The organism is Acidobacteriota bacterium (assembly GCA_016715115.1).
In the GTDB taxonomy this organism is placed as follows: domain Bacteria; phylum Acidobacteriota; class Blastocatellia; order Pyrinomonadales; family Pyrinomonadaceae; genus JAFDVJ01.
Genome location: JADKBM010000004.1, coordinates 980,418 through 1,095,760 on the forward strand (window position 1 = coordinate 980,418; position 115,343 = coordinate 1,095,760).

The following is a 115,343-nucleotide window of genomic DNA, read 5'->3' on the forward strand; positions in this document are numbered from 1 at the left end:
ATGATGCTGAATGAAGAACTCGTCGACGAACTTCCAGCCGTTATCGCGATACATTGGGAAATACCAAGCACCGGCGACGATGACGCATAGGAGAGTTCCCCAAAACAGACTGATGATGAGTGACCGCGACGGCATCCGGCGGCTCAAAACAAAATAAAACGCTACGATCGCGTATGGAAATACGATACCGACGAGTCCTTTCGCGATCAGCGAGACGCCGGTGAAGACGTAGAAGAGCGCCAGATATTTCCCGCCGCCCGATTCTTCGCAGCGAGTTCGCTCGTCCCAGATGAAGAAACTAACCAACGCTGCGGCGATCGGAAATGTCAGGATGATATCAAAACTGGCGCCGCGCGAAAACACCATCAATCCAAGCGACGAGGCTGAGATCAGCGCCAGCCATTTCGCGAAGTCTCGACCTTCGGCGGCACCGACCGACCGGCCGAAAAGCCACAAGAAAAAGACCGTTCCCAGTCCGAAAAGCGCCGAACCGAAGCGCGCGCCGAATTCCGAAACGCCGAAGATATGGAACGACGCGATCTGCAGCCAATAGAGCAGCGCCGGTTTCTCGAACCAATCGAAACCACCGAGTTTCGGCGTTACCCAATCGCCGCGTTCGAACATTTCCCGAGCGACCTGCGTGTAGCGCGGTTCGTCGGGACCGAGCAACGGAATTGACAGTCCGGTCAGGTAAACGGCAACGATCAGCACCGTGAAACCGAGCGCGAAATATAGGGTTTTGCGATTCGGAGTATCTTTTGTCATTTCGCTAAAGTTAATAGAGAATGTATTTACTACTGAAATAGATTTTGAATTCAAATGCAAGCTTCAGACGCAGAATCGAAAATTCGCACGATCAGGACCGCCGTCATCGGCGTTGGTTCGCTCGGTCAGCATCACGCTCGCAACTATGCCGAACTCGCGCGTGAGGGAATCGGAACTTTCGTCGGAGTTTGCGATCCCGATGAGGAAAAAGCACGTTTGATCGGCGAAACGAACGACTGCGATTATTTCACCGACTGGCGAGAGATTCTGGACAGGGTCGATGCGGTTTCGATCGTCACGCCGACGGAAACGCATTGCGATATCGCTTGTGCGTTCCTCGAAAAAGGCGTCGATGTATTGGTCGAAAAACCGATCGCGAGGACTCTCGATGAGGCCGACAAGATGATCGCAGCGGCCGGAAGATCGGGCGCGAAACTGATGGTCGGACATCTCGAGAGATTCAATCCGGCGATGGTCGCGCTCCGTCCGCACGTGACGAATCCGCTCTATTTCGAGATCCACCGTGTTTCGCCGTTCCCTAACCGCTCGCTCGACGTCGACGTCGTGCTCGACGTGATGATCCACGACCTCGACGCGATTCAATGGCTCGTCGAATCCGAGGTCTCCGAGATTCGTGCAGTCGGTATTCCCGTGATATCCGACAAAGTCGACGCCGCGAATGCTCGGATCGAATTCAAGAACGGCGCGGTCGCGAACATTACCGCGTCACGGGTTGGAACGGAGAAGATCCGCAAAACCCGATTTTATCAATCGAATTCTTACGTTGTTCTCGATTACGGGACGAAGTTTGCGTCGCTAACGAGTCTCGCGCCGAACGAGTTGCATCCACTGCTCGGCATTTCGATAAACCGGCTCGCGATCGAAGACGTCGAACCGCTTCGCGCCGAAATCTCGGCATTTCTCGATTGCGTTGCAAACAACGCGCCGCCGCCGATCACGGCCGAGGACGGCCGCCGTGCTCTGAGCCTCGCGCTCGGAGTTCTGGATAAGATCGATGCGCATCGAAACCGACTGAACGTTTGAGAAAACTGCCTGAAATTTCAGCGTTTCTTGAAACGCGCATCGAAGCCGGCGACTTTCCGTCGGCAGTCTATCTGGTTGCCGAGAAAGGAGAGATCGTTTTCGAAGACGCGATTGGAAAGGCGGTCGTTGAACCTGTTTCAATTCCGGCCCGCGTCGATACGATCTATGACGTCGCAAGCCTCACCAAAGTCTTGGTGACGACTATCTTGACCGCAAAGCTGATCGAAAATGGCACGATCGGCTTGAACGACCCGCTGGCGAAGTTTCTTCCGGAATTCGATTCCGGAGACAAACGCGACGTCACTTTTAAGAATCTTCTGGTTCACGATTCCGGTTTTCGCGCCTGGCTTCCGTTTTACTTGCTGACGGATGACCGATCCGAAGTTCTGAAGATCATCGCTGCCGAGCCGCGCGAGAATCCGGTCGGGACGAAAATCGTTTACAGCGACCTGAACTTTCTTGCCCTGACATTTGTGATCGAGAGGATATACGGAAGACGAATCGACGAGGTTGCGAAGTCGGAGATCTTCGAACCGCTCGGTTTGCGCGACACGTTCTACAACCCTCCGGCCGAAATTAAAAACCGAATCGCGGCGAGCGAAATCGGCAACGAATACGAGCGAAAAACGTGCATCGACCTCGGCTACGAGATCTCAGATCACCTCTCGCCATTCCGGGAACAGATTATTTGGGGAGAGGTCCACGACGGCAATTGCTGGTTTATGGGTGGAGTTTCTGGTCACGCGGGACTGTTTTCCACAGCTGTGGAAATCCGCGAGATCGCGAAGCAGTTTCTCGCGAAAGAATCCGTTCTGCTCCAACCCGGCACTTGCGGGCTTTTCCGGACAAACCTAACACCCGGTTTGAACGAAGCGCGCGCGGTCGGTTTTCAGCTCGCCGAAACGCCTGAATCGACGGCTTCGCGATCGCTGTCGGCGGACAGTTTCGGACACCTCGGATTCACCGGAACATCGCTTTGGATCGAACCTGAAACCGCACGCATCTTCATTCTCCTGACCAACCGGACGCACGCGCACGCACTGCCGTTCGTTCTTCTCAATTCGGTCCGGCGCAGATTTCACGAACTTGCCGTTGCAGATCTTGGCCGTTAGGCCGATTCCGAAAGTCCCACACCGGGTTCGAACAGAAAATTCAGGACATCTAAAATTCAATCAATACAATCAAAAATTCGCGATTCCGCAAAAGGGTCACAGAATTGGAGTTCGAAAAGCGATGAAAAGAATTGGATTGATTTTGGTTGGAATCTGTTTGTTCGGTCTGACGGTCGCGGCCCAGTCCGGCACGGTTTCACGCCCACGCGTCGTGACATCCGCGACGCCGCCGGTCCTGAAGGGCGGCACGACGGCGCAAAACGACAAAAAGGCGCCGGTTTTGATCGGACAAACCACATCGACGCCGACGCCGAGTGAAACGACGACGGTCGTTGAAGACGACAATGAGGTGATCAAGGTCGAAACCAATCTCGTAACGATGCCGGTTTCGGTCCTGGACCGCGACGGCCGTTTCATTTCCGGACTCCAGCAGCGCGATTTTCAGGTTTTTGAAAATGGGATACAGCAGCGTGTCGAGTATTTTCAGTCGGTCGAGCAACCGTTCACGGTGATCTTGATGATCGACGTCAGTCCGTCGACGCAGTTCAAGATCGAAGAGATCCAGGATGCGGCGATCGCGTTTGTGAACCAGTTGCGGCGTGACGACAAAGTGATGGTCATCTCTTTTGACGACAAGGTTAACGTGCTGAGTCCGGTCACCGGAGACCGGCGCGTTTTGCAGAATGCGATCCGGCAGTCGCGCTTCGGTGACGGCACGAGTCTTTATGAGGCAGTCGATTTCGTTCTCAAACAACAGCTTCGCTTGATCGACGGACGAAAGGCAGTGGTCCTGTTCACCGACGGCGTTGATACGACTTCGCGGCGGGCGAATTATCAGACCACGATCCGCGAATCGGAAGAGTCGGATGCACTTTTCTATCCGATCCGTTATGACACGATGAGCGATATGAACGGAGGCTACGGCGGAGGCGGAACGAATTATCCGCGGCGGCAACCGTCGGGCGGCGGGATCGGAAGCATCATCGGCGTCATTCTCGGCGGCGGAAACGTCCGGGTCGGACGCGGCGGCGGAAGCGCCGGATCAAGCTCGGCGGAGTACGAAACCGGAAAACGTTATCTCGAAGACCTCGCACGCAACTCGGGCGGGCGGAGCTTTGAAGCGCGCAACAATCTCGACGCCGCGTTTCTCGGGATCTCCGAAGAGCTTCGCCGGCAGTATTCGATCGGTTACTATCCCGAAAAAGCCGGCCAGCCCGGCGAACGCCGCCAGATCCGGGTCCGCGTGATGCGCCCGAACGTCGTCGTCAAGGCGAAGACAAGTTACGTTATCGGCAGAAAGTAACAGATTTCGGATTTGGAATTCCTAGAATTTCGAATTCTCGGAATTTGGAATTCGTGGAATTTGGAATTCGTGGAATTTGGAATTCGTGGAATTTGGAATTCCTGGAATTTGGAATTCCTGGAATCTCAGTTTCGGAATTCCTGGAATCTCGGACGTGGAATTCCGAGCTGGAATTTGGAATTCTTGATATCTCGGCTTGGATTCGGCGGCAATCTTCTCACTTCTTCGCTTTCTCGTTGTTCTTGACCGAATAGCTGCTCCGGGCTTTGACGGCGAAGCCGGGTTTGTCGATCTTTACCTTGATCTTGTGTTTTGTGCCCGGGACCGCGCCTTCTTTCGGATAGAAACCCAAACTGTAGTAAGCACGGAGTTCACTGGCGATATTCGTGAATGCCGCCGTCAGGTTGGCGGTGGTCGCGGCCGGATAAAGACGTCCGCCGGTCCGGTTCGCGAGTTCGTTCAGATACTCGTCGGCGCGTTGATATTCCTCCCTCGTCGTCCCTTTGTCCCCGAAGGTCCCGCTACCGCCGCCGCCGATTCCACCGCTTGTCGGAAACGGAAACGGAAACGGATTCTTGTCGTCGCGTCCCGGGACCGGACTCTTTCCGGGCGGCACCGTGACCTTCTGATTTTTCATCGCCTGAACTTCGTAATACGTGTCGTACTGGATCGGGTAGATGAGCGAATCGAGTTCGAGCGCGTCGCGCAGATTTGAGAAATCGGCCGACTTCTTGCTTGTCGTGTCGACGCCGTCAGAAAAAAGGACGATCGCTTTGCGTCCGTCGATCTTCTTGAATTTCTCAAACACCAGACTCATCGCATCATACAAACTTGTTCCGGTCGAGATCTTCGTCTGCTTGATCGCGCTCTGAAGCCGCCGACGGTCGTTTGTCGGCTCTGAATTGACGAAAACCTCCTCGTCGAAAGAGACGATCATAACCCGATCATTCGGCCGCAACTGGTTGATGAACGAGAGCGCCGCCGCCTGAATCTCTTCGGCCTTGAATTTCGCCGAATAACTCATATCTAGAACCAGCGCGACGGTGAAAGGCTGCTGCTCGTTGGAAAAATAAGCGATCTCCTGCGGCACGTTGTCCTCGAGAACGGTGAAACTCTCTTTCGTCAGGCCGCCGACGAAACGCCCGCTGCGATCGAGCACCTTGACGGGAATCGTGACGAGTTCGGTTGCAACGGTGATGACGTCGGAATCGTCTGTTACAGCGTTTTCGTCGGCTTCTTCCGGGGTCGGCGTCGGTGTCGGAAGCTGTGTAAGCGAGGGCTTTCGTTCGTTGACCTTTTTCGTTTGTTCACCACTGACGGGCGTAACCCGTCGCGACTGAGCGGGGCTCAGAACGGAAAAAATGGAACAGATCGTCGCGCAAATGAGTATCGTCGATTTCATCGGGTACCTCGTGATAAGACTATAAGATGCTTCGACGGAGTTGAAAAGATGCAATGTTCACTTAGGGCGAATGATTAAAAAAGGCGCCGGTCCCTGCAAGATCGGCGCCTGTCGTTTGATTCAAATCGTGATCAGTATTTCTTGTCTGGTGACGACGCAAGATTTTCCTCGATCGCCGCCTTGTCCGGCATCATTTCCCAGTCTTCGATCAACTGGTTGTCGACGACCGATTCGATCTGCGCTTCGACCGCGTCCGGAACGTTCGAGAAGAAATCGTAACCGGTCAACGATTCGACATAATCGACGCTGACGCGATATGTGCGCCAATCGCTGACGACGCTGTTAGTATTCGGCATCCAAACGGCGATCAGTCGAGTTCCGCTGGTAACACGCGAAACATCGTTCGTTCCCGCCGGCAGGACCATTATGACTTTCCAGGTAAATGAAGGAACGGCGACCTTGCCGTTGGCGATGAAACCGCTAGTTCCCTGGCCGCCCGAAATAATGTAAAGTTCGTTGCCGCCATTGGCGAGCGTGCGACTGTAGCTCTCAAGATTGGCCCAAGTCTGCTGATTGTTCGTCGGCGCTTGCGCGATCATATTCGTCATCAGAAACGTCGATGAGTTGTCTGCGACCGTCTTGGTGCGGTCGGCGGACGGGCACATATGGCCGCGGTCGTAACCCGATCCCGAAAAATCGGTTCCCTGAACCTGATACCAACCGGCCGGCAAAGTCGTATCGGCACGAAAGTCGTCCTGCCTCGGAGTCGAGCCGAGCCAACTCGTGTCGAGATGCCACGAAACCCAGTTCGGACGGCCGTTGTCGCGATGATACGACATTGCGTATTGCGATTTTTCCATCAAATAGTTGGTCGGTTGGAGAGCATCCGTCGTAGCATTCGACGGATTTCCCATCGTCAGATGAACGCTGTTCGAAGTCGGAGGCGTCGGCGTCGGTGTTATGGTCGGTGTCGGAGTTGGAGTTGCCGCGACATAATCGGTGATCGAAATGTTGTCGATGTTTATCCGATTGGTCCCGCCCGAGATCTTCCGAATTTCGAAACGGATCGCCGTCGCGTTGTTGACCGTGAAACTCGCCGTCGCGATCGTCGTCGAGCTTGTCGTTACGGTCGCGCCGACCTTGGTCCACGTCGAGCCATTATTGGTCGAACGCCAAAGTTCCCAGGTACTGTTCCCGTCGGTTCCATACTTTGCGTGCTGAACCGAAACCGTTCCCGCGCTTGCGGCGTTAAAGTTCATTCGGACCTTGCCGATGTTTCTGACCCGCGCCGAGTAAGACCCCGTTTTCCGGTCACTCACGGTATTGCCGGTCAGCGCATCGTCGAGATACCAACTTCCGCTGCCGAGCGCGATGTTCCCGGCGGCATAGGCGGTTTTTCCGCCGGCCTCGAATCCTTCGGTAAAAAGCGTAGCGGCAGCCGATCCGAAGCTCAAAAAGCCGGCGCCAACCCAAATTACGACCAACGCGGCGGTCGCCGCGAACATTCGTTTTTTCACAATTATCTCCTGTTCGATTTGAAATCCAAAAGAACTACTCTGTCTTAATTAACTGACCTTTTTGTTACAAGTTGGGGAAATCCGTGTGAATTGTAATCTGAATTGACGCGAAATCAAAAAACGGCCGCTTCTACACGACCGTTCCATCTTTCACATATGCGTTTTTCGGCACGATGACGATGCCCTCGCGGATAAAGTAGCTCCCGCCGACTCCGTCCTCGGTCTCGACGTTATTCCTGTTTATCAACTGGACGTTGTCACCGATTCTCGCGTTTTTGTCGACGATCGCGCGGACGATTGTGGTGTTCTTCCCGATCCCGATATGGGGAATCTGACGGTCGACGTTCCGCGTCAGATCCTCGAGCGACTCGAAGTAGTCCGAGCCCATTATTATCGAATTCTCGATGCGTGTGCCGTGATCGATTCTCGACCTGAGTCCGATGATCGATCTTCGCGCATACACACCGCTCAGGATGCAGCCCTCGCTGACCATCGAGTTGTCTATGTCGCAGTTGTGAATCTTGGATGGCGGAAGATAGCGCGTACGCGTGTAGATCGGATCTTCGGTATTGAAGAAATTGAACTTCGGAAGCGGCGAGGCAAGGTCGAGATTGGCGTCGTAAAAGGCGCGGATCGTTCCGATGTCTTCCCAGTAGCCCTTGAAGAAATGCGCTTGAACGTTGAGCCGCTTGATCGATTCCGGAATGATCTCCTTGCCAAAATCGACTCGTCCGTCGTCCTCGCTCAAAAGCTCGATGAGACGCTCGTAATTGAAAATGTAGATCCCCATCGACGCCAGATATGGACGTGCCGCAGCTTGTTCGCCGGTCAAACCAAAATTCGTCGTATCGACGCGCATCGATTCGAGTTCATCGCCTTTCGGTTTCTCCTTGAATTCGACGATCTTGCCCTTGGCGTTCGTCTTCAGCAGTCCAAAGCCTTCGGCCTCGTCCGGACGGCAGGGAATCACCGAGATCGTGACATCTGCGTTCGTCTCGTAATGGCGTTCGAGGAACTTGCGGTAGTCCATTCGATACAGATGATCGCCCGAAAGGATCAAAACCGTATCGACCTTGAAGTCGCGAATGTGCGGGATCATCTGCCTGACGGCATCGGCGGTTCCCTGAAACCAGTCGGGGCTATCCTTGCGTTGTTCGGCCGCCAAAACTTCGACGAATCCGGTCGAGAACGACGAGAATCGATACGTCCGTGAAATGTGCCGATTGAGCGAAGCGGAGTTGAACTGCGTGAGTACGAAAATCTGCGTGATTCCCGAATTTATGCAATTTGATACCGGAACATCGATCAGACGGTACTTCCCACCAAGCGGAACCGCCGGCTTGGCACGGTCTTTTGTCAACGGAAAGAGCCTCGTTCCGGCTCCGCCGCCGAGAATCACCGACACGACATTTTCGTATTGCGACATAAGGTTATTGCTATCGAACGCTTCAGAATAACTGTCAATTTCTGTCTTTACAATAGCCGTTCTCGATGAACAATTTCAAGCGTTTCGAACCAACTTTGACTTTTTCCGGCAAAGCGTGATAATTTGCCTTTCACCTGTCGTGGGACAGGCCGGTTCTTTCAAGACTAAAACGCTTTTGATCAGGGTAAGTCGAGTGAAATGCTCGCACGGTCGCGCCACTGTGAACGAATTTGGGAATGGCGATTTGTGATTGCGGATTTGAACTAAAATCCGAAATCACAATTCACAAATCCGAAATATCGAAGTCAGAAAACCTGTCACAAGTATTTTAGCCGAAACAGTCTCGCGCAAAGACGGTTGGCTCAAGAAACGCATCGATTTTCAGTTCCATTTTTGAACGAAGAACCCTGCCCGGATTTTGTCATTCGCGTCGTCGCGAGTTAACGAAACCGGACAGGGTTTTTGTTTATGAAAATTGCATTGAAGATCGTTGCATTGGTCGCGATCGCGTTTGCAGCAGCCTGCGGGTCGGCACCGACTCCGATTGCGGAAACTAAACCGGGAAATGCCGGTCGCGCGGTTCGTGACGACCTCGACAACCTCGTCGTTTTGCCCGATACAGTGACGCGCGCGGTCTCGCTTGCCCCGAATCTGACCGAGATCGTTTTCGCGGTTGGTGCGGGCGACCGGCTTGTCGGCGTGACGAGTTACTGCAATTTCCCGGCCGAAACCGCAAGTATTCAGAAGGTCGGGGATACTCTCAAGCCGAACATCGAATCGATCATCGCGCTCAAACCCGACGTTGTCTTCGTCTCCACCGCTTCACAACTAGAGACCTTCACAAAGACGCTGAACGAGCAAAAGATAGCCGTTTTTGTGACAAATCCAAACTCCCTCGAAGGAATCTACAAGAGCATCGAAAAGATCGGCGCAGTTTTCAAGTCGCAGTCTGCCGGAAAGTTGATCGCCGATCTGAAGGCGCGTGTCGAGGCGGTCGAATCAAAAACCGCGAAGGCGACTAAACCGAAGGTGCTCGTCCAACTCGACAAGTCTCTATTCACGATCGGGCGAGACTCGTATCTGACCGATCTCGTCGCACGCGCGGGCGGAATTTCGGCGACGGCGAACATTGAAAAGGCTTACGCGCAGCTCAGCAAAGAATCGGCTTTGGCGCTCGACCCTGAGGTGATCATCCTGTCCGACAGCAGCGATAACAAAGAGCCGTCCGACGTGTTTCGAAACTCGCGCGCGTTGAAGGGCGGGCGTGTTTACCGGATCGACGCCGACGTGATGTCGCGCCCGGGACCGCGCGCGGTCGATGCGCTTGAACAGATCGCGGCCGCGCTCCATCCGGAGATCTTTAAGAAGTGAGAGTTGACGCCGCGCAAAATTTCGCAAGACCGCGCCGATTCGGCGGTGTGCTGATCTTGCTGCTCGTCGGCGCCTTGGCGCTGGCCGCCTTTTTCGGCAGCGAACGACTGAACTTTTCCGATCTAAGCGCAACCGATTCGACCATCCTTTTCGATATCAGACTGCCGCGAGTTTTGCTTGGCGCAACGGTCGGCGCGAGTCTTGCGGTCGCGGGCGCGAGTTTGCAGGCGCTGCTCCGAAACCCTTTGGCGGAACCGTATTTGCTCGGTGTTTCGAACGGCGCGGCGTTGGGCACGATGCTCGCGTTCGTGCTTTTTGCGGATATCGAATTCGTCCGGCCGTTGATGGCGTTCGGCGGAGCCGCGCTGGCGACGTTCGCGGTCTATCAAATGGCGCAGTCGCGCGCCGGAATGAATGTCGAACGGCTCGTTCTTTCGGGCGTCATCGTGACGACCTTTTTGTCGTCGATCATAGTCTTGCTGACGTCGATGCTGGATGCGACGCGGCTGCGCTCATTCACGTTCTGGCTGCTCGGCGATCTTTCGCAGGCGACGAAAGGCGGGTTCTATGTGACCCTTGTCGTCGTTGTAATCGGAACGATCGTCCTGACCTCGCAGGCGCGCGCCTTGAACCTGATGATGATCGGTGAGCGCGACGCGTTCGATTTCGGGGTCGAGGTAAAACGCGTTCGGCTGATCGTTTTTTCGACGGCAGCGGCGCTCGTCGGAGTGTCGGTTGCGGCGAGCGGATCCGTCGGATACGTCGGACTGATCGTCCCGCATCTGATCCGTTTGACCGTCGGGAGTGACAATCGTTTTGTGATTCCGTATTCGGCGGTCGCCGGCGCCGTTTTCGTACTTTGCGCGGACACGTTCGCACGCACGGTGATTGCGCCGCGCGAACTTCCGGTCGGCGCGATCACGGCGCTCATCGGAGCACCGTTGTTCATATATCTTTTGCGCAAGACGTGAAAGGAATTGGGATGTTGGATTTGTGATTTGCGATTGCGGTCCAGGGAATCTGGAATCTGGAATCTGGAATCTGGAATTCTGAAGTATCCGGAATCTGCGGCAATCCCAAATCCAAAATCGCAAATCCGAAATTCATCGATGCTATCAGTTGAGAACATTTCCGTAGCCTACGCTGAAACGCCGATCGTCTCGGGCGTTTCGCTGGAGCTCGTTCCCGGAAAGACCATCGCGCTCGTGGGCGCGAACGGCGCCGGAAAGACCACGTTGCTGAAAGCGCTTAACGGTACGCTTCCGCTCGCGGCGGGAACGATCTTGCTCGGAGATCGCCGACTGGCCGATTATTCCCGCCGCGAGATCGCGCGGATGGTTGCCGTGGTGGCGCAAGAAACCGAGACCAGTTTCCCGGTTTCGGCGCTTGAGTTCGTACTCGCCGGAAGATTCGCGCACGGTGCCGCTTTTGGCTGGGAATCCGTAGCCGATCACAGCGTTGCGCGAACCGCTCTTGAACTCTGCGATCTCAAGGGTTACGAAAGCCGCTTGATGAATAAATTGTCGGGAGGTGAACGCCAACGCGTCGTGCTCGCCCGCGCGCTCGCGACCGAGGCGCGGATCTTGCTGCTCGACGAACCGACGGCGAATCTCGATCTGGCGCATCAGGCGATGATGTTCCGGCTTGTCCGCGAACGCTGCCGAACGTGTGAGTCTTCGGCGATCATCATCACGCACGATTTGAATCTGGCGTCCGAGTTCGCCGACGAAGTGATCCTGCTCGAACGCGGTCGGATCGTCGCAAAAGGCGCACCGCGCGAGGTTTTGACGCGTGAAAATATTCAGAGGGTTTTCGACGTAAACGTCTTGCTGGACGAGAATCCGGTGAGCCGCAACGTCAGAGTGACGACCGTTTATTAGTTCTGAGTTATGGTTACAGCCGGCCCGTCCCGCTGTAACCGGAACTCCGAACATTGGAAGCAGACGATGCAAAGGAAGTTCGGTGAAATTCCGACACTGCCCACGCAACAGTGATCCGATTTGGTGTATTCGGGACCTTGGATTGTTCGAACAATCCAAAATCCCCAATCTAAGTTCCAAAATCGGTTGAGTCTGGAACTTTGTTTCGTTTGCCTGGCCATTTACCGATTTCCGCGTTGGGCGGAAAGGGAGAAACAGTGAAATTATTATTTTCAGCATTGCTCGCTTTGATATTTTGCGCCGGAATTTCGGCGCAAACCGGCGCGACCGTCACGGGAACGGTCTTTCTTGACGGCCAACCGGCCGGCGACGCGGTCGTGCAACTCACCACATCATCCAATCCGACTCGAACTATCACTACCCGTACCGACAGCAACGGCGTCTATCGGTTCGAGAATCTGGAACCGGGAACCTATCAGCTCTGGGCGGAAAAGCGCGGGCCGGAGGATCGACCGGGTCTCGTCGGAGCGGCGCTCGGCGGAGCGTTTGGCACGGTGACCGTAAAAGTCGGCCAACTCAAAACGATCGATCTTAAGTTAACTTTGGCGGTTTACGAGAGTTCATTCCGCATCCGGGAGTTCGTGACGATCGCGGCCGATTCCGCTCAAGTCGCGGAACAGGTTTCGAAATCGATCAGCGTCATCGGCGCCCAGGAAATGCGTGACCGCGCGGACTTCGCTTTGGTTGAGACCTTGCGCTCGGTTCCGGGATTCCGGGTCCAGCAACTCGGCGGATTCGGACGAACGGCAAGCATCAAATCGCGCGGATTGAGGAATCAGGACACGGCGGTTCTGATCGACGGCATTCGCTTTCGCGACGCATCCTCGATCTCAGGTGATGCGTCGGCGTTCCTGAGCGATTTTACACTCACGAGCGTCAGCAAGATCGAGGTCCTGCGCGGTTCAGGATCGTCGCTTTACGGCACGAACGCGATCGGAGGAACGATCGATTTCCAGACTCCGAGGCCGCAGAAAGATTGGCACGGAAGTCTTTCCGGCGCATTCGGCGGTTTGGGTCTCGGACGTTTTCGCGGAAATATTTCGAAAGGAATGATCGGCGGCAAATTCGGATTCACGGCGGGATTGTCCCGAACCGCTTACACCAAAGGGATCGACGGCGACGATCGCGCCGACAACACGAATTTTCAGACACGCGTCGAATTCAATCCTTTTTCGAAAACGAGCATTTCGGCGCGGCTGTTTGCTTCCGACGCTTACGTGAAACTCAATAACGGCCCCGACACTTTCGGGACACCGCCGAATTCGAATGCCGGAATCTTGTTCGCAAATCCGGGAATCAACTTTCTCGCGGACGCGAACGATCCGGATAACCGGCAGCGCTCGAATTTCTACAATGGCCAAGTGGTGCTGACGCAGGCATTTACGAGCGATTTCATTTTTGAAGCTTTCTATTCGGGTTTGTCAACCGAGCGAAGGAACGAGAACGGACCGCTCGGAACCGGTTTTCAATCGGCGTCGAAATCGGTTTTCGAGGGCGCGGTTCAGACGGCCGGCGCGAAATTCAAATGGACGCCGACGAGATCCAACACCTTGAGCTTCGGCTATGAGTTCGAATCGGAAAGATTCCGAAACGATGGCTTTACGCCGGGCGGAACCGGGAATTTCTCGACGACGGCGAAACAGTCGGGCAGCGCCGTTTTCGTCCAGGATCTCGCAAGTTTTTTTGACGGTCGTTTGCAGCTTGCCGGAGGTTTTCGGACTCAGTTCTTCGATCTCGACGTGCCGAGTTTCAGCCGCGCCAACGGGCCCTATCAACGGATCGAGCTTCAGCGGCCGCCGACGGCTTACACGGTCGACGGATCTGTCTCCTACTATTTCGAAACATCGAAAACCAAGTTGCGGGCGCATATCGGGAACGGCTATCGCGTTCCAAGTCTTTATGAGCGATTCGGGACGTTCTTCAGTTCGTTCTCGTCGGCGTTCGTCGCGCTTGGCGATCCTGGCTTGGAACCCGAAAAGACGCTCGCGTTTGACGTCGGCATAGAACAGCGGGCGATTAAAGACCGTGCCGTTTTTTCCGCCGTTTACTTCTATACGCGACTGGACCGGACGATTGGCTTTGGAAACGAAGTTCCGAATATCGGAACGACGACTCGACCGTTCGGCGGCTACGTCAACACGAAAGGCGGAATCGCTCGCGGCGGCGAATTCAGCGCCGACATCAAAGCGACGAGGTCCACCGATATTGCGGCTTCGTACACTTTCACGAACAGCGATCAGCGCGTCCCGCAGGTAACGGGAAATCCGTCCATTGAGACGCTCGGGATTCCAGCGCATCAGTTCACCGTCGTCGCGACGCAACGATATAAGGACTTTTGGGTTAACTTCGATCTGCTCGCGACGAGCAACTACCTCGCGCCGATCTTCAGCAACTCGACATTCCGGACCTACGTCTTTCAATTCAAAGGCAACCGGCGCGCCGATCTGACCGCCGGCTACACGTTCAAGGTCCGGAACGACAAAATGAGTCTGCGGTTGTTCGGAACGGCGGAAAACCTGTTCGATCACGAGTATTATGAGAATGGGTTTCGGACCGCCGGCCGAAACGGGCGGATCGGTTTGAGTTTCGGGTTTTAGACTGGAGCGCAGGTCCAGTCACGCTTGCGCACGTGCCGGCGATTTTTTGCATCATAACGAACGATGAAGACTTTGATCCTGATTCTTATTGCAGTTATCGCGGCCGGAGCGCAAACGCGGACCGTGACGAATTCGGATCTCGAAAAGTTTCGCCGGGAACGCATCAAGGCCGAAGATGAGTATCGGCAGAACTATGCGAGACGCGGAATGCCTTCGCCGGAAGAGTTGGCGAGGATCCGAGAACTAAAACAACGCGAATTGGTGGAGTTTTCGGAGCGACTCCGCGAACAGCGCCTGGCAAACGAGGCCGAGATAATCGATCGGGCAAATCTCGTTCGTACTCAGCTCGCGTCTGTAGATTCGCAGATCAATTACTTGCGCGGAATCCGCGGAAGTTCGATGAGCCAGCCGGTTAGTTACTGGAGTTATGCTTATCAGGATTTCGGCTATCGGCGTTCCGTTTATGCGTCGCAACGCTCGCCGCAACTTCCGGCCAATCTTCAAACGGTCACCGATATCTCGCGGATGTATCCGAATTCTACCGACGTTTACAATCGCTCGATCGGCAACTATGCGTTCCAGAATCAGCGTCCACGCGGGCGATTTTACGGCGGCGGTTTTCTCGTTCCGGTGGTTGTCACCGTCAGCAATTCAAACGAGATCGATTCCCAGCTTGTCTATCTTGAACAGATTCGCGCGGGATTGATCGCCGAGTGGCGCATCATCGAAGAAGAAGCGCGGCGCGCCGAGATCAGGATCGACTAATCTCCGAAAACCAGTTTCTTTATCTCATCCATCTTCGCGAGCGCGGCCTCTTCGCCGAGCGTGATGAATTCGTCCATCTTGGCGATCTCATCGGGTCTGAGGTGCGCGATTTGGGGAATTATAACGACGTCGGCGCGGTAATGCTGGCTCTTTCCGGCGGTTCGAAGCAGGAGCATCGCCGATTGAAAAAGTACGCCGAGGAACGTCGAAGGCGAGTTCCAGTACGTCGCACCGCAGGCATTGACGTCGACCGCGATGACGACCTCCGCACCCAACTGTTTGACGGTTTTCGCCGGGACCAGTGAAACGACGCCGCCGTCGATCAGGTTCTTGCCATCGTATTCGACCGGAACGAAAACTCCGGGAATCGCGCAACTCGCACGAACCGCCGTGATCAGATCGCCCTTGTCTCTGAAGATGACCTTTTCTCCCGTCTCAAGCGCGCAGGCGACCGCCGCGAACGGGATCGGCAGATCTTCGATCCGTTTGAACGGCAAGCTCTTTTCCAGGATCTCGCCCATCGGCGCGTTCGAGAGCAGTCCTTTGGTTGAATACGGAAACCCCGAAACTTTGTACCAGCTTATCTTTTTGCCGATCTCAATGACTTCATCGACCGACAGTCCGCTGGCGATCGCCGCGCCGACTATCGATCCGGCGCTGGTTCCGGCGATGTAATCGATCGGGATCCCTTGGTCCGCAAATGCCTTGACGACACCGAGATGCGCGAATCCGCGCGCGGCGCCGCCGGATAACGCGAGCCCGACTTTTTTTCTTGAAATCACAATAATTACGACCGTAAATCGGGTAGAATAAAGTTGTCACCGGTGACGGTTGCCGTTTTTGATTTTACCCCTTGTTTATGGAAAACTTAAACCTCCGAAAATGACGCCGCAGGAATCCTTACAACTTTCAAGACATCTGACAACGGCCGATATCGCCGCCGGCGAACAGGTTTGTCCGGTTTGCGCGCGTGAGGCTCGCGAGGAATACGTTCCGCTCCTTGCTCTGGATGAAGAGGTCGCACAACTGATTCGCGCCAATGCGCCCGACACGCAGGATTTCGAGGCGGTTTGTGCGCGTTGCGTACAGCTTTTCGAACGAGCGAAAGATCAGATCCTGACCGACGCGGCGCTTCAGAAAGACGGCTCGCGAGTGCTCTCGACGCCCCTTCGGCTTGACGCTGACGAGCGTTTCACGGGCAAAGGCGTGACGATCGCATTTCTTGATTCCGGGTTTTATCCGCACGTCGATCTGACGACGCCGAACAACCGCATCGTCGGATACAGAAATATGATGCAGGCCGACGGCGACCTGACTTCGTTGTTTCAGGCCGACGTCGCCAGCTGGCACGGAATGATGACGAGCGTCGTCGCGGCCGGCAACGGCTCGCTGTCCAACGGTTTTTATCGCGGCATCGCGCCGGAATCGGACGTCGTTCTCGTGAAACTCGCGCGAACCGGTCGGATCACCGAGCAGAACATCCAGGACGGGTTGGAGTGGATTCTGTCGAACCGCACGAAATACAAAATCAGGATCGTCAATATTTCGGCAGGAGGCGATTTTGAACAAAGCTATCTTCACGATTCGCTTTCGCAAATGGTCGAGGAGTGCGCTGCGATCGGTCTGACTATCGTCTGCGCGGTGGGTAACGCCGGGCATTTGCCCAATCATCCTGTCTTTCCGCCGGCCTCCGCGCCATCCTGCATTGCCGTCGGCGGACTGGACGACAACAATTCAATCAATCGCGCCAAGCGCGGAATGTACCGCTCGAGTTACGGTCCGACGCTCGACGGATTCCAAAAACCCGAGATAATCGCGCCGTCGATCTGGGTGCCGGCGCCGATCCTGCCGAACACGCCAACGGCGCAGCAAGCAGAACTGCTCGAGCAGTTGGACCAGGCGGAGGACGGAGAACTTCACCGAATAATCCGAAAAAACCCGAAGGTCGATGCCGAACTCGACGCCGCGATCGATCGTGAAGTTCACTCCATCCGTCAGATAATCGCGCTCAAGCGCCGGCGCCAGAGCGTCATCACCGCGCATTACAAATACGTCGACGGAACCTCGTTCGCCGCGCCGATCGTTTCAAGCGTGATCGCCCAAATGCTCGAGGCGAACTCCGAGTTGACGCCGCAACAGGTTAAGCGAATTCTCATTTCGACCGCCGAACGGCTTCCCCATTACGAGGTCGACCGTCAAGGCTGGGGTGTGCTCGACCCGCGCGGTGCGGTCGCGAAAGCCGAGGAAATGCGCGGCGCATAAAAAAAGGCCGCTCTTTCGGGCGACCGTTTTATCCAAGTTCAAAAATCTCAGTGGTTGTTGTTTCCCGATGGCTTACTGGCCGTGGGCGACGGACGCGGAGCCGCGGGCGTCGAGGTTGCGGTCGCAGTCGGGCGCGGCGTGACCGGAGTGGCGTTTACCGGCGGCGTCGTATTTGTGTTGAGATTCGATGTCGGAGACGGACTCGGCTTGGGGGTCGGAGACGGTGTCCGGTTGGCGTTGGTGTTCATATTCAACGCCAGATTCATATTGATTGGCGTACTTGCGTTGACGTTGAAGTTGTAATTGCCGACATTGAGATTCGTGTTCAGATTCACGTTCATATTCGGCGGATTCGTATTGATGTTGAGGTTCGTATTCGACGGTTCATTGTCGGCTCGCAAGAGATAAAAGAGCGCGAATCCGAAAACCAAAACACCGATCGTCCCGAGGATCGTCAATATCACGACCTTCGGAGTATTCGACCGCGGCGGAAGCTGTTGGTATGGCGGAATGACACGTGCGCGAACGCGTTGTTCCTGCGGCTCATCGGTCATCGGTATGACGATTCGCGGCGCTTCGCTGCGGTGGACTTCCGTGTCCGGCGGCGGTTTGGGAACGTTCGGCTTCTCGAACCTGATGACGGTTTCCTCGCCAAAATCGACTTCCTCGGCTTCCACGACAGCGTTTGACGAATCGACAAAATTCGGCTGATCTTCATCTATCAGCGGTGTGCCGTCCTTCGTACAAAAACGCAAGATCTCCTCGTCATAACGAGTTTCGCAAGTAGGGCAGAATTTCATATTTCGGTATTTCGACGCACCGTCGAAGATCGGGAGTTTCCGAACAAATCATAGCACAGCTTGATGTTACGGGAAATTAAAGAGATCACAGAAGTCCGATCTCCTGAAGGTCGGAGATCGGTTCGTCGAACGAACAACTTCCGAACGAGCCGATATATTTTGAACGAATGTGGGCGATCTGCGCAGTGCTCAGATAATAATCGCCGTGCCAGGCGACGCCTTCGTCCGTGAAATCGAAGCTCTCTTCAAATTCGTCCTCGAGGATCTCTTCGAGAATCGTCGGCTGGTAACCGGCGTACGCGTATCCGGTCGCGAGAAAGAGATTCAGAAAACCGTTCATCGTTCCTTGCGGCGCGTCGGCCTCGTACGTTAGCGGACGGAAGCAGCGCAGCGGATGATGAAGGCCGGCCGTTGCCTTGAACGGAACATTTGCCGCGAGACAGATCCGTATGAACTGTATGATCGTTCGGATCGACGGAAAATCATCCGCGGTAACCCCGCCCGTACGAATTTTCGCTCGCTGACCGTGAACGGCGATGGCCGTGATCAGATCGGCCAAACGCCCGTCGGTCGGAATCTCAAAATAGGCCGTGAGAAAATCCGGAAGTTCTGCGACCGTATTATGGATCTTCGATTCGGTGCTCGCCCGAACTTCGAGTGTATCGATTACGGCGTGCGGGGAGTTTTTGATATTGAAATCTTCGATCTGCCGGATCGTTTTGTAAAGATCTTCGCCAGCCAGAACGGCGAGCCGCCAGGGATCATATGTGACCCGCGAGATGAAGTCGCCGGCGGACTCACGAAACTCGTCGAGTCGGGCGACCGGAACAACGAATCGGCCAAGCATCCATTTGTAGTTGCTTGAACGATATGTCGCGTAATTCAAAACCGCCTCGGGCATCGACACCTGCGAAGGCGGAAAGAGTCCCGCATAGTCGACAATTTCGGAAAGTAGCGCTCGAACCGATTCTTTGGGATTTTCGATCATTTTGGGCGTAGATCTTTTTAAAAACGTTTGATTCCGATATATCTTAAGCGTTTTTTGTGAGGTTGCCAATTTACTACGGTAACCGTGCCATTTTCATCGCTCCAAGGCCCACGAGCCGGAAGTCGAACCTGAAGCCCCAACGAATTCGGCATTGTTGAGTGGATCTACAGCTAATTGCCCGGTTCGCCGTTCAAGAACCAAAGTACTTCCTTAAGCCCTGCCAGCACTCGTAATAATCGGCCTGAAGCGTCTCGCTTTCCAAGGCGAATTTTGTCGGCCGGATTAGGTAACGCGACTCGAACATAAACGCCATCGTTCCGCCGAGTTTCTGGGGCTGCAGGTCGGCGTTCGAAGCCTTCTCGAAAGCCTCGACGTCCGGTCCGTGGGCCGACATACAATTGTGTAGCGAACCGCCGCCGGGAACGAAGCCTTCTTCCTTCGCATCGTATTGGCCGTAGCAGAGCCCCATATATTCCGACATAAAGTTGCGGTGATACCACGGCGGACGGAATGTGTTTTCGGCAACAAGCCAGCGCTCGGGGAAGATCGCGAAATCGCAGTTCGCGACGCCGGGTTCGCCCGACGGAGCCGTCAGCACGGTGAAGATCGACGGATCCGGATGATCGTACGAGATGGATCCAATCGTGTTGAACCGGCGCAGGTCGTACTTGTACGGCGCGAAGTTGCCGTGCCAGCCGACAACGTCGAGCGGCGAACTCGGAATCGCGCAGCGCCACAGATTGCCCGCGAATTTCGCAACCAGTTCAAAGTCGCCTTCGCGGTCTTCATACCAAGCGACGGGAGTTTCGAAATCGCGCGGATTTGCGAGACCGTTGGCGCCGATCGGTCCGAGGTCGGGAAGCCGGAACTGCGATCCGTAATTCTCGCAGATATAGCCGCGCGCCGATCCGTCCGGAAGTTCGACGCGGAATTTGAGACCGCGCGGAATGACGGCGATCTCGCCGGATCCGATCTCAAGAATTCCGAGTTCGGTAAGAAACCGGACACGGTTCTTTTCAGCGACCACGAGCATTTCGCCATCGGCATTGTAAAAGAACCTGTCGGTCATCGGCTTGTTGCAGGAATAGACGTGGATCCCGATCCCGGCCTGCGAGAAGAGGTCGCCGTTTCCGGCGATCGTGACGACGCCGTCGATAAAGTCGGTCGCGGTTTCGGGAATCGGAACGGGATTCCAGCGCAACTGATTCGGCGTCACGTTTTCGACGTCGAACCGACTTTCCCAAAGGCCGTTCCCGATTCGTTCGAACGGTTTGTGCAAAACGGAAGGTCTGATCCGATATTCCCACGTCCGTTTGTTCCACGCACGCGGAACGGTGAACGCAGTGCCCGAGAATTGTTCGGCGTAAAGCCCGAGCGGCGCCTTTTGCGGTGAGTTCATCCCGATTGGCAGTGCGCCTTTCACAGCCTCAGTCGCGAATTCGTTCCCGAAGCCTGATTGGTATTTGAGTCTTTCTTCGCTGGTTGTCGGTGTCATAACGTTGGTTTTGCGACGAATTGCACGCTCCCCGGAAAACAAATGGGATTCGTGCAATTCGTGAAATTGGTGGCCAAAAAAGTCTCACAGATTGCCACGCCGCCGCTGCTCTTCTTCGATCGAAACGAACAGCGCTTTGAAATTGCCTTTGCCGAAGCCCTTGCAGCCCTTGCGCTGGAGGATCTCGTAGAAAACCGTCGGGCGATCCTCGACCGGTTTGGTGAAAACCTGGAGCAGATATCCTTCATCGTCGCGGTCGACGAGCAGTCCGAGCCTTTTCAGATCTTCGATGCTCTCGTCGATTTCGCCGACGCGTGCCGGAATCTCGTCGTAATACTCGTCGGGAACGCGAAGAAACTCGATGCCGTTTTCCTGGAGCTTGGCGACCGTGTGCAAGATGTCCTTGCAAAGCAGCGCAACGTGCTGCGCGCCGGCGGATCCGTAAAAGTCGATGTATTCCTGAATTTGCGATTTTCCGCCTTTGCCTTCGGCGGGTTCGTTGATCGGGAATTTGATGTTGTGTCCGCCGTCGGACATCACGATCGACATCAACGCCGTGTATTCGGTCGAGATGTCGTTGTCGTCGAAAGTGATGTAACGGAAAAATCCGAGCACGTCGCGATAGAAATCACACCAGTAGTTCATCTTACCGAGTTCGACGTTGCCGACGATGTGATCTACAAGCTGAAGCCCGACATCCTCGCCGGCGACTTCCTGTTTCGCAAAACCGGGAAGAAACGGCCCGGAGTAGTTATGGCCGTTATCGTTGTTGTACGAGATCAGAGAGTGGATCGTGTCGCCGTAGGTGTGTATCGCGGCCTTGCGCACCGATCCGTTCTCGTCGGTCCAGTCGTGCGGCTCGATGAAGGCGCGCGCCCCGCGCCGAACGGCTTCGTTGAAAGCGTGATCCGCGTCTTCGACGAGAAACGCAATGTCGCGGACGCCGTCACCGTGCAGCTTGATATGCTCGGCGGCCGGATGATCCGGCGTGAGCGGAGTCGTCAGAACAAAGTTGATGCGATTCTGCCGCATCGCGTAGCTCGTCGTCACGCGGTTTCCGGTTTCGAGTCCCGAATACGCGATGCGCGAAAATCCGAACGCCTTGCGGTAATAGAACTCCGCCTGTTTGGCGTTTCCAACATAGAATTCAACGTGATGTATCCTTTTCAGTCCTAATGGATTTTGTGTAGTCATGATTCTATTTTTGTTTTGTAATATCTTCTTGAATCAATTGCCAAGAAATGTAACAGGAGATTTGGGTTTGAGCATATTAAGTTTCTCCTGAGCGGGAACAAACAACACAGTCGACAAGACCATCGGACAAACTGCAAGAATAATTGTTCGTGTCAGGTAACGCATAAAATACCGATTCAGAACTTGATTCCAAGCTCCAACTCACCACCCAGCCCTGATTCGATGATCTTTCGCAGCGTGGAAAGCCGAACGTCCTTGATATCGTTCTCGATTCGCGAAATATACGCCTTGTTCGTGCCGCATTTATCAGCGAGTTCCTGTTGGGTCATCCCTTTCTTTTTGCGGGCTTCCTGAATCATAAAGCCGAGCTTAAATTCCTCAAATCCTTGCTCAACCGAGTCTCGTCCTTCTGTTCCAACCTCTCCGAATTTCTCATCGGCAAATTCGTCGATTGTTCTAATGTCACCCTTTTTCGGCATAGTATTCCTCTCTGATCCTCAATGCGCGGTCGATCTCATTTTGCGGGATCTTTTCAGTTTTCTTCTGAAAACCATTCATCAGTACAACAATTTTCCCTTCGTCGAAGAAACAAAACACGCGATAGATATTGCCGCCAAACTGCGTGCGCATTTCCATCAATCCGTCGGTGCCTGCTAGTGCTTACAAATGATTTCGCGGTATCTCTTCGACAGTTCGCAGGATCTTGATCGACCAGTAGAGCTTCTCCTGAACCTTTCGTGGTTGTTTGTCAAAAAACTAATCAAAATATCGCTTGAATAGAATGACATCTCTTACATTCTCATCCATAACGATTCTACGGTAAGTTGTCCAATGAGACAACTATTTTCCGAAACTCTCAATATACTTCCTTGTCACTTCCTTCAGTTCCGCGTACGACGGAATAACGTACAGAGTCTTTTGCATATCCGAATAGTTAAAATCGTGATTGATCACTTCGTCCAAGACGAACGGCCGGCGTTCGACCTTGTCGGAAAAAGCGTGCTCGATCTCGCCAAAGCTTGAAAGAAGCCCCGCGCCGTAGGCTTTGATGTCGCCTTCGTGTTCGACCAGGCCGAATTCAACGGTGAACCAGTAAAGGCGGCCCAACTGCTCCAGTTGTTCGTCCGTCGCAATACGCGCGCCGTGGCCGATGAACTGCGAAAAGTCCGCGAAGTTCGGATTCGTGAACATTGGAATATGACCGATCGCTTCGTGGACGATGTCCGGCTCGGGCGTGTAAGCGGGATGCGAATGATGGCGAATATACTGTGTACAGAGCATCGTCCGGTAAGAAAGCCACGAAAGAAAGCCGCGCGTTTCGACCAAGCCTTCGATCGGCGCCAGACGGAATCCGGTAAGTTCTTTCAGGCACCGGTTCATTTCCGTCAATTGGGGAATTCGCTCCGTCGTGATGAAGAGATCTTTCTTTGCCCGAAGATAGAACGGCGACGCATACTTCTGCTGCAGCTCCTCAAGCTCTTCGGCGACATAACGCCAGACACGCTGTTCGCGCGGCGTGTATTCAACGTCGGTGATAATGCCGGTCTCACGAAAGTTCTTCGCCAGCGAAGCGATATAGTCGCGCCGCTTGCGATAGTCGACATCGTTCGCGCCCGGATGATCAAGTTGGAGTTCGTTAATATGTTCAAACTCGAGGTCTGTGAACGCCGGAAGATCTTCGTCACGAACCTTGTAGTTCGAGATCTCAGGTACAGCGTCCGCGGCGACGCTTGCGAAACTTGTGTCTGTCAGCATTGTGATTAAAATCCTCTACCGATTTTGACGTACGAAATGGAAAGTTATCTCTAAATAACCAATTGTAATGGAAAGCGTAACGAAACTGAATAGCTTTCGTTTGTTTATCGCGAACTGCGGATTTATTTTGTAAGGAAAATAAAGCGCTATACCTTATTTTATGAAGCAATCGATTCGACCTCAGCGCCAATTACCGATCAAGACAAACGGCGACCAGTACGCCGGATGGGAAAAATTCCGCGTTTTCGCATTGGCCGGCACTTCGGTCTTTTCGCCGGTGAGCAGCAGTTTCTGCGCATACTGCATCGCGTCGGCTTTCGACGCCTTCGGATTCGCTTTCAAGTATCCGTAGAAACTGCTCATCAACTTTGCGGTGCTCTTATCCTCGACTTCCCAAAGGGTCGCGAGAACCGCCTTTCCGTTCCGAGTTTGGATCAGACTTGCGAAACTCTCGACCTCGGCGCCGTTCGAATCGTCTTCGGATGCCGTATTGCACGCCGAAAGGGTGATCAGTTCGACATTCGAAAAATCGAGTAGCGGCGAGTTTCCGAATTCTTCCAGCGTAAGAATTCGGCCGTTTCCCATCAGCAAGAACGAGGTCGACCAATTTTCGGCGAGTCGAAAATGACTCGCGAAATGAACGACCGTATATTCCGTTTTGCCGTCGCGGGATCGCCGCGCGAGCGAATCGGTCAGGTTTTTCAGCGTGAAGTCGTCGTTCAAGAAGCGTCGTCCCGCCAGAATCCCTTTCTCGGTCGGATCGCCGGACTCGCGAATCAGCGTTTTTAGCTCGTCTTCTACAGCCGGAAGCGCCTCAAGTCTTATCGGTTCGTCGGGATAATCCGGATAAAAAACGCTCTGTTCGGTCGAAACTCCCATTCCGAGTCCCTTCCATTCAACGTTCGAATCGCCAATATCGTCGCGAGTCTGCCGGGTAACAACGACGTTTTGGTATTTTTCGACCAAATAGGTCTTTCCGTCAGACGAAAGCGCGGCGAGCGGAATGTAGCGCAAAGTTCCGTCGAGCGACCAAACCAGCGTCTTTGCCTTTGAATCAGTGAGCACAGTTTCGACCGGTTTGATCAGGATGTCGTAAAGCTCCTTGGCCAATGGTCGCGGATCCGATTTCGGATCCTGCAAGGACTTTCGAAAAGCGAAGATCTTCTTGTTCAGTTCGGACGCCTTGATGTCTGTCTTTCCGGCGATCTGAACGGTCGGCGTCGTGACGACGACGCGATAGCGTTCATCCGTAACCACCGTCGAGAGCGCTACCGTTCCGTTCCCGAAACTCCGGAGCCTCGACTGCAAATCGCGATCGGCCTGAACCGTTTTGGCCTTTTCAGACCCGATCTCTTTGATCAGCTCCTTCTCGAGAAACAGTTTGAACGCCGCGTTCGCATCTGTAAGTTCGGCTGAGAGCCGCAGATACTCCTTTTCCTCATCGGCTGAAAGAGCGCCGTCCTGCCGCGATAGCAGTCGCTTCTTGTCGTCCAGCTTCTGGAACTTCTCGCCGGCCTGCGAGACCTGGTCCGCGAGTTTCGAATATCGTTCGATCAGCGTCTTTTCCTTTTCAGTGAGGTTTGCACGCTGCGCCAGAGTCTTGACCTCATCGCCGTCCCGGCGCACGAAGCCGGAAAACTCCTCTTCCTTGAGCATCCGAAGAATGTTCTCGGCATCGGCAAACTGACCGACACTGATGAGGATATCGGCAAGAAATCGATATTGGTCCTCGATCGAGGTCAGATACGATTTTTGACTCGCCGCGTCCAGGCCTTTGATCGCCGAGCGGAGTTCCTGATACCTGTTGACACATTGCTTGCCGAAAAAGATCGCCACCGGCAATTGCGACGATCGATGATATGCGCGCATCAGATTGCTGAGAACGATCGCTTCGAGATCCCGGTCCTGCGTTTCCCTGGCAAGCAAAAGGGACTGATTGAAGCTATCGAGATGCGGAGCGCCCAGTTCGAAGTTCGCCAGACCGATGTTGTTAAGCACGGTTGCGAGACCGGGACGGTCTTGATTCTTTGTGTGGGCCTCCAGCGCGAGTTGAAAATACTCAAGCGCCTTGCGCCGGTCCTTGAGTCCGAGGTAGGCGTTCCCAAAATTGTTGAAAAGCGTTGCCTTCTGATTCTCGAACCCGAGTTCTGAAAAGATCTTGAGAGCGTTTTCATAATGAACGATCGCCGCTTGCGGTTCGGTGTCGGAAACGGCCATTCCCAAGTTGTTCAGCGTTATGGCCTCGCCGCCGCGGTCCCCGGTTCGCCGGCGAAGGGCCAGAGACCCTTCAAGATATCCGATCGCTCTTTCGTTGTCGCCAAGCGCATTGTAAAGCAGACCGATATTGCTCAGAACGATCGCTTCGTCACGCAGTTCGCCGCGTTCGTGCCGAATCCGCAACGCCTTCTTGAATGAGTCCAGGGCGAGTTGCCGTTCGCCGAGCCCGGCATACGCGAAACCGAGGCTGTTCAAAGTCTGCGCTTCGCCGCTTATGTCGGTGGTCAGCCTGCGAAATACCAGTGCGTCGGAATGGTACTCAATCGCTTTCAGGTAGTTCCCGCGTTCGCTGTAGAGATTGCCCAAATTGTTGAGTGTCCGCGCTTGCAAGCTAACTTGTCCAACCTCGCGAAAGATCTCAAGAACATCGAGATAGATCTTGAGTGCCGCGTCGCTCTCGCCGAGCAAGTCCTTGATCAACCCGACCCCAAGCATCGAACTGCCGTAATTTGCCCGGTCGCCGATCTCGCCGTAGAGTCGCGCCGACTCCTCGAACTTCAAAAGCGCCGCTTGATAGGACTGAAACGTCCTCTTTGTTCGGAGTTCGATCGCTTCGTCGAACGCAGCCTTTGCGGCGGTTCTTTTTTGCGAGTCGCCTGGTTGGGCATTCGCAGAAATCGAGGCAAGCGAGATCATCACAAGGACTGAAAGCAACAACCATTTTGAAAAGGCAATCTTCATACGCGAAAGAATCTAGGAACAGAACGGAACTCCTGACCGGAATTGCACAAAAATTATGGTATCAAATCGCAAGACAGTTCTGTCCCGGAATGCTAAAATTCGGACGAGTGGGGAGCGTGCGTTAGTTTGGAACCTCAAATCGACAAGATCAATTGGAAGATTTTATCCGAGCTTCAGGATGACGCCCGAATTTCGTATGCCGAACTGGGCCGGCGCGTCGGTCTGACAACGCCGGCCGTCATTGAACGCGTCCGCAAACTCGAAGACCTTGGCGTAATCACGGGTTATCGGGCGGAAATTGATCCCGCGAAGATCGGTTTGCCGATCACCGCGTTCATCAGGATGAGCATCACCGGCATCGATTACTCGCACATCATTGAAACCGTGAACACATCAAAAGAAGTTCTCGAATGTCATCGCGGCACGGGCGGCGATTCGTTCATTATGAAGGTTTCGGTCGCCGACGTCGGACACTTGCAGATGTTGATCGACAAGCTTACTCCTTACGGAATAACAACAACTTCCATCGTTCTTTCATCACCCATCAAACGCCGGAGCATTGAACCGAATTCCTGACCGACGCAAAATCTTTTCAGAATCCCGTCGTTGTTACATTGGTTCGCTGTCAAACCTGATCATTTGTGAGATTCATTTATGGCTGATACTTCTTGGGTTGCGAAAAAGACCGTGACCGGCGATCTTCGGGATTCCGACGTTCAAAAGATCAAATCGTTTTCTTTCGGCGGAATCGGTTTCGATCCGAAGACATTTCCGCTCCTCGCGGATTTCATCGATCGCGGTCAGATCAAAGTCGAATACGATTCCGAAAAAGGCGGAATGGCGGAATATGACTACAAGACGAACACGATCGTTCTCGGATTTACGTGGTGTCTCGATTCGGTCAAAGACGCGCTGATAATTCACGAATGTACGCACGCCGTTTACGATGTCGCAAAAACAAAAATGTCGACGGCGATCTCGGAATCGATCGCCTACATCGTGCAGTGCCAGTATCTGCTTGTTAAACGCGGAGACGGAAAACGTCTGACCAGCCCGAACAAGGCCAAAGACCTGGTTTTCGAACTCGCCTGGAAGATCGCCGCGAAACTCCAGAACGGGCAATCGGTCGACTTGACGGACAAAAGCAATCTGCAGGAGGCCGTTTCGAAACACCCGTTCTATATGGGCAAATCGGCCGGCGACGCCGGCTTCGACGGAGTGTAGATTCCAAGTTCCAGGATTCCGGTCTTCTTGGAGCCAGTCGGAAAGAACCGTTTGAGTGCTTGGCCGACGCGTGGGTTCCGCTCTCATTGAGTCGCCTTCCTTTCGGAAAGATAAAAATGCCAAAGAAGCCTGGCGGCCGACGCGCGGTGCGGTTTCCAGCGTTCGGCAATGACCTGAAACTCTTCCGAGTTCGGCGCCTGCTCCAGATTTTTGAGTTTCCGGTACGCGACGTGGAGCGCGAGGTCGCCTTTCGGCATCACGTCCGGACGACGCATCGCCATCAAAAGAAAGATGTCAGCCGTCCAATCGCCGATTCCCTTCACTTTCTTCAGTTCGTTTTTGGCGTCGGCATCGGACAATTCGTGCACTGTTTCCAAATCGAGAGTTCCTTCATCGATCGATTTGGCAAGTTCACGGACGTAGCCGGCTTTCTGACGCGAAAAGTAACAGGACCGCAGTTCTTCATCGGTCATCCTGAGCAAATACTCAGGCGTCACCTCGTTGATTCGTTCCTTCAACTTGTTGAAAGCCGCGAGCGCGGAGGCAAGCGAAACCTGTTGTTCAAGAATGATATGAACCAGTGTCGCAAACGTCGCCTCGCGCGCCCATAGCGGCGGCGTCCCGAATCGCTCGAGAATCCATCCGAATTCCGGTTCGATCTCCGCCAATTCACGGCAAGCCGATGCGAGAGCCTGTTCGTTCAACTGCGCGATTCCCATTCGGATCAGCGTACAGCGGACAGCTGAAAACTGAAAGCCGACACCCCAAACTATCAACTGTCCACTATGCACTATCAACTATTCCGAAGTCCGTCTTCGAATTTCTGCGTCTTCGGATTACAATTGCGTCGATGTCTGAAAAACACTTCCGGACCTGTAACCTTTGCGAGGCTATCTGCGGAATCGAGATCGAGTATGAAGGCGGCAGTATTCTGTCGATAAAGGGCGACAAGCTGGATCCGTTCTCGCGCGGACACATCTGCCCGAAGGCGCTGGCTCTCAAAGAGATCTACGAGTCAAAGGATCGCTTGCGAATGCCCGTCAAGCGCATCGGAAACGAGTTTCACGAGATCGGTTGGGAAGAAGCGTTCGACGAGACGGTCGGGCGTTTGACCGCGATCCAGAGGGAATTCGGACGCGACGCGGTCGGCGTTTTTCAGGGAAATCCGTCGGTTCACAATCTTGGAACGATGCTTTCAAGCGGCGGACTTCTGAAGGCGCTGAAGACGCGAAACAATTATTCGGCAACATCGGTCGATCAACTGCCGCATCATTTTGCCGCGTGGGCGATGTTCGGGCATCCGCTTTTGATTCCGATTCCCGACATCGATCGGACGGGCTATTTTCTTATCTTCGGCGCGAATCCGATCGCCTCGAACGGAAGTTTGATGACCGCTCCGGACATCGTCAACCGGCTGGATTCAATTACAAAACGCGGCGGCAAGGTCGTCTTGATCGATCCGCGGCGAACGGAATCAGCGCGGGTCGCTTCTGAACACCACTTCATTCAGCCGGGTTCCGACGTCTACTTTCTGCTCGCGATCGTCAACGCTTTGTTCGCCGAGAATCTGATCAAGCCGGGCCGATTGGTCGATTTCACCGACGGAATCGACCGGCTTCGCGAGGCAACCGGGGAATTTACCGCTGACCTCGCCGAGTCAAAGGCAGGAATTCCGGCCGCCGAAATCAAACGCATCGCGCGGGAGTTCGCCGCCGCGGATTCGGCGGTTTGTTATGGGCGAATGGGAGTTTCGGTTCAGGAGTTCGGCGGATTGTGTCATTGGCTGATCAATGCCATCAACGTCCTGACCGGAAACTGCGACCGCGCGGGCGGCGCGATGTTCACCTCGCCCGCATTCGATCTGCTGCAAACCGCAAAGCCGGGAGAGAACATTTACGGGCGATGGCATTCGCGCGTGCGAAAGCTGCCCGAGTTTATGGGCGAACTTCCGGTCGCCGCGCTCGCCGAGGAGATCTCGACCGAAGGCGAAGGCCAAATCCGGGCGTTGGTCACGAACTGCGGTAATCCGGTGCTTTCGACGCCGAACGGCACACAACTCGAACGAGGCCTGTCGGCTCTCGATTTTATGGTTTCGATCGACATCGCGATCAACGAAACCACGCGCCACGCGTCGATCATTTTGCCGCCGGCGACCGGTCTTGAGGTCTCGCATTACGATGCGGTCTTCAATCTGCTCGCGGTGCGAAACGTCGCCAAATACTCGGCGCCGATGTTTGAAAAGGCCGATGGCGCGAAGTTTGACTGGGAGATCATTCAGGAACTCACGCATCGTTTTAGCAATTCCGGTGAACCTTTGACACTCATCCCGCCGGAGACGCGGCTCGATCTCGGCCTGAGATTCGGGCGTTACGGGCTTTCGATCGGATCGCTTGCCGAAAATCCGCACGGCCTCGATCTCGGTCCGCTCGAACCGGCTTTGCCCGAAAGGCTTCTGACATCCGACAAGCGAATTCAGATCGCGCCGGAAATGATGATCGCCGATCTGGAGCGGGTTGGGACGCAACAAGACGAAACCGACAGTTCAACTTTTGCACTGATCGGCCGGCGCAATCTGCGCGACAACAATTCGTGGCTGCATTCGAGCGAGATCTTGATGAAAGGCAGGAATCGCTGCACGTTGATGATCAATTCGAACGACGCCGGGAATCTTGATCTGGCAAACGGCGGTCGGGTTCGCGTCACGTCGCGAGTTGGGAGCATCGAACTCGAATGCGAGATCACCGACGACATCGCGCCCCGCGTCGTTTCGATCCCGCACGGTTACGGCCACGCGCGGGACGGGTTTTCGTCGGTCGCACTGAACGCCGGCGTTTCGGTCAACGATTTGACGGATGAGTTGAAAATCGACCAATTGACCGGAAATGCGGCTTTGACCGGCGTTCGTGTTCGGATTTCAGCGATTTAGTTGCCGATCAGTTTCTCGAGTCTCGTGATAAAACCTTTGCGTTGCCAGTTTCGCCAAAGCTCGAACGCGCTGCGATGGTAACCTGTCCGTGCCTTGAAATGTTCCAAGAACAACCACCGATTGAGTTCATCGTGAGGTTCGCGATCGAGCTTTTCGATCCAGACGTCTGCGTCGTGAAGTTCTCCGAGAAACGTTTGCATCTCGGCGACTTCCTTGGCGAACCGCTTGAGCTTCTTGCCCCAACAAACACCGAAAAACTCGATCGCGTAACGAAGTCGCTTGGCGGCGATCCGCAGTTGATGAAGCCGATCGACTTGTGTCGGTTTGTAAAGACTGTCGCTTAGGCCGTTGAACTCGCGAATCGCCCGTTCTATCGCCCGTCGGCCCGCTTTTTCAAAGCTCGCGCGACAGGGCTTTTCGGCCGGATCAAGAAACACACCGTTGAAACTCAGAAGCAGATTCGTGAGCGAAACTTCGGAAACGCATTCGACAAGCGTTGGCTGAATCTCTTCCCGACGGTGCACGCGATCGGCGATCATCTGCTCAATTCCGTGGCGAATCGCCGGATCGTCCGATTTCTCGTTCAACGACCGGAGTCCGACGATCGCGACATCGAGATCGCGCGCGGTCCCGAGCGTGTTCGCAAGGGACTTCAAATTATCGACTAATTTTCTTAGGGATTCGGGGTCGGCGAACGGCTTGAGGTCGCGCAAAGCGCTTCGCATTCTGCGGGTCGCGACGCGCATATCGTGAACGGCTTCGATGTCTTCCGATTCAATGACCGCCTCGCGGAGATCGAAGATCTGAGAGATCCGTCCGCGAAGGATCTTCCCCGCGGCTTCGAGCGCATCGTCGGCGCAACTGATCTCAGGTACGAAGGTCATTCCTTTAGTTTGCGAATCTCATCCACCGTCGCCGGATTCTCGAGCGCCGAAAGATCGCCGGGATCATCGCCGAGATACGCGGAGCGGATGACGCGGCGCATTACCTTTGCGTTGCGCGTCTTTGGCAGCGCCGATACGAAATGGATCCTCGACGGCGCGAGCGGTTTGCCCATATCCTTGGCAACCAGGTTCTTGAGTTCCGCTCTGAGCACTTCGTTGCCCTCTCCGCTCAAGACGCAAAACGCAACCATCGCGGTGCCTTTAACCTCATCGGGAACGCCGATCACAGCCGCTTCGGTCACCAACGCGTGGGCGACGAGCAGACTCTCCACCTCGGCCGGACCGACACGTTTTCCCGCCACTTTCAGCGTATCATCAGAGCGTCCGAGAATATACCAATGCCCGTCCTCGTCCTGTAGGGACCAATCGCCGTGAACCCAGATTTTCTCAAAACGCGACCAGTAGGTTTCGATGTATCGCTCCGGTTCCTTCCAGAATCCGCGCGCCATTCCGATCCACGGTTTGCGGATCGCGAGTTCGCCGACCTTTCCGCGCATCACCGGTTCACCGTCTTCACCGAGCAACACGGCGTCGATGCCCGGACACGGCGCGGGAAACGAACAAGGTTTGATCGGGAGCAGCGGATTTCCCATCAGGATTCCGCCCGAGATCTCGGTCCCGCCCGAATAATTGATGATTGGCAGCTTCGAGTCGCCGACCTTTTCGAACAGCCACCACCACGGTGCGGGATTCCAAGGCTCGCCGGTCGATGCAAATGCCCGAAGATGCGAAAGATCGTGCTTCTTCGGCAGATCGTCGCCTTTGGTCGCGAGCGCCCGCACGAGTGTCGGCGAGATCCCGAGAATCTCAACCTTATGATTCGCGCAGAATTCCCACATCCGGTCTGCTTCGGGATAATCCGGCGCGCCGTCGTAAATAACGATCGTCGCACCATTTATCAAACCGCCGTAGATCAGCCACGGGCCCATCATCCAGCCGAGATCGGTCACCCACGAGATTCTGGTTCCGCGCCCGACATCAGTTCCGAATGCCATATCCTGCGCGGCCTTGATCGGAAATCCGCAATGAGTGTGCGCGATTCCTTTCGGCTTTCCGGTGGTGCCCGAAGTGTAGAGAATTATCAGCGGATCTTCGGCGAGCGTTTTTTCGGCGGCTGAAAGCGTCGCGAATTCGGCCGGCGAATCGAGGCGCATTTCTTCGCCATCGCCGATCAGTTCAAGATCGTAAAACTCGACTTTCACATCCGGCAGGTCCCAAGAAATCGAGCCGGAGTGCAATCTGGTAACGATGAACACGTGTTCCACGGTCGGAGATACAGCAACGGCAGCGGTCGCGACCTCGAACGCTTTGAACTCTTTGCCGCGCCGCGGAAATCCGTCGCAGGTGAACAACGCCTTCGCTCCGACGGCGTTGAGCCGAGACGCGATCGCATCAACGCCGTAGCCCGAAAACACGGGAACCGCGATCGCGCCGATGCGATTGATCGCGAGCAGCGCGACGACGGTCTCGACCATCATCGGGAGGTGGATTCCGATTGCGTCGCCTTTTCCCAGACCACGCCGCCGGAGCGAAGCGGCGATCGTCTCAACCTCGGCGAGCAGCATCTTGTAGGAAACCCGCCGGACTTCGCCCTCTTCGTCCTCCCAGATCACGGCCGGCTGATTCTTCTGGTTCGACTCCGCCCAACGGTCGAGGCACATTTCGGTGATGTTCAAACCGCCGCCGACACACCATTTCGCCCATTCGATGCCTTCAGTTGGGTCGAGCAACTTCGTGTACGGCGGATCGAAACCGATTTCGAGAAAACTAAGTACTTCCGACGTGAATTTCTCGACGTCGCGTGTCGAGAATTCATAGAGCTCATCCCAATTTGCCACGCCCACCTGTCTCATAAATCGGGTCAACTGCGCGCGCTTTATCACTTCTTCGGTCGGGCGCCAGGCGATCGGCTGCGCTTCGAATGTGTTTTGCTCGTTCATAGTTTTGTGAATCGCGAAGTTCTAAGGCATATTTTATAACACAAAGTTTTTTCCGAAGAATTCATCAAAGCTTTCGCTGATATCGCGCGCTTTGTTTTCGGTATCGCAGGAGAAGATCTATGACCGAGAAAACTGTCGAAATCAAACTTCCATCAAACCTGTTCGCCGGCAAAACGGCGGTCGTCACCGGCGCGTCGCGCGGAGTCGGCCGCGCGACCGCGATGCGCCTCGCCGAAGCGGGGGCAAACGTTGTCGTCAACTATCTGAAAGAAGAGCAAAAGGCCAAGAACGTCGTCGCGCTCTGCAAGGAGAAAGGCGTCGACGCGATCGCGGTTCAAGGCGACGTTTCGCAGTGGGGCGACGCGCGTGAGCTTGCGCGCCAGGCAGTCGACAAATTCGGGCGTATCGATCTTCTCGTCCTAAACGCTGGTGTTTGGGAGGGCGCGCCGATCGAAGAAATGTCGGAAGAGACCTGGAACAAGGTTCTCAACACGAATCTCAAGGCCGCCTGGGCAATGACGAAAGCCTGCGTTCCGGCAATGAAAAAACAGGATTCGGGCTCGATCGTGCTTGTCAGTTCGACGGCCGGTCAGCGAGGCGAGGCGAATTATTCGAACTACGCCGCATCGAAAGGCGGACAGATCAGTTTCACAAAAGCGCTCGCGAGCGAACTTTGTCCGAAGATCCGCGTCAATTGCGTCGCGCCCGGCTGGATCGAAACGGCGATGGTTCGTCCGGTTTTCGAAGACGCCGATTACAAGCAAAGCGTCATCAACTCGATTCCGATGAAGCGCGTCGCAACGACCGACGACATCGCTCTTTCGATCTGTTTTCTGCTCTCCGACTGGTCCCGTCACACGACCGGCGAGATACTCAACGTCAACGGCGGCGCGGTACTCTGCGGATAGTCTGGATTTCGTTTGGAGTACCGCCTTCAGGCGGCTAAAATGAGTTTTAGACAACACAGGGCCGCCTGAAGGCGGAGCCCCAAATTTATGAACTTCGCAAGTCTCGCCGAATATCAAAACCATTTCGCCAAAGCCGGAAAATCGCTCTACGTCGAAAACCTGATCGGTAATACGCCTTTACTGGCGGTTCACTTCAAGTATCGGGACGAGCGACGGACGATCTTCGCCAAGGCCGAACATCTGAATCTTTCGGGTTCGATCAAAGACCGGATGGCGTTGCACATTCTGAAGGAAGCGTATCGCACCGAACAGATCAAGAAAGGCGACACGATCGCCGAAGCGACTTCGGGAAATACCGGCATTGCGTTCGCCGCGATCGGGCACGCGTTTGGAAATCCGGTCCGCATCTATATGCCGAACTGGATGAGCGCCGAGCGCATCTCGCTGATCAAATCGTACGGCGCCGAGGTCGTCCTCGTCAGTCACGAGGAAGGCGGATTCTTGGGGAGCATCGCGATGTGCGATCGGTTCGCCGACGAACACGGCGGCATCTTTTTGTCGCACCAGTTTTCGAACGAGGCGAATCCGCAGGCGCATTACGAAACGACCGGGCCGGAGATCTGGATGCAGCTCGCCGAGATCGGGCTCAAGCCGGATGCGTTCGTCGCCGGTGTCGGGACCGGTGGCACGATAATGGGCGTCGCTCGGTTTATGCGCGAGAAGGATCCGGCGATCAAGCTCCATCCGCTGGAGCCACTGGAGTCGCCGACGATGACTACCGGATGCAAGGTCGGAAGCCATCGGATTCAGGGCATCTCGGACGAATTCATCCCGGCGATCGTCGATCTTGCGTCGCTCGACGAGATAGTCACCGTCTCGGACGGCGATTCGATCATTATGGCCCAGCGCCTCGCGACCGAACTCGGCCTCGGCGTTGGAATCTCATCAGGAGCAAACTTCATCGGCGCATTGATGGCGCTCGAAAAACTCGGCCCTGGCGCGGTCGTGACGACCGTTTTCTGCGACGACAACAAGAAATATCTGAGCACCGACCTCGTCAAACCGCAACCGGTGAAAGAAGGCTACTACTCGCCGGACATCGAGCTGTTCGGCTACCAGACGATCGGACGGCTGAACTCGTGAGTTGGCCGTCGGAAGTAGGCGGTGAGCGGTCAGAACCGGGAGCGGTTAGACCGTATCAAAAAAACCAATGTTTGTTGACTACTCCTGGATTTGCTCGTTTTGGTCATCGAAGACGGCAATAGCATGTCCGCGGGCGAGAGACTGCGCTGATCGGAGCTATTTGTCTTTAGCAGCTATTAAAACGGACTTCTTTAGGCGGAATAAATGATCATACAGTCTCTGCTGATTCAGTTGTGCTATTTTTGCCGTACGGTTTGGTTATGAATGTTATTGAACGAATCACAATCAATTGTGAAATTTGCCATGGCAAGCCGACTATTCGCGGACTACGTTATCCGGTTGAAATGATTCTCGAGCTTCTGAGTTCAGGCATGACGGTTGAGGAGATATTGGCGGAATATGAAGTCCTTGAACGCGATGACATTCTTGCCGCGTTGGCGTTTGCCACGAGATTGAGTCAGGTTAAGCGCGTTGAACTCGCAGCATGAGATTTCTGGTCGATGCCCAACCGCCCAAACGACTCGCAACGCGCCTCATCGAACTAGGCTACGACGCGGTTCACACTTTGGACCTGCCGCTCGGAAATCGGACGCCCGACAGTCTCATCTCAGAAATCTCGATCAATGAAGAGCGAGTTGTAATCACGAAGGATTCGGATTTCGTGGACTCGTATTTGCTTGCGAAAAAGCCCAAGCGACTATTGTTGATCTCGACCGGCAACATTCGAAATTCCGAGCTTGAGTTCCTGTTTCTGATGAACATTCAGCGACTCACGAATGCATTTAACGATGGATTTGAATTTATAGAACTTAGTCAAACGGCGATCGTGATTCATTCATAAGTATTGGCCTGAACACCTCAGACGAGAAGAAGTTCAACTCAACGACGCGGTTGCCTCCTTCCTTGAAAGTCCTTTACCCGATGTCGGGAAATTCTCCCGCTTGTATCGCACGAGGCAAGGAGTCAAAGTCTGGCTAAAATCACAAAAGACATTTCGCCAAAGTTTTTTTCCTTGCATTAATCCGGAGTGACACTTTAGTATCACGAAATGAGAACCGGACTCGTTACGACTCTAAATCGGAAGGCCCGGGAACTCCTCGCGGATCTTAAGAAGGACCGGGAGCCGATTCTTATCACTCAGCATGGTCTTCCGAGCGCGATCTGCGCCATGGCGTTGATCACGTTTCTTGGCTGTGTCGCGGGTCAACCAAACGGCACGCCCGCAAATATACAGAATGCGACTCCCGGGAACAGCGTCTCGGGTACCATTGCAACGCCGGAGCGGACTCCTCCGGCCGAGACCAAAAATCACGTGAGAGATCCCGAACTTGAGTCAAACAAGGAGAAATGGAGAGCCAAAGGCATTTCCGATTATGACTTTGTCGCGAGTTTCTACAAGCCCGGCACCTACCGCTGGGCCGAACCGGTATTGATAAAGGTCCGTAACGGCACCGCAATTTCGTTCGAATGCATGGACGTTAAGTTCAAGGAAAACAATGAGTCCTGCGAAGGTTGGATGGACGGTTATTACCAGATAGACACAGTTGAGAAGATGTTTGATTACGCCCAGACTGCGTTTGACGAGGAAGCGTATATTGATGAGATCAAGTACGACGGCGAACTTGGCTATCCGAAATTGATATGGGTGAATTTTATGCAACGCGGGGTCGATCAAAGCCGAAAGCTGATTGTCCGAAAGTTTGAGATTCAGCCAAAAAGGCCTTGACGATTGAGGCTCGTGGCAGCTCGGGATGATTCCGAATCAATCTCAACGACTACCCAAGAAGTGAACCCTTGCCAACATGAATTTCGTAACAAAGTAACTCTGACTTTCGAATCAAATCTCGTATGAAAACCAAATTCGCACTTCTTCTCGCGTTGTTTTCCGTTTTTGCTTTCCAGTCTGCCTTGGCGCAGTCGAACCGGCCTTCCGAAAAGGAGATTCGGACCAAGGTGGACGAATATATGAAGGCCGCGGTTGAGTTCGAGCGTTTCAGCGGGTCGATCCTGATCGCGCGGGACGGCAAGCCGATCGTCAGCAAGGGCTATGGTCTCGCCAGCGTCGAGTTCGACGCCTCGAACACTCCCGATACGGTTTTTCGACTCGCCTCGGTGACGAAACAATTCACCGCGACCGCGATAATGATGCTTCAGGAGCGCGGGAAGCTGAATGTCAACGATCCGGCGTGCAACTATCTTGCAAACTGTCCCGACCCGTGGCGATCGATCACGATCCGTCAGCTTCTGACGATGACCCACGCGATTCCCGGGGTCAACGCGACGGAATTGGGACCGCTTCGCGGATTTCCGGTCCCTTGGGATCAGTGGATTGAAGCGACCGGCAAGAAACCGCTCGATTTCACGCCGGGGGAAAAGTTCAAGTACTCGAATTCGGGTTACACGCTGCTCGGGTTCATCATCGAGCGCGTTTCGGGAAAATCGTACGGAGAGTTTCTGCAAGAGAACATTTTTGCGCCGCTCGGAATGACGCGTACGGGCTATGAAGAACCGGTCCGCATCGTCAAAAACCGCGCGACCGGTTACAGACAGATGCCCGGAAATCCGATACTCGCGTTGCCGTATCGGGAGATCATCAGAATGTACGCGGCCGGCGGAATCTTTTCGACGACCGAAGATCTGCTTCGTTGGGACCAGGCGCTTTACACCGAAAAACTGCTGACGAAAAAGTCGATCGAAGAGATGTTCACCTCGTTCAGAGATATGTACCCGGGCAAAAGCTACGCTTACGGATGGTGGACGAGCCGGAAATTCGGGCGTCGGGAGGTCGGGCACGGCGGGAACGCGACGGGTTTTATCACTTACATCGCGCGGTTTCCGGAGGATCGGGTGACGGTCATCGTCCTCAGCAACAACGAGCGCGGTTCGGCGGGAAAGATCAGCAATGTCCTCGCTGCAATCGCTTTCGGCGCAAAGTACGAAATCCCTAAAGAACGAAAGGCCGTCGCCGTTGCTTCATCGGTGATCGACAAATACGTTGGGCAATACGAATTTCAATATCCGCCGACGACATACACGATCACTAACGAAAACGGAAAGCTGATGCTGCTTGAGCCGGGATTTCCGAAAGACGAGATGTTCGCCGAATCGGAGACCGAATTCTTTTCCAGGACCTTCGATGTCCAGATCAAATTCGTCCTCGATTCGAACGGAACAGTCACCGGCGTCAAGGTCAATCAGGGCGACAGCACGCTTTATGAAGTAATGGAAGGACGGAAGAAGTGATCGACCTTTGAAGTTCGTTGTTAGAAAAATATTCGGGATTTGAACGTTTCGCCGAAATGAACCAGAATTGATGGCCAGAAAGCAAAGCAAACGATTTCTCAAAAAAGCTCTAAGACGAAGGGAGGCTCAACTCAACGATGCCGTCGTCCCCTTCGTTTATGGCTTTGATTTCAGCATTGAGCCCGATCTCGTACCCCCCGAAACGCCAGAGGCCAAAAGGCAGTTCCTGTTGCTCAGGCGACTGAAAGGCTTTGTTCACGATTTTCTTTGGGTTCGGATGCGCACGGATTCCAGGCGGATTGGAAAATATCCGTATCTCGACTTTCTCTAGTTCGACGGCGTAAAAGTCGACGACCGCAGTATTGAGCTGGTCGGGGATATGGTTTGGTGAGTCTTTTGCTGGTTGGTTACTTTCACACGCTTTCGAATCGATCAGGTCTTGGTCGATCCGACCACGCAACCTTTGCGCGTTGCACGTGGTGATATAATCTGCGCCATGTTCGGAATCTTGAAGAAGTGGATGAAATCTGAAAGTCCGGAGCCGCAGTTTGTTATCGCGACGATCAACGGTCGGATTCAGCCGCTGCATCGGGGCGAGATCTTTGAAGATCCGCTTGATGTGGCGCTTTCGGGACTCGGAGAAGTGACCGGAGGCGGATCGATGTGCTCGAAATCGGGAGAGATCGAATTCTGCGACGTTGAAATCCAAGTCAAAAGCACGAACGACGAAACGATCAACCTGATCAAGTCGACGCTTGAGAACATCGGCGCACCAAAGGGGTCGAAACTGACAATTGAAGGATCTGATTCGGTTATTGAGTTCGGAACCCTGGAAGGTCTTGCCATCTATCTGAACGGTACCGATCTTGACGAAGAGGTCTATGCCAACACTGATTCGAATCACGTTTACAGCGAGCTCGATCGTTTGACAGAAGGCGTCGCGAGCGTTTTCAGTTACTGGCAGGGTGAAACCGAAACTGCTTTCTATCTTTACGGCAATTCCTTCTCGGAAATGAGATCGAGGATCACCGATCTGGTCGAAAGTTATCCGCTTTGCCAGAAATGCAGAATTGAACAAATTGCGTAAGACCGGGGACGGAGCAAAAAGCCACTCAGGAACGATCACCCAAACTTGACAACCCCATAAGAAAAAGTGAACCTCTCGATAATCGTGAGTGAGAAAATCAGACCGACAATAATGAAATTCGGCGGCACGAGCGTGCAGGACGCGGACGCGTTTTCGCGCGTGGCTGAGATAGTGACCGGTGAACGCGAAAATTCGCCTGTTGTCGTAACCTCGGCGATGTCAAAGGTCACTGACGCGCTTCTCGCCGCATTCGACCTCGCCAAGCGCGGTGCGGTTGAGGATGCCGTCCTGTCGTTTGAACCGCATTTGGAAAGACACCGCGACGTGGCGAGGCAACTTCTCGATGATGTTGGCCAGAGGCTCTTCCGTGTCGAGCTCGATTTCGCCGAAAAAGAACTCGCCGATCTGCTGATGCGCGTCACGCGGCGTTCGCTTCCGCTGGCGATGCTCAAGGACGCGATTGTTTCCTACGGCGAGCAACTGTCGTCGCGTCTGCTCGCGCTTGTCTGCGCGGGCGCCGGCTTGAACGCGCGGCACGTCGATTCACGGCGCCTGATCGTTACCGACGAGGAATACGGCGCGGCGACTCCGATCTGGTCCGAAACCGAAAATCTCATCAGGCTTGAACTTGAAAATGCAATCGCCGCGGGCGAGGTTCCGGTGATGGGCGGATTCATCGCCGCCAGCCGGAGCGGTGAAACGACGACTCTAGGGCGCGGCGGATCGGATTATTCGGCGGCGCTTGTTGGAGCAGCGCTCGGAGCGCGCGAGATCCAGATCTGGACCGATGTCACGGGCGTGCTCACGAGCGATCCGCGAATCTGCCCGACGGCGCGGACGCTGAAAACATTGTCGTATGATGAAGCCGCCGAGCTCGCATATTTCGGCGCCAAGGTCCTGCATCCGAAAACGATCCAGCCGGCGGTCGATCTCCAGATTCCGGTCCGTGTCTGCAACTCGCATCAGCCCGAAGAACGCGGCACGATGATCCTGCCGCAGACCGAAACGACGCCGCGCAAGGTCAAATCGATCGCCTACAAAAAGGGCATCACAATTCTGCGCATTTCATCGGCGCGGATGCTCGGCGCGTTCGGTTTTATGAGCGCGATCTTTCAGATATTCGAACGCCACCGGACTGTGATCGACGTCGTGACGACATCGGAGGTTTCGGTTTCGCTAACGCTCGACAACACGGACTCGCTCGACGCGGTAGTCAAGGATCTCGAACGGATCGGCAAGGTTGAGGTCGAACCCAACAATGCCGTCGTTTGCGTCGTCGGCTTCGGCCTCCGCGGCGCCTCGGGCGTCGCCGCGCAGATCTTCGACGCGATCACGGATTACAACATCTCACTCATCTCCCACGGCGCCTCGAGCGTCAACCTGACGTTCGTCGTCAAAGAGGAAGTCGTGACGGAAGTGGTCAAGCGACTGCATGACGAGTTTTTCGGGGCTTGAGAAGGGAAAGGATGGGTATTGCGAAAAACAGTATCAAACGCCGCCCAACACATCCGGGCGAAATGCTTCGGGAAGATTTCCTTCCGGATCATGGATTGTCGGTCAGCGGCCTGGCTGATGCAATTGGGGTCTCGCGACAAACGGTCAATGAACTGCTTCGCGAACGCCGCGCGGTAAGTCCGAAAATGGCGTTGCGTTTATCACGCCTTTTTGGAAACAGTCCCGAATTTTGGCTGAACGCGCAGCGCGCCGTTGACCTGTGGGAAGCAAGCGAGGCGATCGGAAGCGACGTCGAGAGAATTCAACCGCTTTGGGCGGCGTAGTCTTTTTGATCTTTGTTCGCGTGAGCATCGTGAAATATGAACTGTATGACCTAGAGGATTCTATTGCTGAATATTTGAATCTTGGGGCTGAAATATCAGTAAGTTACGAATCAGAAATTGAGTACGAATAAAGCGCATAATAACTGCATCAACTCGGACTGGCAATTCCGCTGCGCTCCATTGTCAGCCGGTTATGCAGGACGTTGTGCCTTTGCTCTTTGAAATCGAACGGCGTTTTGCCTTGCAGAGAAAACTGAATTGTTTTATTCTACGTGTACAATACGTATAAGCAAACGGAGCAAGGCAAAATGCAAAAGAAATTAACAATTACCGTTGACGAGCTGGTTTATGAGGGACTTCACCGCGTAATCGGGCAGGGCAAAATCAGTCAATTCATTGAATCGCTGGTTCGCCCGCACGTTGTCAAACCCAGTCTTGAGTCTGCTTATCGGGAAATGGCTTTGGACGAAGCGCGTGAAACTGAAGCTCTTGAGTGGAGCGAAGCAACTATAGGAGACGTGGCCGATGAAACGCGGTGAAGTTTGGTGGGTGAAGTTCAACACGCCTTCGGTTGGCGGCGAGATTGAAAAGCAGCGTCCCGCCGTAATTGTCAGTAATGATGCGGCAAACAAATACTTGAACCGTGTCCAAGTCGTTCCGCTGACGACGAACATCGACAAGCTTTATCCAAGCGAAGCATATGTGATGATCGGCGGAAAACAGAGCAAGGCGATTGCCGACCAGCTAACAACCGTCAGTAAATTGCGCTTGAAGAACTTGGAAGGCAAGTTGTCGGCCGCAGACCTGCAAAAAGTCGAGCAAGCCATCAGAACACAACTTGATTTGTAGCAACGGACGGCATAACAATTCAATGGACGCGAGGGCGGAACAGCGACGCTTGTCTTTTAACACTCGGCGGGCTAGGCGGCGGTTTCGCCCGACGCCATCTCAATCGTTATGCGGAGGAGATTATGTCTGAGTGGTTTCGGAACACCGCCTGGAACGAGGCCATCGAGAGCGCCTTTCACGACAGGCTACATCGCGCGGGAGGAGTAGCTCCGTATTCAGGCGTGCACCCTGCAAGCGCGCGCGTCCAGAGCTCGATCTCCGCCGATCGCTGGCCGAACCGCGTCTTCGTAGTGCGCGGTCAGAATGAGACCGCCCGAACTGCGGTCGTGCTTCTTTGGAAAGCCTGGGATTGGTTGGAAACCGATCGCAAGTATCCTACGCAACAAGCTTTCTCTTCCGAGCGGCTTTCTCGTGAGTTTCGTCTTTCCGCGGTCGGCCGCCTTTTGCGCCGTTGAGCCTCGCCGCTTTCGCCTTTGAATCAGACGAAACACACCCGCCTTTGCGCCCGAGTTCGGCCATCCAGGTCTTTGTGCCGAAAATACCGTTCAACAACCCGACCAGCCGATAGTGCGCGTCGAGATCCTCCCAGTGAATCGCGGTGCCTTGCGGGGTGATCGATACCTTCGCAATCTCGTCGGTTGAAGCTGATTCAAGTTCGCGGATGAAGTGCGGCGGGAAGCCGAATACGCATCCGTTCGTTAGTTTTATTACAATGAGGTTCTGTTCCGGGTCGAAAACCGCGCTCGACGCTCTTGCCGCCGAGTCGAGGAATTTCCGTCCGCGCTTCGTGGCCAATTCGAGACTCTTCGAGACAGCGTCGTCCGACAGTGTCCAGTTACCGTTTTTCTTGTCCATGGATTTTCCTCCACTTTGAAAGAAAGTGGTCTTGCAATTCGTAGCAAATCTCGAGCGCTCGCATCGCGTCCCTTGTCCTCATTCCCCGGTTCTCCCGAAAATCCGGCGGCTCATTTTCGTTGCCGAGTTCGATTACCACTTCTTCACCGCCCTTGATCACGTGTATATGTGAAGGCACGTGGTCATCCGGATAAATAATGAATCTGAACCCCTCCTGTTCCAATACCTTCGGCATTCAGTCCCCTTTTTGTTTTCAATGTGAGTTAAACCCAAACGGTTGGGTTACTGAGAATGAGTATATGCTCGGTGGTGATCAAATGTAAATCAGCGCGTATGGGATTAGGCGAAATCAGCGAAAATTCATCGTCGCCACCGAATTCCTTTCGCGTTACTTCGAGTTTTTGGTGGTTAGACAAAAATCCATGGCGGCAATGTCGCGCAAAATGACACGAACAAAAACCGTAAAACACAAATCGGTGATCGGCACCAATTTTCGGCGATACATTTTCCGCATTCGGCGCATTCTTTTTGTGCAAGTTGGTACGCCCGTGATTTGCGGCAATTCGTTCAATGCCACCGAAAGGGTTTAGAATGTTCGCGATGAAGATGTTTTTCGTGGCGATGGTGATGTCGATCGTTGGTCTTATCGGGAATGTAACCGCGCAGCAGCCGGCGATCGAGCCGGGCGTTCCGCTGGCGTTGGCGAAATGGCGCGCGGCGAATTATTCGAACGTCAGTTATGCGCTCAACATTGCGCTCGAAAAGGGCGCGCCGCTGATGACGGGAACGGTCGAGGTTTCGGTCGATCTTACCGACGAAGGCGCGAGATATCCGCTCGTACTCGATTGGCGGACGACGCCGTTCGCAAACGACAAGGATCAGCCGTTTGCGAATGTCGTGGAGGTTAACGGCCGGAACGCTGAGGCTTTTTCGCGCGATGCGCTCGAGTCCGGGACGCTTGCGCTCCAGTCGGAACACATCTTAATCCCGAAGAGTCTGCTCAAAGTCGGGACAAACAGGATCAAAATCGAATTCGCCTCGCCGATCAAAACCAGCGGTGCGGCGGTGACGCGTTATATCGACAAACAGGACGGCGGTGAGTACGTCTATTCGCTCTTTGTCCCGTCCGACGCGAGCATGGCGTTTCCGGTTTTCGATCAGCCCGATCTGAAAGCGCGGTTCCGGCTGATCGTTGAATTGATCAACACTCGATGGCTTGTTGTCAGTAACACTCCTTCCCAAATGACAATCGGAACAAGTTCGCGAATTATCCATTATTTTGAAGAAACCAAACCGATCAGCACTTACGTTTTCGCCTTCGCCGCGGGTGATTTCGCAAAGGTTTCCGATCCCTCGAATCCCAAATCCCAAATCCCAGATCCCAAATCGGGAGACCTCTTCGTCCGTCGATCGCAGGCGGAGAAATTCAAACCGCACGCTGCCGAGGTGTTCCGTCTCAATCGCGAAGCGGTCAGCTATCTTGAAGACTATTTCGACTACAAATTCCCGTTCCCAAAGTATGACCTTGTCCTGATTCCCGAATTTCCGTTCGGCGGAATGGAGCACGCCGGTGCGACGTTTTTGCGCGAGTCCTCGATCATATTTCCGTCAGAGCCGACTAAGAACGATCTCGTCGCGCGCGCCAGCCTGATCTTTCACGAAGCCGGGCATCAATGGTTCGGCGACACAGTGACGATGAAATGGTTCGACGATCTCTGGTTGAAAGAAGGCTTTGCGACGTTTATGGCATACAAGGCGATGGCCAAAGTAATGCCGGAGTACAACTCGTGGAAGATCTTCTACGAGCGAACCAAACAGGGCGCTTACCAGACCGATTCGACCAAAGGTACGACACCGATCTATCAGGAAATCAACAATCTGAGCGCCGCGAAATCCGCTTACGGCGCGATCGTCTACAACAAAGCTCCGGCGTTCTTGAAGCAGGCGGAGTTTTATCTCGGCGAGGAAAAGTTCAGGACCGCGGTTCGGGCGTTTTTGAAAAAGCATGAGTTTCGAAACGCTACGTGGATGGATCTTGTAGCCGAATTTGAATCGGCCGCCGGTAAGGAGTTTTCCGAAAACAGCGGGATCCGCGTAAGCGAATGGGCGCAGAAATGGGTGACCCAACGCGGTCTGCCGATCGTGCGTGTAAAGAATGGAGAGGTGCGTGAGTATCGCCTTGCCGACGACATCGCCAAAAATGGCGGAGGACTTCACGACACTTCGGAAAACTACTGGTTCGAGCAAACCGATTCAACCTTGGAAGAGAAGCTTTGGAATCTGCGAGTGCGGGTCCTCCTGCGCTTTGCAAAACGACCGGATGGCATCGAAGACGCGACCATCCGGCAGGCTCGCGATTATCCATTCGCCTCGTATTGGGTTATCACCGGCGGAAAATTCAACCCAAACACGGAAACTCCGGCATTCATTTTTCCAAATTATCAGGATTTCGGCTACGGTATCTTTCTGCTCGACGACCAGAGCCGCGATTACGTAATCAATAACATCAGGCTTGAAAAGGACGATTTCCTGCGCGCAATGATGTGGGGAGCGCTGTGGGATTCAGTCCGCGAAGCCGAACTCGATCCGAAGGATTATGTCGAATTGGTCATCACGAACATCGCCTTAGAATCGGATGAGAGCACGATCCAGACATTGGTCGGCCGCGTCGGAACGGCGATGAATCTGTATCTCTCTCAAGCGTCCGCCAAGGTGAACGTGAACGAGCGACGCCTCGAGGCCGCAATTCTCGAACGGCTTGCAAACGCCAAAACGATGGGTCAGCGGATCACGTTCTACCGAGCGCTTTTGAATCTCGGCTCGAGCGCGAACGCCCAGCAAGTAATGAAGGAAATCCTCGCCGGACGATCCAAGGTTGCGCGGTTCGAGCTTCGAACGAAGGACAAATTCGACATCGTAACGCGCTTGATAATCCTCGGCGACAAAGATGCGCTGACGCTTTTGAAGGGTCTCGAAAAGACGGAAACATCCGACGATGCCCGCCGTTACGCATACGCGGCCCGCGCGGGAATCGCGACCGCGGAAAACAAGGCCAAGTATTGGAACGATTTCGTCAACAATAAAGAAATTTCCGAGAGCTGGATCGAAGCGGCGTTCGCGGTATTCAACAATCCGCGTCACGCCGGACTGACCGCGCCATATCTTGAACGCGCGCTGGCGGAACTTCCGAATCTGAAGCGGACTCGCAAGATATTTTTCGTCAACGGCTGGCTCGGTTCGTTCATCGGCGGCCAGCGCGACGAGAAATCGCTCTTGATCGTCAACAAATTCCTCGATGACAATCCGAAACTCGACAAAGACCTCCGTTTGAAGATCCTGGAAAATGCAGACGGACTCGAACGAGCGGCCAAGATCCGGGCGAAGTTCGCTCGATAGTTGGCGCACTTGGATGAGATCACGCTTTCGGAACCAGATCGGACGGTGTTCCCGCAAAGGCGCGAAGGCGCGAAAGTATCCGTCGTTGATACGCGATCAGTCACCTTACCGTTCCTCCTTTGCGTCTTGACGACTTTGCGGGAGCACACTCTTGGTTCATTCGGCAAGACCATTTGACTACTCGTTTGAGCCCGAATTTGATCAGCTCAACATTGAAGTTGATCAGAAGGCCAAGCTTGAAATCCGTCAGAACCAAATAAGTTCGTAATTGCTTCGCGTGAACCGGCGCGAGCGACTCGATCGACTTTACTTCGACGATCAGTTTTCGATTCACGATCAAGTCGGCGCGAAATCCGACCTTCATGCGGAATTCGTCCCAAATCACTGGAACGCCTCGCTGTCGTACAATATGACAACCGCGTTTTTGCAATTCATAAGCAAGGACGGTTTCGTAAACTGATTCGAAAAGTCCCGGGCCAAGTGTGGAATGTATTTTGAACGCCGAATCAACGACGATTCGGGCAGTTTCGTTTTCTGTCATGAGGTTACCTCGGAGTTTGGATTTGCGAGATTCAATCGCTGTGAGCGATTGAATAAATTCAAATCCGGAAAAGGCGCGAAAGCGCAAACGGATCCCGTCTTTGGCTAGCGGTCGTTAACAATCCTTTCTTCGCGCCTTCGCGCCTTTGCGGGAACACCAATTTCTGAGTTTTCAGACCTCAACACCATCTATCGACGCAACTTCCGCGCAATCTTGACACAAAAGTAAAGATTTGAGATTCTTAGACTTGAAAAGTTGAGACACTGATGGATCGGGTTAAGAAGTAATGAAGATTTCGGCACAGGAAGAATACGGGCTGCGATGCTTGTTGCAGTTGGCGTTTCTTAAGGACGGAGACAGTTTGACGCTGCCGCAAATCGCGGATCGCGAGGGAATTTCGACCGCTAACGCCGGAAAGTTGATGTGGATACTCAACAAGGCGGGCTTTGTCCAGGCGACGCGCGGGACGAAAGGCGGATATTCGCTTTCGCGGCCTGCGAACGAGATCTATCTGAATCAAGTGATCAAGGTCCTCGAAGAAGACGAGATCCACGCCCATTGCGAAAGCTATAAAGGCGTTCTCGAAACCTGTGTCCACAAAGGCGATTGCGGAATTCGGCCGGTGATCATCGGAATTCACGAGATCGTGCAGAATGCGCTTTCACGAATCACCCTCGAGCAGCTCGTCGGAAGCGAAGAGAACGTCGATGCGATGTTTCATCAGATCCAGGGAATCCACCGCACCATCGAACCGCACTTGAGCCGCCAATAGGAAGCAGTAAAGATATGTCATCAACCGCAACATTGGAACATCTCGCAAACCGTGAATATAAGTACGGTTTTGTGACCGATATCGAAACCGAGACGATCCCGAAAGGGTTGACCGAGGACACGGTCAGGCTCATCAGCGAGAAAAAGAACGAGCCCGAATGGATGCTCGAATTTCGGCTCAAGGCTTTTCGCCACTGGCTGACGATGAAAGAGCCCGCGACGTGGGCCAACTTTGATTATCCGCGGATCGATTTTCAAAACATAACTTATTACGCGGCGCCAAAGCAGAAAGCGAAAAAGCAGAGCCTTGACGAAGTCGATCCGGAACTTTTGAAGACCTTCGAAAAGCTCGGGATTCCGCTGACAGAACAGAAGATGCTCGCGAACGTCGCGGTCGATGCGGTCTTCGATTCGGTTTCGGTTGCCACGACCTACAAGGAAAAACTCAAGAAAGCCGGCGTGATCTTTATGCCTTTTTCGGAAGCGCTGATCGAACATCCGGATCTGATCAAGAAGTATCTCGGCTCGGTCGTTCCGACCGGCGACAATTTTTACGCCGCCTTGAATTCGGCGGTTTTCTCCGACGGTTCGTTCGTTTTCATCCCGAAAGGCGTCCGTTGCCCGATGGAACTTTCGACATATTTCCGCATCAACACGCAGGAATCGGGTCAGTTTGAAAGGACGCTGATCGTTGCGGAAGAAGGTGCTTACGTCGCATATAATGAAGGTTGCCATCCGGCCGGCGAACGCGTTCTGACCGCCGACGGCTGGCGTAACATTGAGGGCATTAAGGCCGGCGATCAGGTTTACGACCATAACGGAAAACTTCAAAAGGTCCGCGCCGCGATGGTTCGCAACTTCAAGGGCGAAATGATAACCGTCCGTCCGATGTCCCGATACAACGCTTTCAAGCTGACTCCGGAACATCCGGTTTACGCAATCAAGCGAAAGGACGTTCTCAAACCGCGCAAGCCGAGAAACGGTTGGTTGCCCGAGGTCGAAACGACGAAACTCTTGAGCGCGACGCCGGCATTTATCAAGGCCGACGAACTTGAAAAAGGCGACTTTGTGCTTGTTCCGAAGCTTCAGCGACCCGAATCGGGGAAGTTCAATGACGACGAGCTTGAACTTCTTGGCTACTATTTGGCCGAAGGATCGACTTGTTTCAACAAGCTGAACAAGCAATTCGTCAACTCATTCGCGTTTGGATTGGCCGAAGAGCAACTGATCGATCGGACGAAGCAATTGATCGAGAAACTCTCGGGCAAACGCGCATATGTCGTCAAGAACGAAGCGCGAAACGGAGCCAACGTTCAGTTTTACTCGTCTGAGTTTTCTGATTGGTTCACCCTGCATTGCGGAAAGTATGCGTCCGAAAAGTCGCTGAGCGGTGAGTTGATGAACGTTTCGCCTCGACAGGCAAAAGTTCTTCTTGAAGCCTACCTCGCCGGCGACGGCAATGTTTGCGACCGCAACGGTTCGACGATGGTCAGGTTTTGCACCGTCTCGGAAAAGCTTGCCCAACAGGTCCAGATGCTTCTCAACAAGCTTGATATTCAGGCTTGGATTCAAGTCCGCGAAGGCGGCGAGGCGGTATTTTCGAAAAACCAGCCGGAACGAATAATCAATCGCAAACCGCTGTATCAGGTCGGCTACACCGCCGACAAGAAATGGGATATGGTTCGCGAAACCGAAACGCATTTCATAGTTCCGGTTCGCGAGGTCGTCCGCGAACAATATGACGATCTCGTGTTCAACATCGATGTCGACGAGACGCACAGTTACCTGGTCAAGGGATTCGCCGTTCACAACTGTACGGCCCCCCAGTTCGACACCAATCAGCTTCACGCGGCGGTCGTCGAACTCGTTGCGCTCGACGATGCCGAGATCAAGTATTCGACGGTTCAGAACTGGTACGCGGGCGATGCCGAAGGCAAGGGCGGGATCTACAACTTCGTGACCAAGCGCGGCGCTTGCCGCGGCGTCAATTCAAAGATCTCGTGGACGCAGGTCGAAACCGGTTCGGCGATCACCTGGAAGTATCCGTCGGTTATCCTGCAGGGCGACAATTCGATCGGCGAGTTCTATTCGGTCGCGCTGACGAACAACGCGCAAATCGCCGACACCGGAACGAAGATGATCCATCTCGGCAAGAACACGAAATCGACGATCATTTCGAAGGGGATCTCCGCCGGAAAATCGAACAATTCCTATCGCGGATTGGTCAAGGTGATGCCCAAGGCCGACGGCGCGCGCAATTACACGCAGTGCGATTCGATGCTGATCGGCGGCAAATGCGAGGCGAACACGTTTCCGTACATCGAGGTTCAAAACAGTACAGCCCGCGTCGAACATGAGGCGACCACCTCGAAGATCAGCGAAGAACAGCTTTTCTATTTGCAGCAGCGAGGGATTTCGCAGGAAGACGCGATCTCGCTGATCATCAATGGTTTCTGCAAAGAGGTCTTCCGCGAACTTCCGATGGAATACGCGGTCGAAGCGACAAAGCTTTTGGGATTGAAACTCGAAGGCAGCGTCGGTTGATTTTCTGTAGCGAGGCCGAGCAGTTTCGGCCTCGCGCACATTTTGTTCTTTGACAACTTCGTTTCTTATCTTGACAAAAAAGTAAAGATTTTGTTAGTTTGAGTTTTGTGAAAGGGGAGTAGAACACCGCGAGGTTTGAAGGATCGTCAATACGGCTTGGCGCCCGGTTCTTCAGGTAAGTTTCAAGACCTTTCGCAGAAATTGTCAGACGACGATTTTTGCGAAAGGTCTTTTCCTTTGCGCAAAAACGAATTCAAATGGAAATCGATTACTTGTATTTGCTGACCGACCCACAGATCGAAGCAAATTCCTGAGGTTTATCCAGATCGATTATTTCGAAAAAAGGGAGAAGATAAGAAATGAAAACGAATGCTTATAAATCAACAAAAAGCGTGGTTCTCGGACTGGCGATGGTCTTTGCTTTTGCCGTTACCGGATTATCGCAATCGGTTACGAACTTCAACATTACCGAGAAGATGGTGACGGATGCTCAGGATGCCTGGGGCAAGGCGCTCGTCAGTATCAGCGAAACGCATACGAAAGGTGGCGACTACCGCAAACTTGCTTCCGAGATCATCGATGCCGCGTACAATTATCAAAACGGCTCGGTTCTCTTTAAGCCAACGCTGACCACCGGCGACCAGACGTTTCGAATGGACAAAGCCGGAGCCCTTGCCTATTTTGTCGGCGGCGATCCGAATTTCAAGAACGACAGCGGTTTCGCGCTAAAAGGTTGGACCAAGTACGCGGTCAAGAACAAGGGCGTTATCCTGAACGGCGACACGGCCATCACGATGGGCAATGTGCACCTGTGGGACAAGAACGGGAACGAGACGATCGTCGACAAGACCTGGGGTTTCAAGATGGATGAGAACGGGAAACTGCGGATCATTCTCCATCACTCATCGTTGCCGTATAAGCCGGCAAAATAAAACGGTTCAAAATCCGAACTTGGAAGTTCACGGGCAAAGCGGATTCGTTTTGCCTGTGATTTTTTTTGAACTTGTCGATAGATGTTAAACTTGAAAAATGAAAAGAATTCAGCCAACTGGGATGCCTGAACCGAAAGGACACTATTCGCCGGGCATCGAACATAATGGACTGGTTTTCGTTTCGGGTCAGCTTCCGATCGACCATTCGACGGGACGTGTCGAAACCGGCGCGATCGAAGATCAAACCGAACTGGCGCTGAGAAATGTGGAGACGGTCCTGAAGGCTGCCGCAAGTGATCTCGCTCACGTGCTTCAGATGACGATCTATGTTTCGGATATGGAACTCTGGGACGGCGTGAACGAGGCCTACAAGCGCGTGATGGGCGAACACAAACCGGCACGGGCGATCGTTCCGGTCAAGGATCTTCATTTCGATACGAAGATCGAGATTCAGGCGATCGGGGCGAAGATCGATTAACCATTTATGGATTTCCAGATCCTGATCTCGAATCTGACGAACCCGACGCTGCTGTTTTTTGTACTCGGAATCTTCGCGGTGATGCTCAAGAGCGACCTTGAGATTCCGGAATCGTCGAGCAAGTTCATCGCGCTCTATCTGCTCTTTGCAATCGGATTCAAAGGCGGCCAGGAATTGGCGCACAGCGATTTCACGGCTGAGATCGTTTATTCGCTGTTGTTCGGTGTAGCGATCGCGTCCTTGATACCGCTTTATGTGTTTTTCGTTCTGAAACGAAAACTGACCGTCAGCGATGCCGGAGCGGTAGCGGCGGCCTATGGTTCGGTCAGCGCCGTCACATTCGTCGCTGCGGCGTCGTTTCTTGAGGCGCAAAAGCTGACCTTCGGCGGTCATATGGTGGCGGTGATGGCGCTGATGGAATCGCCGGCGATCATCGTCGGAGTTCTTCTTTTGATGTATTTCGAGAAGGGCGATGAAACGCAGGGATCGTTCAAGAACGTGATCGGCCATTCATTTACGAACGGCAGTGTTTTGATGGTCCTCGGAAGTTTATTGATCGGTTTGATCGCGGATACGAAGCAGGCGGAAGGGATCAAGCCGTTCACGACCGATATTTTCAAGGGATTTTTGGCGATCTTCCTGCTCGATATGGGAATGGTCACGGCAAGGCGGTTCGGCACGTTTCGAAAATATGGGTTGATCGCGACGCTTATCGCAATCGTTCTTCCGGCGCTGAACGGCAGCATCGTCGCATTTGCGAGCAAGTTGGTCACGGCCGATGCGGGAAACCGCTTCATTTTCGCGATCCTGGCGGCGAGCGCATCGTATATCGCGGTTCCGGCGGCGATGCGTTTGGCGGCGCCGAAATCGGATCCGGGACTTTATGTTCCGATGGCGCTTGGCGTCACGTTTCCTTTTAATATCACGATCGGAATGCCTTTGTATTTTGCGATCGTGAGTGCGACTTAGAAGGTCTTGAGATAAGCAGAATGAACTACTTCTTTCCGCCAATTTTGATCGTTGTAGGATTGGTAATTTATCAGGTTTCGCAAAAATCCGCGGATCAAACGGCGAATCCATTTGTTGTCATCATTCTCGCGTATCTTTTCGGGATAGTTGCCTGCGTAGCCGGTTTTTTCCTGTTTCCGAGACCTTATGATTCGGGTTTAATGCCGATGTTGAAAAGTGTTGGCTGGACCGCGTTCGGTATCGGCCTCGGCGCGGCGATCATCGAAATCGGCTTTTTGCTGGCATATCGCGCCGGATGGAATGTCGGAATACTGCCGCTTTCGGTGACGGCGATTTCGACCATTATTTTGCTTTTGATCGGGCTCTTTGTTTTTCGCGAGAGTATGTCGATCGAAAAGATCATCGGCGTTCTGCTTTGTTTTGCGGGCTTGGCGATGATCACTTTAAGAAGATGAGTTTAACGATCTATCAGGTTGATGCATTTGCGAAGGACGTTTTCAAAGGAAATCCGGCTGCGATTTGTCCGCTTAAAGAGTGGTTGCCCAAAGAGACGATGCAGGCGATCGCCTACGAGAACAACCTTTCGGAGACCGCATTTTTTGTCCGAAACGGTGATGCTTTCGAGATCCGTTGGTTCACGCCGACGTTTGAGATCGATCTATGCGGGCACGCGACGCTCGCAAGCGCGTATGTGATCTTTGAAATTCTTCAGTCGGAGAACGAGATCATCAGGTTCCGATCGCATTTGAGCGGCGATCTTTTTGTCGAAAAGCAGGGCGGATTGTTCGTGCTCGATTTTCCTTCTCGGCCGCCGGCACCCGCGGAGGCGCTCCCGGGACTGATCGAGGCAATCGGCAAAAAACCAAAAGAGATTCTTCGCGGTCGGGATTTCTTTCTCGTTTATGAATCGGAGTCGGACGTCCGCGCGATCGCACCGAATTTTACGAGGCTTCTCGACGTCCCGACGCACGGCGTGATCGTCACCGCGCCGGGCGACGATTGCGACTTCGTTTCGCGTTTTTTCGCGCCGGAGGTCGGCGTTTTCGAGGATCCGGTAACGGGTTCGGCGCATTGCAACCTGATTCCGTTTTGGGCCGAAAGACTTGGAAAGCAAGTTCTGTTCGCCCGGCAGGTATCGGAACGCGGCGGCGAACTGTTTTGTGAGATTCACGGGGACCGCGTCAAGATCGGGGGCTATGCGTCGCTTTATTTGAAAGGTGAGATATATGTCTAGGATTGCTGGATTAAGTGCCGCGGTTTTCGTGTTTTTGGTCGCCACGATCTGGTTTGCGTTCCCGACCGATGCGTTCGACAAATCGAAGAAGAAGGCGATCGAGACTGTCGATGCGCCGAAAGCGATCGGACCATACTCGCAGGCGATCGTCGCCGGCGATCTGATCTTTGTTTCCGGCCAAATCGGTCTCGATCCGAAAACCGGAACGATTGTCGAAGGCGGCGTCGAAGCCGAGACCGAACAGGTATTAAAGAACCTGGAAGCGGTGTTGAAAGCGTCAAACAGTGATTTTGACAGCGTCGTCAAATCGACGATCTTTCTCGCTGACATAGGCGATTTCGCGAAGGTCAACGAGATCTACGCGCGGAAATTCAAAGCGCCGTTCCCGGCCCGCGCCACCGTTCAGGCGGCGAAACTGCCGCGCGATGCGAAGATCGAGATCGAGTTGACGGCATTGGTGAAAAAATGAAAGACGGGATTTGTCCGAAATGCGCCGCGAACGAGGTTCATCTCTACCAGGCTACGCCGGTTGAGTTCTCGGTCGCGCTGGGATTTTTCGATTCGGCAAGCGTCGTCTGTTACATTTGCACGAATTGCGGTTACGTCGAGTTGTTCGTCGAGGACAAAACGAAATTGCCCCGAATCGCGGAAAAGTATCCAAAGGTTTTGAAATAAGTGAAGTAGTCGATCAAGGAAAAAGTAAAGATGTTGTTGGAAATCAAAGATCTGCATGCAGGTATCGAAGGAAAGGAGATTCTCAAAGGTCTCAACCTTCGCGTCAACAAGGGCGAGGTTCACGCCATTATGGGGCCGAACGGCTCGGGGAAATCGACCCTGTCGAAAGTTCTGGCGGGCCATCCGAGTTACGAAGTTATTTCGGGAGAGGTCATTTACGAAGGGCAAAATTTCCTCGAGTTTGAACCGGACGAACGGGCGCGGATGGGTCTGTTCCTGGCGTTTCAGTATCCGGTCGAAGTTCCCGGCGTTTCAAACTCGCAGTTTTTGCGTCTCGCGTACAACGAGAAAATGAAGCATCTCGGCGAAGAAGAGCTCGATCCGCTCGAATTCAACGATTATCTCAAGGAAAAGGCGAAGATCGTTGAGATGGATCCGTCGTTTTTCAAGCGCTCGGTCAACGAGGGTTTTTCGGGCGGCGAGAAGAAGCGCAACGAGATCCTGCAGATGGCGGTGCTCGAACCGAAGCTCGCAGTTCTTGACGAAACCGATTCCGGACTCGACATCGACGCGCTCCGGATCGTCGCCGAGGGCGTCAACAAACTGCGCAGTTCGGAAAACGGGATCATTCTCGTGACGCACTATCAACGGCTCTTGAATTATATCCAGCCTGATTTCGTACACGTCCTCGCCGGCGGCAAGATCGTCAAGGAAGGCGGCAAAGAGCTCGCGCTCGAACTCGAGGAAAAAGGCTACGACTGGGTCAAGACAGTGAGCAGTGAGCGGTGAGCTGTGAGCGGTGAGCGGTGAGCTGAGTGGTCGGATCGTAATAGCGTAGAGCCGTTCAACGACGGCGGAGTTAGATTGATGACAGCAAGTGCAGTGACAGAAACAATTTATACACAGGATTTTCTAAAATTCATCGGGGACGCGGGCGATGCGTTGGCTGAACTTCGGCGCACCGCGTTCGAACTTTTTTCGGCTGTAGGCTTTCCGACGCCGAAGGACGAAGAGTGGAAGTACACCAACGTCAAGCGGATTGCGGATTCGGGATTTCGGATTTCGGATTTGAAATCGCAGGACGTTTCCGTTGAACTTGCCGATCGTTTCGATTTCAAACGGAATGGTTTTACGGCACTGAATCTGGCGTTTGCGGAGTTCGTCGTCGTGACGATCCCGAAAGAAACCTCCGTTTCAGATCCGATCGAATTCAATTTCAAATGCGAGGACGGCGCGGCGCGGTTTCCGCACGTGATCGTCGTTGCCGAAGCGGGAAGCAAGGCGACGATCATCGAGTCGTACGAGTCGGCGGGCCGAAGTTTCACAGATGCGGCGGTTCAGATCTTTGTTGGAGACAATGCGAATCTGACGCATTACCGCGTGCAAAAGGAATCGACGGATGCGTTTCACGTCGGCACGACCGAGGTCACGCTCGGCCGCGGGAGTTTGTATGACTCGACAAACATCAATCTCGGCGGCGCCATTTCGCGTCACGACGTACATCTGAGATTTACAGCGGAAGGCGGCGAAGCTTTTGTCGACGGGCTCTATATGCTCGGAGGGAACCAACACGCCGACACGCATTCGACGATCGATCACGCCGTTCCGAATTGTGTTTCGCATCAAACCTACAAGGGCGTCCTGAACGACAAATCGCGAGGCGTGTTCAACGGCAAGGTCTTTGTGCGCGAGAATGCGCACGGAACGGACGCGCAACAGTCGAACAAGAATCTGCTGCTTTCGAACGACGCGCGGGTCGATACAAAGCCACAGCTCGAGATCTTCAACGATGACGTCAAATGTTCGCACGGCGCGACCGTCGGACAGCTCGAAGAAGAAGAACTGTTTTACTTGCTGAGCCGCGGGATCAGCCCGAAACTCGCGAAGAATCTTTTGACATACGGCTTTGCGGAGGAAGTGATAAACAAGATCGGGATCGAATCGATCAAACGCGAACTCGACGAGGCCGTTTTGAATCGGCTCGACGTGAATTTGGAGGTTTGATCATGCCGGTAATTTCGATGTTTTACGGGTGATGATGTATTACTTTGACAATCGATCCCGGACGGCAAGGGCATCGACAAGATAATTTGAAGTTAGGACTGGCTTGAGCCGGTCGGAAAAAGCCGTTTGACAACTGAATTTGTTTCTTCAAGCGTGCGGAGCATGCGAACTTGCGATAGCACCACGTGATGCGGAGCGGAACGTGGTGGTTGAACACCCGAGTTCCCAAGCGTGTGTAACACGCGTAACTCTCGTGGTTGCATCAGGTCCGCGTGTTTCACACGCTCGTTGGAATTGTCCGCGGCTAACACCACGTTCCGCTTCGCTTCACGTGGTGCCATCGCACGTGCGTGTGCTCCGCACACTGAATTGATTTTACCGACCGTCTTCTTGGATTGAGATTCACCAGGAAGATTTGATGGCCGACTGGTGCCTGGCAATTAGTGGCCGACCGGTATTCAAGATTGATCCGTTGAGGTAGTTATGATCAAAGTTGTTTAGGCGGAAGCAAAACGATGGTTTTTTGGTTGAACTTGAAATTTAGCACGGTAATTCAAGGCGTTTCGCCGCAATTCCATATTTCGATTATGAGTTTTTCAAACCCCTAAACGATGTCGCGTATTTCAAGAACATAAGAATCGTATGCGGAACAGTTCAGAAGCGCGGCGAACAGGACATTAGTCCCGATACCCTTAATCTCGAAGGCGAAGTCGAGTCACGGATACTATGAAGGCAGTACAAATGAGCAATTTCGACATCAACAAGATCCGCGCCGATTTTCCGGTGCTTTCAAGGGAGGTCAACGGTCAGCCGTTGCGCTATCTCGACAACGCGGCGTCGGCGCAGGTTCCGAATCTCGTCATCGAGCGCGGCTCGAAGTACTTGATGGAAGAGCATTCGAACGTCCATCGCGGCGTTCATTATCTTTCGCAGTTGGCGACGAACGAATACGAAAAGGCGCGTGAAAAGGTGCGCGCGTTCATCAATGCGAAGGAAGCGAAGGAGTGCATTTTTGTCCGCGGCTGCACCGAGGGGATCAACCTCGTCGCGAACGGCTACGGGCATAAGTTCATCAACGAGGGCGACGAGATTCTCGTCAGCCAAATGGAACATCATTCGAACATCGTTCCGTGGCAGATGATCGCCGAAGAGCGCGGTGCGACAATTCGGGTGATCCCGATGAACGAAGCGGGCGAACTGATCATCGACGAATACGAGAATCTGCTCAACGAACGGACGAAGATCGTCGCCGTTGCGCACGTTTCGAACGCGCTCGGAACGGTGAATCCGCTCAAGCAAATGATCGCGACGGCGCATAAATTCGGGATTCCGGTCTGCGTCGACGGCGCCCAGGCGGTTCCGCATATGCGCGTCGACGTGCGCGACCTTGACGCAGATTTTTACGCTTTTTCGGGACATAAGATGTTCGCACCGACCGGCAGCGGGGTTCTTTACGGAAAGAAAGAGTGGCTCGAGAAGATGAATCCTTATCAGGGCGGCGGTTCGATGATCCGCACAGTGACGTTCGAGAAAACGACCTACGCCGGTTTGCCCGAAAAGTTTGAAGCCGGAACTCCGTCGATCGCGTCGCAGATCGGTCTCGGCGCGGCGATCGATTATTTGAACTCGATCGATCTCGACGCGGCGTTCGCGTACGAACATTCGTTACTCGAATACGCGACCGAAAAATTGTCGGCGATCGAGGGCGTAAAGATCATCGGAACGGCGAAAGAAAAAGCGAGCGTCTTGTCGTTCACGGTCGAGAACGTTCATCCGCACGACATCGGGACGATCCTCGACCAGCAGGGAATCGCGATCCGCGCCGGACATCACTGCGCGCAACCGGTAATGCAGTTTTATAAGGTTCCGGCGACCGCCCGCGCAAGTTTCGCGTTTTACAATACCCGTGAGGAAGTTGATAAGCTGGCGGAAGCGATCCAGAAAGTGATCGACGTCTTCGCTTAGCTTGGAGTTCCGGTTTCGCTTGGAGTTCCGCCTTCAGGCGGCTTGGTATGCAAAGATGAAAAAGGTTGTACTTACCGAGAAATTCGCTCTCATCAACGAGCATTGGCGTCCCAAAATTGTTGGAGAATTGAACGGCCAGGAAGTTAAGTTGGTCAAGTTTCAAGGAGAATTTCCGTGGCACCTCCACGAAAACGAGGACGAGATGTTTCTCGCATACAAAGGGAGTTTTCGCATCGAATTCCGCGACCGAACGGTCGAACTGAATGAGGGTGAATTCATCATTGTTCCGCGTGGCGCCGAGCATCGGCCGGTCGCCGATAGCGAAGTTGAAGTACTTCTGTTCGAACCAAAGGATCTGCGGAACACGGGGAATTTGATCGACGCGGAATTTACCGCGCCGGGCGCCGAAAGAATCTAACGGAAATCCGAAATCAATATGTCAGAACTTAGCGATCTCTACCAGGAAGTGATCCTCGATCACAACAAGAACCCGCGAAATTATCGTGAGATAGCGGATGCAAATTTCCACGCTGACGGACATAATCCGCTTTGCGGCGATCAGCTGAAGGTTTATCTGCACGTCGAAGGCGAAACCGTCACCGATGTTTCATTTACGGGCTCCGGTTGCGCGATCTCAAAGGCATCGGCGTCAATGATGACCCAGACGCTGAAAGGAAAGACACGCGAAGAAGCGGAAGTTCTGTTTGACGAGTTTCACCGGATGGTGACCGGAAAACTGGATATCGAGAACGAAGAGAATCATCTCGGCAAACTCCGGATTTTCGCCGGCGTTCTCGAGTTTCCGGCGCGCGTGAAATGCGCGTCCCTATCGTGGCACACGGTCCACGCGGCACTTCACGGCGAAGAGTCGACGTCCACCGAGTGAGTTCGAGACGGAACGCGACATTGTGATTGATGACAACCCTGGCGGTTTGCCGGGGTTGTTTTTTTGTTCATTGAAGAATCCCGCGACTTTGTTTCGTTGGAGTTAACAATTATCGATTTCCGACTTAAAATAAGTCTTTGTTATGAAGATCAAATCAATCGAACTCACGGAGATACTTCTTCCATTGGTCCATTTCTTCGAAACCAGTTTCGGGCGGACATATGAACGGCGGATCATTCTTGTCCGCGTCACAGACGAAAGCGGAATCGAAGGTTGGGGCGAATGCACCGCGGGCGAAACACCTTCGTATTCGGAGGAGTGGACCGAATCGTGTTGGGAGGTCATCGGGAAGATTCTGGCTCCGATGGTGATCGGAGCCGAGGTCGAGTCGGCTGCCGGAGTTTGGGATTTGATGAAACACGTTCGCGGAAACCGAATGGCAAAAGCTGCGGTCGAGACCGCCTGCTGGGATCTGGAGGCGAAACGACTTGGCGTCCCTTTGTGGCGGCACCTTGGCGGGGTCAATCGCGAGATCGCCTGCGGCGTGTCGATCGGAATCCAGGATTCGGTCGAACAATTGCTCGAGAAGATCAAGATCGAGCTCGACGCCGGTTATCAGCGGATCAAGATCAAGATCGCGCCTCATTGGGATTATGACGTCATCAAACGCGTCCGCGAAGAGTTTGGGATGATTCCGCTGATGGGCGATGCAAATTCGGCGTACACGCTGGCGGATATCGATCTTTTCAAGAAGATGGACGATTTTGGATTGATGATGCTGGAGCAGCCTTTGCCGCACGACGACATCATCGATCACGCGAAGCTGCAACGCGAGATCAGGACGCCGGTTTGCCTCGACGAGCCGATCAAGTCTCCCGACGACGCCCGCAAGGCGATCGAGCTTGGTTCGGGGCAGATCATCAACCTCAAGAACGGGCGGGTTGGCGGACACACGCAGTCAATGCTGGTCGAGAAGACGGCGCGGGAAAGCTCGATGCCGGTCTGGTGCGGCGGAATGCTCGAAGCGGGGATCGGACGCGCCCATAACATCGCCATCTCGACGCTCGCCGGCTATACGATGCCCGGCGATGTTTCCGCGTCAAAGCGATACTGGCACGAGGACATCATCGAACCGGCGGTCGAGGTTTCCGCTATGGGGACAATCGTTGCACCCGACAGACCGGGAATCGGGTTCGATGTCAGGGAAGACCGTATCGCCAAAGCTTCGGTCAGACGGATCAAACTTTAGACTGGATCGAAAAGACCAAAGTCGGGTCGGAGTCTCCGACCTCAGCGTCACAAAGCGACATACCTGCTTTTTTGACGACCGCGATCGACGCCGTGTTTTCTGGAGCGATTGTCGCAAAGACCTCGCGTTGTTGAAGTTCGTTGAAGCCGAAATCGATCAGGCTTCTCGCGATCTCGGTCGCGTATCCCTTTCCCCAAGCCGTCGGTACCAGCATATAACTGATTTCCCAGTCCTGTTTTCTTTCGGGTCTCGGGCGAATGGCGGCGTGTCCGACGTAGCGGTTTCCCTGCTTTGTAAAGACGGCGTAGATCGTGTCGCTTCCGCTTGGATAGAACTCGTCGATCAACTTACGCCAAAGCTGTTCCGCTTCCGGGAGTTCGAGAACTCCCTTGTCGACGTGTTTCATCACGGTTTCGTCCGTCACGAGACGGAGAAACGACTCGCGGTCCGCGGGCGCGTACGATCGGAAAACAAGTCTCTTTGAAACCGGCAATGTCATAAAAAAAAGCCGGCGCTTTCTCAAACGCCGGCCGGAAAAAGCAAATCCAATCGGTTAGTCGATGATCGTGAATTTGTCGCCGCGCTCCATCATCTGGCCGCTGACACGGTCTTTGATCTTGATCTTGATCTCGTAGTCACCGGCCGTCATTCCGATCGTCGAGAGAAGACGCGCGAGTGTCAAACGCTGTCCCGAGTCGCTGAGTCCTTCCCAGTTCTCAGGTTGCCGAAAGATCTCTTTGCCGCCTTTTGTGAGAACGTATTCGACATCGACCGCCGGACGAAGCGTGGTCTGATCGATGCCGGCATTGTAAACCTGCATATAGATGCCGACTTCCTGACCCTTCTTGTAGACGCCGGCAAGATTCGGAATGACCTTCGCCGTTCCGATGACGAACATCCCGCCGATATCACGTTCGTTCGTCGTCCGGAGCTTCGTCGCCAAAATCAGCGAAGACGTGTCGAGCTGTTTCTCGTCGTACTTCGGCAAGGTGAAACCAAAGCTTCGAATGCCTTTGTTGCCGGAAACTACATCGCGCACGACGACGTCTACCTTATACGTTCCGGGAGTGAGTGCGATCGCCTTTTGATAAACCGACTTCTTGTCTTTTGCGTCGGCGAGTTCCTCGTCGGTCGCGCTCGTTGTGACGGAGTCCTCGAAGATTCCGGAGCGCTTGCCCGAGACTGCCATTATTCGTCCAAAGATGTTCATTCTCGCGGTCGGCAGACCACCGACGCTCTCGAAAACCAGTTCCTTGTTGTCGGCCTGAACCGTGAATGTCGTCATCACGGCGCTGTCCGACTGACGGAAGTAATCGACCCGCAGCTGAAAATCGAGCGGATTGTTGTCGATAACGGCCGATTCGGTCAAGGCCGTCTGGAGATCGCTGTATTTCACTTGCGGCGGACGCTGCAGGTTCGCGATTATCTCAAGTCTCCGGAACGGAGAATCCTGTTCACGCTGGTAACCATAGCCGCCGGATTGACCCTGACCGGTGATGCGATCGGCCTTGTTCACGAGTCCGAGAGATTCCTGGGTCGTCAAACCGGCGCCGGGAACCATCAAAAGCGCGTCCTTCTCGTTCGGGCTCCGCGCAATTCGATACTCGCCGGTTCCGGTCGGATCGACGAATTCGATCTCGATCCCGTCGCCGACGCCGTCCAAGTGACGATAGAACCAAATTTCAAAGGGATAGGTAGTCGTCGATCCGCCGCCCTCATAGCTGGGACGGTCGTAAGCGCCGCCGGCCGGGTGCGACTCGACCGAATCCGGTTTGCCCCACGTTATATAAGTACGGCCGCGATCCGTCATCCATCCCGGAATTCCGGAGGCGTAATGTTCGTTCGCATAAGCTATTCGCTCGTAATACTCTTCTCGAAACTCGTTTTCTTCAGTGTCCGGGTTCGGATCGCGCCGCCGCCAGAAATTCTCGATGAAATTTTCGCGCTCCTCGTCAGTTTTGAGCTGTTTGAAAGCTCGCTTTTCTTCCGGCGTGATGAGGTACGTAACGTCTTTCTTCAGCCAGTCTTCGTAAACCTTCTTAACTTCATCCTTGACCTTGCGAACCTTGTCTTCCACGTTCTGGCTCGGCGTTTCCTTCGGATCCTGCGCCTTGGCAAACGGCGCGGCCGCGATCAGAATCGAGACAATCAAGGTCAAATTGCGAACGAAATTTCTCTTGGACATAACTTAAAACTCCCAGTGCTTGTCGTTTGGATTTCCAGTTGCCTGGCTTAACTTTTTAGCTCTTAAGATTCTAGACAGTATTCAGCAATAATTCAAGATGCTCTCTGGCCATCGATTGGTTGCTTCGGCCTTATACAATCGGGTCGGGAACACGTTTTTTGCCGAAGAGCCAGGCGACGAAGATGGATATGACGTAGAGCATCATCATCGGCGTGGCGAAGAGCATCATATTCGGTATATCCCCGGTCGGTGAAATAACCGCCGCCGCAATGAGGATGATAATGATCGCGAACTTCCAGCTTTTGGCAAGAAAACCTGCGTTAACAAGCCCGATCCGCGCGAGAACATAGGTGATCGCCGGCATTTGAAAGATAAGCCCCATCGCCAGCATTATGAGCGTGATGAAATCGAAATAGTCGGTCGCGCGGAGCATCAGCCGAAAGTCCTCGCCGAGCCAGAGAAGATACCGCACGGCCGGAGGAAACAAGATGTAATAGGCAAATGCGGCGCCGAGCACGAACGAGATCGTCGAAAGGCCAATGAACGGCGTGACGTATTTGCGTTCGTGACGATATAGGGCCGGCGCGATAAAGGCCCAAATCTGCCACAACAGAAACGGAACGCTGACCGCGATGGCCGCATAGAGCGAAACCGTGACGTAAAGCGTAAACGGCTCGGTCGCGGTCGTCACGATGAGTTGTTCGTCACTGCTTGCGGTTCGCGCGATCGTGGCCGTGAGTTCGGCAATTTTGACACCTTTCGGAACGAGGTAACTGCCGACCAGAAGATCCTCGTCGGAGTTGATACAGAAGTTGTTTTCGGCGCACTTCGACACCCGCGCCAAAACCGTCGTCCCGACCGGCACGACGACGCTTCCGAGACTTGTCGCGCGATCAAAGACGTATCGCCCGGTGTCGCCGTCCTTGATGAACGTGAAATTGTCGTCGTTCTGAACGCGGCGCTGCGTGGCTTCGGCCAGTTCGCGCTGGACCGGCACGGCCAGGAAATTATAGATCTTGTCGGAAACCGTCCAGCACAAAACAAAGGCCGCCGTGATGATCAGGACGGATCGCACGAGACGCTTGCGAAGTTCGTCCAAATGTTCCAAAAAGGACATTTGCGCTCCGATCTCTGTTTCCTGGATTGTTTCCTCAGCGTTCATCATTACAACCAGTCGCGTTTGCCTTTCTGCTGTTCGTCGTCAGGTTCGATTTCAGCCGCCGCGACTTCCTCTGCGGCTGCAGGCGAGGTCGCGGTGATCGACATTTTCCCGTAGTCGCTTTCTTCGAGCGCTTTTATCTCCGGAAGTTGGATCGGACTCTCCTTGGCGATGGTGTTCGGTGTAACGACCGGTTCGTCGGCGTCGAGCCGCTCGAAATCGACCTCCTTTTCCCACGTCGACTTGAACTCGTTGGTCGCTTTCCGGAACTCCGCCATCGTTTTACCGATCGTCCGGGCGATCTGCGGAAGTTTGCGCGGACCGAAAATGATCAGCGCAATCACGCCGATCAGGATCAGTTCCTGCATTCCCAACGATTCTCCGATAAGTAAAAGCAACATCGTGATCAAGATACTTTCAGAAGATGACGGTCAAAGCTCCGAACGCGACCGACGATGACCGCGTTCCCGAGTTCGGCAACCATTTTTTCGGCGTTCTCTACGCTCAAACTGATAAGCAGACCGCCGGCCGTCTGCGGATCGAACAGGGCGCTTTGCATCTCGCGCGAAACCGATTCGGAAAAGGCGATCGTTTCCCCGACATATATCCGATTGTTTCGGTCGCCGCGCGTCAGCATCTTCAGTTCGATCAATTCGAGCACGTCGGGAAGAAGCGGAACGCTTTCGGCGTCGATCTCAAGCGTCACGCCGCTCGCCTTCGCCATTTCGTAGGCGTGGCCGAGGAATCCGAAGCCTGTGACGTCAGTGCAGGCGTTCGCTTCCAGGCGTCGCATAACATTTGACGCTTCCCGCGCCGAAGTTGTCATCGCGTTCATCGCCGCGTCGATCGCTCTCTGAGACGCCTTTTCGAACTTGATCCCGGTGCTGATGACGCCCGTTCCGATCGGTTTCGTCAGAACCAGAACATCTCCCGCACGAGCTCCCGCGTTCGTGATAACTCGTTTAGGGTCAACAGTTCCGGTGATTGCATAACCGAATTTAATCTCCTGGTCATCGACCGAATGACCGCCGAGAACAACCACGTTCTCTGAATTCAGGGCCAGTTGCCCGCCTTTCAAGATCTCGCCGAGGACATCCCAGTCGCCTTTTTGCGGGTAACATACGATCGAGAGCGCCGTCAGCGGCGTTCCGCCCATCGCGTATACGTCGTTGAGCGAATTGATCGCGGCGATGCGGCCGTAAGTCTGCGGATCGTCGGCGATCGGCGTAAAGAAATCGAGCGTTTGAACCAGAGCGGTGCTGTCGTTAAGACGAAAAACTCCCGCGTCGTCGGAAGTATCGAAACCGACGATCACATTCTCACTATTCTGTTTCGGAAGTTTGCTCAAAACTTGAGCAAGGTCGCCGGGGGCGAGTTTGGCCACTCAACCCGCACAGGAAACCATTTCCGTTAATCGTCTCTGCTCCATAAATCGTGTCAAAGAATCATTTTGCAGTCTCGCCGACGAGAAAGCAATGCGTTGATCCAGCAAACTAACCTTTCAAAATGAGTTCGTAAATGCGGTCAAGGTCGGACTCGCCGTAGTATTCGATCTCCAGTTTTCCGCCCGGACCTTTCGAGTTGGGGACGATTCGAACATTTGTCCCGAAATGCCTTCGAAGCTTTGTCTCCGCAGCCTTCGCATTCGCGTCAATTGCGCGCGTAACCCCTTTGTTTGTAACAGTTTCCGCCTCCTTACGGTCAGCCCGCTTGACAACTTTTTCGGTTTCACGAACCGAGAGCGACATCTCGATCACCTTGCGCGCGATGCGCCGTTGCGAATCGGCGTTTTCAGCCATCAGCAGCGCGCGGCCGTGACCCGCGGAGAGTTTCTGTTCCTCGATCAACTTCTGTATGTCCGCAGGAAGTTTAAGGAGGCGCAGCGACGTTGCCACGAGTGTCCGGTCCTTGCCAACTTGATCGGCAATCATTTCTTGCGTAAGTCCAATTGTATCAATTAGTTTCCGGTAAGCTCGCGCCTCTTCCATCGCATTCAGTTCTTGCCGCTGTATGTTCTCGATCAGCGCGAGTTCGAGCAATTTCTCATCGGTGACTTCCTTGATCACTGCCGGAATTCTCTGAAGTCCCGCGCGCTGCGATGCGCGCCAACGGCGTTCGCCGGCGACGATCTCGTATCGACCGTTCTTTCGTCTTACCAGAATCGGTTGGACAATCCCGTTCGCGCGGATCGACTGCGCCAACTCCTCGAGATTCTCTTCCGCGAATCGCGTTCGGGGTTGCTCCGGATTCGGTGTGATGAGGTCAATGTCGATTTCCAGCGAGCCCGCAGATTCGTTCGGGGTGTCGGTTTCTTCCGTGATGAGGGCGCTAAGGCCGCGTCCCAGAGCTTTTCTAGCCATGACTTAAGATCTCCTTCGCAAGTTCCATATAACTCTCGGCGCCGCGCGATCGAATATCATAAAGAATGATCGGCTGTCCGTGACTCGGCGCCTCTGCCAAACGCACATTTCGCGGAATCACCGTTTTCAATACCTGCGAGCCGTAGAAATCGCGCAGATCTTGAGCCACAGCCGACGACAGATTGGTCCGCTCGTCGAACATCGTCAGCAATAGTCCTTCGATCGAAAGATGGGGATTGAGGCCCCGGCGCAACCGCGCAAGCGTGTCGAAAAGTTCGGTCACGCCTTCGAGCGCAAAATACTCGCATTGGATCGGCACAAGCAGGGAATCGGCGGCGGTCAATCCGTTGATCGTCAAAAGTCCGAGCGACGGCGGGCAGTCGATGATTATGTAGTCGTACTGGTCACGAAGCGGTTCGATGACGGTTTTCAGCCGATACTCGCGTCGTTCCATTTCAACCAACTCGATCTCGGCACCGGCAAGGTTTTTGTCCGCCGGCAGAACGAAAAACAACGGCAACTCGGTCGGAACGACAATATTTTCCGCGGGCTCGTTGAGTGCCAGCGCGTTATAGATCGTTTTCCGGGTGATTCCGCGTTGTATACCGGAGCCTGACGACGCGTTTCCTTGCGGATCGGCATCGACGAGCAGTATCTTTTTCTCCTGGACAGCTAATCCGGCAGCGAGATTAACGGCAGTTGTCGTTTTTCCGACGCCGCCTTTTTGGTTGGCGATCGCAATTATCTTTCCCATTTATTACGCTTTTTCCGTCTTTCGGGTCTGTATAAACTAACATACCGCGAGAGGATTTTCTATTATGTGGAACGTTCCACACAACATTCACGCGAAACCGAATGTGGAACGTTCCACATTCATATGCCGGCTCGCTGCCTTTGACCCGTAAGATGAATCAGTACGGTCGAAATAGCGGCTGGTGTGAGTCCGCTGATCTTGCGCACCTGCGCAAAGTTCTGTGGGCGAGCGCGTTCGAGGCGCTCAACCATTTCGTTCGAGAGTCCGCTGATCGCTGAGAATGAAAAACCGTCCGGAACCTTCAGGTTATCGTGATGGTTAACCCGCTCGTTCGCAGTCCGCTGCGTTTGAATGTAGCCGCGATAAAGGGAATCGGCCAAAGCGGTTTCCAGGATCGTGGTCGAGATCTCGCCCCGGATCTCGTCCGGCAACAACCGATGAATCATTTCGCTGTTGACGCCTTGTCGCATCGCAAGCTGTCCGAGAGTGATCGAATCACCCAGATCGACGCCGAGAATCTGCGAAATGCCGGCATATTCGACCGATGAACGCTTGAAACGGGTCAGGTCAAGCATATTGCGCAAACGCGCGATTCGGTCACGCTTGACGTTGAATCGCTCCCAATCCGTCTGCCCGACGAGGCCGACTTCACGGCCTTTCGGCGACAAACGCTCATCCGAATTGTCGTGCCGGAGCGTCAACCGCGCTTCGGCGCGCGAAGTGAATAAGCGATATGGTTCATCGACGCCGTGCTGGATGAGATCGTCGACCAGCACGCCGATGTACGCCTCGTCGCGTGCGAGGACAAACGGATCGCGACCGTCGATCGCCAGTGCCGCGTTGATCCCGGCCATCAGACCTTGGCACGCCGCTTCCTCGTAACCGGTCGTTCCGTTTATCTGGCCCGCGAAGTAGAGTCCGTTGACGCGCGTCGTTTCCATCGTCGGCCGCAATTGTCGCGGATCGACGAAGTCGTACTCGATCGCGTAACCGGGGCGAATGATCCTGACGTTTTCGAAACCGTTGACCATCCGCAGAAGTTCTTGCTGAAGATCCGCCGGAAGGGAAGTCGAAAAACCGTTCAAATAGATCTCGTTCGTGTCGTGGCCTTCGGGTTCGAGGAAAAGCTGATGTCGATTCTTGTCGGCGAACTTAACAACTTTGTCCTCGATCGACGGACAATAGCGCGGACCGATGCCCTTGATCTTGCCGGAGTAAAGCGGCGAGCGATGGAGGTTCCCGCGGATCCGGTCGTGCAATTCGTCCGTCGTGTAGCCGATGAAGCACTGGATCTGCGGCTGCTCGATCTTCTCCGTCGCGAACGAGAACGGAACCGGAGTTTCGTCGGGCGGCTGCGCTTCAAATGCGTCCCAGTCGATCGTCCGCCCGTCGAGCCGCGGCGGAGTTCCCGTTTTCAGCCTTCCGACGGGAAATCCGAGCGTCTTCAGGCTATCCGCAAGCTCGATCGACGCTGGTTCGCCGGCCCGACCCGCCGAGAATGTGCGTTCGCCGGTATGGATCGTCCCGTTCAGAAAAGTACCCGTCGCAACGATAATCGCTTTCGCCCCAAAACGCCTTTGATCCTGCATCTCGACGCCGATAACTCGTTCTTGCTCAACAATTAACGCAACTACGACACCTTGCCGAAGACTCAGATTCGGAGTCGCTTCGAGTACACGCCGCATCTCGACACGATACAAACTTCGGTCCGCCTGCGCGCGCGGCGACTGAACGGCCGGACCTCGCGAACGATTCAGTAGGCGGAACTGGATTCCGGTACGGTCGATGACGCGTCCCATAATCCCGCCGAGCGCGTCGATCTCGCGAACGACGTGCCCTTTGGCGATTCCGCCGACGGCCGGATTGCACGACATCTGTCCGATCAGATCGAGATTGATCGTGACCAACGCCGTGTCCGCACCGAGACGCGCCGAGGCCGAGGCCGCCTCGCAGCCCGCGTGGCCGGCGCCGATCACGATCACATCAAAAGTCTCGTCGAACATACAGATACAAAAAGCGGGAAAACCCGCGATCAGAGTAACTTCACATTGTATAGAAAACCGTGAGCTCTTGCCAGTATTTCAGCCGGGCGCTGCAAATTCAGCCTTCCGGCTTCGCCATTCCGCCCAAAACGCGTTCCAACCGATTTGTGCGAGCTCGTCGGGCGGCTCGGCTCGTTTTGGCGACGAATCGTAGAAATCTTCAATTCTCTGCGCGAATCCGAGAACAGCGCTAAGCCAATCGGATTCAGAACAGGTCCGCGCTCTCCCCGAATAATCGCTAACAGTCACAATTCCGGGCGATCGGTCAATTCGCAAATCGACACCTCTATCGCATCCGGGAATTACGACAGAAAACGCACTCTCACCCTTGAAGACTTCCGCCGGCCAAACGGTGAATCCACAATGCGGGAACAACTGGTTGTCCTCGGAAACGGGAGCGTCGACGCTGTGGGGTAATTCCAGCGTCCTGAGCAAGAACAAACCGCTCGCACTGAGCGTTAAATCTCCGTGTGACGGGTCGACGAAGATCACATCGTCGACCCCGAAAACGACGTTACCGTGAACACACAAGTCTTCGGCATTGTCGTCCGATTCGTTAATCCAATGCAGATTCAAGGGTTCAAGTTTTACCAAGGTCAGCGATTCCACCTTCCGCCCAACGTCGTCGACGGCGATGCGATCGATTCAAATCTCGCCAAACGCACACGGTCGCTGTCGCGAAACGATATCAGCGGCATCAGACCGTTTTCGAGCAGCGTTTCAGCGATCACTTCCGTCATTTCAGTTTCCGCGCACGGCTTCAGCTTCTTCTCACCGTCGACTTCGTAATGGTAAAGCGGAAGTCCCGAGATATCCCGTCGCAACGCTTCGCCCATATCCCAGCCGTAAGCGCGATAGCTTTCAGCCAAGAGCACGGCGCACGCGAACGACGGGTTTATCCAAACCAGCTCCTGATGCTTTGCCAAACCGCTAAACTCCTCAAATTCAAATGTTTCCAGAGGGTCCGACTTGGCGCCGTACGGAGCCCGGGCCAGGAATCTCATCGGACACATCCCGAGAAAACCGGATTCGGGCACTCCGCGGATCGCCGCCCAGAGTTTGCCCTCGGTCGATTCATCACTGATCTTGAACGCCGACGGTTCCGGCAGCGATTCGAAAGACCCAAGTCCGAACATCTCCGGACGCATCATCGAAATGAACGGAGCATTTGCCGCATTCGCCAACTTGCCGAGCCGCATCAGCGCCCCCACATCATCGACGTTGGAGCCAAACGAGTAGTTTCCGCAAATCACGGCAAAGGCATCGGCGCCAACCATTTCAACACGTTCGCGGATCACCTCGCGATAGATGACTGTCTCCGCTAAACTACTGACAGATTTGAGGTTATCAAGACATTCGTCCTTTGTCAGATCAAGCGCGTACAGTTTTAGATCGATGTCGGTATCGATCCGACGAACCGCGAAAAACAATCCTCGCCACGCGGACTCGAGCGCTTGAAACCGCGGATGATGAAGAACCGACCGCATCAGGTCCGATATCGCGGCATCGACCGCCGAAACCAGTTTCGACTGTTCGTTCTCATCGATCTTAACAAGGAACGGCTCGACGACCTGCGAGATCAACCGAGACAGATCCGATTCGTCAGATCGGCGCGTCGGCCGAACCGACAGAATGTCGTCCAGTGAAAACGCCGAAGCCGGTCTTGGCTCCTCGTCGACTTGGGAAACCGGCTCGGGAACCGCAAACCACGATCTGACCTCGCCGGCTGCTTCGTCGAAAGAATCGGCGGAACGCAACCGTCGCCGGACGTCGCGAAGATCGGCGAAAACCGGGAGATTTCGAAAAAGGCTGTCGGGATGAAAATCGTCAATGTCGCGGAAACTCAGCCGCAGTTTCTCAACGCCGATGTCGAGTTCGAGCGACACGTCGAGCCTTTCCATAAGCGCGCCGAAATTATCGCGATCGATCATAAACGGGCGCCGTTTCGCCAACTCAGGCTTCGCACCGTCGCCGCTCCAATCGCCGAGAAACAGTATGTGAAACGGCGGATCGTCCGGAGACGGCGTCGCGCCCGTCTCAAACGTGAACATTCCTTCAAGATTCGAATCCGTGATTGGCATAAATCCTCCTGCCGTAAGTTTATACCCGAACAGCAAAAATTCCAGACAACGACTACAACTTTATGAAAAGAACACCACGATGTTATGAACCGCTCGGATCGTAACTCTTCGCCCAATCGATAAAATCCTTGGTTTTTTCGCCATTTTCGACGAGCCATTTTTCAGCCGTCTTATTGCCATCCTGCTGAAGTATCAAATACGCGAGCACTTTCGAAAAGCCTTTCTTCTTGAGCTCAACAAGGAATCGAATGTATGTCTTGCCGACGAAAGTCGATTTCAGTTTCTTATCTTCCGAAAGCAGCGCGACCAAGGAATCAAACGCTTCGGCAAAGATCTCGTCGTCGGACTTTGTTTCTTCCTTTTTGCTTTCGATCGTTGTCAAGGTTCCGAGGACAAGATCATACATTCCGAAATCGCCCTCATCTTTCGGGGCGTCCAAATCGAGAAATATGTTGATGGTTCCGGTCTTTTCATCTTTCTTTGCGGATTTCAGAATGCTCAAAAAGATTTGCGCCGAACGTTTCGCCCGCGCCGAATTGAGTTCCAGCGAGACAAAACGGGCGGCGGCCAGCATTGCCGGCACTTTGTACTTACCACTGAGGAATACTTCGGCAAGAAGATAGTTCGGACTCCCGTAGCCGAAATTGCTGTAAACGGCATTTTTCAACGCTTCCCGAGATTCCTTGTATAGCTTCTGTCGCGCGTATGTCACTCCAAGATTGTAGTAGACACTAGACAAGGCTTTCTGACTGTTCTTCTCATCCTTCAGGAACTTTATTGCGTCTTTATAAAGTTCGATAGAGTCCTGCGACTTACCCTGATCGTCCCATGTATTGGCGATCAAAATGTAAAAAAGCGACAACTCCGTTGACTTGTATTTGACGCCGTTCATCGCTATCTCAAGCGCTTTGTCAACATCTCCTTTCGCGGCGTAAGACAACGCCATCTCATACATCGCAGCCGTGCAATCCGGGTTCTCATCCAATACCAACTGATACTTCTGAATGGCAACGTCAAATTTCTTATTGTCGTGAAGCGCAATTCCTTGTTGCATCAAGAATTTCTGAGCAGTGGTCGGAACGGACGGAGTCATTGTCGGTTTGGGAAGCTTCTGCGCCAACGCCGGAACACCGAAAACACAGATCAGTACAATCAAAAGCGCTGTCTTTTTCATAAAACACTCCGCGATGTGCACCAACGAACAAAGTCCGCACATCGCCGTCATCAAAATCAAACCCTACCTTTCGAGAGCGGTCTTCATAGCCTTGCAAAAAATCTTCAGGGTCTTGATCCGCGCGAACTTCTTGTCGTTCGCCTCGATAAGGTGCCACGGTGCGAAATCGGTACTCGTGCGCTCGACCAACTCGTCGGCCGCAACTTCGTAATCGTCCCACTTTTCCCGGTTACGAAAGTCCTCGTCCGTGATCTTGTAGTGCTTGAAACTTGTTTGCTGCCGCAGAGCGAATCGGCTCGCCTGCTCGTCCTTGTCAATATGCACCCAGAATTTCAACAACAGAATGCCGTGGCGATGGAGCTGTTCCTCAAAGTTTTCTATCTCGGAATACGCGCGTTTCCATTCGTCTTCGGTCGCGAAGCCTTCGACCCGTTCGACCAGCACACGCCCGTACCAACTGCGGTCGAATATCGTCACGCGTCCGGCCCGCGGGAGATGTCTCCAGAACCTCCAAAGGTAATGTTGCGCCCGTTCTTCCTCGGTCGGCGCGGCAATCGGGATGATCTGATAGTCGCGCGCGTCCATTGCCCCGGTGATGCGCCGAACGATCCCGCCTTTGCCCGCCGCGTCCCAGCCTTCAAAGACCAGGATCGCCGAACGCCCTTCGGCTTTGAATTTGCGATATAGAAGATTCAGCCGGCCCTGTTGCTTTTCAAGTTCCACCTTGTATTTGTTCTCGGTGATCGATTGCGTCAGGTCGAGTGTGCGGAGAAGCGATATTTGGTCGCCGACCTTCACCATCGTTTTGTGTGTCGAGGTCTTCCTTCGTTCCTTTTCGGACGCGAGCCGTCTGGTGATCTGTTCGAGAATATGCTCGCCGACAGTAATGCTCCGGTAACGCGGATCGACGCCTTCGACGACGATCCACGGAGCTTCGCCGGTGCTTGTCGCGCGCAACGCGCGTTCCGACACGTGTCGGAACGTATCGTACATCTTGAAGTGCTTCCAGTCGGTCTTCGTGACGCGCCAACGCGTTTTTGCGTCTTTACTGAGAGAGTTGAGGCGTTTTTCCTGTGCCTCTTTGCTGAGATGAAACCAAAACTTGATGATCAACGCACCGTCATCGACCAATTCCTTCTCAAACGTGTTGATCGAAACCAACGACGAATCGAGCGCGGCTTCGCCGGTCTTGCCGAAAACGCAGTCGATTATCGGGCGGGTGTACCACGACCCGAAGAACATACCGATCCTGCCCTTCGGCGGCAGCGTCCGCCAAAATCGCCAGGCTTCCGGACGTTCGCGCTCCTCATCGGACGGCGTGCCGAACGAAACGGCGTGCAAATAGCGCGGATCCATCCATTCGTGCAGGATATTGACGGTTTCGCCTTTGCCCGCTCCGTCGACGCCGCCGATGACAATGATCACCGGAAACGGTGCCTTTTTCAGGTCTTCCTGAACCTCAAGCAACTGCATCCGAAGTTCCGGTTCGCGCGCACGATACTCTTCCTTGCTGAGTTTGCGGCCGAGTTCCGCGGTTTCAAACATATTTCACTCCTTGAGGCGCTTTCGCCGCAAAAGCAAAATGATCCGCGGCCAGAAATCGAGCCTCACGGTATTAGCGATACCGCTTTATTCACAATTATCACGAACCGGAATCCAGTAAAGTGACTTGCGTCACCCAAATTCGCAACTCTGCTTTCAAAGACAAGAAAAAAACCGCGCCTCGACGACGCGGAAAAAGAATATCTGCCAGATTCATCACGCTCGGATTAAGGTTCCGCGATGAAATCAAAGTTATTCACGTCGGAAGTCGGCGTCACGGTCCGCGAGGGCTGTGTGATCGTGAATCGCTTCGTCTGAACCGTCACCGTAAAACCGGCGCCCGCCTGCAAACCCTGAAAACGGTAAATACCGAAACTACCCGTTCGAACTGTCAGCGGGGTGGGCAGATTTCCGCCGGAAATGGTCACCAGCGCGTTCTGGATGCCGGCGCCCCCCGAAGTCAACACACGACCGCCAAGCGACAGATTCGCAACCGGCACCATCGCATACGCGTGCACCTGTCCGTTGAAAACCCCGGTTCCGACGATGATGTTCGTATCACTTATGCCGAGCGCCGACGACGACGTGTTCGTCGAAAGATCCCAACCCGTTCCGGACGGAATAATGTCCGCCAATCTGAACGTACTGGTGCCGTCGTACAAGAAAGGAATCGCGAATGCCGAGGATGCGGTGCCGACCGCCCAACCCGCGGAATTTACCGCTCGCGCCGACCCTTGCGAAGTGCCGATCGGCAACGGGATCGAAACAATGCCGTTCGACTGCGTCCAGATAAATGGCAGGCCGGAACCCTGATTCAACATACTTGAGCCGACAACGTGGCCGCCGTTGCTTATGCCAAAGGCGAGCGCTCCGTTCGCGCCGGGCAATGCGCCAACCTCGAACGCCGAAGGGCTGCCGATGTCGTAAACCATCCCGACATTCCGGGCCGCATTGCTCGGATCGATCCCCGTGCCGATAACGCGACCGGAATCGTTGATTCCGAATGCGGTGTTGAAAAAGCTCCCGCCGGGCGTCGTCTGGCTGATGAAAGTCGCCGTTCCGTTGCTGTAATAAACCGCCTTCTGCAGCGATCCGCCGTTGACCGAACCGACCGCAACGCCCGAAGAGTTGACATCATTGGCATCGCCGAGCGTTTCGCCGACCGGCAACGGAAGCTGCGCCACCGTCCCGTTCTGCCAAATCACCGGCAACCGGCTCGAGCCGAAAAGGGTCGTCGCGCAGGTCCCGACCACGACACCTCCGGCGTTCGCGCTGTTCGAAACGCAAAACGGACGTCCGGCAAGATTCGTCAAACCGACGATCCCGCCGCCCTGTGTCCACGAGAAGGCCTGCGCCGCTCCCGATCTTATCGACCGTCCGACGGCAATTCCGTTCGTCGAAACACCGAATCCCTGCGAGTTTGCGTCGCCCGCAAGAACGACGCCGATATCGAAGATCTGATATTGCGGCGTCACCGGAATACCGTCCGTTTTATCGACGATCAGTCGTCCGGACGTACGATTCTTGTTGTCGGTCAGATTCTTCTGCGATGAAGCCGTGGAGACGAGACCCGCAGATATCACAACGGTGATCAGCAAGAACGAAACAAGGGCGCGAAGTCGGACGAATTCGAAATGGCTCATATTTTTTTGGCAAGTCTTAATTGGTTTCCGAAGCATATTGGAAAACGCTTTTTAAGTAAAGGATTCCAACGAGAAGACTCGCGCAGACCATCGAAACGTATCGAAGCTTGCACAAAACGCGGTAGGAGGAAATCCGAAAACAGATTGTGTTAGGATTCCAAAATGGCAACGGTTACGGGACTCAGATCACTACTTGCCGGACTCGCACTTTTCGCCGGAGTAATCTCCGTGTCGGGTCAATCTTCCAGCCCATCCGAAAGAAATCCGGGAAAGCCTGAAAGCAAACGGAACGCCCCGCGCAGACCGCTGGAGTTCGCCGACCCAAAAGAGATGCTCAAGCTCATCGAAGGGCGCTGGCGAACGGCTGGGAACGATTGCGAGGCGAATGCGTTCACGATCATCGTTTCTGCCGATCAGAAATACCTTGATCTTGAGATTAGCCAACCGGGATCCGACCAAGGCTCTCTCTACCGTTATGACATTCTCGAACTTGAAAACGACTATTTTCGAACACAGATCAGAAACGAGAAACGTTTGACCGATGCCGGAAAACCGGTTAAATGGGACTTTATCTTCCTTTCCAACGACGAGTTCGTCTGGCGTCAATCCGACTCGCCGAGAACCGCCTATACCAAACCTTTATTGAGATGCCGCGAAACTTGAGCAGATCTACTTTCCGATGCAGAAAGTTAGTCTCAATCGTAATTACTGCAATACTTAGTGTTATTGTACCGATTGTTTGTTGCAGATACAAATGAGATACAAATCTCGCATAAATTGAAGAATTTGAGCTTTTTCAACCTAAGATTTTTGGTCGCGGTTGAGGTGTTTTTCTAGAAGTGGAGATCACCTTTGTTAGGCAATGTTAGTAATGGATCCCCGTAAACATTCAAAGCTAAAGAGTGAAGCGGATTATGATTTAACTTTTGAGCTACAGCGGCATTCGCGAGGAAGTTGCTTTTAATTACTGTATTACCTTCATTAAAGAACTTTAAAAACTCTTCTAACCAGATGATTGGCACCCTGACATCAATCGGGTATGATGACGCAATAACTGTTCTGCAACCCTGATTTAGCAATTCGAAGGGCAATCCAATAGAAGATTGGGTAAAAGGGTCTCGATCTATTCGCCCACCGCTGCAGACAAACAGAATAACTATATTAGTTCCAACAAGCAGTTTTGAGAGACTTAAGCTGCTCAATCTAGTTGAATCCCCGTCAGACATGGACCTGAATAATTGGTCATACTCATGAATACTGCCATGTGCTCCAATAATTGTTATATCAGAATAAGCAAAATATTGAATATCCTCTTCCTTTCTATAAATATCAAAGTGATTTTCAACAAGAATAGAATTGGTTTCATCATATAAGCGGGAAAGCGGGTCTTCGGCTTTTTTAGGATCAGGAAACCAAACCTTATAATTATTTTCCCATTTTAAGGCTTCTGCTTTTGATTTTTGCAACCAATTTAGAGATGGGGTAATTGCCATAGGTCTTGAATTACCAACTGGATTATCTTCAGAAAATAATAGATTGGGGGGAATATTTTGTAATGTTGTACTGCTTATTAACAACAACGGAGAGCTTGAGGGAGGCAAGGATACCCCGATTCCATTCATCGTTTCGGTTAATTTATTAAAGGCGTTTGCATCATCTAATGCTACATTACTATAACCGTAGGGGAACATCTGTTTCCAAACAGCAAACAATTCTGAATCAAAAACCGCTCTCTCTTCTCTTCTAAGTATTATTCTTTCATTTTCGGAGTATAAAGAGATTAAATTACCTTTATCATCTAACCCTATCGATAAAACTGAAAGTTCATTTCGGTTTAAGGATTTCACGAATTCTAAAAGTTCCAGAGGGGAAAGCAGTCTAACCTTTTCAGGATGCATAAAACTCAAATCGGTAGTTTTATCAAATTCCGCGATTTTTGTAAGCTCCCCCAGTTCAATGTTAAAATTCTCATCGCCCATCACCGCTCCCATGTACTTTCTGACTGTTAAATCAAGAATCTCATTAGTATCATCGGAATTGAACAAACGCGTGAAATCAGTATTTATTGAAATTGAAGAACGTAGTTCAAGTAAATATAACCAGTTCTCCGGCGGATCCTCCGGTTTTGCATTTCCCAAAGCTATTTCAGACAACTGAATAATTGGTGTTAGGTCTGTTATCAGATCACTTATATACCTATTTTTTTCCAAATTTCTCACCATCATTTCAATGTCATTGACTGTGGGGTTTCCGCTCGCAATCGAAAATGCCAGGTTAGTAAAATTCGGAGTTGCTTCATTTAAGGCTGATAGGAATAAATCTGACAATTCGGTTACTTTAGGATTGTCGATTTTTTCTGAATTTAACAATCCATTTACCTGCGCCATCAACAATACGGTTGGAAAACGTTCGTCCGAAACCTCCATGGAATCTTTATGAAGTTCAAGTACTCTTTCTACAAAAGCCTTTAGTAATTCGGCTTTTTTTTCAGAGTCGAGATCATCTTCAAAGGCTGTAAACAAAATTAATTCAATCTGTAATTCAATAACATTTAAAATCTGGTTCGATCTTTTAGGACTAGAAGTTTGGTCTATATATTTACGGGTTTTTTGTATTTCGTTCAATGCCAATGGAAAAAAGTTAAAATCTCTTAACATTCTAATTAATAGGACTCTCTGAACAAAAATTTCGCTGCCTGAAAAGGCGACGTTCTTTAACTGCCGCGCGCAGGCTAAACCTATAAGAGATTCGATTTTATTATGAGAACGCTGGTAAATATCTGAATAAGCCAACCAAGCCGATGATAGAGACGTTTCCGTTTTACTTTTTAGTGCGATCACTAACGCTTGTTCAGCAAAATTTCGAGCTAGTTGATTATAGCCAGAAGTAGTTAAAGCCGCGGCAGTAGTACTGATTGCTTCAAACTCACCTCCAGTCATTAATTGTTGGTTTAATCTAATAACTATATGTAAGACTGCAATCAAAAAATTTAAGTCGCTTTCATCATTTAGTCCCTTAAAGGCGAGTTCCTGAAGAAACAAATTGAAAGTTTTCAAAATTTGATTTTTTGAGTGTTTTGTTTTGATATTGGATATTTCGCTGATCCCCAGCAAAATATGTGGCATTCCTTGTAAATATGAAGAGAGTGTCTTTCTGATGTCTTCAGGCTTCATTAAATCAACATTGTCTACTTCTTTTTCAACTGGCTTCAATGATTCCAAGTCTTGTTTTAAGACGACGCTAATTAAAGTCAAAACACCAAAAAGTCCGGTATTTTGTCGATCCATCATTCGAATAAATGCTGCCCTCATGCTTTGATCCAAGGGATGGTGAGAAATGTATTTAAGTATATTGGAAATCGCTAATTCTATTTTTTGTGCATAGGGAGATTCTATGAAGCTTTCGTCATCTATTTGTTGATCAATTGGGACGTTCTGTATAAATAAATTTTCAAGAACTTCGATTAACTTCGAAACAACGTGATCTTCCATGCTTGGCTGCACATTTTCAAAGGTTAGTAAATTTAGGGCTATTTCGAATTCTTTATGATTCAGTGCGTATGAGCCGCAGTAGTAAATTGTAGCGGATTCAAACTCGGGGTAATCGGTTTTAATTTCAGTTATAATATCACTAAAATTTTCGATCGGTGTGTCCAATAATTTATTTGTTAGAAGCACATAAAACTTGAAATACCTACTTTTCAAGTCAATATCAGGAACTTTATCTAATTTATTTCTCAGCTCATTTAAGTTGTTTTCGATTGCCGAATTAAAAAGTTGGTGAACAGTTGCATCTTCGAACGGGAAAACCTTTTCAAGCCGTTCTAAAATTTCAACGGTTACCTCATAGGCTTTAACTGATTTTGCAATTTGTAGAGCGATTTCCAAACTGAATAAATCACTTAGGTTTCTATTCAAAGCTTGGCGAAGAAACTTTTTTGTAGTTTCTCGTTGACCTGCGGCAGCAGTAATTCTCGCTACTGTTATCAACATTGTTGGGTATTTGCTTGACAACAGTTCTTCAATAAATGGCTCGATTATTTGCAGCGCTGGCAGCGAATGATTAGCAGATAAAAGACATTGTGCCTTAATTAAAGCATTATTTATTCTATTTACGACGACATTATCGATTTCTTGAAGAACAAAATCTATGTCGCCCGTTGAAGATGCTTCCAACCATTTAGAAATATTAGATTCGATGGTAATGCTTTCCTCATTTATTCCTGAATGTATATAAGCAAGATTTTCAATTGAATTTATCTTTTCTAAATTTTGTTTTGCTACAGGCGGATATTGATCAACCAGCAAATAGAAAAGCACCTGTTTATTGTTTGTAATTTTGTTAAGATTAGAAATTACAGTAAAAACGCTATTTACCCATATATCCTCATAAGACCATGAGCGAATAGCATCAATCAACGGAGTGGGCGGGGCTTCGAATGTAGGACTAATAGAAGCATTAGGAGAATAAACATCTACATCAACTAATATAAAAGCGGTTTTATCAAATCTTTCTACCAGTTTTAATAAATCTTCAGTTTGATTAGTCCGACAAACGATAATCTCGATCAAACCTTCAATCTCCTTTTCATACCTGTCTTTTATCCAATTGATGATTTTTGCGTCAAAATCTACAAATTCTATTTCTTTTTCGATTCGTTTCTTAACTACACAATCAAACAGTAGTTCTAGATCGATCTTTTCTTGTTTGCTTTCAAATGGGAAAACTATTACAACCTTTTCATATAATGGATTTTTTTCTGGCGTAACTAGTCCGATGACCGTCGCAATTAAACTGGAAACAAAATGGAAATTAAATGAGAAATCCAAAGTAAATAAATCAATCCCACCGTAAACAGGTCGTTGTACTGAAAAATAATCCAACCACCCATTTATCGTAAAAGGCATAGGATAGTTATTTTTTAATGTCTGCGAATGTGGTGAATTTAGGGGGTTATAATCCATTACAATATTAGTCCCTAAGTTTGTGAAATTACTTCTTCATGTGCAGTTTGTTTTCAAAAATGGATTTTTCTCCATTGATATAAGTTCACGCTCATATGAACCTTTATTATTAAATAATTCCACGAAAGGACATTTTCATTCTCAACCTTAAACGAATAAATCACCATAAGTGAGCTTGTTAAAAACATTTTTTCTCAATCTAACCAACGTTGACGTGCGGTTATGCCAAGGTTGGTTCAATGAAAAAGCCTGTTCCGATAGGTCGCGCCGTCTCGCCATCATCACCAATCACGACGAGCGAGTATTCAGAAGATTTCGTCTTAAACCCAATAGAATTTTAACTTGGCGTATTAGCCTTTCCATTCGTCATAACTAACTATAAAGCTATTCAACTCATCGCGAGAAGAACGCCAGCTCGGAATGTATTTATCCAATAAGGCAAGATACTTGTCGTTATGGTGCCGGACTTTGAAATGAAGCAATTCATGGACAATGATGTATTCCAAGCAGTTACTTGGCTTCTTCATCAATTCAAGGTTAAGCCAGATGCGTCCTGTTGAGACCTTGCAGCTTCCCCATTTGGTCTTCATTAACCTAATCTGCCAATCTGCAATCTCTACGCCGATTTTCTTTTGCCATTTTTCGATAAGCGGTTCGACGCGCCTCTTTAGGTTGTCCCGATACCAGCCTGTCATTACACGCTTTCGTTGCTCAAACGTGCTATCCGCTCGAACGGTCAAATCAATATGCGTCTTGTTTCTTATTTCGACGCTCGGAGTCCGGTCGGCATAGATTACGTTGAGCAAATAGCGGTTTCCTTCGAAGTAATGACTTTCGCCGGTAATGTATTCACGCGCGGATTGCCTTTCTTGTGATTCGAAACTCTTTTGGTGTTTCTTTATCCAGCGAAGCTTAGAGACCGCGAACAACCGGACGGCTTCATCATCGACAGTTAGAGGCGAGGCGATGCGAACACGTCCAGTCGGCGGATATACCGCTAGATGAAGATTCTTGATGTCCTTCCGAACAATATCAATCTGAATGTTGCCGACTGTTATTTGTTCCATCTCAATATTCTTCTTGCTCTGAGACAATTTTGAAAACCTTGTCGATTTCGTCCGAGTCAGAAATTCCAAACTCTCTAAGCGCCGATTTAATCGCGATTCTCAGCTTTCGCTCTTTTAGAACATCACCTCTAAAGCCGTCTTCAGCGTTTAGCTGAATCTGCTTGTGCAATCGCTCAACAAGCTCAACATCTTTATTGAGATTGTGAAAAAGTGAGACCATCGCGGCTGACTCTTTGACTGACGCTGGCAAGGCTTCGCTCTCTGGATTGCTGACTTTCTTTGTAAGTTCGACAAACCGTGTCAGATACGTCTCATATTCGGCAATGGCTTCCTTACGAAACTTGATTAGCTCGTCCAGAAGCTCGGACATGTCCTTGTAGTATTTCGGGTCGATGCCTTGTTTGCTAACAATCAACCGGCGCAAGTTGTTCTCGATGGTTTCGGCAACTGCTTCCTGATTCTTCCGTATGCCTTTCGGAAGCGATTCAATCGCGTCCCTACCACGTTCAACGATGAGCTCAACCAATGACATATCGTCGAAGGTCGAAATCTTCTCCGATTCGTCGGCGCTGATATAAGTATCTATCAATTGCCTCATCGCTGGTTCGTAGGCTTTTAGGTCGATGTAATCGCCGCTGGCAAGCTTTATCTCTTCTCGGACATTCTTAAAATGCTCAACGTCCTTCTTGATATGGGCAATCTCTTCATTGGTATAACCGGCTTCAGGCATTTCGCCAATTACGTTCGAATAGGCTCGAATCATCGAAGCCGTAATTTTGTATAACTCAGTCCGACGCGGTTCCGTTTGCTTCAGCTCGCCTTCAACGTCTGAGCTACCACAGAAGAATTTAACGTAAGCATCTTGAGACTTACCATCAACCGGCTCGCATAGTGCTCTAATCGCCTCAAGTCTGGCATCCAGCGTTTCCTTAGCTTTCTTTAGTCTGTTCGTCAGCAAGCCTTGAACGTCTTCCGCGTCGTAACCATCAAAAGCTTCGGAAGTATAGTCATCAACGGCGTTTTGCAGCGATTTGAAGAGGTCTTTGTAGTCGATGATGTAACCATATTCCTTGTCTTCATCGTCCAGCCGGTTGACGCGGCAAATAGCCTGAAAAAGACCATGGTCGCGCATCGACTTGTCGATGTAGAGATAGGTTGCTGAAGGCGCATCGAATCCGGTTAACAATTTATCAACGACGATAAGCAGCTTCATTTGCGCCGGATGGTCAACAAATAAGTCTTTGACCTCTTTTTCAAAGGTCTCTACATCTTTGCCGTTGAGCATCTTTTCATAGACTTCGAGCTTCTTCAGATTGTCAGTTGGTGCATCTTCGCCGGTCGCTTCGTCCTTAGCCTTATCGATGGTCGGATTGTACGAAGTGACAATCGCACATTTCTTGAATCCCTTGTTTTGGAATATCTCGTAATACTTACACGCTTCATAGATGCTTCCGGCAACAAGCATTGCGTTGCCTCTGCCATTTTGCAGACGGTCTTTGGTCTCCATGTCAAAAATGATGTCGTTAGCAATTTGCTCAAGACGTTCATGGGAACTCAAAACGTTCTGCATCGTTCCCCATTTCTGTTTCAGCTCGTTCTTTGCGTGGTCAGTTAGTTCCCTAGTCTTTGCTTCAAACCATTGGTCAATTTTTTCCTGATTGGTTAGATTTTGGTCAACCTTTCGCGCTTCATATCGCAGGTCAAGAACTACTTCATCTTTAACGGCTTGGTCGTAGCGATATTGATGAATGTAGGTTCCAAAGGTTTCCATGCTGGTAGCCCTGTCCTGCTTCAAAAGAGGCGTTCCGGTGAATCCAATAAAGAGCGCGTTCGGCAAGATTGTTTTCATTGCCTTATGCAGCTTGCCTGATTGTGTTCTGTGGCATTCGTCTATAAAGACGTAGATGTCACCCTTTGCCTCATAGCCGTCCGGCAAGCTGTTTATGACGTTCTCGATAAAGGTCTGATAGTCCTTATCAGAAGCTTCGTCATCGTCCGAACGGCGTCCAAACTTGTGAACCAGCGAACCGAGAAGCCATTTATCCTTGACGTTAAGATTCTGGACTAAATCCTCACCGCTCTTCGTCCGGTAAATGTCTTCTTCGACACCCTTAAAGACCTTTTCGATTTGTTCATCCAGCTCGTCGCGGTCGGTGATAATCAGCACTCGCGAGTCGTCCACGTTCTCGCGTATCCACTTCGCCAGCCAAACCATCGTCAAGCTCTTGCCGCTTCCTTGCGTATGCCAGATGATTCCGCCTTCGCGCGTTCGGATACGCTCTTGAGCCGCCTTCATTCCGAAGTATTGATTCGGTCGGCAAACCTTCTTGATGCCTCTGTCAAAGACGATAAAGTCATGGATGATTTCGAGAAAGCGCTCTTTACGGCAAACTTGCGATATTTGCCGGTCAAGCAGCTCGGATGTGACTTCTTCAGGTTCCGCTTCGCCCTCTTCCTTCCATTTCAGGTAATATTTTTCTTTAGTTTCGATGGTGCCGTAACGCAGTCCTTGCGTGTCGTTGCCAGCCATTACGAGCTGCATAGTGGCAAAGAAAGGCTTGATGAAGCGGTTTGTCTGATTGTCCAGATTTTGTCGAATACCTTCGGACACTGAAACGATGCTTCGCTTCAGTTCAATAACACAAAGAGCGATTCCGTTGACATAGAGAACGATGTCCGGTCGTTTCTTGTTTTCGCGTTTTATGCTGACCTCTTCAGCAATCGCAAAGTCATTGTTAAGCGGACTCTTCCAATCAATCAACCAAACATCTTCAGTGCTGTCATCTACATTCGCTTTTACCTTCGCGGCATATCTAAGAATCGAATAGACCTCTTTATTTACCGTGTACAAGCCTTGCGCTTGGTTACCCGCTGCGGAGGTAATTTGGAAAATAGCTCGGTCGATTAACGACTTGTCGTAACCCTGTCTAACAAGAAAGGCTCGAAGATGCTCTTCATTGATATTGCGGTTGTCTTCTTCGGCTTCCAAGTTGCCGAGATAGTTGTAGCCCAAATCATCGCGGAGAAGCCGGACGATGCGGTTCTGGGTTCGACGTTCTAATTGTCCGACATCGGTCATACAAGCCTCGTCTTTCCTGTAAGTAATTCCTGCATCATTCCTTGTTTGATTGCGGCATATTTATTTCGTTTGAGTTCGAGCGATTCGATTTCATCACCCATGTCCCCGATGACTTTCGCTATCGCTTCTTGCTCACCCGTAGCCTGCGGCATAAAGACTTCAAATTCCTTTACCTCATCCGAATTCACCGAGTCGAACGTGGAGCCCTTGGACAATTTCGACCAATTGTTTTCTGAAAAAAGCAACAAATGGTAAACAAAGTCATTGGTATATCGAATTCGGCAAACGCCTCTACCAATACAAGCTTGGAAAGTCGCTCGTGCAACCTCTCCGACCGGTGCGCGGACGGACATTATCGTATCGCCAACCTCGCACCTTCGAGTTACTAACGACGTATAAATTCGAATAATCGTCTTCCTGTCGTTTATGTCCGCGTTACCTTGAATTAAGGGAAGACCTTTTCGGTCGGTATTATAGTAAACAGAGGACGGTGATTGTCCCATAACAACATCGGCAACATCGCCGAGTTGTCCGGTTGTCCAATCGTCCGAAAAGCCTGTCAAGCGCTTCTTGCTGGTAAGCAAAAGCTGCATTGCGCCTTGTTTGATGTTCCGCCTTTTCTCAATGAGTTCATCAAGCGAAGTAATCAGTGCGTCAACATCACTCAAGACCCTAGCAATTGCTTCTTGTTCCGGCACCGGCGGAAGAGGAACCTTCATTTCAGCAATCATTTCTCTGCGCACAGAGTCAACCGAAGATTTTGCAGTCATCTGCATAATCCGGTGGTAGAAATTTTTGCTGAAATAGATATAAAAGAAGTAGCCTTTTAAGGTCTCGTCAAACTCACTAATCTTGTAAACCCGTTGATGAAAATCAAACTTTCCGTTGATGTAGTGATAGATTTTTCCAGTGCCAACTCCGTCACCGGCCGTTAGAACAGCTTCGCCGTCGAATGAAAATGAGTTGATTCGTTCAACCGTTTGCGAACGAACAAAGAACGGATAAAAGCCGTCGTCAATCTTGTCCTGAGTGTTCTTTGCACCCGTCGATATTGAAGCGACATTAGCGACCGTATCAATTCCCCAATCTTCGGGAATGATACCGCAATCGGTTTTTCTGTAGCCTTCAGTTCTACATCGTTTGTTCATTTTGAGAGTTTCAACTAAGATGTTCTATTTCCTTATCCTCGCCTTTGACTAACCAGACTATATCAATTCGTCGTTTCAACACTCCGACGAAAACTCCAAGTTTATAATGAAGTGGTTCGTCAAAAAACCGCATAAGTTTCTCAATGTCGGCTCTAGCAAGTTTGCTCGTTAAACCGCATTTCTTCACTTCAAATGCAACATGGCTTGCATATTTGTTGAATCTTTCATGAATGATAATGTCCGGTCTCACTTTTTTGCCGTCAGAATCATACTTGTCGCTGTCTAAGGCCCTGTTATACTCGCAATCGATGTTCACCCTATAACCCGAAAAGACACATTCAAGATAGAGAGCGATTCGATGGCTGATCGTTGGTTCGTAGATGCCGACATGCGTCAATTGTCTCCAGTCCCGTTTCATAAATTCGTGAATCGCGGCACGAATCATTGCTTTAGTTTCGGGGACATTTTTAAGCGGGCTAAACTCCTTATTTGTCATAATAATTCCGCGATTATGCGCATTGTATGGAAAATGCTTCACCACTTAATCGCAATTGAATCCCATCCTTTTTAGATGTTGATAAACTTTTCTTTCGAGCTCTGCAACGTTGCTGGCAATCTTAGGCAGAAATTTTTCATACCGCGCGGCAAGCAAACTTACCCGGTTAGCCAGATTTTGTGAGACGCGCTCAAGCTCCCCTCGGATCGAACTATCTAGCGAGGCTATCCATTTGTCATCGACAACCAACACTTTGATTTCGTCTTCGGTTAGGCTTTTGTACTTTTCCAGAACCTTTCTCTTTAGCTCGTCCTTTGCACTCTTAACTGCATCTTAGCGTCTTTTTCGTCGGCAAGAATAACAAGATAGTCATGGAGAATATCTAGTTCGGGAAAATCTTCTGAAGCGCCTTTCTGCCAAGCTACTTTCGCGAAATCCTTCTTAATGGTTGCGGCAAGACGCTTCTCTTCAGCGGTCGAAATGGCGCTTTCTAATACCTCTTTCTTGAGTTCCATTACTCTTGTCTGGACGAGTCCCTTTGGAAGCTTACCTTCGTCTCGTAGAGCATCCAGAACGCCGTCTTCGCCAGAATGTTCCTCTTCGAGTTCTTCTTTCTTGCGAATAACCTCTTCACGTTCCGCTTCCAATTTCTCGATGTTCGTCTTTTCTGCCTTAAAATATCGGTCGATAACCAGCTCGCGAGGAATTAAGTCTTCGGTTGCAGTCCAGCCGTCAACGGCAATCAAATAAACGTCGTCTTGCATGGTTTCCGTCCAGTAGGACATAAGGCTCTGATAAACATCGTATTTATCAATCATAGAAACATCCGAGAACGAAGCAAGTATGTCTTCGGAAATATCGAAGATTAGAGCTTTAGGTTTCGCTCCTACTTCTAACGCTTTCAAGTCCGGCGTTTGTTTGTCTCGCCAAGCATTGAAGACTTCCTGAACCTTGCCGGTGAAAGTTTGAAATTCGGGATTCTCGAAAATTGTCTTCTTGACCTCTTCCTTATTCACGTTCAACCGTGAGTAGTTCGGTCGGTCGTAATCTGCAAAGAGTTCGGCTCTGAGAGTCGGAAATACTTGCCAGTACGATTCGAGCGCGTCAAGGTCGAAGTTCGGTATTCCGCCTAAAAGATGCGCTTCAATGTCCTGAATGTCTTCAGGTTCCTGAGTGTCGATATATCGCGGAAGATTGAGATTGTATTCATTGCCTGCAATCTCAGCATGTGTCACCATCCGAGAGTATTTCTCAACCTCAAGCCGCTTATTGAAGACATCGACAATTTTATGAAGGTCTTGATGACGTAAGCGGTTCTTGTTGCCGTCCTTTTCGAATCCCTTGCTTGCGTCAATCATAAAAATACCGCGACGAGCGTCAGCATTTTCTTTGTCTATAACGATGATGCAAGCCGGTATGCCGGTGCCATAGAAGAGGTTAGGCGGAAGTCCAATAATGCCCTTAATGAAGCCCTTATTGACCAGCTTTTCTCTGATTTCGGCTTCTACATTGCCGCGAAAGAGAACACCATGCGGCAAGATGATTGCACCCTTGCCGTTACTTTTCAGCGAACGAATCAAGTGAAGAAGGTACGCATAATCACCTTTCGTTTTCGGCGGAACACCGTATGCAAATCTACGGTAAAGGTCATGTTGCGGGTCGAATCCATTGCTCCAAGCCTTATCTGAGAAAGGCGGATTGGCAACGATGAAGTCGAACACCTTCAGGTTGTCGTTCTCGTCCTTGAAATGAGGCGAAGAAAGAGTGTTACCTTGCTCCATTATCGCAGTCGAGAAGCCATGAAGAATCATGTTCATCTTGGCTAGAGCGCGAGTAGCATTATCTTTTTCCTGTCCGTAAATCGTCACGCCATGAGGCGCTTCGTCGGCTGCGCGTATGAGCAATGAACCGCTTCCGCAAGTTGGGTCGTAGATATTCGTCTTAATGAGTACAGAATCACCAATACCAATTACCTTCGCCATAATGCGAGAGACTTCAGCCGGTGTGTAAAACTGACCTTTGCTCTTGCCGGACTCGGTTGCGAAGTTACGCATTAGATACTCGTAAGCGTCTCCGAGTATGTCATCACCTTCAGCGCGGTTCTGCGAGAAATCTAGTTCAGGTCGTTCAAATATTGCTACGAGCTTTGACAGCTTGTCGCGCATTTCCTGACCTCTGCCAAGCTTGTCGGGATTGTTAAAATCAGCGGAATCAATAATACCTCTTAGACCGTTGGCTTCCGCTAACGGTGCAAGGATTTTCTTGTTGATGTCATCGCCAATGCTGTCCTTCCCTTTGAGCGCTACCATGTCGTCAAAGCTGCTACCTTCCGGCACCTCAATCAGTGCGTTCGGGTCGCTCTTAGCCTTGTCCGAAACGTATTTAACGAATAACAAGACGAGAATGTAGTCCTTATACTGGGAAGCATCCATGCCACCACGTAATTGGTCGCAGGATTCCCAAAGGGAAGAGTAGAGCTCGCTCTTTTTTATCGCCATCGTAAGAGATTACTTCAATTCAAACGCATTCGGCTATTCGAATAATGAGCTGTATTAGTTGCTTTGCGATTTTAGTTGAAGAAAAAATAAAACCAAAATGTTACCGAGAGTGAAGGGATGATTTTTTTTCATGTTTTTTTTTCATTGCCTTGGATATCAACTTTGTGTTAAATGTATAGAACTCATTAAGCAATTAGAGTCCTTAAAGGTCAAGTTTTCCAGCGTCAGGTTGTAGTATTTTTAGACGCTCCCAAGAAAGAACTTATGTCTAAAAGTGATTGCGATGTCGCAGTAATAGGCGCGGGAGTGATTGGCTGTTCGATTAGCTGGGAATTACTCAATGAAGGATTAAGCGTCGAACTAATCGACTTCAACGAAACACCATTTCAAGGCTCTTCTCTCGCCGGTTTTGGGAGTCTAACCCCGTACTCTGACCCCTACTTTGTAGGCGAGGCACGCGAATTTGCCGCTCACAGCGTCGATTTGTATCGCAACGAATGGATTCCAGCAATATCCAAGCTAATTGGTTCACAAATCCCCTTTTGTAATGACGGACTTATCGAACTCTTTCCAGACGAAACTAGTTTTCAAAAAGGCGTCGAGCTCGCAGCCGAGTTAAATGCATGCCGAGATGGCATTACTAAGGTTTTAACTGTTAGCCAAACCAGAGACCTCGAACCAGCGCTTTCGGGCGACTACGTGGGAGCATTGTGGTTCGACGAACCGTGGTTAGACAAGTCAGTTTATTTTGCTGCTTTGGAAAAGCTGCTTCGAGCCCGCCTAAATAATAAATTTAGATTAGGTAAGGCAGTGAGTGAAGTATCGTGTGAAAGCGATTCCGTTCACATTCTATTAAGTAACGGTGACGAAATTAAATGTTCCAACTTAATAGTCTGCACGGGTCTTTCAGAGACTCACATTGTAGGGTTACCGACCCAATCAAACTTGACTTGGATCCGTGGTGACGCAATTGGTCTATTTACACGCGACAATCTCCCATTAATAAAGCGGCATATTTATATGGGAAGTGGTTTTATTACCCCGCGCACAAACGGATATATGTTGCTGGGGGCAACGTATGAAGAGGAACATGGTTTGCCTTCCGACCATATGCTACGGTCGCGTGACCGAATCTGCGTGTCCCAGTTTAATTCAATAATTGAATCCAACGAAAGAATAATCCCAATTCTCAAAGAGTGCGAAGTTAGCAACGTTTGGAGGGGGTGGCGCCCCAGTCCGCCGGATAGAATGCCATTGTTGGGAATTGCCGAGAACTCCCCAAACATTATAGTTGCGAATGGTTTTATAGGTCTCGGAATAACGATGGCTCCCGCGGTAGCCAGAACAATAGCTGATTACTTGGTCAGAGGCAAAAACAGATTTTTAATAAGTTTCAATCCAAATCGAACATTTAGCTGAAAGGAACAACGTGCCAACTAAAACAACCACTGATGCCATCAAGAAATGGATTGACGATGTGACCCATAACCCAATATTTTGGGTAGTAATTTCGTTCGTCATCGGGTTTCTCATTAAGTTCTTTACGCCCGATAACTTGGATGCAAGTAAAGGCGTAGTGTATTTGTTGTCGGTTGCTGGTGCCCTTGTTGGTTTGATTATTGGAACCTTATATCGTCATCGTGAAATTGCAAGCCAACTCTCCAAACTGGAAGAGTCCGTTGAGGATTTGTCCGAAAAGTCCGAGCGGCACAACCGGTTAAATCAAAGTCTTAGTTTTCTTGAACAAGGCATTGTTGATGACCGGTTTTTGCAAGTTACTTCGGATATTTCAGGAGCATACAAAAATATTCAGGTGTTAAAAACCCAGCACCCAGATTGTCTTGATTTTTTTGAATGGAAAGAACGGAAAATCTTCGACGCGACGATACCGAAGTTAGATGAACTTTCCGCAAAGCATATCGTAATCGACGATGAATATTATGAACTGATTGCGAACAAACAGTTTTTGACAAGACTTCCAAAAATAAATGTGCGAGCGATTAGTTATCAGGACAATGGATTTTGGGACGAACCCGCAGGAAAGGATTTTTTGAAGGCGCATTCGGAAATGATTAATAAAAATGTCCGAATAACAAGGATATTTATCCTTAGCGAAGAAGAAATAGTCTCGCAGAGACGCGTTATTGAACAACAGTTAACGATGAAAATCGAAGTGAAAATCGCGGAAAAGGCAAAATTGTCAGCGAAAGAACTTGAGGATTTCGTCATCTACGATGACAACTATGTTCGATATGCAAAATTAATAACTGTGACCGAAACCAATACGTTAAAACACGCAACTTTAACGGTCGATACAAATCAAGTTAAGGGGTTTATCGACAAATTTAATTCACTTTACGCTAAGAGCGTGGAAGCCACCGAATTTTACGCTAACAGAGACGTTATCGACGGTCCTGAGGGTCGCATTTTGGTAGGTTACTAATTCAGGGGGGAAGTTTTGCACAAAGCCGACATCAACATTGAGTTTGCTCATATAGCTTTTAATGCCGACTTCGACAAGGAGCAAGTCGCGTTTTCTTCGAAGATTGCCGCTCAACAACTATCAAAACTAAGAGATGAAGGACAGATTTGTTCCGTATCTATTCTAATTGATGATAAGTTTACCCGACATCAACTGACCTTGCAGGAGGATGTGATTCCATTCATTGATTTTGTAAGTCAGCATATTGATATAGACTATATTTGCTATGAATCAAGTCTTTCAAAGTACATGGACGCCTTGTTTGCTTGTATCTCCGACAAATATAGAAACCGGATTAGCGATAAACTGCGTGACTATGAAGCAAAGCACGATGGAAAAATCGCGTGTTCGCACGACATTGCCATTTGGCATCTCGTTAGACTGGGGCACATTAAGACCGATGCAAAAACGATAGTGCCAGTTGGGGGGCTGCGTAATAGGAAATTGCAGCCATTTCAGGCGAATAAGGTGATTTCAATCTTGAGTGAATCGGATAGAAAACCCGAAGAAACTGCTGTGAAAGAGATTTTGAGATTTTGCAAGGATACTGATGTCGTCAGCCGAATTCAACGAATATTTTTTGACCCTTTAAGCGGAGAAATCGCCGATTCATAAAGGATTTATATGAAAAAAACAATTCTTATTACCGATTCATTATTTATCTTTCCTGAACATGAAGAAATTCTCGTGTCTAAGGGATTCGATGTAGAAAGGCTCGATAAGCCAGCTGCGTCCGAAGAGGAACTCTGCGATGCAATTCGCGGCAAACATGGATATATCTTAGGCGGTATCGAACAGGTAACTTCTAACGTAATAGATGCCGCCGATTCACTCGAAGCCATCTCTTTTACTGGCTCTGGGTATGCCGAGTTCATCCCTGCTCATGCTTCCGCCACCCAAAAAGGAATTGCAATCTCGGCAGCTATAGGTGGAAATGCGTCTGCGGTGGCAGAATATACAATCGCACTTCTCCTTTCAATGGCGCGAAGGATACCGATGATGACCGCAAAAGGGGGAGCTTCGTTTTATGTTGCTCCTAGCCTGCAAGAATTGACTTTAGGTATTGTTGGCTTCGGACATATTGGAAAGAAAGTTGCACAATTAGCGGAACAGCTGGGTATCAAGGTGATTGCCTACTCTCGAACCGACTTCGGAAACGATGCGGGCGTACAGTTGGTTAGCCTGGACGACTTGTTGAAACAATCAGATGTGATAAGTTTGCACGTCAGTAAAACTCACGGTACTAATGTCTTTGGCGTTGAAGAGTTAGGCAAGATGAAGGATGGCGCAATTCTACTTAACACCGCGTTTCCTCATGCTGTTGATGCTACCGCGTTGCACGCAGAGCTTTTGAAAAAGAGAATCTTATCGGCTTTTGATGCTCCTGCCGAAGGTGATTTTTCAGACGTTCCGATTGGGTATTATATCGCTTCGAATAGCCAAACGGCTTTTAATACTGGAGGGGCTAATAAGACGATTAGCGACAGGGTAACTAATTCAATCGTGAATTTGCTCTCAACAGGTGACGATACTGATTTAGTAAACCCAGAATATCGAACGTTCAGAAATAAGTCCTAAATAGTTTCTTTTAGCAATAGATATAGGTGGTGATGGAGCGTCCGCAGGTACGGTATTATCAGAAGGACTCGCCATTATCCTTCGATACTTAGATTATCGATTCAGAAGTCAAATGCACGCGTTCAGGATTGAGCGATATTGCTCCGTTACGCTCTCGAGCGTTTTTATGTCCTTAGCCGCATCTACGGACACATAACGAGCGATAACCTTCCTAGCGCCCTCTACGTTGAAAGCGGCACCTCTCAGAACAACGTCCAAGAACTCCATTTGCCGGATTACCAGACTTTCTTCAGCTAAGTGTTCTCTGAAGCTCGGAACATCGAAACCGAACTCTTCACCAACATTCTTCCAAGCATCCGTTTCCAGAACGTAAAGATAAGCCGCAAGTTGAGTTGAATCTAGATATCTCGCAGTCCGCTCATCGTCAAACTCATGGAAGTCATTGAAGAGCTTAAACATTGCTTGATGATTCAACCGCTCCAATAGATTGATGTTATGCAGTAAAAGTACCTTTTCCGCGAGAAAGTGGAAATCAAAGACTCGATAGGTAACCCGCTGGCTCGCTGCATGAACGGCACCGCATTCAATCTCATCCTTCCTTATCGAAGCCGCGTGAAGAAGTGCGAACCGCTCGCGCATCGTAAGCAAATCATATTTGTTTTGAACTGATTTCAGATTCATTGTTTAATTAGCTTTTCTGGGAAAATCTACAACCTTTCTCAATTTCATTGCTTGCTCGATAGCTTCCAAACGCTGTTCAAGTTCGCCGGTCTTTAGAGCTTCGATATAACCATGAGCCAGCGAAACAAGAAGCCTTCCACGCTGAACGCCATTAGCTAAACCGAGCGTTTCTTTCAGCGTGTAGTCAAGAACGGATAGAACTCCATCAATTGACCTAACACGGTCTGGAACAAGCGATTTATCTGCAATATGCGGCACTGCCTTGAGCATTCCGCCTTTTCGCCGCGCATCTGCTCGTTCTTTACCGCGTGAAGGGTCATGCGTGAAGCAGAAGCCGGATTCAGACGCTGCCATTTGGCACGGTTCACCGTTTCGCTTTGTTTTCTGACATGGTTTCTTTTGCGACATAAGCATTACTCATCAATCGTTGCTTATCTAGACTGTGCAACTTGCAAAGCAAGTGAACGCAAAGCGCCCGGCGATGCACAGAGGTCTCTAGCTGCTTTAGAGCTTAAATTGCCGTCAAATTCGACAATCGCAAGCCGTTCATCCAATAGATACTCAAATTCGTTCGTTAGTTCGGAATAGTTTTGGATACCCTCAAATGCCAACTTAATGGCTTCTGGTTTGCCTTCACCGCTCTTAATCAGGTAGTCGGCAATATCGAAACCGTTCGCCTTCTCGATGTCCAGACCACGTTTTTCAATCAGTGTTGAAATCTCGATATTCAATCCTAGCCGCTTGCAGGAAATGAGAATTTCATTCCACTTTTCGAAAGCATCCGAGTCAGGAAACAGAATAATTCTTCGATTGGTACCGAGCCTTGCAAGAGTTGTAGCCTTGAGATTCGACTTACCACCAACGGCTAACCATACGAAGTCAGGTAAGCAAATACTCGCTATGATTGCTGTCTTCTCGCTCTCAACAATGGCTACTGGCTTTAGCGTTTCGGCTGAAAGTAAATGTTCGCCAAACAAGCATTGTCGAAGATTGAAATTGTTAGACAGGTTTCCACGTCGTTTCAATTCAACGTGCATCCAATTAGGTTTGACGGTTTTGCTTCGTTTGCCCTTTTCCGCGTCATAGGAAATTAGCTTTCCAGTTCGGATATGGTTCTTGCGGTCAATCTGCCAGAATATTGTCCGTCCGTCATGCCAAGTTCCTATTAGGTAACGACGAATAACACCGGTAACTTCTTTCGCATCAAAGCGCGACAGTAAGAACTTTACGAGATTGTTACGCTCGTAGTTAGTTAGCGTACTCTTCAGCACTTCGTTTTGGATGTAATCGACTGATTTCGGTGGTACAAGCAATTGTTTGCGTGGTTTCCGCTTCAATATTCTCCGACTATCGTTTTGCGGATTATCAGCAAAATGCTCTTTTGGTGTGACATGGTAACCGCACTTGCTTTCGCGGTTACAGCGTCCTACGCCGTCCGAGAGATAGCTTCCAGTATCTAGGTCGATATAACGGACAAACTGACGAGTTTTGCCACAGTTCGGGCATCGATGCCGCGAGCTTGCACCTTTATATTTTTCAAGTGTGTATCTATGAACCATTTCTTAAAAAAGATTTCCTAAAGATGTCAGAAATGTCAGGATTGACAGGCTGACGATTCTGACGTTTCGGACACTCTCAACTGAAACTTTTCAAATCACATCGTCGGTAAACATTTGACATAGGCAACCATGCCGACATCACGTCTAGCCAAGACAATGCTGTTTGCTTCTAATCGCTTACTGAAGTTGTTCCGTCCAAGCGGTCGAAAATAGTTGTCTAAACAATAGGTTTTGTAAGCCATGTATAAAACCTTCACTTCCGTAGGTTTGTCACTCGGTTTGAATCCCTCATCTGCCAGAAACATGGCAACTGAATCGGATTCGTGTCGATATTTCGTTAGTGCATCGCGAGAGGCTTCGCACCGCGTAAAATCCTCTTGTTGGAGAAGAGTTTGCAAACCGCTCAATACCCAGTTGAACACCCCGGATAACTCATCTTTGATTATCTCTTTGGCAAAATTTGGATTCCGCTTTTCTTCAGGAATCGTCACGTCAAAAGGAAGGATTAAGAAGCGACGAAAAAAAGCTTCCGTATGCTCTTTGTCCTGCGGCAATTCATTACAGTTGAACGCCAATCTTGCATATTCCCTCAATAGAAACGGCTGTCCGTAAGGTAACCGTGCTTCAACCGGTTCGCCGCTGGTTAGCTTCTTGAAGATGTCCGCTCCAAGGCGTGTTGAGATCTCTGAAGCATAGTTGAGAAGCTTGTTTGCAAGACAAGCTCGATAATATTCGTGATTAAGACTCTGCAAACTGTAATGCGAGATATTTTCATTTCCGAGAAGAGCCGTCATTACGTCGAAAACTACTGATTTACCGTTCGCACCGGTTCCGTAAAGTAGCAGCGTCTTTTCAAGTTTTAGGTTTGTGAAGATATACCCGATGTATTCCGCCAAGACTAGCTGCCTCGAAATGTCCGGTAACACTTCATCAAGAAACCGTTCCCATTTTGGAAAGGTGGCTTTTGGCGAATATTCAAACGGTAATTGATAAGTAAGGAAATCTTCGCGACGAAATTCGCGTAGTCTAAACTCGGTCGGCGTGATTTCAAAGGTTCCATTTCGCAAGTTTATGAGACAAACGCCGGTTGGAGTCGTTGGTTTTGGTAGGAATGAAACAGCTAGAAACTGTCTAAAGAGGCTCGTTCTGAAAAGGTGATAACTTGCGGTAACGTGGTCGATTCCGAGCCGTTCAGCCGCATAGCCTAAAAAGCTCTCAAGTTCCAAGCGGTCAACAAGCTGCCAGAACTCGCCATTGTAGCTGAATATGAAGTCGTTTTGGCGGCACAAGCCACAATTCATGTCGCGAGCTACACGCAAGACTTCCTGAACGGTAACGACAACTTCAACCTTCTGAGACACTTTTGCGGTTGCATCCAAATCGGCAACTGCTCGAAAGTCGATTGGTTCAAGAGCATCAAGAATTTCGTTAAGTACATCCGCCTGTTGAAGCCTGTGGTTTCGATTGTCTAATAGCCGTTCCGCTTCTGCCTGAACGTCGAAGGCACTTATTTTTCCGTTATTTGTTGTCGGTGTCAAACTAAGCATGTTTTCAGTTTTTGGCTCATTACTTTTTGACGGCGATGTTCTAAGCATCGCCTTTTCGTTTGTTCGAAATGAAACTTGCAGCTTCCGCCGCAATCTCAGCCTGACTCTTTCTCTTACCTTGCCGTAGCCAGTCGAATAGCTCTTGGCGCGAGAAATACAAACGCTTTCCCTTCTTTGAATGTGGAATTTTGCGCTCGGATACGAGTCCGTAAATGGTTGGACGCTTTAAGCCGGTTATGATTTCGGCAAGTTCTATTCCGCCAATGTCGTTTACTTCCGCCTGAACCGCCGTTTGTATACGATCAGCAAAATAGGCTTCTAGTTCGTCTCTGAGAAGTTGTCGAACTTCGGGAATTGAAAGTTGTGTGAATACTAGATTCTGCATTTGCGCTCAATCCTTTTGCGAAATATCGCTAAACAAAGATTAAGCGTAAATTGAAAGGTGTACGGTTACAGATGGGTTACAAGGAAGGTTACAAATCCCGCCCAAGTTCGGTTACTTCGTTATCAATCATTTTCACAATCTGGCTCAAACCGAGCTTCTGAAAATGACCACGAATCACTTCAATATCTTTTTCAAATTCAGTCCAATTACTTTCCGCACGTTCGAGCACCTTTGGAAGCAGTTGCCGGACTTTCTCAGAACTAAAACCGGTTAGAAAGGAAACAAAGCTCGCTTTATCGACCACTGTGCCTTTTCCCTGAATAAATTCGAGCAAGAAGTACATAGCCAACAGGTTCTGTTGTTGAGTTCCGCCAGACGCTCTTTTCTCACCGGATTGCGTTTTAGATTTAGGAATACTCGTCTCACTCAGCTTCATTAAGTCGCGAATCTTCTTGATTTCAAGCTCGCACTGTTTATCAAAGGACGGCCGCGTCCAGTCATGAAGTCCATTGTCCTGTTGCTCGAAGAAGGTTTTTACGGTCGTTAGATAACGGATACGCGCCTCATCATTCGGTAATGAGTCTGAATATTTTCTTACATTTTGGAACTGAAAACCGAACTTTGGTAACTCTGTTTTCGCCTCTACTTTATATTCAACTTCACTAAGCTCAATCTTGATTTTCTCCAGTGCTACTTCCCATTTTCTGTAGGAAGGAAGCTGTTCGAGACTCATCGCTAAGTACTTCAATAGACAGTAGCGTTGTAACTCATCGAACTCAGCATTTCTTAATCGCTTAATTACAAACGACGGTTTGTTATCGCTTTCCGCGAAGTATCCTATCCACTCTTCAATTACTTGAAACAACCGCTCTGATTCGCCGAAAAGAAGGTTACTGTGCTCAAAGGAATCGTGTTCATCCAAAATGGATTCTTGAATCACTTTGGTCAGGTACTTCTTCGCTTTGTTTTCATTTGCCGATTTTCCGGCTGGCAGTTTCCTCATTATTTTAGGCTTATTCGATTCGCGGCTTCCTGTTTCCTTTGGTCGATTACGCGAGCGTAAATCTGCGTGGTTTGAACGTTCTTATGTCCGAGAAGTTTTGAAACCGTATAAATATCGGTGCCAAACGTTAGTTGTAATGTAGCGTATGTATGACGAAAACAGTGAAAAGTTATCTTTCGATTGATTCCAGCCTTATTAGTCCATATTGGCAGATAAGAGGCTTGCCAGTAAGCCAAGTTTGTGAATACGATTTCGCTATCATCCTTCCGTTCGCCCAAAAGCCCTAAAGCCTCTTCACTAATAGGTAGAGTTTCGGTTCCTTTTGTTTTCTGTTGTGTGAATCGAAGATATGAACCATTTTGCTCGCTAAATTGGACTTCCTTCCATGTCAGCTTTTGAATATCCGAAAACCGCAAGCCGGTTAATGCTGCAAACAAAGCCGCACGGCGCATGTCTTCGTATTCAAACGGAGTTGCCGCTAAAGTGTGGAGTTCGTCCAATGTTAAGAACTCACGTTGAGTATCTTCGACTTTAATCGAACGAACACGTCTGGCTGGATTTTCGGCTAACAACTTATCGTCGGCTGCTAGGCGAACGGCGACTTTGAACTTATCAAAGTAAACGGAAGCCGTGTTAGTTGAAATCGATTCTTGATTCAGCAAGAACTCTTTGAAGTCCTTACAAAACTTCTCGGTAACGTCGCCAAACGTACAGTGCCCTTTCGCGAATTTAACGAGATATTGCTTCACCGAGCGCCAGTTTTCGAAGTTGCTTTTGGACTGGCTCTTTTTCCCCTCAACTACCTCTTCGAAATAAGCTAAAAAGTCTCTTTGTTTATCGCCAACAGGGGCAAAGCCATAAATGCCAGCCTGAAATTCAAGTTGTCGCTTAGCCCTAATGTTTTCCGCCAACAATCGAGTCTCTTTATTATGTTCCTTTTCGGCTTCGATTTTGGGTCGTTCGAACGTATAAAGACGTAAATGCTCGCGCCGCGTCTGCTTACCTGTCTCTGGATGTAGAATTGCCGGATAGAAATCGAGATAAAGACCGCGTTTGCCGTGCTTCAATTTCTTTTCTCTTAAAAAGACCTTAATCATCTGCGTTTTTGTGTTTCTGTGAATCCTTAGCTCGAAGGAAATAATCGGTCAATATCATCACGCTTCAAAATTACACGCTTTCCGAACCGAACCGCATTCAGTCGTCCGTTCTTAATCGCTCTTGAAAGCGTCCAGCGGCTGACTCCAACCAAATCGCTCGCGTCGGTAATGCTAAGAAAGTCCTTCGATTTAACTTCCGCTTGCCTAGATGTTATCGGTTCAGCTTGGCGCATGACAGTTTCTCTAATGCTCTCAGAAATCTTGCCTTCTCGTAATCGGACTTTATACGCTCGCTTTGCGCAATTCTCACCGCAATACTTGGTCACCGTCGTCCTTGCCGTGAAATCACTGTGGCAATGCTGGCATACGCGAGTAATTCTAATGTTTGAACTCATAGCTTATGTTGCATCAAGTGGTTTTGTGTAGCTATAGATAGCCACATGTAGCATTATTTCGCCTACATTTGTATCTTATCATAGGAAAGGCTGCGAAGATACAATAAAGATACAAATCTTTCCGAAATAACACAAACTAACCGTAACCAAAAGTCGTTACCCATCGAGTAAATAACCTTTATTTACAGCGCATTTGTGTATTTTTTTGTTAGTTTGGTTTTTGTTGTTTCGGTTGACTTACTTTCCGATACAAAACGTAGAAAATATCCGCGTCAGCATATCTTCGGTCGTCGTCTCGCCTGTGATCTGGCCGAGGTAGCGGATGGCATTGTGGAGTCCGATGAGGACGATCTCTTCACTCATCTTTTCTTCGAGCAGGGAGATCGAGTTTTCGATCTCGGCCGCGGTTCGCTCGAGGAGATCAAAGTGGCGCGCGTCGGAGATTAGAAACGATCCCGGTTCGATCGCGTCGGGACGAAACGGGTCGACGATCGCGCGTTCGAGATCAGCCAAGTTTTCACCGGTCTTGGCAGACACAACAATGATCTGCGATTTGTGATTTGCGATTTGCGATTGGGTCTTCGGATCGATCCCGAGATCCATCTTGTTGACGACGATCAAATGATTGAGTTCTTCGATCGACTGCCAGATTTCCTCGTCTTCTTGAGTGAAGCCGACGGTCGCGTCGAGCATTAGGATCACCAGATCGGCGTCGGCCATCGTCAGGCGCGAACGCTCGACGCCGATGCTTTCGACGGTGTCTTCGGTGTCGCGCAGACCGGCGGTGTCGATAAGCGAGATTGGAATGTTGTCGATGACCAGTTTCTCGTGAAGCTGGTCGCGCGTAGTTCCGGCGATCTCCGTGACGATAGCCCGTTCATGGCCGAGCAAAGCGTTGAAAAGACTGGATTTCCCGACGTTTGGACGACCGACGAGCGCAACTTTCAAACCTTCGCGCAGAAGCCGCCCCGCCTGAAATGTCGCGCCAAACGCCCGCGCCCGTTCCGCGATCGACCGCAACTTCGACTTTATCTGCTCATTTTGAATGTCCGGAAGATCGTCCTCGACAAACTCGAGCGACGATTCTAGAACGACGATGACGTCGAGCAATTCATCCTTCAGCGGCTGCAAACGATTCGAGAGTTCGCCTTGAAGCTGCCGCACCGATTGCCGCGCGGCGGCAACCGTCTGGGCATCGATCAGGTCACGGATCGCCTCGGCCTGCGATAGATTCATTCGTCCGTTCGCCAGCGCGCGCAACGAAAACTCCCCGGGTTCGGCCATTCGCGCGTCGAAATGCAGACATAGGTCGATGATCTGCCTCAGGATCACCGGCGAACCGTGGGCCGCGATCTCGACGACGTCCTCGCCGGTGAATGAATTCGGAGACTTGAAATAGGTGAAGATCGCTTCATCGAGAACCGTTTCGCGATCGCGGATCTCGAGGAGCGTCGCGCGGCGGGGTTGAAGTTCCAACTCGATGCTGCCGGTCAATTGACGCGCGATATTGAGAGAATCCGGCCCGCTCAGCCGAACGACTCCGATACCGCTTCTTCCAAATGCCGTTGCAAGCGCGACGATCGTATCCATATCTTGAGGGCAAATAGTTAATGGTTAGCTGTTAATGGTCAACCGGGACCAATCAACAATTAACCATTCGCTCTAACAATTGATCAGAAACTATTTCAAACGCACTTGAAGCCGGCGCTCACGGCCGTCGCCGACCGATTCGGTCGCGAGATCCTCTTCTGCCTGCAGAGTCAGGTGAATGATCCGACGCTCGGTCGAGTTCAGCTTGCCGAAGGTGAACGCCCGACCGTCCTTACGAACGTTTTGCGCGGCAAACCGCGCCATCGCTTGAAGTTCGGCCTTGCGCGTACGACGGAATCCGTCGGCATCGCAGACGAACCGGTGGTCGCGGTCCAACGAACGCCCGAACGCCTGAAACAGCAGAACCTCGAACGCGTCAAGCATCTCACCGTTTTCGGTCAGAAGGAACGGAACATCTTCGCCTTTCAAATTAAGGAGACAACCTTCGTCGGTCCATTCCGACGAGACACTAAGATCAAAACGAAGATCGTTGACCAGTTCGGTCAAGAACGCTTCGGCTTGTTGGCAAGTTTCGTTCATAACTTTATCAAAGGGTAACCGTGCACCTGTAAATCGCAAACATCAAGTTTCGGCTAAGTCGGTAAACTGGATCGGACTTTTTTCGCATTCTTCGGAACGGTGTCGACGACCTCTTCCTTCGGCGGTTCGTTCGACTTGTTCCAATGGTTGATCAGCATCTGCTGCGCGAAACTGACGATGTTCCCGAAGAACCAGTAGAGCAGCAAACCTGCCGGCGCGCTCCACATTACCCAGAGCATCATCACCGGCATCAGATACGTCATCATTTTCTGCTGCATCTGCTGTTCGGGCGTGACCGCCGGAGCGGTCGGCGTAAACTTCATCGACAGGATCATCGAAAAGGCGAACGCGAATTCAAGAAGATGATACGGATCGCCCGCCGAAAGATCCGGGAGCCAAAGAAAATCCGCCTGACGCAGCGCGAGCAAAACCGTCACCGCCGTGTAAAACGCGATCAGCAACGGGAACTGAAGCAGCATCGGAAGACAACCGCCGATCGGCAAAGCGTCCTTCGTCATCTTCAGTTGTTCCATTTGCAGCGCCCGCATTCGCGGGTCGTCCATCGGGACGCCTTTCTTTTGAAAGTCCTTGATCTTCTCCTGAAGCTCCTTCATTTTCGGCCCGTTCGACGCGGCCTTTTTGAATGACTTCGACTGCGACCAACGCAGCGGGAACAGCAACGAGTAGAACAAGAACGTAAAAACAATGATCGCGATACCGTAGTTGTTGGTGAACTGGTTAAGAAAAGTCAGACTGTAAAGAATCGGAACCGCGAGCGGTTTCGTCAGCCAGCGCAGCCACCAATAGTTGCTGAAGTTGATCGTGTCTTCGATATCGATCGGACGTCCGACCATCTCTGTCAACTTGGTGTTGTATTCGTTGAGCGCGAAATAGTCCTTCGTTCCGGTGTAAACGCGCGTCAACGAACCGTCGGCTTTGATCGGCATCAGAGTCGTCACCAAGTGACGTGTTTCGGTCGTCTTTTCGCGACGTAGCACCCAACTCAGAATTCCGTCGTAAACCGGATTGATCTGCACGTCGTACTTGGTCGAGCGATACTCCAAACCTTGGCCCGGAGCGGCCGGCACGGCGATCATCGCGAAATACGAATCCGCAACACCGGCCCATTCAAACTTGCCCGTATCGGCGAGCGTGCTTTCCTTCGAATCACCGTTGTAGGTGAACGAGTAGTAGCCCTGATGTCGGGAAATATTGTCGTTTATGGCCGCGACCGTTTCAGATTCAATGTGGTAGAAGTTGTGATGATTGATCCCGTGATCACCGATACTGGCGCCGATCACCAATTTCGTGTTCGGAACCTCTTCACCGTTGCGCGTCAGTTTCACGCCAAGATCGGCGATGTAATTGTCGGCCCGAAACACGAAGGTCTTCGTCGACTCGACGCCGTTCTCGCTGAGCGCAAAAACGATCTGCTTTTCCTGTCCGGCTCCGATCGTAACGGTATCTTCCGCGCCTTGAACCTGATAATTGCGGTCGTTCAACCAAGCGTTCAGAGTTTGGTCATCGGTCGAAATACGGAATGGAAGTTCGCGGCGATTGCGCGCTTCGTCCGAAATCAGTTGCAGCGGCTTCTTCTCGGTCCCGTTAGAACCGTCGGCCCAAATGTCTTTTTCGCCGTTCGGCGATTTGTCCTTGTTCAGGATCCAGCTCGAAGCCACGGCGCCCTTCGAATCGAGCTTAACTTCATAAAGCGGCGACTTGATCGTGATCACGCGATTCGGCACGGAGTCCGCGGTCGCAGCGACAGGCTGAGTCTGAGGCGTCGGTGCCGGCGTCGACTTAGGTTGAGTTGCGGCGGTTTCGGTGTTTGCGGCGGTGTTGGCGTTCGAATTCTGAGGCGGTTTCGGACCAAAAAAATAGCTCCAACCAAAAAGAACCGCGAACGAGAGAATCGCGGCTGTAAGAAATCGTGACGTGTTTTGTTGTTTCGGGTTTTCCATTAATTCAATCGATCACTTCACCGGATCGTAACCGCCTTCGCAAAACGGATGACATCGAGAAAGCCGTTTGACGCCCATCCAGGTTCCGGTCAACGCACCGTACTTCTCGACAGCTTCTTTCATATAAGTGGAACAAGAAGGTTCAAAACGGCAGGCAGGCGGCAAAAAAGGCGAAACCAACGTTTTGTAAAGCTGCAGAAAACTCAGAACCAAAAACTTCATTCTACTTTACTCGAACGTTTTTTCGCCTTTTCGCGATTCAAGATTTTTAACTTTGGCGATAATTTGCCGAAACTCCGCGAGCGGCTTGTCGAGTTTCACCTGCAATAGACTGCGGCGCGCGTTCAGCACGAAGTCGAATTTCGTTTCGAGAGCGTTCAGTTCGGCCTTGCTCAAACGAAAAGCTTCGCGCAGCAGTCGCTTTGCACGGTTGCGGTCATGAGCCTTGTTGCTCATCTTCTTCGATGCCGTGATCCCAAGTCGCTGAACCGCTTTGTCCGACGGCAAAAAGAACACCGTCATAAAACGTCCTTCGAATTTTCGGCCCGAAGCATAGACACGCTTAAACTCCGCCGGCTTTCTCAACCGCGAGTCCTTCGGCAAATCAAAGCTTAGTAATGATGAACCGTTAATCTCTTGCGTCCTTTGGCTCGGCGGCGCTTCAAAACGGCGCGACCGTTCTTGGTCGCCATCCTCGCCCGGAATCCGTGTTTTTTCGCACGGCGGCGGTTGTTCGGTTGGAAAGTTCTTTTCGGCATAGCTGTTGTTCATCCTCCACTCAAGAGTGAAAACTTCGATTTTATGGAAAAATGTACGGTCTGTCAAAACGAAAGCGAGATTTAGAGACGCAGCTGAATCTATTCTGCGGAACTTCGACCGGCAAAGCGCGTGCAAAAACGGATGGATATATGGGAAATCCTTCGCAGTGTCGTGCTGTACGTTCTAACTACAGGATTCCTGGCAGTAACCGTCGGATTGCTGATCGTGACGGTTGGACTGCCGGAATTTCAAGACAATTTCAAACTCCGGGATCTGGGTAAAAACCTCTTCAAGCATTTTTTCTAGTTCCCGCGCCGAACACGACCCGGCGCCCTTCGATCCTGTAGTTGCCGGAAACGATCTTCCGCAATGCTTCGATGTAAATTGAATGTTCCTCGGCAAGAATCCTCCCGGAGAGGGTTTCCGCAGTATCGTCGTCGGCCACCGCGACCGCTTTCTGAAGGATGATCGCTCCGTGGTCGAGCTCTTCGTCGACGAAATGCACCGTGCAGCCCGTTATCTTCGAGCCGTATTCAAAGGCCTGTGTTTGCGCGTCGAGACCTTTGAACGCCGGTAGCAGGCTCGGGTGGATGTTGATGATCCTGTTTGGAAAGGCACGCACGAAGTCGCTCGAAAGAAGCCGCATATAGCCCGCGAGACAAACGAGTTCGGCACCGTGCGACCTGAGGCACGAAACGATCGCGCGGTCGTGATCCGCACGAGATCGACCGCCGCGCGCGATCGGCACCGTTTCGATTCCGCGTTCACGCGCTTTGTTCAAGCCTTCGGCCGACGGCTTGTCGCTGATCACTACCGCGACTTCGGCGCCGGGAATTTCCCCGCGCTGAACCGCATCGACGATCGCCGCCATATTCGAACCGCGGCCCGAGATCAAGATTCCGATCTTCATTAATAGAACTTCAACACAGCGTACGAGTTCGCGTCAAAGATTATGTCCGATTGCCGAGGCGACTGGACGTACTCGATCTTCGTCAAACGCGCGAATTCCTTGACATTCGTCAGCCCGATCTGGAAACCGGGAAGCGTCGTTTCGGCGATCAGCCACGGTTTGCCGTTCCAGACGAAGTCGATCTTGTTCTGATTGACGAAGTTTCCCTGCGGAACCGCGACCGTGATGTGCTGAGGGCAATAAAGCAGAATGTATTCCTCTTCGATCTGTTCGAGAAGCGAAGCCAGAAGGATCGTCTTGTTGCTGCAGTCGGCCGTCCGGGTCATCAATGTTTCCGGAGCACGTTTCAGGGTCTCGCTCGCCCCGACCGCTTCGGTGTAGCTGTATTCGATCTCGCGCGAGACAAAGTCGGTCAGGCGCTGGATCTTCTGCTCACGCTCGGTCGCGTCCCCGATGATCGCCGCCGCCAGCCGCTTGAGCGATGGTTCTTCGGGACGGGCGACCATTATCGCGTGATTCGCGAAAACGATCGTCGTTTGTTCCGCGCGGCGCTCGGTCCCGGCAAGCAGTTTGCCGCCGTAAACTTGTGAGTTATTTGTGAAATCGCGCATTTCCGCAAGCGATAACGTGTAGTCGACATTGGTGAATTTGAAGTTCAGCGTCTTCGCCGGATCCGCTCTGAAATTCGACATTTCCGTCTTGAAAAAGTGCGGCGATTCCGGTCCGGCAGTCATCTGATACTTTCCAAGCGCGAGTTTGCCATTCTGTTCGACGGCGAACTCGATCTTTTTTTGATCTGAGAAGAAGGTGGTTAGAAACTCCTCGAATTCACCCTGATCGGTCTTTGGAAATGTGAAGTAGGCTTCTTTTGTCTTCCAGTCAAGCCGTTCGAACTTCCCTTTGCCGAGAACCTGCGATGCAAACTCATCGCCCGAAAACGTCGGCTGCGCGAGCATCATCACCGTCGAATCACGCACCTCTTCGCCGAGGCGTTCGGCGTCGGTTTTGGCTTTTGGCTTGCTGAAAAAATAAAGTCCGGCGGCGGTTCCGAAAACGGCAACGAACACGACGACGGCGATCAGAAATGCTTTTGCGTTGCCGGATCGTTTCGGCTCGGCGTCAAAAAGGCTTGGCGTAGACATAAACAACCTCAAGGACAAAGAACGAGGTTTTGACCGACAATTGCGTTCATTTCGGAACTTGACGAAAGATCGCGCAACTATTGAATTACGACCGGAATCTCCAATCTACTGAATGACCACGCCCTTCGTGCCGGCGACGACGCGTCCGATTTCGGAACATTCCGCGATATTCGAAATAAGAAAATCCCTGTCTTCCGGAGCGCAAACGACGATCATCCCAATTCCCATATTGAAAGTCCGGAACATCTCCGATTCCGTCACGTTCCCGAGTTTCCGCATCAACTCGAAGATCGACGGCTCGTTCCACGAACCGCGGTCGATCTCGACGGCAACGTCTTCCGGCAAAATTCGCGGGATGTTCTCGAGAAAACCGCCGCCGGTGATATGCGCGAGTCCTTTGATTCGTCCGGAATCGAGAAGCGAATCAATCGGTTTCAAGAAACTCGAATGCCTTTCGAGCAGTGCTTCGCCGACGGTCGTGCCAAGCTCCTCGAGATACGTGTCGACCTCGTATCCGGCGACTTCGAAGAACAGCTTCCGCGCGAGCGAATACCCGTTTGTCTGCAGACCTTTTGCGGGCAGTCCGAGAAGGACGTCGCCCGGCTTAATCGACTTTCCGTCGATGACCTTCGGACGATCGACAACGCCGACGATGAAGCCCGCAAGATCGTATTCGCCGTCCGCATAAAAGCCCGGCATTTCAGCCGTTTCGCCGCCGAGCAGAACGCAGCCGTTTTCGCGGCAAGCGATCGAGATCCCTTCAACGACCGACGCCGTGACGTCGGGCGACAGCCGGCCGGTCGCAAAATAGTCAAGAAAGAACAACGGCCGCGCGCCTTGAACAAGAATGTCGTTGACGCAATGGTTCACAAGATCCTGACCGATCGTGTCGTGAATTCCGGTGTCGAACGCGATCTTAAGCTTCGTCCCGACACCGTCGGCCGAGGCGACGAGAATCGGATCGGCCATCGACGGAAATGCGCCCGAGAACATCCCTCCGAAACTGCCGATCTCGGTAAGCGTTCTTTCATTGAAGGTGGATTTCGCGAATTTTCTGATTCGTTCGACTGCGATATTGGCATTGTCGATCGAAACTCCGGCGTCCGAATACGAAATTGAAGTACTCATAAAGATGCAAGAATTATATCAGCGACCAAGCGATTCAACCACGGTTCGACCCCCCAAAAGATAAGGATTTTTTGATACCGACTGAGTGAAACGAATCATCGCCGACGTAGTCGATTGCCCAGATCCGCAAGCTCAAGACGCGAGGTTCCCGGAAAACCGCGCTTGACGAACATTCGGACGAGAAACTATTCTGAAATGTTTTGTTCGCCGCTGCGGACCGTTCCTATTGTATGAAACTTCGAATTCTTTATCACGGAAACTGCTTCGACGGCGTTTCGTCGGCCGCTTTTTTCACCAAATTCTATCGTTCCCTCAATCCGGGCGCCAAGATAGCGTACACGCCGACGATGCACCGCGCCGGCAATGCCTTCGATTCCGATCAATTCGACGGCGACGAAAACGCGATCGTCGATTTCAAATACTCGCCCGATCCGCGCCTGACCTGGTGGTTCGATCATCACCAGTCAGCGTTTTTGACGAAATTGGACGAAGAGCATTTCAACGCCGATTCGTCGGGAAAGAAATTCCTCGACACTACAAGCAAGTCTTGCTGCGAGTTTATCGCGCGGGTCGCTAAGGAAAAGTTCGGGTTTGAAGATGAGTCAATGGCTGAACTTATCCACTGGGCGCACATCATCGACGGAGCGTTGTACGAGTCGCCGGCGCAATGCGTCGAGCTTCGTTCGTCGGCGCTCAAACTGATGCAGGTGATCGAAGGCGAGAAAGATCCGGCCTTCGTTGAGCGCATCATCCGCACGCTGACGGAAAAATCGCTCGATGAGATCCTCGAAAGTTCCGAGATCCAAGAGAAACTCGAACCGATCCTCAAACGCCATTGGGAAACCGTCGAACTTATCAAAGAACGCGCAGTTTACTCGAAGGGCGTTGTTTTTTTCGATCTCACCGACACCGACATCGATGGCTACAATAAGTTCATTCCGTACTACTTCTTCCCGCAGACGACCTATAACGTCTCGCTCACACGCAGCAGTTTCCGGACGAAGATCTCCGTCGGATCGAACCCTTGGTCGCCGCGCGAACGAACGCACAACATTGCCGAGATTTGCGAAAGTTACGGCGGCGGCGGACACGCGGTCGTCGGAGCCGTATCGCTGAAACCCGAAGACGTCGAAACCGGAAAACAATACGTTAAGGAAATAATCGAGATTCTGAGCTTCGAGACGGATTAGTCGCGTTGACTTAGGTTCGGCCCGCGTTTAGCATTCTCGGTAAGTTTCGAACGAATTCCGTGGAGATTTAAGAATGAGTTTTACATTAATGGACCTAAGTTCTGAAAACTTTGAGTTTCAGACGAACGTATGGCATTGGAAGACCGCACTTGAAATAATTAAGAGTTTTGACCTGATCAGCGAGGGCAAAGTGCGGCAAATGGCATATAACGGGACCGGTTTTAAGCTCGAACGTGAAGACGCGCATTTGATCGGCGAGAAGATCCGCGATGAGATTCTTCCTCGGCTCGCGCCGAACAAGAGGATCTTCGCGGATTTGACGATCACCGACCAACCGGACGACGGAACGCTGTACCGCGACGGTGACGAACAGTGGAAGAACTATTCAGCCACATATGACTGGTTGAAGGATTTTTCCGAGTTCTGTCTGAGATCGAAAGGGTTTCAAATCTATTGATGGAATACCTGCAGCAAAACTGGATCGAGGTTCTTCTTTTAGTTACATTCGCGACCGTTCACGGTTATTTTGGCGCCTGGCTTGCGGTCAGAATGCTGTTTCGGCCGCGACGCCCGGTCAAGTTGCTCGGTCTGACGATCTTTCCGCAGGGGATGGTTCCGCGACATCGCGAACGACTCGCGAGCGCGATCGGCAAAGCGGTCGGCGAGGAACTGGTTTCGCAGGAAACGATCGTCGAAGAATTGTTCGGCAAGGAATTTCTCCGCAAAAAGATCCAAGGGGTGGTCGACTCCTACACCGAGGATCTCGTCTCTCAAAACTATCCGTCGCTTGTCGAAGCGCTTCCGGCGAACGTCCGTGAACCGGTGCTCGACGCCATTTCGACTCTTCAGCTGAAGATCGCCGAACATATCAACGAAGTCCTCAGCAGCGAAGAAACCATCGATTCAATAAGTGAGTTCGTCGAACGACGTGTCGACGAAGCGATGTCGCAGAAGATCTCAGACGTTATCGACGAGGAGAATTTCGAGAAAACTCTTGAGTTTCTAAACGAACGCATCGACGGTGCGCTGCACTCGGAAACATTCGAACAGAAGATCCGCGAGTTCATCGGGCGTCGCGTCGACGATCTGACGAATCTCGAAACGCCGTTAGGCAATCTGTTCACCGAAGAATCGATCGCGTTGCTGAAGGAAAAAGCCGGTGAACAGATCCAGCCGCTCGTTCACGAACTGACGGAACTCGCGACCGCCGAACGCACGCGAAACCAGATCAGCGCGCTCATCAAGAAAGAAGTTCACGAGTATTACGAGAATTTGCCGTTCTTCAAAAAGATCTTCGTTTCGCGCGACAATTTGCTCAAAGATGTAGACGATCTCGTCAACGAGAGCCTTCCGCGCCGTATCGAAGAAACGCTGCGCGGCGATTTCTTCGCCATCGAAGCCCGTGCCTTCCTCGATGGCGCGATCGACAACGCGCTTGGCAAGCCGCTTCCCGTTTTGATCGGTCGGATCGCTCCGGACCAACTCGATCGTCTCAAGGCGCAGATCAACAAAAACGTACTCGCGCTCTTGCAGGGCGAACATATGATGGCTTCGGTTTCCGGATATCTCACGGAGACACTCGAAAAGATCCGGCCGCAAAGTATCGGAGCGATCCTTCAAACGCTTCATCCGAACGCCGACGTGCGTTTGAAGCGGATGCTGTCGAAGGGTTTGCTCGGAATACTCTCGCGGGAAGAGACGACGAACATCATCAACTCGGTGCTGTCGAACCAGATCGAAGGGTTCCTCTCACGTCCGATCGGAAGGCTCTCGAATCACATTTCAGAAGATCAGGTTCGGCGGACAGGGAAATCATTGACGGAGACGATCATTTCGGCGGCGAAAGAAAAGCTGCCGGAAGCGATACGTGAATTTGACGTCGGCGGCGTCGTTCGCGAAAAGATCAATCATTACCCGGTCGAGAAACTCGAGTCGCTGATTCTCTCGGTCGCCAAGGAACATTTGCGGACCATCGAACTTTTCGGCGCTTTCTTCGGAATGGTCATCGGCATTGTCCAATCCTTGCTTGATTACCTCAAGTTCATCGGGGTGTTTTCCTGATCGCATCTGCGATATGAACAGATTCTGTCTATTGTTGGCTCTTCCCGCGTTACTCTTTACCGGCTCGTGCCGGAAACCGCCTTCGCAGGATGTTGAACACGCTTTTTCAACCGAATCCCGAAGTGAGTTTGGATTTCACGGAATCAACGCCGGCGGCGCGCTCGATTTGATCGTCACGGTTGGTGAACGCGTTTCGATAAGCGTGGAAGGGAAGACCGATCTGCTGAAAGAGGTTCGCACAGAAGTCAACGACGGGATTCTCGTTATCAAATCATCGAACAAGGTAGATTCTTCAAACAAGCCTCGTTTGAAGATCTCGATGCCTGAATTGCGCAGTCTTGAAATTTGGGGTACGTCGACCGTCTCCGTGACGAACATCGACAGTGTTTCGCTTAGAGTCCAGGTCGGAGGTTCGTCGACCGCCTCGATCGGTGGAAAGACGGAGAAGATTGAGGTCGGCGCGACGGGCTCGAGCGAGATCGAGGGCGTGAAGATGCTTTGCGTGCGCGCCGTCGTCCAGGCTTCAGGTGCGAGCAAAGTGACGCTTTCGGTTTCCGAAGAACTTGACGCCGAGGCGCTTGGCGCGAGCAATGTGATCTACGTTGGCAAACCGAAATCAATTAAACGGAACATCGTCGGCGCCGGCGAAATTCGAGAATTGTGAAATTGATTCGAACTTTTGCTGATGGGAAACCGTTCTCATTTTTGGATCAGTCATTCATATCCGGAGGTTCTTATGAAAAAAATCGGTATCATCATCTTTATTGTCGCGATCGCGCTCGGCGTGGCGCTCGCAAACGCATTCTCGTTCGGAAAGGCAACTTCGCATTTCTTCAATTTTCAGTTCGGCTTTGGAGGCGTCAAAGGATCGGGCAATGTCGTCACGCAAAAGCGCGACGTAACCGATTTCAAAGCGGTTCAGGTCGGCGGCGCTTTTGACGTCGAGATCGTCGCTCAAAAAGAATTCGCGGTCGAAGTCGAAGGTGACGATAATCTCCTCGAGTTGATCAAAACCGACGTGAGCGGCGAGACACTCGAGATCAGAAGCGAAAAACGCTTTTCGACGAACGGTCGCTTGAAGATCCGCATCAGTGCGCCGGACATCGACAAAGTCGATCTTTCAGGTGCCTCGACCGTGAATCTTGTCGGCCTCAACAACGATTCGCTGCGAATTGAATCGAGCGGCGCATCGAAGATCAAGGTCAACGGCGTGACGAAAGACCTGGTCGTCGATATGAGCGGCGCCAGCAAACTGGACGCAGCCGATCTGAAGTCGGTCAATGCGAACGTCGACGCCAGTGGCGCGTGCCATATCATCGTGGCTGTTTCAGGCGATCTCAAAGCCGACCTTTCCGGCGCAAGCAAAGTCACGTACAGCGGCAATCCGAAAAACGTCGAGCGCAAGGTTTCGGGGGCAAGTTCGGTCACCGGCAATTAGGTTCTCATCATTTAAGACAAGTTCCGCGGCAATGAATTTCGGTTCGTTGCCGCGTTTCTTTATGTCTCAACCGCGAACGTTCGGATTCCTCTTACATCTCCGGCCGCATCGATTCCGACTACAAGAACGTCCACGCGAATGGTCCCGATCTTGTAAACTCTGAGACCGGACAGATTCGATTTCAACAGATCGCGAAGCCGCGTGAACCGTTCGGCGTTGTTTCGAACGACGTCATTCGCACCATCGTATACGCGGGTCAATCGACCGAAGTAATCGTCGAATTCCCGTTCTTCAACGGGTGAATCAATTGGTTTTCCGATCGCCGCCACGATAATCTCCTTGGAAAGGCCCTTTCCTTCCAACGGGATAAAGAAAGGTGATATTTCGGCGTCGGTCTCGCTCAGAAACCACAAATTTTCCACCCTTTTTTCGAGTTCTGAAACAAATGCCCGGATACCCGAAATTTCTTTTGGATGAATTGAATTTTTTTTGCTCATGTTTAGTGATTTTTGATGTCGGACCGCTTCAAAACGCCGCGTTTTTTTATCTCTTTTTTCTTCCAAGTGCCTGTCAGAAAAAGGCCTTACGGACGTTTCGAGCCGGATGAATTTTCGCTGTGGAAATCACTTGCAAACCCATTTCCATTATGTTAGTCTGTGACCCGTTTCGAATAAAAGCAATTCTTGTAAAGTATTGAAAACATTAGACTTAAAGTGTTACTTTAGCTTTTAAGCAAGTTTCCACACACCTGTGGAAAATGCTGTGGAAAACTTTAACACGGAGTCTTCGAATTCCTGAAAGTGCCTTAAACGGAAAGGGTTTCTCACTTGTTCACAGATTGCTTTAACAAACTCTCAACATACGTTTTTTGCGAAGTTCTGCTTAAGCGTCATACAGAACGGAAACTGACTGATTTTTTGGAGATGGTTAATGGAAATTTCGGCTGAAAACAACAATGTCTGGAACAGCATTCTGCACGTTGTTGAAAGGCGCCTCAACAAACATATTTTTGACTCTTGGTTTCGCCAGATTCAGTTCCAGGAATGCGACGAGAAGGAACAAGTCTTACATCTCAAGGCAAGTCCGGTCACGATTGACTGGATCAATTCAACGTATTCCGAATTGATCAAACATACTCTTCGTGAACTCGATCTGCCCAATTATCGGATCGACTGGCAGATTGAACCGGTATCGAAAGAGATGATCGTTCCCGATGAAGACGAAGATGATTCTTTTTTCGCCGAGCCAGTCGCTCCGGCCGTGGACATCCGTCCCGGACGCGTTTCGACGAACTTCGTCGATATCGAACCGATCGAGAACTCTCTCAACCAGAAATACACTTTTGAAAAATTCGTCGTTGGAGCGTGCAACGAATTCGCACACGCTGCCGCTCTCGGAGCGGCAGAATCACCCGGGAAGACATATAACCCTCTTTTTATCTACGGCGGGGTCGGACTCGGAAAGACCCATCTGATGCACGCCATCGGACATTCGATCAAGGAACGGAACCGGCATTTGCGGGTCGCATACATCACGTCAGAGAAGTTTATGAACGAACTTATCAACGCGATACGTTACGACAAGACGCAGACCTTTCGTGAGAAGTATCGATCGATCGACGTACTGCTGATGGACGACGTTCAGTTTATGGCTGGCAAGGAAAGAACGCAGGAGGAGTTCTTTCACACCTTCAACGCGCTGCATAACGATCAGAAGCAGATCGTGATCAGTTCGGATTGCCCGCCGCGCGAGATCCCAACGCTTGAAGAGCGTCTTCATTCACGATTCGAATGGGGTTTGATCGCCGATATCGAACCGCCAGACCTCGAAACGAAGGTCGCCATCCTGAAACGAAAAGCGGATCTTGACGGATTCACGCTCCCGGATGACATCGCTATGTTCATCGCCGGCAAAGTCCGGAGCAACATTCGGGAACTTGAGGGTTCGCTCGTCAGATTGGTCGCGATCTCTTCGCTGCGCGGAATGCCGATATCGAAAATGCTGGCGCAGGACGCGATGCGCAACGTGGTTGACAACGAGAGCGAAGGAATCACGATGCCGCGGATCGCGAAGACCGTGGCGGCGCATTATAAACTCACCGTCGAAGAAATGAAGTCGAAGAACAACTCGCGTCAGATCGCGGTTCCGCGCCAGGTTGCGATGTATCTTTGCAAACGTTTGACGAAGCACAGTTTCCCGGAGATCGGACGCGAGTTCGGCGGCAAGCACCACACGACGGTGATGCACTCCGTTGAGAAGATAGACGCGGTAATTAAGGACGACAGAAATTTCCACAGAGTTGTAAGTGAGCTAATTGACAGTCTTTGCAGTTAGTTAAAGCCGGTTAAACAGAATTCCTTCCACAATGGTGGTTTCGGATATGTTGTTTTTATTCAGCAACTTAAACAAAGTTTTCAACAGTTTCCACAGGCGATGCCGAAATCGGGCTGTGGATAATGAGGAAAACTTT

The 115,343-nt window shown here is 51.5% G+C and carries 105 protein-coding genes, 2 pseudogenes and 2 riboswitches (1 of these 109 only partly in view); of the genes and pseudogenes, 51 read left to right on the forward strand and 56 right to left on the reverse strand.

What is annotated here, in order from left to right; translation table 11 throughout:
• Window positions 1-765, reverse strand: partial view of a glycosyltransferase family 39 protein gene (locus IPN69_06550; GenBank protein ID MBK8810382.1) — the 5' portion only. It extends 729 nt beyond the left edge of the window; only the first 765 of its 1,494 coding nucleotides appear in the window; its start codon is at window positions 763-765; its stop codon lies off the left edge, out of view.
• A 54-nt stretch (window positions 766-819) separates the two neighbouring features.
• Here IPN69_06550 and IPN69_06555 point away from each other — a divergent pair, with 54 nt between their 5' ends.
• The 3 genes from IPN69_06555 (at window position 820) to IPN69_06565 (ending at window position 4,224) form a co-directional block, all read left to right on the forward strand.
• Window positions 820-1,809, forward strand: coding sequence for a Gfo/Idh/MocA family oxidoreductase (locus tag IPN69_06555; GenBank protein MBK8810383.1), 990 nt, complete (start codon window positions 820-822; stop codon window positions 1,807-1,809).
• A complete protein-coding gene (locus tag IPN69_06560; GenBank protein MBK8810384.1) occupies window positions 1,806-2,921 on the forward strand; it encodes a beta-lactamase family protein in 1,116 nt (371 codons plus the stop codon). The genes IPN69_06555 and IPN69_06560 overlap by 4 nt, the downstream gene beginning before the upstream one ends.
• Window positions 2,922-3,042: 121 nt before the next feature.
• Window positions 3,043-4,224, forward strand: coding sequence for a VWA domain-containing protein (locus tag IPN69_06565; GenBank protein MBK8810385.1), 1,182 nt, complete (start codon window positions 3,043-3,045; stop codon window positions 4,222-4,224).
• 217 nt (window positions 4,225-4,441) lie between these two features.
• On the opposite strand, the gene IPN69_06570 is transcribed toward IPN69_06565, so the two are convergent.
• The 3 genes from IPN69_06570 to IPN69_06580 form a co-directional block, all read right to left on the reverse strand.
• Window positions 4,442-5,626 (reverse strand): VWA domain-containing protein, encoded by a 1,185-nt coding sequence (locus IPN69_06570; protein ID MBK8810386.1) that lies wholly within the window; start codon window positions 5,624-5,626, stop codon window positions 4,442-4,444.
• A gap of 131 nt (window positions 5,627-5,757) precedes the next feature.
• Window positions 5,758-7,131 carry a DNA/RNA non-specific endonuclease gene (locus IPN69_06575; GenBank protein MBK8810387.1) on the reverse strand — a complete coding sequence of 458 codons (1,374 nt, stop codon included), beginning with the start codon at window positions 7,129-7,131 and terminating at the stop codon, window positions 5,758-5,760.
• Between the two features lie 142 nt (window positions 7,132-7,273).
• Window positions 7,274-8,569 carry a glucose-1-phosphate adenylyltransferase gene (locus tag IPN69_06580; GenBank protein MBK8810388.1) on the reverse strand — a complete coding sequence of 432 codons (1,296 nt, stop codon included), beginning with the start codon at window positions 8,567-8,569 and terminating at the stop codon, window positions 7,274-7,276.
• Window positions 8,570-8,728: 159 nt separating this feature from the next.
• Window positions 8,729-8,906, forward strand: a riboswitch (cobalamin riboswitch).
• Window positions 8,907-9,037: 131 nt separating this feature from the next.
• Between IPN69_06580 and IPN69_06585 the strand changes: the two genes are divergently transcribed.
• From IPN69_06585 to IPN69_06605, 5 genes are all read left to right on the forward strand, one after another.
• Window positions 9,038-9,940, forward strand: a complete 903-nt coding sequence (locus IPN69_06585; protein MBK8810389.1) for an ABC transporter substrate-binding protein — start codon at window positions 9,038-9,040, stop codon at window positions 9,938-9,940.
• Window positions 9,937-10,911: an iron ABC transporter permease gene (locus IPN69_06590; protein ID MBK8810390.1), complete on the forward strand. Its 975-nt coding sequence runs from the start codon at window positions 9,937-9,939 to the stop codon at window positions 10,909-10,911. The genes IPN69_06585 and IPN69_06590 overlap by 4 nt, the downstream gene beginning before the upstream one ends.
• Window positions 10,912-11,049: 138 nt before the next feature.
• Window positions 11,050-11,820, forward strand: a complete 771-nt coding sequence (locus IPN69_06595; GenBank protein MBK8810391.1) for an ABC transporter ATP-binding protein — start codon at window positions 11,050-11,052, stop codon at window positions 11,818-11,820.
• Between the two features lie 24 nt (window positions 11,821-11,844).
• A riboswitch (cobalamin riboswitch) is annotated at window positions 11,845-12,043 on the forward strand.
• Window positions 12,044-12,077: 34 nt separating this feature from the next.
• Window positions 12,078-14,477 (forward strand): TonB-dependent receptor, encoded by a 2,400-nt coding sequence (locus tag IPN69_06600; GenBank protein ID MBK8810392.1) that lies wholly within the window; start codon window positions 12,078-12,080, stop codon window positions 14,475-14,477.
• 63 nt (window positions 14,478-14,540) lie between these two features.
• Window positions 14,541-15,242: a hypothetical protein gene (locus IPN69_06605; GenBank protein MBK8810393.1), complete on the forward strand. Its 702-nt coding sequence runs from the start codon at window positions 14,541-14,543 to the stop codon at window positions 15,240-15,242.
• On the opposite strand, the gene IPN69_06610 is transcribed toward IPN69_06605, so the two are convergent.
• Window positions 15,239-16,024: a patatin-like phospholipase family protein gene (locus tag IPN69_06610; protein ID MBK8810394.1), complete on the reverse strand. Its 786-nt coding sequence runs from the start codon at window positions 16,022-16,024 to the stop codon at window positions 15,239-15,241. The two genes, IPN69_06605 and IPN69_06610, sit on opposite strands and share 4 nt — an antisense overlap.
• Before the next feature lie 100 nt (window positions 16,025-16,124).
• Here IPN69_06610 and IPN69_06615 point away from each other — a divergent pair, with 100 nt between their 5' ends.
• Entirely contained in the window at window positions 16,125-17,504 is a 1,380-nt protein-coding gene (locus tag IPN69_06615; GenBank protein MBK8810395.1) for a S8 family serine peptidase, read from the forward strand.
• A gap of 47 nt (window positions 17,505-17,551) precedes the next feature.
• Here IPN69_06615 and IPN69_06620 read toward each other — a convergent pair whose 3' ends face one another.
• From IPN69_06620 to IPN69_06655, 8 genes and pseudogenes are all read right to left on the reverse strand, one after another.
• A complete protein-coding gene (locus IPN69_06620) occupies window positions 17,552-18,304 on the reverse strand; it encodes a hypothetical protein (GenBank protein ID MBK8810396.1) in 753 nt (250 codons plus the stop codon).
• An 85-nt stretch (window positions 18,305-18,389) separates the two neighbouring features.
• A complete protein-coding gene (locus tag IPN69_06625; GenBank protein ID MBK8810397.1) occupies window positions 18,390-19,292 on the reverse strand; it encodes a hypothetical protein in 903 nt (300 codons plus the stop codon).
• 190 nt (window positions 19,293-19,482) lie between these two features.
• The gene (locus IPN69_06630; protein ID MBK8810398.1) at window positions 19,483-20,787 is read right to left on the reverse strand and encodes a homogentisate 1,2-dioxygenase; all 1,305 of its coding nucleotides are present in this window, start codon (window positions 20,785-20,787) and stop codon (window positions 19,483-19,485) included.
• Between the two features lie 84 nt (window positions 20,788-20,871).
• A complete protein-coding gene (gene hppD / locus IPN69_06635) occupies window positions 20,872-21,981 on the reverse strand; it encodes a 4-hydroxyphenylpyruvate dioxygenase (GenBank protein MBK8810399.1) in 1,110 nt (369 codons plus the stop codon).
• A 176-nt stretch (window positions 21,982-22,157) separates the two neighbouring features.
• Window positions 22,158-22,460: a helix-turn-helix transcriptional regulator gene (locus tag IPN69_06640; protein MBK8810400.1), complete on the reverse strand. Its 303-nt coding sequence runs from the start codon at window positions 22,458-22,460 to the stop codon at window positions 22,158-22,160.
• A pseudogene (locus IPN69_06645) lies at window positions 22,444-22,788 on the reverse strand (type II toxin-antitoxin system RelE/ParE family toxin). The gene IPN69_06640 and the pseudogene IPN69_06645 overlap by 17 nt, the downstream one beginning before the upstream one ends.
• Window positions 22,789-22,821: 33 nt before the next feature.
• Window positions 22,822-23,736, reverse strand: a complete 915-nt coding sequence (locus IPN69_06650) for a phenylalanine 4-monooxygenase (protein MBK8810401.1) — start codon at window positions 23,734-23,736, stop codon at window positions 22,822-22,824.
• A gap of 180 nt (window positions 23,737-23,916) precedes the next feature.
• A complete protein-coding gene (locus tag IPN69_06655; protein MBK8810402.1) occupies window positions 23,917-26,694 on the reverse strand; it encodes a CHAT domain-containing protein in 2,778 nt (925 codons plus the stop codon).
• 126 nt (window positions 26,695-26,820) lie between these two features.
• Here IPN69_06655 and IPN69_06660 point away from each other — a divergent pair, with 126 nt between their 5' ends.
• Window positions 26,821-27,270 (forward strand): Lrp/AsnC family transcriptional regulator, encoded by a 450-nt coding sequence (locus IPN69_06660; GenBank protein ID MBK8810403.1) that lies wholly within the window; start codon window positions 26,821-26,823, stop codon window positions 27,268-27,270.
• A 78-nt stretch (window positions 27,271-27,348) separates the two neighbouring features.
• Window positions 27,349-27,918 carry a hypothetical protein gene (locus tag IPN69_06665; protein MBK8810404.1) on the forward strand — a complete coding sequence of 190 codons (570 nt, stop codon included), beginning with the start codon at window positions 27,349-27,351 and terminating at the stop codon, window positions 27,916-27,918.
• A gap of 83 nt (window positions 27,919-28,001) precedes the next feature.
• Here IPN69_06665 and IPN69_06670 read toward each other — a convergent pair whose 3' ends face one another.
• Window positions 28,002-28,637, reverse strand: coding sequence for a DNA-3-methyladenine glycosylase 2 family protein (locus tag IPN69_06670; GenBank protein ID MBK8810405.1), 636 nt, complete (start codon window positions 28,635-28,637; stop codon window positions 28,002-28,004).
• A gap of 131 nt (window positions 28,638-28,768) precedes the next feature.
• On the opposite strand from IPN69_06670, the gene IPN69_06675 reads away from it, so the two are divergent.
• Complete coding sequence (locus tag IPN69_06675; protein ID MBK8810406.1) at window positions 28,769-30,844, forward strand: molybdopterin-dependent oxidoreductase; 2,076 nt, start codon at window positions 28,769-28,771, stop codon at window positions 30,842-30,844.
• Here IPN69_06675 and IPN69_06680 read toward each other — a convergent pair.
• Together IPN69_06680 and IPN69_06685 are read right to left on the reverse strand one after the other, a co-directional pair.
• Window positions 30,841-31,728, reverse strand: coding sequence for a CHAD domain-containing protein (locus IPN69_06680; protein MBK8810407.1), 888 nt, complete (start codon window positions 31,726-31,728; stop codon window positions 30,841-30,843). The two genes, IPN69_06675 and IPN69_06680, sit on opposite strands and share 4 nt — an antisense overlap.
• Complete coding sequence (locus IPN69_06685; protein MBK8810408.1) at window positions 31,725-33,728, reverse strand: AMP-binding protein; 2,004 nt, start codon at window positions 33,726-33,728, stop codon at window positions 31,725-31,727. Before IPN69_06685 ends, IPN69_06680 begins: the two co-directional genes overlap by 4 nt.
• A gap of 119 nt (window positions 33,729-33,847) precedes the next feature.
• Between IPN69_06685 and IPN69_06690 the strand changes: the two genes are divergently transcribed.
• From IPN69_06690 to IPN69_06715, 6 genes and pseudogenes are all read left to right on the forward strand, one after another.
• On the forward strand, window positions 33,848-34,636 hold the full coding sequence (locus IPN69_06690) for a 3-oxoacyl-ACP reductase FabG (GenBank protein ID MBK8810409.1): 789 nt from the start codon (window positions 33,848-33,850) through the stop codon (window positions 34,634-34,636).
• Window positions 34,637-34,723: 87 nt separating this feature from the next.
• Window positions 34,724-35,779: a cysteine synthase family protein gene (locus IPN69_06695; GenBank protein MBK8810410.1), complete on the forward strand. Its 1,056-nt coding sequence runs from the start codon at window positions 34,724-34,726 to the stop codon at window positions 35,777-35,779.
• Between the two features lie 254 nt (window positions 35,780-36,033).
• Window positions 36,034-36,267 (forward strand): DUF433 domain-containing protein, encoded by a 234-nt coding sequence (locus tag IPN69_06700; GenBank protein MBK8810411.1) that lies wholly within the window; start codon window positions 36,034-36,036, stop codon window positions 36,265-36,267.
• Window positions 36,264-36,620 (forward strand): DUF5615 family PIN-like protein, encoded by a 357-nt coding sequence (locus IPN69_06705; GenBank protein MBK8810412.1) that lies wholly within the window; start codon window positions 36,264-36,266, stop codon window positions 36,618-36,620. Before IPN69_06700 ends, IPN69_06705 begins: the two co-directional genes overlap by 4 nt.
• Before the next feature lie 207 nt (window positions 36,621-36,827).
• Window positions 36,828-36,938 (forward strand): annotated as a pseudogene (locus IPN69_06710) (type II toxin-antitoxin system prevent-host-death family antitoxin).
• 689 nt (window positions 36,939-37,627) lie between these two features.
• Window positions 37,628-39,022, forward strand: a complete 1,395-nt coding sequence (locus IPN69_06715) for a serine hydrolase (GenBank protein MBK8810413.1) — start codon at window positions 37,628-37,630, stop codon at window positions 39,020-39,022.
• Window positions 39,023-39,131: 109 nt separating this feature from the next.
• Here the strand turns inward: IPN69_06715 and IPN69_06720 are convergent, their stop codons facing one another.
• Window positions 39,132-39,482, reverse strand: a complete 351-nt coding sequence (locus tag IPN69_06720) for a hypothetical protein (GenBank protein MBK8810414.1) — start codon at window positions 39,480-39,482, stop codon at window positions 39,132-39,134.
• A gap of 60 nt (window positions 39,483-39,542) precedes the next feature.
• Between IPN69_06720 and IPN69_06725 the strand changes: the two genes are divergently transcribed.
• From IPN69_06725 to IPN69_06745, 5 genes are all read left to right on the forward strand, one after another.
• Window positions 39,543-40,109, forward strand: a complete 567-nt coding sequence (locus IPN69_06725; GenBank protein ID MBK8810415.1) for a hypothetical protein — start codon at window positions 39,543-39,545, stop codon at window positions 40,107-40,109.
• Between the two features lie 111 nt (window positions 40,110-40,220).
• Window positions 40,221-41,564, forward strand: coding sequence for a lysine-sensitive aspartokinase 3 (lysC, locus tag IPN69_06730; protein ID MBK8810416.1), 1,344 nt, complete (start codon window positions 40,221-40,223; stop codon window positions 41,562-41,564).
• 11 nt (window positions 41,565-41,575) lie between these two features.
• Entirely contained in the window at window positions 41,576-41,887 is a 312-nt protein-coding gene (locus IPN69_06735) for a HigA family addiction module antidote protein (protein ID MBK8810417.1), read from the forward strand.
• Between the two features lie 308 nt (window positions 41,888-42,195).
• On the forward strand, window positions 42,196-42,426 hold the full coding sequence (locus IPN69_06740) for an addiction module antitoxin (protein MBK8810418.1): 231 nt from the start codon (window positions 42,196-42,198) through the stop codon (window positions 42,424-42,426).
• Complete coding sequence (locus IPN69_06745) at window positions 42,413-42,736, forward strand: type II toxin-antitoxin system PemK/MazF family toxin (GenBank protein ID MBK8810419.1); 324 nt, start codon at window positions 42,413-42,415, stop codon at window positions 42,734-42,736. The genes IPN69_06740 and IPN69_06745 overlap by 14 nt, the downstream gene beginning before the upstream one ends.
• Before the next feature lie 375 nt (window positions 42,737-43,111).
• Here IPN69_06745 and IPN69_06750 read toward each other — a convergent pair whose 3' ends face one another.
• Together IPN69_06750 and IPN69_06755 are read right to left on the reverse strand one after the other, a co-directional pair.
• Window positions 43,112-43,591, reverse strand: coding sequence for a DUF2442 domain-containing protein (locus tag IPN69_06750; GenBank protein ID MBK8810420.1), 480 nt, complete (start codon window positions 43,589-43,591; stop codon window positions 43,112-43,114).
• A complete protein-coding gene (locus tag IPN69_06755; protein ID MBK8810421.1) occupies window positions 43,572-43,826 on the reverse strand; it encodes a DUF4160 domain-containing protein in 255 nt (84 codons plus the stop codon). Before IPN69_06755 ends, IPN69_06750 begins: the two co-directional genes overlap by 20 nt.
• 335 nt (window positions 43,827-44,161) lie before the next feature.
• Here IPN69_06755 and IPN69_06760 point away from each other — a divergent pair, with 335 nt between their 5' ends.
• Window positions 44,162-46,987 (forward strand): ERAP1-like C-terminal domain-containing protein, encoded by a 2,826-nt coding sequence (locus tag IPN69_06760; protein ID MBK8810422.1) that lies wholly within the window; start codon window positions 44,162-44,164, stop codon window positions 46,985-46,987.
• Window positions 46,988-47,087: 100 nt separating this feature from the next.
• Here the strand turns inward: IPN69_06760 and IPN69_06765 are convergent, their stop codons facing one another.
• Entirely contained in the window at window positions 47,088-47,528 is a 441-nt protein-coding gene (locus IPN69_06765) for a GxxExxY protein (GenBank protein MBK8810423.1), read from the reverse strand.
• A 286-nt stretch (window positions 47,529-47,814) separates the two neighbouring features.
• Here IPN69_06765 and IPN69_06770 point away from each other — a divergent pair, with 286 nt between their 5' ends.
• From IPN69_06770 to menC, 15 genes are all read left to right on the forward strand, one after another.
• Window positions 47,815-48,300 (forward strand): Rrf2 family transcriptional regulator, encoded by a 486-nt coding sequence (locus IPN69_06770; GenBank protein MBK8810424.1) that lies wholly within the window; start codon window positions 47,815-47,817, stop codon window positions 48,298-48,300.
• Window positions 48,301-48,314: 14 nt separating this feature from the next.
• On the forward strand, window positions 48,315-50,843 hold the full coding sequence (locus tag IPN69_06775; GenBank protein MBK8810425.1) for a SufD family Fe-S cluster assembly protein: 2,529 nt from the start codon (window positions 48,315-48,317) through the stop codon (window positions 50,841-50,843).
• 359 nt (window positions 50,844-51,202) lie between these two features.
• On the forward strand, window positions 51,203-51,775 hold the full coding sequence (locus IPN69_06780) for a phosphoribosyl-AMP cyclohydrolase (GenBank protein MBK8810426.1): 573 nt from the start codon (window positions 51,203-51,205) through the stop codon (window positions 51,773-51,775).
• 97 nt (window positions 51,776-51,872) lie between these two features.
• The gene (locus IPN69_06785) at window positions 51,873-52,253 is read left to right on the forward strand and encodes a RidA family protein (protein MBK8810427.1); all 381 of its coding nucleotides are present in this window, start codon (window positions 51,873-51,875) and stop codon (window positions 52,251-52,253) included.
• 6 nt (window positions 52,254-52,259) lie between these two features.
• Window positions 52,260-53,222: a sodium-dependent bicarbonate transport family permease gene (locus tag IPN69_06790; protein MBK8810428.1), complete on the forward strand. Its 963-nt coding sequence runs from the start codon at window positions 52,260-52,262 to the stop codon at window positions 53,220-53,222.
• 20 nt (window positions 53,223-53,242) lie between these two features.
• Entirely contained in the window at window positions 53,243-53,677 is a 435-nt protein-coding gene (locus tag IPN69_06795; protein MBK8810429.1) for a hypothetical protein, read from the forward strand.
• Window positions 53,674-54,456 carry a PhzF family phenazine biosynthesis protein gene (locus IPN69_06800; GenBank protein MBK8810430.1) on the forward strand — a complete coding sequence of 261 codons (783 nt, stop codon included), beginning with the start codon at window positions 53,674-53,676 and terminating at the stop codon, window positions 54,454-54,456. Before IPN69_06795 ends, IPN69_06800 begins: the two co-directional genes overlap by 4 nt.
• Window positions 54,449-54,925 (forward strand): RidA family protein, encoded by a 477-nt coding sequence (locus IPN69_06805; GenBank protein MBK8810431.1) that lies wholly within the window; start codon window positions 54,449-54,451, stop codon window positions 54,923-54,925. Before IPN69_06800 ends, IPN69_06805 begins: the two co-directional genes overlap by 8 nt.
• Window positions 54,922-55,131, forward strand: coding sequence for a hypothetical protein (locus tag IPN69_06810; protein MBK8810432.1), 210 nt, complete (start codon window positions 54,922-54,924; stop codon window positions 55,129-55,131). Before IPN69_06805 ends, IPN69_06810 begins: the two co-directional genes overlap by 4 nt.
• Before the next feature lie 30 nt (window positions 55,132-55,161).
• Entirely contained in the window at window positions 55,162-55,920 is a 759-nt protein-coding gene (gene sufC / locus IPN69_06815) for a Fe-S cluster assembly ATPase SufC (GenBank protein ID MBK8810433.1), read from the forward strand.
• A 78-nt stretch (window positions 55,921-55,998) separates the two neighbouring features.
• Window positions 55,999-57,135 carry a Fe-S cluster assembly protein SufD gene (gene sufD / locus IPN69_06820; protein MBK8810434.1) on the forward strand — a complete coding sequence of 379 codons (1,137 nt, stop codon included), beginning with the start codon at window positions 55,999-56,001 and terminating at the stop codon, window positions 57,133-57,135.
• 741 nt (window positions 57,136-57,876) lie between these two features.
• A complete protein-coding gene (locus IPN69_06825) occupies window positions 57,877-59,100 on the forward strand; it encodes a cysteine desulfurase (protein ID MBK8810435.1) in 1,224 nt (407 codons plus the stop codon).
• A 55-nt stretch (window positions 59,101-59,155) separates the two neighbouring features.
• Window positions 59,156-59,518 (forward strand): cupin domain-containing protein, encoded by a 363-nt coding sequence (locus IPN69_06830; GenBank protein ID MBK8810436.1) that lies wholly within the window; start codon window positions 59,156-59,158, stop codon window positions 59,516-59,518.
• Between the two features lie 18 nt (window positions 59,519-59,536).
• Window positions 59,537-59,986, forward strand: a complete 450-nt coding sequence (locus IPN69_06835) for an SUF system NifU family Fe-S cluster assembly protein (protein MBK8810437.1) — start codon at window positions 59,537-59,539, stop codon at window positions 59,984-59,986.
• Window positions 59,987-60,128: 142 nt separating this feature from the next.
• The gene (menC, locus tag IPN69_06840) at window positions 60,129-61,235 is read left to right on the forward strand and encodes an o-succinylbenzoate synthase (protein ID MBK8810438.1); all 1,107 of its coding nucleotides are present in this window, start codon (window positions 60,129-60,131) and stop codon (window positions 61,233-61,235) included.
• Here menC and IPN69_06845 read toward each other — a convergent pair.
• The 12 genes from IPN69_06845 to IPN69_06900 form a co-directional block, all read right to left on the reverse strand.
• Window positions 61,225-61,728, reverse strand: a complete 504-nt coding sequence (locus IPN69_06845) for a GNAT family N-acetyltransferase (protein ID MBK8810439.1) — start codon at window positions 61,726-61,728, stop codon at window positions 61,225-61,227. The genes menC and IPN69_06845 overlap by 11 nt on opposite strands.
• A 60-nt stretch (window positions 61,729-61,788) precedes the next feature.
• Window positions 61,789-63,420 (reverse strand): GWxTD domain-containing protein, encoded by a 1,632-nt coding sequence (locus IPN69_06850; protein MBK8810440.1) that lies wholly within the window; start codon window positions 63,418-63,420, stop codon window positions 61,789-61,791.
• Window positions 63,421-63,550: 130 nt separating this feature from the next.
• The gene (gene tatC / locus IPN69_06855; protein MBK8810441.1) at window positions 63,551-64,585 is read right to left on the reverse strand and encodes a twin-arginine translocase subunit TatC; all 1,035 of its coding nucleotides are present in this window, start codon (window positions 64,583-64,585) and stop codon (window positions 63,551-63,553) included.
• Complete coding sequence (gene tatA, locus IPN69_06860; GenBank protein ID MBK8810442.1) at window positions 64,585-64,947, reverse strand: twin-arginine translocase TatA/TatE family subunit; 363 nt, start codon at window positions 64,945-64,947, stop codon at window positions 64,585-64,587. Before tatA ends, tatC begins: the two co-directional genes overlap by 1 nt.
• A 38-nt stretch (window positions 64,948-64,985) precedes the next feature.
• Entirely contained in the window at window positions 64,986-65,927 is a 942-nt protein-coding gene (selD, locus tag IPN69_06865; protein ID MBK8810443.1) for a selenide, water dikinase SelD, read from the reverse strand.
• 145 nt (window positions 65,928-66,072) lie between these two features.
• Window positions 66,073-66,939, reverse strand: a complete 867-nt coding sequence (locus tag IPN69_06870; GenBank protein ID MBK8810444.1) for a ParB/RepB/Spo0J family partition protein — start codon at window positions 66,937-66,939, stop codon at window positions 66,073-66,075.
• On the reverse strand, window positions 66,932-67,693 hold the full coding sequence (locus tag IPN69_06875) for a ParA family protein (GenBank protein MBK8810445.1): 762 nt from the start codon (window positions 67,691-67,693) through the stop codon (window positions 66,932-66,934). The genes IPN69_06870 and IPN69_06875 overlap by 8 nt, the downstream gene beginning before the upstream one ends.
• 119 nt (window positions 67,694-67,812) lie before the next feature.
• Entirely contained in the window at window positions 67,813-69,696 is a 1,884-nt protein-coding gene (gene mnmG, locus IPN69_06880; protein MBK8810446.1) for a tRNA uridine-5-carboxymethylaminomethyl(34) synthesis enzyme MnmG, read from the reverse strand.
• Between the two features lie 635 nt (window positions 69,697-70,331).
• Window positions 70,332-71,816 carry a type VI secretion system contractile sheath large subunit gene (locus tag IPN69_06885; protein MBK8810447.1) on the reverse strand — a complete coding sequence of 495 codons (1,485 nt, stop codon included), beginning with the start codon at window positions 71,814-71,816 and terminating at the stop codon, window positions 70,332-70,334.
• 82 nt (window positions 71,817-71,898) lie between these two features.
• Window positions 71,899-72,990, reverse strand: coding sequence for a tetratricopeptide repeat protein (locus IPN69_06890; GenBank protein ID MBK8810448.1), 1,092 nt, complete (start codon window positions 72,988-72,990; stop codon window positions 71,899-71,901).
• A 63-nt stretch (window positions 72,991-73,053) separates the two neighbouring features.
• The gene (pap, locus tag IPN69_06895; GenBank protein MBK8810449.1) at window positions 73,054-74,535 is read right to left on the reverse strand and encodes a polyphosphate:AMP phosphotransferase; all 1,482 of its coding nucleotides are present in this window, start codon (window positions 74,533-74,535) and stop codon (window positions 73,054-73,056) included.
• 224 nt (window positions 74,536-74,759) lie between these two features.
• Window positions 74,760-76,175 (reverse strand): hypothetical protein, encoded by a 1,416-nt coding sequence (locus IPN69_06900; protein MBK8810450.1) that lies wholly within the window; start codon window positions 76,173-76,175, stop codon window positions 74,760-74,762.
• Between the two features lie 330 nt (window positions 76,176-76,505).
• On the opposite strand from IPN69_06900, the gene IPN69_06905 reads away from it, so the two are divergent.
• Window positions 76,506-76,838, forward strand: coding sequence for a hypothetical protein (locus tag IPN69_06905; GenBank protein MBK8810451.1), 333 nt, complete (start codon window positions 76,506-76,508; stop codon window positions 76,836-76,838).
• 170 nt (window positions 76,839-77,008) lie between these two features.
• Here IPN69_06905 and IPN69_06910 read toward each other — a convergent pair whose 3' ends face one another.
• From IPN69_06910 to IPN69_06935, 6 genes are all read right to left on the reverse strand, one after another.
• Window positions 77,009-81,139 (reverse strand): hypothetical protein, encoded by a 4,131-nt coding sequence (locus tag IPN69_06910; protein ID MBK8810452.1) that lies wholly within the window; start codon window positions 81,137-81,139, stop codon window positions 77,009-77,011.
• A 350-nt stretch (window positions 81,140-81,489) separates the two neighbouring features.
• Window positions 81,490-82,206: a M48 family metallopeptidase gene (locus IPN69_06915; protein ID MBK8810453.1), complete on the reverse strand. Its 717-nt coding sequence runs from the start codon at window positions 82,204-82,206 to the stop codon at window positions 81,490-81,492.
• Between the two features lies 1 nt (window position 82,207).
• A complete protein-coding gene (locus IPN69_06920; GenBank protein ID MBK8810454.1) occupies window positions 82,208-85,285 on the reverse strand; it encodes an HsdR family type I site-specific deoxyribonuclease in 3,078 nt (1,025 codons plus the stop codon).
• A complete protein-coding gene (locus tag IPN69_06925; protein ID MBK8810455.1) occupies window positions 85,282-86,433 on the reverse strand; it encodes a restriction endonuclease subunit S in 1,152 nt (383 codons plus the stop codon). Before IPN69_06925 ends, IPN69_06920 begins: the two co-directional genes overlap by 4 nt.
• Before the next feature lie 10 nt (window positions 86,434-86,443).
• Window positions 86,444-86,929 carry a hypothetical protein gene (locus IPN69_06930; protein MBK8810456.1) on the reverse strand — a complete coding sequence of 162 codons (486 nt, stop codon included), beginning with the start codon at window positions 86,927-86,929 and terminating at the stop codon, window positions 86,444-86,446.
• Between the two features lie 302 nt (window positions 86,930-87,231).
• A complete protein-coding gene (locus tag IPN69_06935; GenBank protein ID MBK8810457.1) occupies window positions 87,232-89,427 on the reverse strand; it encodes a type I restriction-modification system subunit M in 2,196 nt (731 codons plus the stop codon).
• 264 nt (window positions 89,428-89,691) lie between these two features.
• Here IPN69_06935 and IPN69_06940 point away from each other — a divergent pair, with 264 nt between their 5' ends.
• The 4 genes from IPN69_06940 to IPN69_06955 are packed head-to-tail and all read left to right on the forward strand — an operon-like array spanning window position 89,692 to window position 93,487.
• Complete coding sequence (locus IPN69_06940; protein ID MBK8810458.1) at window positions 89,692-90,846, forward strand: FAD-binding oxidoreductase; 1,155 nt, start codon at window positions 89,692-89,694, stop codon at window positions 90,844-90,846.
• Window positions 90,847-90,856: 10 nt separating this feature from the next.
• On the forward strand, window positions 90,857-91,870 hold the full coding sequence (locus IPN69_06945; GenBank protein ID MBK8810459.1) for a hypothetical protein: 1,014 nt from the start codon (window positions 90,857-90,859) through the stop codon (window positions 91,868-91,870).
• A gap of 15 nt (window positions 91,871-91,885) precedes the next feature.
• Complete coding sequence (locus tag IPN69_06950) at window positions 91,886-92,524, forward strand: hypothetical protein (GenBank protein ID MBK8810460.1); 639 nt, start codon at window positions 91,886-91,888, stop codon at window positions 92,522-92,524.
• 9 nt (window positions 92,525-92,533) lie between these two features.
• A complete protein-coding gene (locus tag IPN69_06955; GenBank protein ID MBK8810461.1) occupies window positions 92,534-93,487 on the forward strand; it encodes a hypothetical protein in 954 nt (317 codons plus the stop codon).
• 108 nt (window positions 93,488-93,595) lie between these two features.
• Here IPN69_06955 and IPN69_06960 read toward each other — a convergent pair whose 3' ends face one another.
• The 14 genes from IPN69_06960 to rpmH form a co-directional block, all read right to left on the reverse strand.
• Window positions 93,596-94,168 (reverse strand): hypothetical protein, encoded by a 573-nt coding sequence (locus IPN69_06960; GenBank protein ID MBK8810462.1) that lies wholly within the window; start codon window positions 94,166-94,168, stop codon window positions 93,596-93,598.
• 3 nt (window positions 94,169-94,171) lie between these two features.
• The gene (locus tag IPN69_06965) at window positions 94,172-94,576 is read right to left on the reverse strand and encodes a hypothetical protein (protein ID MBK8810463.1); all 405 of its coding nucleotides are present in this window, start codon (window positions 94,574-94,576) and stop codon (window positions 94,172-94,174) included.
• 23 nt (window positions 94,577-94,599) lie between these two features.
• On the reverse strand, window positions 94,600-95,727 hold the full coding sequence (locus IPN69_06970; GenBank protein MBK8810464.1) for a hypothetical protein: 1,128 nt from the start codon (window positions 95,725-95,727) through the stop codon (window positions 94,600-94,602).
• A 95-nt stretch (window positions 95,728-95,822) separates the two neighbouring features.
• Window positions 95,823-97,274, reverse strand: a complete 1,452-nt coding sequence (locus tag IPN69_06975; GenBank protein MBK8810465.1) for a DNA primase — start codon at window positions 97,272-97,274, stop codon at window positions 95,823-95,825.
• A 40-nt stretch (window positions 97,275-97,314) separates the two neighbouring features.
• The gene (locus IPN69_06980; GenBank protein MBK8810466.1) at window positions 97,315-97,659 is read right to left on the reverse strand and encodes a helix-turn-helix domain-containing protein; all 345 of its coding nucleotides are present in this window, start codon (window positions 97,657-97,659) and stop codon (window positions 97,315-97,317) included.
• Window positions 97,660-97,747: 88 nt separating this feature from the next.
• A complete protein-coding gene (locus IPN69_06985; protein ID MBK8810467.1) occupies window positions 97,748-98,662 on the reverse strand; it encodes a hypothetical protein in 915 nt (304 codons plus the stop codon).
• Complete coding sequence (locus IPN69_06990) at window positions 98,662-99,759, reverse strand: site-specific integrase (protein MBK8810468.1); 1,098 nt, start codon at window positions 99,757-99,759, stop codon at window positions 98,662-98,664. Before IPN69_06990 ends, IPN69_06985 begins: the two co-directional genes overlap by 1 nt.
• A 26-nt stretch (window positions 99,760-99,785) precedes the next feature.
• Window positions 99,786-100,154 carry an excisionase family DNA-binding protein gene (locus IPN69_06995; GenBank protein MBK8810469.1) on the reverse strand — a complete coding sequence of 123 codons (369 nt, stop codon included), beginning with the start codon at window positions 100,152-100,154 and terminating at the stop codon, window positions 99,786-99,788.
• A gap of 237 nt (window positions 100,155-100,391) precedes the next feature.
• On the reverse strand, window positions 100,392-101,744 hold the full coding sequence (gene mnmE / locus IPN69_07000) for a tRNA uridine-5-carboxymethylaminomethyl(34) synthesis GTPase MnmE (GenBank protein MBK8810470.1): 1,353 nt from the start codon (window positions 101,742-101,744) through the stop codon (window positions 100,392-100,394).
• A 90-nt stretch (window positions 101,745-101,834) separates the two neighbouring features.
• On the reverse strand, window positions 101,835-102,284 hold the full coding sequence (locus IPN69_07005) for a hypothetical protein (protein ID MBK8810471.1): 450 nt from the start codon (window positions 102,282-102,284) through the stop codon (window positions 101,835-101,837).
• Between the two features lie 53 nt (window positions 102,285-102,337).
• Window positions 102,338-104,245: a membrane protein insertase YidC gene (gene yidC / locus IPN69_07010; protein ID MBK8810472.1), complete on the reverse strand. Its 1,908-nt coding sequence runs from the start codon at window positions 104,243-104,245 to the stop codon at window positions 102,338-102,340.
• Between the two features lie 12 nt (window positions 104,246-104,257).
• A complete protein-coding gene (gene yidD / locus IPN69_07015) occupies window positions 104,258-104,467 on the reverse strand; it encodes a membrane protein insertion efficiency factor YidD (protein ID MBK8810473.1) in 210 nt (69 codons plus the stop codon).
• Window positions 104,468-104,473: 6 nt separating this feature from the next.
• Window positions 104,474-104,830, reverse strand: coding sequence for a ribonuclease P protein component (gene rnpA, locus IPN69_07020; protein MBK8810474.1), 357 nt, complete (start codon window positions 104,828-104,830; stop codon window positions 104,474-104,476).
• A 26-nt stretch (window positions 104,831-104,856) separates the two neighbouring features.
• Window positions 104,857-105,003: a 50S ribosomal protein L34 gene (rpmH, locus tag IPN69_07025; protein ID MBK8810475.1), complete on the reverse strand. Its 147-nt coding sequence runs from the start codon at window positions 105,001-105,003 to the stop codon at window positions 104,857-104,859.
• A gap of 142 nt (window positions 105,004-105,145) precedes the next feature.
• On the opposite strand from rpmH, the gene IPN69_07030 reads away from it, so the two are divergent.
• The gene (locus IPN69_07030; GenBank protein MBK8810476.1) at window positions 105,146-105,310 is read left to right on the forward strand and encodes a hypothetical protein; all 165 of its coding nucleotides are present in this window, start codon (window positions 105,146-105,148) and stop codon (window positions 105,308-105,310) included.
• On the opposite strand, the gene IPN69_07035 is transcribed toward IPN69_07030, so the two are convergent.
• From IPN69_07035 to IPN69_07045, 3 genes are all read right to left on the reverse strand, one after another.
• Window positions 105,294-105,914, reverse strand: coding sequence for a phosphoribosylglycinamide formyltransferase (locus tag IPN69_07035; GenBank protein MBK8810477.1), 621 nt, complete (start codon window positions 105,912-105,914; stop codon window positions 105,294-105,296). The two genes, IPN69_07030 and IPN69_07035, sit on opposite strands and share 17 nt — an antisense overlap.
• A complete protein-coding gene (locus IPN69_07040; GenBank protein MBK8810478.1) occupies window positions 105,914-107,056 on the reverse strand; it encodes a transglutaminase domain-containing protein in 1,143 nt (380 codons plus the stop codon). The genes IPN69_07035 and IPN69_07040 overlap by 1 nt, the downstream gene beginning before the upstream one ends.
• Window positions 107,057-107,161: 105 nt before the next feature.
• The gene (locus IPN69_07045) at window positions 107,162-108,184 is read right to left on the reverse strand and encodes a phosphoribosylformylglycinamidine cyclo-ligase (protein ID MBK8810479.1); all 1,023 of its coding nucleotides are present in this window, start codon (window positions 108,182-108,184) and stop codon (window positions 107,162-107,164) included.
• A gap of 230 nt (window positions 108,185-108,414) precedes the next feature.
• Between IPN69_07045 and IPN69_07050 the strand changes: the two genes are divergently transcribed.
• The 5 genes from IPN69_07050 (at window position 108,415) to IPN69_07070 (ending at window position 112,873) form a co-directional block, all read left to right on the forward strand.
• The gene (locus IPN69_07050) at window positions 108,415-109,374 is read left to right on the forward strand and encodes a phosphoesterase (GenBank protein ID MBK8810480.1); all 960 of its coding nucleotides are present in this window, start codon (window positions 108,415-108,417) and stop codon (window positions 109,372-109,374) included.
• 73 nt (window positions 109,375-109,447) lie between these two features.
• Window positions 109,448-109,831, forward strand: coding sequence for a hypothetical protein (locus IPN69_07055; GenBank protein MBK8810481.1), 384 nt, complete (start codon window positions 109,448-109,450; stop codon window positions 109,829-109,831).
• A complete protein-coding gene (locus IPN69_07060) occupies window positions 109,831-111,435 on the forward strand; it encodes a DUF445 family protein (protein MBK8810482.1) in 1,605 nt (534 codons plus the stop codon). Before IPN69_07055 ends, IPN69_07060 begins: the two co-directional genes overlap by 1 nt.
• 13 nt (window positions 111,436-111,448) lie before the next feature.
• Window positions 111,449-112,099: a DUF2807 domain-containing protein gene (locus tag IPN69_07065; GenBank protein ID MBK8810483.1), complete on the forward strand. Its 651-nt coding sequence runs from the start codon at window positions 111,449-111,451 to the stop codon at window positions 112,097-112,099.
• A gap of 72 nt (window positions 112,100-112,171) precedes the next feature.
• On the forward strand, window positions 112,172-112,873 hold the full coding sequence (locus IPN69_07070) for a DUF2807 domain-containing protein (protein MBK8810484.1): 702 nt from the start codon (window positions 112,172-112,174) through the stop codon (window positions 112,871-112,873).
• Between the two features lie 59 nt (window positions 112,874-112,932).
• Here IPN69_07070 and IPN69_07075 read toward each other — a convergent pair whose 3' ends face one another.
• Window positions 112,933-113,295: a hypothetical protein gene (locus IPN69_07075; protein MBK8810485.1), complete on the reverse strand. Its 363-nt coding sequence runs from the start codon at window positions 113,293-113,295 to the stop codon at window positions 112,933-112,935.
• A gap of 508 nt (window positions 113,296-113,803) precedes the next feature.
• On the opposite strand from IPN69_07075, the gene dnaA reads away from it, so the two are divergent.
• Window positions 113,804-115,207, forward strand: coding sequence for a chromosomal replication initiator protein DnaA (gene dnaA, locus IPN69_07080; protein MBK8810486.1), 1,404 nt, complete (start codon window positions 113,804-113,806; stop codon window positions 115,205-115,207).
• Window positions 115,208-115,343: the final 136 nt, after the last annotated feature.

Excerpts from the sequence above, each read along its gene's own strand:
- IPN69_06735 (MBK8810417.1), top strand. The coding sequence starts at position 41,576 with ATGGGTATTGCGAAAAACAGTATCAAACGCCGCCCAACACATCCGGGC.
- IPN69_06890 (MBK8810448.1), bottom strand. The coding sequence starts at position 72,990 with ATGAAAAAGACAGCGCTTTTGATTGTACTGATCTGTGTTTTCGGTGTT.
- dnaA (MBK8810486.1), top strand. The coding sequence starts at position 113,804 with ATGGAAATTTCGGCTGAAAACAACAATGTCTGGAACAGCATTCTGCAC.
- IPN69_06595 (MBK8810391.1), top strand. The coding sequence starts at position 11,050 with ATGCTATCAGTTGAGAACATTTCCGTAGCCTACGCTGAAACGCCGATC.
- IPN69_06770 (MBK8810424.1), top strand. The coding sequence starts at position 47,815 with ATGAAGATTTCGGCACAGGAAGAATACGGGCTGCGATGCTTGTTGCAG.
- IPN69_07035 (MBK8810477.1), bottom strand. The coding sequence starts at position 105,914 with ATGAAGATCGGAATCTTGATCTCGGGCCGCGGTTCGAATATGGCGGCG.
- IPN69_06705 (MBK8810412.1), top strand. The coding sequence starts at position 36,264 with ATGAGATTTCTGGTCGATGCCCAACCGCCCAAACGACTCGCAACGCGC.
- IPN69_06620 (MBK8810396.1), bottom strand. The coding sequence starts at position 18,304 with ATGAAATTCTGCCCTACTTGCGAAACTCGTTATGACGAGGAGATCTTG.
- IPN69_06805 (MBK8810431.1), top strand. The coding sequence starts at position 54,449 with ATGTCTAGGATTGCTGGATTAAGTGCCGCGGTTTTCGTGTTTTTGGTC.
- IPN69_07050 (MBK8810480.1), top strand. The coding sequence starts at position 108,415 with ATGAAACTTCGAATTCTTTATCACGGAAACTGCTTCGACGGCGTTTCG.
- IPN69_06585 (MBK8810389.1), top strand. The coding sequence starts at position 9,038 with ATGAAAATTGCATTGAAGATCGTTGCATTGGTCGCGATCGCGTTTGCA.
- IPN69_06690 (MBK8810409.1), top strand. The coding sequence starts at position 33,848 with ATGACCGAGAAAACTGTCGAAATCAAACTTCCATCAAACCTGTTCGCC.
- IPN69_06965 (MBK8810463.1), bottom strand. The coding sequence starts at position 94,576 with ATGTCGCAAAAGAAACCATGTCAGAAAACAAAGCGAAACGGTGAACCG.
- IPN69_06745 (MBK8810419.1), top strand. The coding sequence starts at position 42,413 with ATGAAACGCGGTGAAGTTTGGTGGGTGAAGTTCAACACGCCTTCGGTT.
- IPN69_06940 (MBK8810458.1), top strand. The coding sequence starts at position 89,692 with ATGTCTAAAAGTGATTGCGATGTCGCAGTAATAGGCGCGGGAGTGATT.
- IPN69_06900 (MBK8810450.1), bottom strand. The coding sequence starts at position 76,175 with ATGAGCCATTTCGAATTCGTCCGACTTCGCGCCCTTGTTTCGTTCTTG.
- IPN69_06650 (MBK8810401.1), bottom strand. The coding sequence starts at position 23,736 with ATGCTGACAGACACAAGTTTCGCAAGCGTCGCCGCGGACGCTGTACCT.
- IPN69_06980 (MBK8810466.1), bottom strand. The coding sequence starts at position 97,659 with ATGCAGAATCTAGTATTCACACAACTTTCAATTCCCGAAGTTCGACAA.
- IPN69_06765 (MBK8810423.1), bottom strand. The coding sequence starts at position 47,528 with ATGACAGAAAACGAAACTGCCCGAATCGTCGTTGATTCGGCGTTCAAA.
- IPN69_06915 (MBK8810453.1), bottom strand. The coding sequence starts at position 82,206 with ATGGAACAAATAACAGTCGGCAACATTCAGATTGATATTGTTCGGAAG.
- IPN69_07030 (MBK8810476.1), top strand. The coding sequence starts at position 105,146 with ATGGATATATGGGAAATCCTTCGCAGTGTCGTGCTGTACGTTCTAACT.
- IPN69_06665 (MBK8810404.1), top strand. The coding sequence starts at position 27,349 with ATGGCTGATACTTCTTGGGTTGCGAAAAAGACCGTGACCGGCGATCTT.
- IPN69_06625 (MBK8810397.1), bottom strand. The coding sequence starts at position 19,292 with ATGATCGAAAATCCCAAAGAATCGGTTCGAGCGCTACTTTCCGAAATT.
- IPN69_06910 (MBK8810452.1), bottom strand. The coding sequence starts at position 81,139 with ATGGATTATAACCCCCTAAATTCACCACATTCGCAGACATTAAAAAAT.
- IPN69_06995 (MBK8810469.1), bottom strand. The coding sequence starts at position 100,154 with ATGAGTTCAAACATTAGAATTACTCGCGTATGCCAGCATTGCCACAGT.
- IPN69_06830 (MBK8810436.1), top strand. The coding sequence starts at position 59,156 with ATGAAAAAGGTTGTACTTACCGAGAAATTCGCTCTCATCAACGAGCAT.
- IPN69_06715 (MBK8810413.1), top strand. The coding sequence starts at position 37,628 with ATGAAAACCAAATTCGCACTTCTTCTCGCGTTGTTTTCCGTTTTTGCT.
- IPN69_06755 (MBK8810421.1), bottom strand. The coding sequence starts at position 43,826 with ATGCCGAAGGTATTGGAACAGGAGGGGTTCAGATTCATTATTTATCCG.
- IPN69_06930 (MBK8810456.1), bottom strand. The coding sequence starts at position 86,929 with ATGACAAATAAGGAGTTTAGCCCGCTTAAAAATGTCCCCGAAACTAAA.
- IPN69_06785 (MBK8810427.1), top strand. The coding sequence starts at position 51,873 with ATGAAAAGAATTCAGCCAACTGGGATGCCTGAACCGAAAGGACACTAT.
- yidC (MBK8810472.1), bottom strand. The coding sequence starts at position 104,245 with ATGGAAAACCCGAAACAACAAAACACGTCACGATTTCTTACAGCCGCG.
- IPN69_06985 (MBK8810467.1), bottom strand. The coding sequence starts at position 98,662 with ATGAGGAAACTGCCAGCCGGAAAATCGGCAAATGAAAACAAAGCGAAG.
- IPN69_06695 (MBK8810410.1), top strand. The coding sequence starts at position 34,724 with ATGAACTTCGCAAGTCTCGCCGAATATCAAAACCATTTCGCCAAAGCC.
- tatA (MBK8810442.1), bottom strand. The coding sequence starts at position 64,947 with ATGCAGGAACTGATCCTGATCGGCGTGATTGCGCTGATCATTTTCGGT.
- IPN69_06835 (MBK8810437.1), top strand. The coding sequence starts at position 59,537 with ATGTCAGAACTTAGCGATCTCTACCAGGAAGTGATCCTCGATCACAAC.
- IPN69_06725 (MBK8810415.1), top strand. The coding sequence starts at position 39,543 with ATGAAATCTGAAAGTCCGGAGCCGCAGTTTGTTATCGCGACGATCAAC.
- IPN69_06875 (MBK8810445.1), bottom strand. The coding sequence starts at position 67,693 with ATGGGAAAGATAATTGCGATCGCCAACCAAAAAGGCGGCGTCGGAAAA.
- IPN69_06955 (MBK8810461.1), top strand. The coding sequence starts at position 92,534 with ATGAAAAAAACAATTCTTATTACCGATTCATTATTTATCTTTCCTGAA.
- tatC (MBK8810441.1), bottom strand. The coding sequence starts at position 64,585 with ATGATGAACGCTGAGGAAACAATCCAGGAAACAGAGATCGGAGCGCAA.
- IPN69_06630 (MBK8810398.1), bottom strand. The coding sequence starts at position 20,787 with ATGACACCGACAACCAGCGAAGAAAGACTCAAATACCAATCAGGCTTC.
- mnmG (MBK8810446.1), bottom strand. The coding sequence starts at position 69,696 with ATGTTCGACGAGACTTTTGATGTGATCGTGATCGGCGCCGGCCACGCG.
- IPN69_06870 (MBK8810444.1), bottom strand. The coding sequence starts at position 66,939 with ATGGCTAGAAAAGCTCTGGGACGCGGCCTTAGCGCCCTCATCACGGAA.
- IPN69_06655 (MBK8810402.1), bottom strand. The coding sequence starts at position 26,694 with ATGAAGATTGCCTTTTCAAAATGGTTGTTGCTTTCAGTCCTTGTGATG.
- IPN69_06580 (MBK8810388.1), bottom strand. The coding sequence starts at position 8,569 with ATGTCGCAATACGAAAATGTCGTGTCGGTGATTCTCGGCGGCGGAGCC.
- IPN69_06775 (MBK8810425.1), top strand. The coding sequence starts at position 48,315 with ATGTCATCAACCGCAACATTGGAACATCTCGCAAACCGTGAATATAAG.
- IPN69_06780 (MBK8810426.1), top strand. The coding sequence starts at position 51,203 with ATGAAAACGAATGCTTATAAATCAACAAAAAGCGTGGTTCTCGGACTG.
- sufC (MBK8810433.1), top strand. The coding sequence starts at position 55,162 with ATGTTGTTGGAAATCAAAGATCTGCATGCAGGTATCGAAGGAAAGGAG.
- rpmH (MBK8810475.1), bottom strand. The coding sequence starts at position 105,003 with ATGCCGAAAAGAACTTTCCAACCGAACAACCGCCGCCGTGCGAAAAAA.
- IPN69_06810 (MBK8810432.1), top strand. The coding sequence starts at position 54,922 with ATGAAAGACGGGATTTGTCCGAAATGCGCCGCGAACGAGGTTCATCTC.
- IPN69_06570 (MBK8810386.1), bottom strand. The coding sequence starts at position 5,626 with ATGAAATCGACGATACTCATTTGCGCGACGATCTGTTCCATTTTTTCC.
- IPN69_07065 (MBK8810483.1), top strand. The coding sequence starts at position 111,449 with ATGAACAGATTCTGTCTATTGTTGGCTCTTCCCGCGTTACTCTTTACC.
- IPN69_06680 (MBK8810407.1), bottom strand. The coding sequence starts at position 31,728 with ATGACCTTCGTACCTGAGATCAGTTGCGCCGACGATGCGCTCGAAGCC.
- IPN69_06640 (MBK8810400.1), bottom strand. The coding sequence starts at position 22,460 with ATGCCGAAAAAGGGTGACATTAGAACAATCGACGAATTTGCCGATGAG.
- IPN69_06920 (MBK8810454.1), bottom strand. The coding sequence starts at position 85,285 with ATGACCGATGTCGGACAATTAGAACGTCGAACCCAGAACCGCATCGTC.
- IPN69_06675 (MBK8810406.1), top strand. The coding sequence starts at position 28,769 with ATGTCTGAAAAACACTTCCGGACCTGTAACCTTTGCGAGGCTATCTGC.
- IPN69_06615 (MBK8810395.1), top strand. The coding sequence starts at position 16,125 with ATGACGCCGCAGGAATCCTTACAACTTTCAAGACATCTGACAACGGCC.
- IPN69_06970 (MBK8810464.1), bottom strand. The coding sequence starts at position 95,727 with ATGGTTCATAGATACACACTTGAAAAATATAAAGGTGCAAGCTCGCGG.
- yidD (MBK8810473.1), bottom strand. The coding sequence starts at position 104,467 with ATGAAGTTTTTGGTTCTGAGTTTTCTGCAGCTTTACAAAACGTTGGTT.
- IPN69_06935 (MBK8810457.1), bottom strand. The coding sequence starts at position 89,427 with ATGGCGATAAAAAAGAGCGAGCTCTACTCTTCCCTTTGGGAATCCTGC.
- hppD (MBK8810399.1), bottom strand. The coding sequence starts at position 21,981 with ATGACTACACAAAATCCATTAGGACTGAAAAGGATACATCACGTTGAA.
- IPN69_06990 (MBK8810468.1), bottom strand. The coding sequence starts at position 99,759 with ATGATTAAGGTCTTTTTAAGAGAAAAGAAATTGAAGCACGGCAAACGC.
- IPN69_06825 (MBK8810435.1), top strand. The coding sequence starts at position 57,877 with ATGAGCAATTTCGACATCAACAAGATCCGCGCCGATTTTCCGGTGCTT.
- IPN69_06850 (MBK8810440.1), bottom strand. The coding sequence starts at position 63,420 with ATGTCCAAGAGAAATTTCGTTCGCAATTTGACCTTGATTGTCTCGATT.
- IPN69_06905 (MBK8810451.1), top strand. The coding sequence starts at position 76,506 with ATGCTCAAGCTCATCGAAGGGCGCTGGCGAACGGCTGGGAACGATTGC.
- IPN69_06750 (MBK8810420.1), bottom strand. The coding sequence starts at position 43,591 with ATGGACAAGAAAAACGGTAACTGGACACTGTCGGACGACGCTGTCTCG.
- IPN69_06795 (MBK8810429.1), top strand. The coding sequence starts at position 53,243 with ATGAACTACTTCTTTCCGCCAATTTTGATCGTTGTAGGATTGGTAATT.
- IPN69_06790 (MBK8810428.1), top strand. The coding sequence starts at position 52,260 with ATGGATTTCCAGATCCTGATCTCGAATCTGACGAACCCGACGCTGCTG.
- IPN69_06740 (MBK8810418.1), top strand. The coding sequence starts at position 42,196 with ATGCAAAAGAAATTAACAATTACCGTTGACGAGCTGGTTTATGAGGGA.
- IPN69_06885 (MBK8810447.1), bottom strand. The coding sequence starts at position 71,816 with ATGCCAATCACGGATTCGAATCTTGAAGGAATGTTCACGTTTGAGACG.
- IPN69_06800 (MBK8810430.1), top strand. The coding sequence starts at position 53,674 with ATGAGTTTAACGATCTATCAGGTTGATGCATTTGCGAAGGACGTTTTC.
- lysC (MBK8810416.1), top strand. The coding sequence starts at position 40,221 with ATGAAATTCGGCGGCACGAGCGTGCAGGACGCGGACGCGTTTTCGCGC.
- IPN69_06605 (MBK8810393.1), top strand. The coding sequence starts at position 14,541 with ATGAAGACTTTGATCCTGATTCTTATTGCAGTTATCGCGGCCGGAGCG.
- IPN69_06670 (MBK8810405.1), bottom strand. The coding sequence starts at position 28,637 with ATGGGAATCGCGCAGTTGAACGAACAGGCTCTCGCATCGGCTTGCCGT.
- mnmE (MBK8810470.1), bottom strand. The coding sequence starts at position 101,744 with ATGGATACGATCGTCGCGCTTGCAACGGCATTTGGAAGAAGCGGTATC.
- IPN69_07060 (MBK8810482.1), top strand. The coding sequence starts at position 109,831 with ATGGAATACCTGCAGCAAAACTGGATCGAGGTTCTTCTTTTAGTTACA.
- IPN69_06760 (MBK8810422.1), top strand. The coding sequence starts at position 44,162 with ATGCCACCGAAAGGGTTTAGAATGTTCGCGATGAAGATGTTTTTCGTG.
- pap (MBK8810449.1), bottom strand. The coding sequence starts at position 74,535 with ATGTTTGAAACCGCGGAACTCGGCCGCAAACTCAGCAAGGAAGAGTAT.
- IPN69_07045 (MBK8810479.1), bottom strand. The coding sequence starts at position 108,184 with ATGAGTACTTCAATTTCGTATTCGGACGCCGGAGTTTCGATCGACAAT.
- IPN69_06925 (MBK8810455.1), bottom strand. The coding sequence starts at position 86,433 with ATGAACAAACGATGTAGAACTGAAGGCTACAGAAAAACCGATTGCGGT.
- IPN69_06565 (MBK8810385.1), top strand. The coding sequence starts at position 3,043 with ATGAAAAGAATTGGATTGATTTTGGTTGGAATCTGTTTGTTCGGTCTG.
- sufD (MBK8810434.1), top strand. The coding sequence starts at position 55,999 with ATGACAGCAAGTGCAGTGACAGAAACAATTTATACACAGGATTTTCTA.
- IPN69_07070 (MBK8810484.1), top strand. The coding sequence starts at position 112,172 with ATGAAAAAAATCGGTATCATCATCTTTATTGTCGCGATCGCGCTCGGC.
- IPN69_07040 (MBK8810478.1), bottom strand. The coding sequence starts at position 107,056 with ATGTCTACGCCAAGCCTTTTTGACGCCGAGCCGAAACGATCCGGCAAC.
- IPN69_06960 (MBK8810462.1), bottom strand. The coding sequence starts at position 94,168 with ATGAATCTGAAATCAGTTCAAAACAAATATGATTTGCTTACGATGCGC.
- IPN69_06975 (MBK8810465.1), bottom strand. The coding sequence starts at position 97,274 with ATGCTTAGTTTGACACCGACAACAAATAACGGAAAAATAAGTGCCTTC.
- IPN69_06685 (MBK8810408.1), bottom strand. The coding sequence starts at position 33,728 with ATGAACGAGCAAAACACATTCGAAGCGCAGCCGATCGCCTGGCGCCCG.
- IPN69_07055 (MBK8810481.1), top strand. The coding sequence starts at position 109,448 with ATGAGTTTTACATTAATGGACCTAAGTTCTGAAAACTTTGAGTTTCAG.
- menC (MBK8810438.1), top strand. The coding sequence starts at position 60,129 with ATGAAGATCAAATCAATCGAACTCACGGAGATACTTCTTCCATTGGTC.
- IPN69_07005 (MBK8810471.1), bottom strand. The coding sequence starts at position 102,284 with ATGAACGAAACTTGCCAACAAGCCGAAGCGTTCTTGACCGAACTGGTC.
- IPN69_06575 (MBK8810387.1), bottom strand. The coding sequence starts at position 7,131 with ATGTTCGCGGCGACCGCCGCGTTGGTCGTAATTTGGGTTGGCGCCGGC.
- IPN69_06555 (MBK8810383.1), top strand. The coding sequence starts at position 820 with ATGCAAGCTTCAGACGCAGAATCGAAAATTCGCACGATCAGGACCGCC.